This window comes from Nocardiopsis quinghaiensis (assembly GCF_008638365.1).
In the GTDB taxonomy this organism is placed as follows: Bacteria; Actinomycetota; Actinomycetes; order Streptosporangiales; family Streptosporangiaceae; genus Nocardiopsis; species Nocardiopsis quinghaiensis.
In genome coordinates, this window is the sequence record NZ_ML703338.1 from 57672 (window position 1) to 171301 (window position 113630).

Here is a 113630-nt window from a genome sequence, read left to right on the forward strand (position 1 = left end):
GGCGTCCGACACGCCGAACGCGCGGCTCCCCTTCGGGAACCGCGCGTTCGGTGAGTATGGGGAGTGCGCACCGCCCTACTCGGCGGCGGTCTCCTCGGCCTCGCCCTCGGCGGCCTCCTCGCTGGTCTCCGGCTCGTCCGACACGCGCGGCGCGGAGACGGTCAGCAGGATGGTCTCGGGGTCGCTGACCAGAACGGTGCCGGCGGGCAGCTTGAGGTCGGCGGCGGTCTTCGTGGTGCCGACCTCCAGACCCTCGACGTCGAAGTCCACACCCTCGGGGATGTGGGTGGCCTCGGCCTCGACGGCCACGGTGACGAGCTCCTGGGTGAGCACACCCGGGGCCTGGACCTCACCGGTCAGGTGGACCGGGATCTCGACCTCAACCTTTTCGCCCTTGGAGACGACCAGCAGGTCGACGTGCTCCAGGAAGCCCTTGATGGCGTCGCGCTGAACGCTCTTGGGCAGGGCCAGGTTGTCCTTGTCCACCCCGTCGAGACGGATCAGGACGTTGGGGGTCTTCAGGGCGAGCATGAGCTCGTGGCCCGGCAGGTTCAGGTGGCGGGGCTCGGTGCCGTGGCCGTAGAGGACGGCCGGCACCTTACCCGCGCGGCGGACGCGACGGGAAGCGCCCTTGCCGAATTCCGTGCGGGGCTCGGCAGCGATACGTACCTCGGACACGACAAAACTCCTCGGGTTCAACCCCGCAGCACGGGGAACACGACTCCAGTAGTACGAACGATTCCCGCCCTCGGCGGGGAATGCGGCGGGGTCACCCCGCGGTTCAGGGGACGCAACCGTCCTGGTTCCAGGCGTGCCCGGCGAGCCGCCACCGGACCCGCCCGGCCCGGGAACGCTCGTCGCGCACCCCTGCCCGTACTTTCACACACAGCCTCACAGGACTCCGTCTGGGCACGGGGGCACTCGGCCAAGTCTAATGGCTCCGCTGACGACTCCGAACACCTCCCGTGCGCTCTCCCCCTCCGAGGGGAGGCGGCGGGCGGGGCCGGAGCCCGCCCTCCCACCCGCGGGGGCCCGGGAGTGGACGGCGGGCGGGACGCACCGGGCGGAGGGGAACCCGTGCTCACGGGGCGCGCCGACGGAACGAGGACCCGTGGGCGGGGCGAGCGTCACACCCCGCCCGCCGGGCCTACTCGAACAGGCTCGTCACCGAGCCGTCCGTGAAGACCTCGCTGATGGCGCGGGCCACGAGCGGAGCGATCGAGAGCTGGGTGAGCTTCTCGAAGGAGCGCTCCTCGGGGACGGGCAGCGAGTTGGTGATGATCACCTCGGAGATCCGCGAGTTCTGCAGGCGCTCGGCCGCCGGCCCCGACAGCACGCCGTGCGTGGCGGCCACCAGGACCTTGGAGGCGCCCTGCTCGAACAGCGCTTCGGAGGCCTTCACGATGGTGCCGCCGGTGTCGATCATGTCGTCGACCAGCACACAGGTGCGGCCCTCGACCTCGCCGACGACCTCGTGGACCTTCACCTGGTTGGCGACGTCCGGGTCGCGGCGCTTGTGGATGATCGCCAGCGGCGATCCGAGCCGGTCGGCCCAGCGGTCGGCGGTGCGCACGCGGCCCGCGTCCGGGGAGACCACGGTGATCCCGGACGGGTCGACGCGGCCCGCGATGTGGTCGGCCAGGATCGGCAGCGCGAACAGGTGGTCCACCGGTCCGTCGAAGAAGCCCTGGATCTGGTCGGTGTGCAGGTCGACGGCCATCATCCGGTCCGCGCCCGCGGTCCGGAACAGGTCGGTCACCAGACGGGCCGAGATCGGCTCGCGGCCGCGGTGCTTCTTGTCCTGGCGGGCGTACCCGAGGAACGGCGTGACCACGGTGATCCGCTTGGCGGACGCGCGCTTGAGCGCGTCCACCATGATCAGGTGCTCCATGATGGACTCGTTGACCGGATCGAAGTGAGGCTGGATGACGAAAGCGTCACAGCCGCGCACCGACTCCAGGTAGCGCACGAAGATCTCGCTGTTGGCGAAGGTGTCGAACCGGGTGGGGACCACGTCGATCCCCAGTTCCTTCGCGACCTCCTCGGCCAGGCTCGGGTGCGTGCGCCCCGAGAACAGCATCAGGTTCTTCTGGCCGGTGGCCTTCATCCCGGTCACGTGTTTCTCCCCCACAGTCACTGCTCGTCGTCGGCTCTGTGCCGATCGGCCTTGTCCGCCGCCTCGGCGGAGGCCGTCCCCGGGCGTTTGCGCCGGGTCCAGCCCTCGACGTTGCGCTGGCGGTGCCCCTCGGATACCGCCAGCGCGCCGGGCGGCACATCATCGCGGACCACGGTCCCCGCCCCGGAGTAGGCTCCGTCGCCCACGTGGACCGGGGCGACGATGGTGTTGTCGCTGCCGATCCTGACGTGGTCGCCGATGACGCTCCGGGACTTGCTGACCCCGTCGTAGTTGACGAACACCGAGGAGCAGCCGATGTTGCTGCCCTCTCCGATGTCCGCGTCCCCGACGTAGGTCAGGTGCGGGATCTTGGACCCGGTGCCGACGTTCGAGTTCTTGACCTCGACGAAGGCGCCGGCCTTGGTCCGCTCGGCCAGGCGGGTGCCCGGCCGCAGGTAGGTGTAGGGGCCGACCGTGGTCCCGGGACCGATCTCGGCCCGGTCCGCGGTGGTCTCGCTCACCGTGGCGCCCGCGCCGACGACCGTGTCCCTCAGGTCCGCGCGGGGGCCGACCACCGCGTCCTCGCCGACGGTGGTGGCGCCCATCAGGCGGGTGCCGGGTTCGAGCACGGTGTCGGGGCCGATGGTGACCTGGGCGTCCACCCAGGTGGTGGCGGGGTCGACGACGGTGACCCCGGCGAGCATGTGCTCTGTGAGCAGTCGGTCGTTGAGGACGCGGCGGGCCTCGGAGAGCTGGACGCGGTTGTTGACGCCCTGGACCTCGTGCCAGTCGTCGGCGGCCCAGGCCCCGACCCGGTGTCCGTCGCCGCGCAGCAGGGCGACGGCGTCGGTGACGTACTCCTCGCCCTTGGCGTTGTCGGTGGACAGGCGCTGGACGACCTCGGAGAGCAGCGCGCCGTCGAAGGCGTACATGCCCGAGTTGATCTCGTCGATCGCGTGCTGTTCGGGGGTGGCGTCGGCGTGCTCGACGATCCCGGTGAAGTCGCCGCCGGCGTCGCGGACGATGCGGCCGTAGCCCTGGGGGTCGGGCACACGGGCGGAGAGCACGGTGACGGCGTTGCCCTCCTTGTCGTGGGCGGCCACGAGCTCGGAGAGTGTGGAGCCGCGCAGGAGCGGGGTGTCGCCGCAGGTCAGGACCACGGTCCCGCTGAGTTCGGTACCCATGGCGGCCATGTCCTCGATCGCCATGCGCACGGCGTGGCCGGTGCCGTTCTGTTCCTCCTGGACAGCGGTGGTGGCCTCGGGTGCGACCTCCTCCAGGTGGGCCCTGACCTGGTCCCGGGCGTGGCCGACGACCACGACCGAGTTCTGGGGGTCGAGCTCCCTCGCCGCCGCGAGCACGTGGCCGAGCATGCTGCGGCCGTTGAGCTCGTGAAGGACCTTGGGAAGCTTTGACTTCATTCGGGTGCCCTCGCCCGCCGCGAGGACGATGACGGCAGCCGGACGGTTCACGCTCACAGAAGGAGACCCCTCGTGATATCTGGTGACTGAACTGTCGGCTCGCCCTTCGGCGGCGCGACCCGGCATGCCGCACGGGCGGCCGTCGGATGACCAGCGGCCGACATGGGAAGGATACATGCGCGTCACCCGCGCTCAGCGGGCGCATGGCACCGGGGTGAACGCGCACCGTCCGCCCCGTCCGCAGACGGCTCCGGCTCTCCGGGGCGCCGCGTGAGAAGTGTGTGAGATGCGACGCGCCGCCCGCGTGCGCGTCCGGATCCGCTCCCCGCGGATCCCCGACACGGCACGGGTGCTCCCGTGTGGACACGCCGAGCCGGAACAGCTCCCGGACCAGGGCTCGAACCTGGACGATGGGGACCAAAACCCCACATGCTGCCGATTACATCATCCGGGAACGCGTTGGGTAGGAACTGCCGCACCCGTACGCCAGCAACCAAGATAGCGCCTCTGGTGTGGAGCTTGCCAAACCTACGGAGTCGTAGGTTACGGTTGCGTAGGAATAGGTTGGGTCGTCGCGACGGGTGCACACGCACCCTCTCGGACGCCGTCCTGACCGCGATTACGCTGCCTGACGGCCCGATGACGAGGAAGAATCCATGACCGCTGCTCCCGAGTCACCGACCCGGAACACCGAGAGAAAACGCGAGCCGATCCCCGAGTACGAGCCCGAACCGCGGGGCAGGGCCGAGCGCTACACGGTGTTCGCGTTCGTGTTCGTGCCGCTGGTCGCGCTGGCGGCCTCGGTGCCCTTCTTCTGGGGCTGGGGCCTGAGCCTCACCGACATCGCCATCGCCTCGGTCTTCTACCTGATCAGCGGACTGGGCATCACGGTCGGTTTCCACCGCCACTTCACCCACGGCTCGTTCAAGGCCAAGCGCCCGCTGCGCATCGCGCTCGCCGTCGCCGGCTCCCTGGCCATCGAGGGCAGTGTCATCAAGTGGGTCGCGGACCACCGCCGCCACCACAAGTACGCCGACGCCGAGGGCGACCCGCACTCGCCGTGGCGCTTCGGCGACGACTGGAAGTCGGTGGCCAAGGGCCTGTACTACGCGCACATGGCGTGGATGTACCTGGACGAGAAGAAGACCTCGCCGCGCCGCTTCACGCCCGACCTGCTCAAGGACAAGGACGTCGTCCTCGTCGACAAGCTGTTCCTGCCGATCGTGCTCTTCTCCCTGGGCGCTCCGGCCCTCATCGGCGGCCTGGTCACCATGTCCTGGTGGGGCGCGCTGACCGCGTTCTTCTGGGCGAGCCTGGTCCGCGTCGCCCTGCTGCACCACGTCACCTGGTCGATCAACTCCATCTGCCACACCATCGGCGAGGAGAACTTCGAGGTGCGCGACCGCTCCCGCAACGTGTGGTGGCTGGCCGTCCCGTCCTTCGGCGAGTCCTGGCACAACCTGCACCACGCCGACCCCACCTGCGCGCGCCACGGCGTGCTCAAGGGCCAGATCGACATCTCCGCCCGCGTCATCTGGTTCTTCGAGAAGTTCGGTTGGGCCAGCAAGGTCCGCTGGCCCAACACCGAACGGCTCGCCGCCAAACGGGTCAGCCCCTAGGATCGGTAGCCATCATGGGAGTAGCCGACAGCGATCGGAAGGTCCGAGTGCGCCGCAAGCGCATGACGGGCAAAGAGCGTCGGCAACAGCTTGTGGAGATCGGTCGGGAGCTGTTCGCCGAACGCGGGTTCGACGCGACCTCCGTTGAGGAGGTCGCCGCACGGGCCGGCGTGTCCAAACCCGTCGTGTACGAGCACTTCGGCGGCAAGGAGGGCATCTACGCGGTCGTGGTCGACCGGGAGATGCGCGTTCTCCTGGGGATGATGGGCGAGGCCCTCACCGCCGACAGCGCGCGGAACAAGATCGAGAACGCGGCTCTGGCCCTGCTGCGGTACGTGGAGGAGAACACGGTGGGGTTCCGGGTGCTGACCCGCGACTCGCACGTGGCCTCCGGCACCGGAAGTTTCGCCAGCCTGATCAACGACATCGCCAGCCAGGTCGAGTACATCATGGTCGACGAGTTCGCCGAGCGCGGCTACGACCCGGCGCTCGCGCCCATGTACGCCCAGGCCCTGGTGGGCATGTGGGCGCTGACCGGCCAGTGGTGGCTGGAGGTGCGCAAGCCCAAGCGCGAGGTGGTCGCGGCGCACCTGGTCAACCTGGCCTGGAACGGGCTGTCGAGCCTGGAGCCCAAGCCGAAGCTGCAGACCAGGCGGCGCAGGTCGGGCTGATCCTCCGGCGTCTGTTGACCTGTGGGGCGGGTATGTGCGCATACCCGCCCCACTATCTTGATGTCAAGAGATAAGCTGTCCCCATGCGCGATGAAGTGGATGGGCTGATCGAGGCGTGGCGCTCCGAACGCCCGGACGTGGATGTGACACCCCTGGAGGTGTTCAGCCGGGTGTCCCGGCTCGCGCGCCACCTGGACCGCGCACGGCGCACGGTCTTCACCGAGCACTCCCTGGAACCCTGGGAGTTCGACGTGCTGGCCGAGCTGCGCCGCTCCGGCCCCCCGTACGAGCTGAGTCCCGGGCGGCTGCTGCGCGCCACGCTGGTGACGTCGGGGACCATGACCAACCGGGTGGACCGGCTGGCCGCGGCCGGGCTGGTACGGCGGCGCCCCGACCCCGCGGACAAGCGCGGAGTGCTCGTCCGGCTGACCGGGCAGGGCACCGAGCGCATCGACGCGGCCCTGGCGTCGCTGGTGAGCTACGAGGAGAGCCTTCTGGCCCCGATGCCCGACGAGGACCGGGATCGGCTGGCATCGTTACTGAGAAGCCTCCTGGCCCCCCTCGACAGGGGTCCGGACGGTCCGCAAGGGTAGTGGCCGAGCGGTACCCGTCCCTCACCGGGCCCGCCGTCCGGGCGCGAACCACATTCCGGGCTTTGGAGATCACTGATGCGAAGGTGGATGGCCGCGGTGGCCGCGGCCGTGCTGGCCACGGGATGCGGCGGTGGCGACGACGGGGAGGCGGCGACCGCCCCGAGCTACTACCTGTCCCTGGGCGACTCGCTGGCCGTGGGCGTACAGCCCGACGAGAACGGTCAGCCCGAGGAGACCCCGGACGGGTACACCGACATCCTCCACCGCACCCTGTACGACTCCGACTCCACGCTGCGGCACGAGCGGGCGGGGTGCGGCGGCGAGGACACGACCACCTTCGTCGAGGGCGGGCTCCCCGACTGCGAGGAGCGCTACGAGAGCGGTTCGCAGCTGGAGGAGGCCGAGGCGTTCCTGGCCGAGCACGGGGGACGGGTGGACCTGGTGACCCTCACCATCGGCGCGAACAACTTCACCGACTGCGTGGATGGCGTACGCGGTACCGGCAGCGGGGCCGCGGGCCCCGGGGGCATCGGGATCGACGAGGAGTGCGTGGCCGACGGGCTGGAGCGCGTCGAGACGGAGGTCCCCGTGATCGCAGAACGGCTGCGCACGGCGGCCGGACCCGACACGCAGATCATCGGCATGACCTACTACAACCCGTTCCTGGCGCTCATGCTGCTGGACGGGGACCCCGCCGGGGAGGCGGGCGAGGCGGCTGGGGAGGAGCCCGGCGGCGACGAGCTCGCGGAGCGGGCGGTCGGCGTCCTCACGCAGCTGAACGAGTCGCTCACCGCGTCCTACTCCGCGGCCGGGATCGACGTCGCGGACGTGGGTACGGCGTTCGAGTCCACCGACGACGAGGTGCCCGCCGACAGCGGCACCGGAATGCCGGTGAACCTCCAGAACGTCTGCGACCACACGTGGATGTGCGACATCAGCCGGGGGCCGGACATCCACACCAACGAGGCGGGCGCGCGGAAGATCGCGGAGGTCTTCGCCGGACAGGTCGACTGACCGGCACCGGCCACCATCCGTTCCCGGCCCCGTCCCCACGCTCGCGGGAGGCGGGGCCGCCGCCGTGTGCCGCACGCCGCACGGGCCGTCCCGCGTGGGGACCGCGCCCCTGGGTAGTCACAGCCCCGGTGGGCCCAGTCGATCTGTGGGGGACACGTGCGAATCGGGTGGACGGCCGCGGCGGCCGCGGTCGTACTGGCCGCGGGGTGCGCGGGCGGCGATGACGGCGGCGGTGACGGCGGCTCCTCCTCCGGGGAGGGCTACTACCTCTCCCTGGGCGACTCGCTGGCCGTGGGCGTGCAGCCCGGCGAGGACGGCCGCCCCCGGGAGACCTCGGAGGGGTACACCGACATCCTGTACCGCACCCTGCGCGAGGAGGACCCCGGACTGAGGCACGAGCGGATGGGGTGCGGCGGCGAGGACACGACCACCTTCGTCGAGGGCGGGCTCCCCGACTGCGAGGAGCGCTACGAGAGCGGTTCGCAGCTGGAGGAGGCCGAGGCGTTCCTGGCCGAGCACGAGGGAGGGGTGGACCTGGTGACCCTCACCATCGGCGCGAACAACTTCACCGACTGCGTGCGGGGGGTGAACTCCCCCGACGGCAGGGCTCCGAGCTCCGAGGACGTGGACATCGGCTCCGCGTGCGTGGACGAGGGCCTGGACCGGCTGGAGGAGGAGGTCCCCGTGATCGCCGAACGGCTGCGCACGGCGGCCGGACCCGACACGCAGATCATCGGCATGACCTACTACAACCCGTTCCTGGCGTTCCTCCTGCTGGACGGGGACCCCGCGCACCAGGCGGCGGCCTCCGCCGAGGAGGCCGAGGAGGTCTTCCCCGAGAGGGAGGCCCGGAGCGGGCTCGCCGAGGAGGCGGTGGAGGTCCTCACCGAGGTCAACGGGATCCTCACCGACGCCTACAAGGCCGAGGGGATCGACGTCGCGGACGTGGACGCCGCCTTCGAGTCGACCAACGGAGAGGTGCCCGAGGGCAGTGACACCGGGATGCCGGCGAACCTCCAGAACATCTGCGACCACACGTGGATGTGCGACGGCGACCGCGGCCCGGACATCCACCCCAACGAGGAGGGCGCGCGGAAGATCGCGGGCGTCTTCGCCGAGCAGGTGAACTGACCGACGGCGCCAGGCCCTGGCCACCCGTACCGGGTCGGGCCGCCGGGGCCCACCCGGACGACCGGCTACTCCGCCCCTTCGGGGAGCGAGTCCTCGATGAGCGCGACGATCCGGGGGTCGTCCGGCACCGTGTTCGGGGAGAAGCGGTGAACGGCGCCGTCGGGGAGGACGAGGAACTTCTCGAAGTTCCACCGCACCCTTCCGGATCTGCCCTCGTTGTCGGAGACCGAGGCGAGCTCGGCGTAGAGGGGGTGGCGGTTTCTTCCGTTGACCCTCACCTTGCGCATCATGGGGAACGTGACGCCCCACGTGGCCGCGCAGTATCCCGCGATCTTCCTTTCGCTGCCGAACTCCTGGAGGAACTGGTTGCTGGGAAAACCGAGCACGGTGAAGCCCCTGCCGCCGTACTGGTGCTGCAAGGCCTCCAACCGCGCGTACTGCGGGGTGAGACCGCAACGCGAGGCGACGTTGACCACCAGCCTCACCTTGCCGGACCACTCGCCGAACGTCGTCTGGCGTCCGTCGATCAGCGTCACCGGGATCTCGTCCAGGTCCAGGGAGGTCATGGCGTTCACTTCCTGCCTTCTCGGGGGTGTTCACTCGACGCGCGGTGCTTCCCCGGGGGTGTGGGGAAGCGCGCGCGGCCGTGATGGAAATCCTCCCCGGAAAACGGACTCGATCACTCGTTCCACGGCTCCGGCATGCGAGGACGCGTGCCGGAGCCCGTCACGGGCCGGGACGTGTCAGCCGAAGGGTCCTCGGGGCGCGCGAAAGGGGGCCGGCCGTTTTCGCCGACCCCGACCGAACGATCCCCCATGTCGGGGCTGACGGGTCTTGTTCGCGCGCGGAGGGCCGCCTACTCGTCGACGGCCTCGGCCTGCTCCAGCCAGACCTCCTCCAGAGTGCCGCGTTCGGCGGCCAGGGTCTTGGCCTCGGTGTCGAGTTCGGCGAGCCTGGCGTAGTCGTCGGCCGCTGCGGCCATCAGCTCGTGCAGCTCCGCCTCGCGCTTGGTGATGCGGTCCATGCGCCGCTCGACGCGCTGCATCTCCTTCTGCGCGGTGCGCCGCTCGGCCGCCGACACGGCGGGCCGCTCCGGCGCGGCCCCCGCCGCGGCCGTCTCGGACGCGCCCTGCGGCAGGGTGCCCTCCCCCGCGGTCCGCGCGCGGCGCTCCAGGTACTCGTCCACGCCGCCGGGCAGGAACGCCAGGCTGCCGTCGCCCATGAGGGCCATCACCCGGTCGGTGATGCGCTCCAGGAAGTAGCGGTCGTGGCTGACCAGCACCAGGGATCCCGGCCAGCCGTCGAGCAGGTCCTCCAGCTCGGTGAGGGTCTCGATGTCCAGGTCGTTGGTGGGCTCGTCCAGCAGCAGCACGTTGGGCTCGTCCATGAGCAGCCTCAGCAGCTGGAGGCGGCGGCGCTCGCCACCGGACAGGTCGCCGATCGGGGTCCACTGGCGCTCGCCCCGGAACCCGAACCGCTCCAGCATCTGGCTGGCGGTGTAGTCGCGCTTGCCGATGGTGATGTGCTCGCGGATCTCCATGACCGCCTGGAGCGGGCGGAGCGCGGGATCCAGCTCGACGATGTTCTGGGACAGGTGGGCGAGCTTGACGGTCCGGCCGGTGCGGACGCTGCCGGTGTCGGGATCGCGCTCCTGGGCGAGGATCCTGAGCAGGGTGGACTTGCCCGCACCGTTCACACCGACCAGGCCGACCCGGTCGCCGGGGCCCAGCTGCCAGGTGAGGTGGTCGAGCAGGACCCGGTCGGGGACGGACACCGACACGTTCTTGAGGTCGATGACGGTCTTGCCCAGCCGGGCGCTGGCGAAGCGGACGAGTTCGACGGTGTCGCGGACCGGCGGCTCGTCGGCGATGAGCTGGTTGGCCGCCTCGATGCGGAACTTGGGCTTGGAGGTGCGGGCCGGGGCGCCGCGGCGCAGCCAGGCCAGCTCCTTGCGCATGAGGTTCTGGCGGCGCTCCTCGGCGGCGGCCGACTGGCGCTCGCGCTCGGCCTTGGCCAGGACGTAAGCGGCGTAGCCGCCCTCGTAGCGTTCGACGGCGCCGCGGCCGATCTCCCAGGTTCGGGTGGTGACGGCGTCCAGGAACCAGCGGTCGTGGGTGACGACCACGAGCGACTCGGGTCGGCCGCGCAGGTGCTCGGCGAGCCAGGCGATGCCCTCGATGTCGAGGTGGTTGGTGGGCTCGTCCAGGGCGATGAGGTCGTGGTCGTCGACCAGGAGCCTGGCCAGGCCGGAGCGGCGGCGCTCCCCGCCGGAGAGGCCGCTCATGGGGGTGTCCAGTCCCCAGCCGCCGAGGAGGCCGCGCAGGATGTCGCGGATGCGGGCGTCACCCGCCCACTCGTGTTCGGCGCGGTCGCCCAGGACGAACTCCCCGACCGTGGTGTCGGGGAAGGTGTCGCGCTGGTGCAGGAACCCGACGCGCAGGCCGCGGTTGTGCACCACCCGCCCGGAGTCGGGCACGGTGATGCCGGAGAGCACGGAGATCAGCGTGGACTTGCCGCCGCCGTTGCGGCCGACCACGCCGATGCGTTCACCCTCCTCCACACCGAGCGACACCTTGTCGAGGAGCACGAGCGGCCCGTAGGCCAGGGACACGTCCTGAAGATTGACCAGATTCATCAGTATCCATTGTGGCGGCAGTACCGCGGTGCGCGAACCGTCTCCCGCCGCAACCGCTCAGCGGTCCGTACCCGGCGGCACGGCCACCGCCGCCCCTACACCAGGAAGAAGTCCCGGGCGGCCTTGGCGATCCCCTCCGGGTCCAGCCCGTGGACCCGGTCGTGCCGCGCCGGGGTCCCGTAGGCGCGCACCTCGTGGTCCCGGGCGACTCCCAGCCCCAGCTGACGGTGGCGCCGGTCGGCCAGCGCCTCGGCCACCTCGTGCGCGGAGGTCCCCCGCAGGTACGGCTCCACCACGAGCACGTCGGCGCTGCCCGCCGCTCCGGTCAGCGCGCTCAGCCCCTCCCGGTCGAACGGGCGCACGGTGGCCGTGTAGGCGACGGTCACGTCCAGGTCCGCGGTCGCCTCCAGCACCCGGTCCAGCATCGGCCCGACGGCCACCACCACCCCGGCCGATCGCGGCGAGCCCGTCCGCAGCACGCTGAGGCGTCCGCCGACGGGCAGCGGTGCCCGGTTGGCGGCCTCGGACAGCCGCACGTACACGCGGTGCTCCCCCGGGAGCGCGGCGGCCAGGGCGCCGCGCACCTCGTCCGGGTGGCCGGGCGCGTACACCGTCCACCCCGGCAGGCTGTCCAGCAGGGCCACGTCACCGGGGGCCTGGTGTGTGCGCCCCGCGTCGGAGGCGTCATAGGAGGCGCCGATGCTCACCAGGACGGCGCCGGCGTCCTGGTGGCCGAGGTCCAGCTTGACCTGCTCGAAGGGCCGTTCCACCAGGAACGGCGCGTAGCTGTGCACGACCGGCCGCATCCCTGTCAGGGCCAGTCCTCCGGCCACGCCGATCATGGCCTGTTCCCGGATGCCCACGTCGATCACCCGGCCCGGGTGCCGGGCGGCGGAGGCACGGAACATCCCCGCGGAGATGGCGGCCAGCACGACGGCGACCCTCGGGTCCTCGTCCATGGCCCGGCTGACGGTGGCGGCGAAGGTCTCACGCATGTTCATCGGACGCTCTCCTAGGGACGGACGCGGGCGACGACGGCCAGCGGCCGTCCGGTGTGGGGGCGGGTGAGGGCCTCGTACAGGGCGTCCTGGTCGCGCCCGGACACGTCGCGGGCCTCCCAGCCCTCGGCCGCGAAGCGCGTGCCGATCCCGCCGGGCCACCCGTGGCCGGAGGAGGCGTTGTCCACGACGACGACGGTGAGGTGGTCCACGCCGAGGCGGCCGGCGACCGCGACGGCCTCGTGGTTGCTGCCCTCGTCGAGTTCGCCGTCGCCCACGAGCACCACCACACGGGGCTCGGCGCCGTCGGGCCGGCGGATCCGCTGGGCGCGCAGGCCGAGCGCGGTGCCCAGGCCCAGCGGCAGCCCGTGTCCGAGGGACCCGCTGCCGATCTCCGCGCCGGGCACGAGGACCCGGTCGGGGTGGTGGCCGAGCGGCGAGTCGAAGGCGGCCCAGCCGCGCAGGACGGACACGTCCAGGAAGCCCTTGGCCGCGAGCACTGCGTAGAAGGCCGCGGGCCCGTGCCCCTTGGAGAGCAGGAACCGGTCGCGGGCCGGGTCCTCGGCGGTGTCGGGGGTGACGGCCAGCACACGGTCGTAGAGCACCCAGACCACGTCGAGTGTGGAGTGGGCGGCTCCCCTGTGCTTCTCGTCACCCTCCATGAGTCCGATGAGGGCGGGGAGGTCGGCGTAGCGCGAGAGGGCGGCTGCTGTCGTCATGCCCCTCAGTGTTCAACCTCAACAAAAGTTGAGGTCAATGGGCGGAAACACCCGCGCGGCAGGAAAACCTGAGGTGATTTACCTCACAGGACAGTGGCCCCGGGGACGTCCCCGTACGCCGACACGACCTGTTCGCACAGCCCGCTTCCCTCCAGCTCGGCCACCACGGCGGCCTCGCGCTCGGCGGCCTCGTCCCCGTCCCCGCCGCCGACCAGGAAAGCGCAGGTCGGCCCCGACCCCGACACCAGCGCGCCCAGGGCGCCCGCGCCGCTGCCCGTCCTCAGGGTCCGCTCCAGCTCCGGCAGCAGCGACAGCGCCGCCTCCTGGAGGTCGTTGGTCAGCGCGGCCCCCAGGGCCGCGGGATCACCGCTGGTGAGCGCGTCGGCCAGCGCCGGGTCCAGACGGGGCTCGGGAGCGTCCGGACGGATGCGGTCGTACTCGCCGAACACGCTGGCCGTGGACAACCCGTGCGGAGACAGCGCGAAGACCCAGCGCAGCCGCCCCGGAGCGGCCAGCGGACGCAGGACCTCCCCGCGCCCCGTGCCCACCGCGGTGGCTCCCAGCAGCGCGAAGGGCACGTCGCTGCCCAGGTCGGCCGCGTACCCGGCCAGGGTCTCCAGGGACAGTCCGCAGCCCCACAGGTGGTCGCAGGCGAGCAGGGCCGCCGCGGCGTCCGCGCTCCCCCCGGCCATGCCTCCCGCCACCGGGATGTGCTTGTCCAGGTGGACCGTGACCGGATGGCCCCGGCCGGTCCGCTCCGCCAGCAGGGCCACGGCGCGCGCGGCCAGGTTGGAGTCGTCCAGGGGCACGCGGGCCAGGTGGGAGCCCAGGCCGCCGCCCGCGGTCAGTCCGGCGAAGGCTGGCTCCTCGGCGGGGCCTCCCGGACCCGCGCCAGCGGCCCTCCCCGCCCCCGCGGGCGCGGATTCCCCGGCGCCGGAGGGGTTCGGCCGACGCGGCGGGGCCTCCTTGACGGTAACCTCGTCGAACAACGAGACGGCGTGGAACACGTTGACGAGGTCGTGGAACCCGTCCTCACGTCCGGGCCCCACCGCCAACTGGAGGTTCACCTTCGCGGGGACCCGCACGGTTACGGTGGTATCAACGGTCACGAGTCCCCAATCGTAAAGGAACCCCCGCCTTGCGTGAACACGTACCCCGCCGGGGGCACCGGTGTGTTCACCACTCCTTACCAGCGCGGACACCGTCGCCGGAGGGAATCGGGAACCACGACCACGATCCGGGGATCGTTACCACTGTCATGTCAGTCACCGCCCGCCCTCAGAACAGCCCAATCGGGCCTGTGAGTGGGAAACCGGGCACAAACACCGCTACCTTGGGGCAAGGCGGAGTTTGGACACCGTCGGGGAGGGTCGCTTGCCGTCGGATGGGCTCCCGAAGAACCTGGAACCGCTGGCCGCCGGGGATCCGGCCACCATCGGTCCCTACGTGCTGTCCGGGAAGCTGGGGAGCGGCGGCATGGGCACCGTCTACCTCGGCAGTGCACCGGAGAAGAACAACCAGGTAGCCATCAAGGTCATCCGCCCGGAGCTCGCCTTCGACGAGGCGACACGGGCGCGTTTCCGCGACGAGATGGAGAACGCCCGCAAGGTCGCCTCCTTCTGCACGGCCAAGGTGCTCGACCACGGGACGTTCGAGAACCGCCCCTACATGGTCACCGAGTACATCGCGGGCACCGCGCTGGCCGAGCACATCGCCGAGCACGGACCGCTGGACTCCTCGACCCTGCACGGCTTCGCGCTGGGCGTGGCGGCCGCCCTGGCCGCCATCCACCGCACCGGGCTGGTCCACCGCGACCTCAAGCCCGCCAACGTGCTGCTGTCGCTCTCCGGTCCCCGGGTGATCGACTTCGGCATCGCCCGCGCGATGAACACCGCCACGAACCACACCCAGACCGGCATCGTCATGGGAAGCCCCGGTTGGATGGCGCCCGAACAGCTGCTGGAGGAGCAGGTCACCACCTCGGCGGACATCTTCGCCTGGGGGTGCCTGGTGGCCTTCGCCGGGAACGGCACGCATCCCTTCGGCAACGGCGACGCCATGACGCTGGGCAAGCGGGTGCTGTTCGCCGAACCGCAGATCGGCAACCTGGACAGCCCGCTGGACCGCGTGGTGCTGCGCGCGCTGGCCAAGGAGCCGGGCCGCCGCCCCACCGCGCAGGACCTGCTGCTGGAGCTGGCGGGCGGTGAGGAGAACACCAACCCCAACGACATGGTGTCGAACGCGCTGCACCAGTCGTGGCGGCCGAACCTGCCCCCCATGCCCCCCGGGATGCCGCATCCCCAGCAGGGCCCGCCCGCGCACCAGGTCAGGAGCGGCATGCGCCGCCCGGGCCCCGGCCAGTACCAGGCCGCGCCGCCCGCGCCCCTACCTCCGCCCAACCACCAGACGGGCAACTTCCAGCGTCCGCAGGGACCGCCCCCGGGCCACCAGGCCGCCCGCCCCGGCGGTCCGCCGCCGAATGGCCAGATGCAGGGCGGCCAGGTACAGGGTGGTCAGATGCAGAGCGGCCAGATGCAGGGCGGCCCGCCTCCGGGCGGCCAGCACCAGCGTCCCCGGCCCGCCTCCGTGCCTCCCCCGGGGCAGCACCCGGCCTCGACCGGGCCGATCCCGATGGTCCCCCCGCCCGACCAGCAGGCGGGCCGCCCCGGTCCGCAGCCGTACGTGCCGCCGGTTCCGCCGCCTCCGCACCGGCCCGCCGCGCCCAACCGGCGCAGGGGTGTGATCGTCGCCATGGTGCTGGGCGGAGTGGTCTTGCTGGTGGCGCTGATGATTCTGATGAGCGTGCTGGTGAGATGGGACGGCCCACCCTTCTCCGGGGACGGCGGGGCCTCCTCGGACGACGCCTCGGAGCAGACGCAGCCGGACGCCCAGGAATCCGCGCCCGACGGCGACGCCGGGTCCGGGGGCCCCGGCGACACGGATCCCACCGGGGTGCCCGACGACGTGTCGGGGGCCTCGTCCGACCGCATGGTCCAGTACTACGTCAACGAGGTCACCTGCGGCCTGCGCAAGCACAACATCCGCTCCACGCTCCAGACGAACGCGGAGTACTGCGTGGTGAACCTGGAGATGTCGAACGCCGGCGACGAACTGCTGGTGTTCGACCACCGCGAGCAGCGCCTGTCGACCAACTTCAGCGAGACCCGCGAAGCCGAGGAGCCCTCCCCGCGCGAGGCCGAGCAGCCGCTGTGGGACCGGGCCGGCATCGGTCCCGGTGCCACGGCGAGCGGGGAACTGGTGTTCATCCTGCGCGACGGCGAGACCCCGCACACGCTCGTCCTGAACCACCGGCTCGACGCGGACCCCACGGAGATCAACATCCAGGACATGGTGAGCTGAGCCCCCGGTGGGGACGGGCCCGCGGACGCCCCCACGGCCGGACGCGGACGGGCCCGGCGCACCCGCCGAAGCGTGGTGTGCCGGGCCCGTCCGGTGCCGTGGGGAGGGCTACTCCCACTCGATGGTGCCCGGGGGCTTGCTGGTCACGTCCAGCGCCACCCGGTTGATCTCGCGCACCTCGTTGGTGATCCGGTTGGAGATCCCGGCCAGCACGTCGTAGGGCACGCGCGACCAGTCGGCGGTCATCGCGTCCTCGCTGCTGACCGGGCGCAGCACCACGGGGTGGCCGTAGGTACGGCCGTCGCCCTGCACGCCCACCGAGCGCACGTCGGCGAGCAGCACCACCGGGCACTGCCAGATGGAGCGGTCCAGCCCGGCGCGGGTCAGCTCCTCGCGGGCGATCGCGTCGGCCTCGCGCAGGATCTCCAGGCGCTCGCGGGTCACCTCACCGATGATGCGGATGCCCAGTCCCGGACCGGGGAACGGCTGGCGCCACACCATCTCGGCGGGCAGGCCCAGCTCCTCGCCGACCTTGCGCACCTCGTCCTTGAACAGTTCGCGCAACGGCTCCACCAGCGTGAACTGCAGGTCCTCGGGCAGGCCGCCCACGTTGTGGTGCGACTTGATGTTCGCGGTGCCGGTGCCGCCGCCGGACTCCACCACGTCCGGGTACAGGGTGCCCTGCACCAGGAACTCGACCTCGGCCCCGGCCTCGCCGCTCTCGGTGACGACCTCGCGGGCCGCCTGCTCGAAGACGCGGATGAACTCGCGGCCGATGACCTTGCGCTTCTCCTCGGGGTCGGTGACGCCCGACAGCGCGGACAGGAAGCGCTCCTCGGCGTCCACGACCTTGAGCTTGGCCCCGGTGATCGCGACGAAGTCCTTCTCCACCTGCTCGGCCTCGCCCTTGCGCAGCAGGCCGTGGTCCACGAACACACAGGTCAGCTGCTCGCCGACGGCACGCTGCACCAGGGCACCGGCCACGGCGGAGTCCACGCCGCCGCTCAGTCCGCAGATGACGCGCTTGTCGCCGATCTGCTCGCGGATGTGCTCCAGCTGCTCCTCGACGATGTTGACCATCGTCCAGGTGGGACGGCACCCCGCGCCCTCGTACAGGAAGCGGCGCAGCACCTCCTGGCCGTGCTCGGTGTGCATGACCTCGGGGTGGAACTGGACGCCGAAGAGGCGGCGGTCGGTGTCCTCGAAGGCGGCGACCGGCGCGCCCGCCGTGCTGGCGGTCGTGGTGAACCCCTCGGGGGCGCCGACCACCGAGTCGCCGTGCGACATCCACACCAGCTGTTCGGCGGGCGTACCGGCGAACAGCAGGGAGTCGGGGACCGCCGACAGCTCGGTGCGGCCGAACTCGCTGAGGTCGGTCCTCTCCACGGTCCCGCCCAGGGCCCGGGTCATCGCCTGGAAGCCGTAGCAGATGCCGAAGGTGGGGACCCCGGTCTCGAACAGCTCGGGGCCCAGGTTCGGGGCGCCCTCGGCGTAGACCGACGACGGTCCCCCGGAGAGGATGACGGCCTTGGGTTTCTTGGCGAGCATCTCCTCGACGGGCATGGTCGAGGGCACGATCTCACTGTGCACGTGGCATTCCCGGACGCGCCGTGCGATCAGCTGCGCGTACTGCGCACCGAAGTCGACGACGAGAACGGTGTCGAACGTGCTCTCAGCACCAACGGACACGACGGAGGACCTTCCGCAGGAGTAAAGGGATGTCCGCCCAGTCTAGGCCGTCGCGCGTGTCCGGCGGGTCCCGCGGGATGTGCGGTCCCGCTCAGCCCGCGAAGCCGCCGGGGTTGGCGGACTGCCAGCGCCAGGCGTCGCGGCAGGCGTCGTCCACGGTGCGCACGGCCTTCCAGCCCAGGTCGCGGGCGGCGGCGGAGGGGTCGGCGAAGCACACGGCGATGTCGCCGGGGCGGCGCTCGGCCACCGTGTACGGGATGGTCGATCCGGTGGCGCGCTCGAAGGCGCGCAGGCCCTCCAGGACCGAGGTGCCCTGTCCGGTGCCCAGGTTGTACACGCGGTACCCGGTGGCGTCGGCGAGGTGGTCCACGGCGGCCAGGTGGCCCTGGGCCAGGTCCACCACGTGCAGGTAGTCGCGCACGCCGGTGCCGTCGGGGGTGCCGTAGTCGTCGCCGAACACGTTCAGCCGCTCGCGGCGCCCGGCGGCGACCTGCGCGACGTAGGGGAACAGGTTGTTGGGTACGCCCTGGGGGTCCTCGCCGATCAGCCCGCTGGGGTGGGCGCCGATGGGGTTGAAGTAGCGCAGGGAGACGATCCGCCAGCGCGGGTCGGCCGCGGCCACGTCCCGCAGGATCTGTTCGGCGAACAGCTTGGTGGCGCCGTAGGGGTTGGTGGCGGACAGGTCGCCGTCCTCGGTGACGGGCGCACGCTCGGGGTCGCCGTAGACCGTGGCCGAGGAGCTGAACACCAGGTCGCGCACACCGTGTTCGTCCATCACCTCGACGAGGGAGAGCAGGGCGTCCAGGTTGTTGCGGTAGTAGCGCAGCGGCTGTTCCACCGACTCCCCCACGGCCTTGAGCCCGGCCAGGTGGATGACGGCGTCGATCCGGTGCTCGGCGAGGACGCGGCGCAACGCGGCGGGGTCGGTGCAGTCCTCCTCTTGGAAGGAGACGGTGCGCCCGGTGATGCGCTCGACGCGGCGCAGCGCCTCGGTGTGGCTGTTGACGAGGGAGTCCACGACCACGACCTCGTGCCCGGCTTCGAGCAGTTCGACCGCGGTGTGGGAGCCGATGTACCCGGCACCACCGGTGAGCAGGACGTTCATCATTCGCTTCCCTGGGGTGGAGTGCGCCCGCCGCCTCGCGGACCCTTCCCAGAATAGGGGGGACACCGGGCACGTGGCCGGTGACGGACGCCACCGTGTCCCGGAACCGCCGCCCGCCCCGGGAACACGGCGACGGCCGGCCGGAGGAACCGGCCGGCCGTCGCCGCGGGAGCGTGCGGGGGTCCGGCCCCGGCGGCGCGCGCCGGGGCCGGACGGGGTCAGGGGCGTCCCGGCGGGGTGCTGCGGCGGACGTCCAGCCACAGCACCTGCGGGTCGTGGTCGCTGACCTGGTCGTGGAACTCGGAGTTGAGCCGCGCGATCCCGTAGTCGACCCGGCCCGCGAGCGCCTGGTTGACCAGGATGTGGTCCAGGGCCTGGGAGTTGCCGTCGTACACGTAGTTGTAGCGCTCCCCCTCGGGCAGGTCCGTCATCGGGTTGTCCAGGGGCCCGTCGACGGTGAGGATCTCCAGGGTCCGGGAGAACTGGAAGTCGTTCAGGTCGCCCATGACCACCAGGTTGGCCTCGGGGTCCACGGCCAGCAGTTCCTCGGCGAACCCGCGCACGAGCTCGGCCTGGGCGTGGCGCTGGGTCTCGCTGGTGCGGTTCGGCGGCTGGTGGACGCCGTGCAGGGACTGGTCGCCGCCCTTGGAGTTGAAGTGGTTGGTGACCACGTAAACGTCCCGGTTCAGGGCGCGGAAGTGGCCGACCAGCGGCTTGCGGCTGGACTCCCAGGCCTCGTCCTCCGGGGCGATCCGGCCCGGGGACACCGACAGCTCGGCGCCGCGCCCACCCTCCACGACCTCCACGGCGGTGGTGGCGTCGCCGCCCTCGCGGTCCACGAACCGCACGCGCGCGGGGTCGAACAGGAACGCGTTGCGGATGTTGCCGCCCGGCTGTCCGCCGTCCTGCTTGTTCCGCGGGCTGATCTGCCGCCACTCGTAGGAGGGGCCGCCCCGTGCCTCGACCGCGGCCACCAGCCGGTCCAGGGTGACGTCGGCGTCCACGACGCCGTCGTCGGTCGGACCGGTGTTGTCCTGGATCTCCTCCAGGCCGATGATGTCGGGCGAGTTCAGGTACTCGACCATCCCTGCGGCCAGCTCGTCGTACTTGGCCTGGTCGTCCTGCCCGCCGAGGTTCTCGACGTTGTAGGTGGCGACACTGACCTCGTAGCGCTCGGCGTCGCGGACGCCGGTGCGCTCCAGGTCACCGGGCACGTGCTCGCCCAGGGTGGTGGCGCGGACCAGGTAGCCGCCGTACTGGCTGTAGTAGACGGGGCCCTCGGTGGTCCCGGCGAGGGTGTCGCCCACGTTGGCGTCGGGGAACGGGTGCCGTGCCCGGTCCAGCAGCGACTCGATCTTGACCCGGCCCGAGTTGGGCTGGTCGTAGGACCCGTAGCGGGTGCCGCCGTTGACGGTGGGGTTCTGCCCGGGCTTGGTGGTCACCCACAGGGCGTGGTAGCCGTCGGTGGCGCCGACCACGGGGGCGTCCTCCACACGGACGAGCATGTGCTCGTGCGCGGCCCAGAAGTCCAGGGCGTAGGCCTCCGGCTCCAGGTCGAGGGAGGAGACGTCCCCGCCGGGCTCTGGCGCGTACGCCTCGGGGAGGGCTTCCTCGTCCAGCAGGACGGAGCCGGGTACCGCGTTGCCCGAGGACAGGACGGTCCAGAGGGCCTGGCTCAGCTGGGTGACGGTCTGCGCTCCGGAGGAGGGCCGGTACTCGCTGACCCGTCCGGCGACCAGGACCTCGTCGCCCACGGCCACGTCGGGGGTGGTGGAGCCGGTGAAGGCGAACAGCGCCTCGCTGGTGCGCGGGTCGCCGTCGCCCTCGGTGTCCTGGAACCAGAAGCCCTGGGCGCCGCCGAAGGCGTTGACCGCGGTGACCACGCCGGGCAGGCCCGTGACCTGCTGTCCCACGTGGGGAGAGGTGCGGGTGGTGCCCTGGACGTCGTGGACGCGCAGGTCGCCGGGCTCGACGGGGTCCTCGGGGTCCTCACCGCCGCCGTCGCCGGGGGTCTCACCCGCCGTGTTCGCGGGGGTGGGGGCTCCGGCGGTGAGGTCGGCCGCGTTGTCTCCGGTGTCGGAGAGGTCGGCGTCGCGCGAGGCGGAGGTGGTGTTGCCCAGCCTGGGCGCGGGCGCGTTCTCGTGGATGACGGCGTCGCCGTAGCCGACGAGGTCGACGACGTCCCCGTCCTCGGCGCACGTGGCGGCGGTGCGGCAGGTGACGGGGGCGGTGCCGCGCACGAGCAGGACGGTGCCGGAGGACGCGGACATGTTGGCGCCGCCGGCGGCGTCGGGGGCGGGGAGTTCGGCGCCGCCCCCGGAGCCGGCCGCCTGGCGCACGAGGTAGTACTCGCCCGCGCCGATCTCGCCGCCCAGTTCCGTGACCTGGACCCGGCTGGTCGGCTTGGGGTCGGCGGGCAGGTACTGCACGCTCCACCCGTCGAGGGAGAACGCCCCGTCGGCGGGGTTGCCCAGTTCGACGAAGTCGTTGCGCAGGTCGGCGCCGCTGTTGCCGCCTCCGCCGTACACCTCGCTGATCACCGGGGTTGTGGTGTCGGCGAGGGCGGTCGGTACCGCTCCGAGGCTGACGCCCAGGAGCACCGCCGCCGCTGCTGACGTGGACGCGATCAGGCGTCCGGGTCGGGTGGGGGACACGTCTTCTCCGGAAGTGACTGGGGGTTGGGGCCTGCACATGATGGCCCCTGTGGATGTCCGACCGAAAGAGACGACGTGAAAAGGAGGCGAAGCGGTACACGGTTGGTACTGTCGGACTACTCTTCGGTAACCCTTACCTCGTGTGATCATCCACATCCCGACAGCCAGTGGGCTGGCCGGAAACGTTGATGGTGTGACGGGCGGGGTCTCCCCGCCGCTGATCCTGCTCCCAGTGGCGCTGTGGGGCACCGACAGTGCCGCTGGGAGCGGGATCGTCCGAGGCGCGCGTCACAGCCGGGGGTCGACCGGCTCCGACTCCAGGGCCAGCACCGCGAACACCGGCTCGTGCACGCGCCAGAGGGGTTCGCGCCGGGCGTGCCGGGCCAGGGCCTCCAGGCCCAGCTTGTGCTCGCGCATGGCCAGACCGCTCTTGCGGCCCACGTTGCGGTCCTTGAGGACCGTCATCCGGTCCGGGTCGGTGTAGTCGGGACCGTAGACGATCCGCAGGTACCCGGGGCCGCGCACCTTCAGCCCGGGCTGGGCCAGGCCCTTGCGGCCCCTGGCGCGGGCGCCCAGGACCGGTTTGACCACCATGCCCTCACCGCCGCTGGAGACCAGTTCGGTCCACCAGTCGGCGGCCGAGGCGCACGCCACCGGGTCGGTCGTGTCCACGACCCGGTAGCGGGTGGAGCGGACCAGACCGCTCACCTCGGCGAGCCGCTCGGCGATCGCCATGTGCCACAGGTGGTCGGCGTCCCCGTACTCCCGGCCCTCGGAGGCCAGCACCGTGAACGGCGCGTACCGGAGACCGGCGACGCCGTCGGTGTCCCAGGAGTAGCGACGGTAGACCCGGCTGAACTCCTCCACCTGCTCCGTGCGGCGCGCCACCCTGTCCGCCAGGCCGCCCACGGGCACGCCGCGGCCGGCCGCGGCGGCGAGCGCGGCTCCGGCGGCGGGCAGGGCCGCGCGGGCGGCGGCGCCCACCGACGCGTACTGCTCGCGGATCAGCGAACGGGCCTTGGCCGACCACGGCAGCATCTCCCCGTCCAGGGCGACCCAGTCGGTACCCAGCCGGTCCCACAGCCCGGCGTCGGTGACCGCCTTCCGCAGCCGGTCCACCACCTCCGCCTGGAGCGCGGGATCGTTGAAGAACGGCCGGCCGGTCCGGGTGTACACGGTGCCCGGCTCGCCGGGGACGAACCGGCGCTCGGCGGCGGCCCCGTCCCGGCACAGCACGGCCACGGCCCGCGACCCCATGTGCTTCTCCTCGCACACGACCTCCCCGATCCCCGAGCCCCGGAAGGAGGCGAAGGCCTCGTTCGGGTGCTCCAGCAGGCCGGGTTCGGCCGAGGTCGGCGCCGGGGCCATGGCCGGCGGCAGGTACAGCAGCCAGCGAGGGTCCACGGAGAACCGGCTCATGACCTCCAGCGCGGCCAGGGTGCTGCCGCCGCCGGTGCGCACCAGACCGTGCTCGGTCTCCACGAACATGCCCGAGTGGGCGTCGTCGGCGCCGACGTCGGTGATGTCCACGACGGTGTCCGGGCGGGTGTCCGCGGCCTTCGCGGGCCCGCCGCCGAGCGGGCGCACGGGCTCGTACCAGGTGCGGTGGGCGGCCACGCCGACCAGCTCCCGCTCGGGGTAGCGCAGCGCGGTGAGCCTGCCGCCGAACACGCAGCCGGTGTCCAGGCAGAGGGTGTTGTTGAGCCACTCGGCCTTGACCATGGGCGTGTGCCCGTGGACCACGGCGGCCCTGCCCCGGTACTCGCGCGCCCACGGCAGCCGCACCGGAAGCCCGTACTCGTCGGTCTCGCCGGTGGTCTCGCCGTACAGGGCGAAGGAGCGCACGCGGCCGGAGGCCCGCCCGTGGTAGGCCTCCTTGAGTCCGGCGTGCGCGACGACCAGCCTGCCCCCGTCCAGGATGAGGTGGCTGACCAGTCCGTCGCAGAAGTCCAGCACGCTCCCGCGGAACTCCTCGCTCTCCCGGCCCAGCTGCTCCACGGTCTCGGCGAGGCCGTGTGTGAGCCGGGCCTTCCCTCCCCTGAGCACCCTGACGAGCTTGTTCTCGTGGTTGCCGGGCACGCAGAGGGCGTCGCCGTCGGCGACCATGCCCATGACCAGGCGCAGCACGCCGGGGCTGTCGGGCCCCCGGTCCACGAGGTCGCCGACGAACACCGCCGTGCGGCCCCCGGGGTGGCGGGCGCCGACCGGGCGTCCCAGCTCGTCCCGGAAGAGCTCGTACCCCAGCTCCCCGAGCAGCTCCTCCAACTCATCGCGGCAGCCGTGCACGTCGCCGACGATGTCGAACGGTCCGGTGAGCTCCTTCCTGTCCGGCCAGGCGCGCTCCAGCTCGATGGTCGCGGCGTCGATCTCCTCCGGGCCGCTGAGCACGTACACCTTGCGGAAGCCCTCGCGGCGGAGCCGCTTGACGCTCTGCCTGAGGTCGCGCCGCTGGCGCCGGATGACGTGGTCGCCGAAGTCGCGGTCGGGCCGGTTCCGGTTGCGCTCCCGGGCCAGGGCCTCGGGCACGTCCAACACGATGGCGTTGGACAGCACGTCGTTGGCCTTGGCCACGCGCAGCAGTTCCTGGCGCGCCCTGGCCTGCACGTTGGTGGCGTCGGCCACCGCGAGCAGGCCCCGCCGCAGCCGGATGTCCACGACGGTGTGCAGGAGCGAGAACGCGTCGGCGCTCGCGGACTGGTCGTTCTCGTCGTCGCTGACCAGGCCGCGGCAGTAGTCGGAGCTGATCACCTGCGTGGATCCGAAGTGCTTGGCGGCGAAGGTGGACTTACCCGAGCCGGACACCCCGACGAGCACGACGAGCCCCATCTCGGGCACGCTGAGCACGCGCGGCGCGGCGTTCTCGGCCTTCTCGGTCGTGCTCATCCGGTGAAGACTCCCATCTGGGTCGGAGCGCCGGTCCCGGGGTGTCCTGGTCCGACCGGCAGGTGGCGGACGCGGTAGCCGTACTTCTCGGCGACCCGGCCCGCCCACAGGGCGAACTCGGCGCGCGTCCACTCGAAACGGTGGTCCCCGTGCCGGAGGGAGCCGTCGGACAGCCCCTCGTAGTGGGTGTTGTACTCGACGTTGGGCGTGGTCACCACGACGACGCGGGGCCGGGCGGCGCCGAACACGCTCTCCTCCATCGCGGGCAGCCTGGAGGGGTCGAGGTGCTCGACCACCTCCATCAGGACGGCGGCGTCGTAGCCCTCGAACCTCCTGTCGCGGTAGACCACCGAACCCACGAGCAGTTCCGGCCTCGCGGGGCCGTCTCCCCCGCGGCCGCGGCCTTCGCGGGCGTAGGCGGACAGGGGCCGGTGGCGTTCGCGCCCGTCCGGTGCGCAGCCCCGGCACACCCGGCGGTGGGCGCGCTCCAGGCTGACGACGCTGACGTCCACGCCGGTGACCCGGTCCAGGGAGGGCTCGGTGACCAACCGCTCCAGCAGCTGCCCCGATCCGCAGCCCAGGTCGAGGACGCTGGTGGCGTTCTCGGCGCGCAGCACCGCCATGACCGCACCGGCCCGCTGTTCGGCCAGGGCGGGCTCGCGCTCCTCGCGCGGCGGCGCCGCGGAGGCCTCCTCGACCCCCGGGTCGTCCCCGTCCTCGCCCTCGGCCAGGTCGTCGGCCTCGGCCAGACGCGCCAGCGCGGTCCGCACGTAGCCGTCGCGGCGGCTGAGGTAGCGGCGGGTGATCCAGGCGCGCTCGGGGTGCCCGACGAGCCAGCCGGTCCCGGCGTCGGACCCGCCGCCGTCCTCCCCCTCGTCCTGGTCGGCCCCGGCGGCCTCGGCGGTGCCGTCGGACCCGTCGCCCCCGGCCGTGCCCACGGTGAGCCCACCGGCACGCAGCAGCTTGTCGACCTCGCTCCGGTCCACCCAGTAGTGCTTGTCGCCGTCCATGGCGGGCAGCAGCACGTACAGGTGGCTGAGCGCCTCGGACAGGCGCAGGGTGCCGGTGAGGGTGAGCGACAGGTAGTGCGAGTCGCCCCACCCCGGCAGTCCGGGGTCGAGCGGGACCGGCTCGGCATCCACCGTCCAGCCCAGGGGCTCGAAGAGGGCGCGGACGCGGTCGGCCCCGGCCCGGCATGGCACCGCGGGCATGCGCAGCTCCAGCGGTATCGGCGTGCGCGCCAGTTCGGGGCGCTGCCCGCAGACACCCCTGAGCGCGGACCGCAGCACCCTGCCCAGCGCCACCGCGAACAGCGACGACGTCGCGTAGGGGCGGTCGTTGACGTACTGGGAGAGCGCGAAGTCGGGGGTGCTCACCGACGTGCGCGTACGCAGCAGCGCCTGCGCGTCGACGTCCAGCAGCAGCGCCGCCGTGCAGCGCTCCTCGGTGGCCTCGGGATAGAAGACGTGCGCGGTCCCGAAGGACTGCCCGAAGCTCTGCGCCCGGTCGGGATGCTTGTGCAGCAGGAAACCGAGGTCCGTCGCGGGGTTCGCCGTGGTCGTGATCGTCAGTAGCACTCGTGCATTGTGTCCGAGCGCCGTCCGCGTGGCGAGGGTTTTTCGGTCGCCCCGCGGGTCAGCGGTCCCGGAGCGCTCGGGCGTGGTGGCGGGTGGTGATCACGGCCGTGGCGGCCAGCGCCACCGTGAGGGCCACCGCGTTGGCCACGGCCAGCGACCCCGCGAACACCAGGGGGGAGTCCAGGGGCGAGTCGGCCGGAAAACGGTCCGTGACCGATACGCACAGCTGCCACGCCCCCGTGGCCAGAAGCAGGTACGGGAGTGCGCCGGCCAGTGCCGTGAGCGCCGGACAGGGCAGCCGGACCGCCCGGAGCAGCGGCCAGGCCAGGACCGGGGCGAGGGGAACGGGCAGCAGGAAGAGGGCCATCCCCGCGCCGATGTTGGCGTCGGGGGTGGTGTGGACCGCCTCCAGGTACTGGCTGACCGCCCATCCCACGAGGTGGGACAGGGCCGCCGCGGCGAAGGCGGCGACCGCGGCGAGCAGGATCGCACGCGGTGCGGGGACGGGAGTGCGGGGGCGGTAGGTCATGCTCACAGAGTGCCCGAGGCGCGTACCCTCCGCCTGAGTAGGGGTACTCAGGCCCCGGGATCCCCGGCGGGGTCCACCCCCAGCTCGGCCATGGCCCGGCCCGCCTCGGTGGAGGCGCGGCCGAAGAGCGACCACGGCAGGTCGCAGCGCAGGCCGCCCACGGCGTTCAGGTGCCAGCGTGCCGCCTCGGCCGTCCCAGCCTTGTGGAACGCCCATCCGAACAGGTGGTGGGCCTGCGCGTCCCGCGGGTGGGGGACCGCCCGGGCGACCCAGTCGCGGGCGAAGGAGAACAGCTCCTGGACGGCCTCGCCGTACAGGCGGCCCATGGCGCCGTTCACGACGAAGTCCATGTTGCCCGCCTCGCTCAGCCGGTCGCGCTCACGGCGCAGGTGTTCGGCGTGCGCCAGCGCGAGCACGGCGGGCAGCGGGCTGCCTTCGGGCGCGGTGTCGGCGACGGATCCCGCGAAGGCGAACATCTCCTCGGCGGCGCCGGTCGCGGCGGACTCGCCCGGAGGCGGGCAGAGGGCACGGACACGGGTCATGTGGGCGGGGAACAGGTGGGGCGCCCGGGCGATGGTCTCGCGCCAGATCCGGTCCTTGTCCTCCCGGTCGGCGGACAGGCCCGCCGCGGCGTTCTGGAGCCCCTCCCAGGGTGCCGCGTCGCCGGGCCGCAGCTCCGCGGCGACCTCCAGGACGTCCCTGGCCTCGTGCAGGGTGGCGGAGACGGCCTTCCGCTCGGCCGTGGAGGTCCTTCCGGCGGGCCGGCCCGGGATCCGTGCCAGCAGCGCGTAACCCAGCCACAGCACGGCGTCGGCCCGGTCGGCGCCGCCCTCGACGAGCGCGGCGACGTCCCCGGGACGGTCCACCGCGGCCCGGCCCAGCTCCACGGCCCGCAGCACACGGGTCTCGGGGTCCTCACGGCTCTCCGCCAGCAGCGGCAGACCGGCCTCGGCGTCGCCCCCGCGCACCGCCTCGCACGCGGTCCGCAGCCCGGGGTCGACGCCGAAGGCCTCCGGCACCAGGAGCGCTCCGATGTCGGCGCCGCGCGACGCCCTGCCTGGTCTGCCTCCGAATCGCCACATGTCAGCAGAGCGTAGCGGGCCCGCCGTCTACTTTCCCGCGGCCGCCTCGTCCCTCCGCTCGGCTCCGGGAGCGGGGTCCGTCGGCTCCGCCGTGCTCCCCGCCCGCCGGGAGAGCCGGTGGCCGACCACCTGGAGGGCGATGAGCGCGGCGCCCAGCACCGAACCGGCCAGGGTGAACCAGCCCGGGTCGACGGAGGCCGAGAGCGCCCACCGGAACAGGTTGCTCCACTCGGGGGCGACCATGACCAGCGCGGCCGCCAGGGCGAGTGCGAGCCTCTCCCCCGGCATGGCGCGGCGCAGGAAGTGGCCCTCGATCGCGATCGCCGCCGCCGCGAGCGCGACACAGCCGCTGACCACCGCCGTGGCCAGGTCCGTCACCGGACCGGCGACGGTCAGCAGCGCCGTGTAGGCCATCAGCATGGGGATGAGGTACAGGCCCTTGGCGAACTTCCACGCGGACAGGCCCGCGCGCATCGGCTTGGCGTTGGCGATACCGGCGGCGGCGAAGGCGGCGAAGGCCACCGGCGGCGTCACGTTGGAGTCCTGGCTGTACCAGTACACGATCATGTGCGCGACGATCACGGCCAGCCCCAGCTCCTGCAGGGCCGGAACCGCCAGCACCGCGAGGACGACGTAGGCGGCGGTGACCGGCAGGCCGATGCCCATGATGAGCGACGTGAACGCGACCATGAGCAGGGTCAGCAGCAGACTGCCCGCGAACGCGGTGACCAGGACGTCGGACAGCACCAGGCCCAGCCCGGTCAGGCCGACCATGCCGACGATGACGCCCGCCACGGCGCAGGCCACCGACACCGGCATGGTGTTGCGCGCGGCCAGCACGAACACCTCCAGGAAGTCCCGGGGCGACAGGCGGCTCCCGGCGCGCAGCATCGCCACGAGCAGCAGGGCGCCGCACGCGTACAGGCCCGCCTGGGTGGGCGGCACGTAGTTGATCAGCAGGGTGATGAGCAGCACCAGCGGGGCGAGGAAGTGCCAGCCCGCGCCCATGACCGCGCGCAGGGTGGGCAGCTCGGAGTCCTTCGTGAGTCCGACGGCGTGCTTGCGCGCCAGGATGTCCACGAACAGGAACATCACGCCGAAGTACATCAGCGCCGGGATGATGGCGACCTTGACGATGTCGGCGTAGGGGATGCCGGTGCGCTCGGCCATGATGAAGGCGCCCGCGCCCATGATGGGCGGCAGGATCTGACCGCCGGTGGAGGCCGCCGCCTCCACGCCCGCCGCGTCGTGCCTCCTGTAGCCGACCCTGCGCATCAGCGGGATGGTGAACGGTCCGGTACTGACCACGTTGGCGATGGCGCTGCCGGACACCGAGCCCATCAGTGCGCTGCCCAGCACCGCGCCCTTGGCGGGGCCGCCGACCATGCGCCCGGTGAGCACGTAGGCCAGGCCGACGAAGAAGCTGCCTCCCCCGGTCTTGGACAACAGCGCGCCGAACAGGATGAACACGAACACGAAGGTGACGACCACACCGAGGGTGAGGCCGTAGACGCCGTCGCCCAGGTAGCTGTGCGTGGCGATGCGCTGGATGGTGGCGCCGGAGTGCCCGAACCGGCCGGGGATGAGGGGACCGATCCACGCGTAGAGGACGAACGCGGCCACCATCACGACCATGACCGTGCCGACCGCCCGGCGGGTCGCCTCCAGCAGGAGGACGATCGCGGTCAGGCCCATGACCCAGTCGGTGTCGGTGTAGGCGCCCGCCCGTGAGGCCAGTTCGGCCTGGAGGACCATCGGGTAGAGGCTGACCGCCACGGTGGCGGCGATCAGCACCAGGTCGAGCACCAGCGCCGGGACCGAGCGCCCGGCCCCGCCGGGCAGGACGGGCTTGGCCAGGAACACCAGCACCATGACGAACATCAGGTGGATGAGCCGCTGCTGCTGGGCGTCGAACCCGGCGCGGAGCGCGATGTAGAGCTGGAAGAGGGTCAGGGCCGCGGCGAGGACCAGGATCGCGACGCCGACGACGGAGGCCGTGCGGCCCTCGCCCCAGCGTTCGACGGCGATCCGCCTCCACGCGGGGTCCGCCGGCCCGTCCTCCTCCGCGCCGGGGAGCGCGCCGACGGGCCCGTCGCCCTTCTCGTCCGGGTCCGGTGTCTCGTCCCGCGTCCGGGACGGGTTCTCAGCCATGCTTCTTCCTCGGTTGGTCTCGGCGGGGACCGAACGGCGGGCCCCGGGGTCAGCACTCCGGTTCTGGGGCGCCGCCCAGCAGCAGGTGGAGGACGGGCGCCCGGGCCGGTTCGACGGTCACCGGGCGGGCGGCCAGGCACGGGGACAGCCGCACCTCGTCGTCGGGCGTCCGGATCCGGTGGTCGACGGCGGGTGCGCCGACCCTGATGACCAGTTCCGTGCCGATGTCGCGGCCGATCCCCTCGATGACCCACCACGCGCCGTCGGCGTGACCGGTCCCCTCGCCGGGGATGTGGCCCATACCGGCGCCGAACTGGCGGAGCCGGGTGGCCTCGACGACCAGGTGCCCGTCGCGGACCTCTATGTCCTCCTCGATCGGCAGCCCGTCGATGGAGTGGACGTAGGCGACGGTGAACCGCTCGCCCTCGGCCAGGGGCAGGTACCCGATCGTGTCCCCCTCGTCGCTCAGCCTGAGGGCGGGCCGGACCGGTAGCAGCAGGGCGGTGAGGACCGCGGCCAGGACCGCGCCGCACAGGACCGGCGCCGCGGTCCGCGGACGCCGGGCGCGGTTCCCCGCGCCCGCCGACCGCTGTTCGTCCGCCGCGGGGGGTGTGTCCATCGGGGCCCTACTCGGGACGCAGGTCCTCGGGGATCTCGACGCCCTGCTCCTCGTAGAAGCGGACGGCGCCGGGATGCACCGGGACGGGACTGTTGGCGATGGTCTCGGGGACCAGGTACTCCTCGCCCGGGGCGTACACGTCGAGGATCTGGTCGATGTGCTCGAACATGGCCGAGGTGATGTCGTAGGCCTGGTCCTCGTTGAACTCGCCGGTCACGACCAGGGCGTTCCACACCGCGATGGTGGGCACGTCCTCGTCCACCCCCGGGTAGGTCCCCGCCTCGATGACGTGCTCGGTGTAACCGCCGTAGCCGTCGACGACGGCGGAGCGCTCGTCGTCGCACATCGGGATGAGGTGGACGTCGTCGGTGGTGCCGAGCTCGGTGATGCCGGCGTGGCCCTCGCCGACCACCCAGGAGCCGGCGTCCAGCTGGTTGTTCTGCAACGCGCTGGCGGTCTCGGCGTAACCGAGCTGGTCCATCTCGATGTCGTTCTCGGTGATCTGCAGGGACTGGAAGACCTGCCTGGTCGTGGCCTCGTTGCCGCTGCCGACGTCACCGATGGAGTAGCGGTCGCCGACCACGTCGGAGAAGCACTCGAAGCCCTTGTCCTGGGCGATGGAGTCCAGGGTCACCGCGTGGAAGACGTTGGGGTAGAGCACGGCCAGCGAGTAGGTCTGGACCGGGGCGCCCTCGAAGTCGGCCATGCCGGTGGCCGCCTGGTCGGCGGCGTCGCCCTGGACGATGGCCAGGTGGCCGCTGCCGGAGTCGAGCAGGCGGAGGTTCTCCACGGAGGCGCCCGTGGACTCGACCGAGGCGGTCTGGCCTTCGAGGCCGTCGCCGATGATGCCGCCCAGCGCACCGCCGATCGGGTAGTACACGCCAGCGGTGCCGCCGGTGACGATGCTGAGCCGGTCCTGGACGGGGCCGCCGCCGATCCCGGCCTCCTCGCCGCCGCCGGACTCCGCCGGCTGGGCGCAGCCGACGAGCAGCAGCGTGCTGAGGGGGATGGCGGCCAGGGACGGCGTCGTGTGTCGCATGGTCGGGTGTCCTCTCGGGCTTCGGGGGTGTGGCCGGAGCGGGGAGCGAAGAACACCCCGACCAGCGGCGTGTGGCGTACACCACTCCGCTGCCAGAAACGTAGTGGCCACCGCCGCGAAACCCGTAGCCCTGCGCCTCGGATTTGAGCCTCCCCTGAGGTTTCGTCCTCCTTGCTATTGTTCGGCCATGGTGCGGTCCCCCACCCGATGGCCGGGGACGGTCTCCGGAGCCCTCCTCACGGTCCTGGCCACCGCCTCCCTGCTCACCTGGTCACAGCCACGGCCCCCCGAGCCCCTTCGCCTGTCCGTCGGGACCGGCGGTACCGGCGGGGTCTACCACGTCTACGGCACGGGCCTGGCCCAGGCCGCCACCGCCTACCCGGACACCGAGATCGTCGCGCTCACCACGGCCGCGAGCGTGGAGAACAACCGCATGGTCGCGGCCGGTGCCGTGGACGCCGCCTTCACCCTCGCCGACGTCGCCGCGCTCGCGGTCGCGGGCGATCCCCCCTTCGGGGAGCCGCTGCCGGTCTCGGCGATCGCGCGCCTGTACGACAACCACACCCACCTGGTGGTGCGCGCGGACTCCCCCTACGAGACCGTCTCCGACCTGGCCGGGAACACCGTGTCCGTGGGAGCGCGCGGGTCGGGCACCGAGATGATGGCCGAGCGGCTCCTGGACCTGGTGGGGCTGGGGGAGGCCGCGCCCGGCGCCCGGACCGGCGAGCGGGACGTGACGCGGTTGCAGCTGTCCATCGGCGCCTCGGCCCGCGCCCTGGAGGAGGGGCGGATCGACGCGTTCTTCTGGTCGGGGGGCCTGCCCACCCAGGCCGTCGCCGACCTGGCCGGGCGCACCCCCGTCCGGCTGGTGGACCTGGCCGACCACGTCCCGGGACTGATCGACAGGCACGGCGAGTACTTCTCCGAACTGCCCGTGCCCGCGGGCACCTACCCCGGCGTGCCCGCCGTGCGCACCATCGGCGTGCCGAGCCTGCTGGTGGTCAGCGCCTCCATGCCCGACGACGTGGCCCGGGACCTGACCCGGCTGCTGTTCGACTCGCGCGCCGAGCTCGTCCGGTTCCACCCGGTGGCGCTGCACCTGCATCCCCGTTCGGCGATCGCCACCCTGCCCGTGCCGCTGCATCCGGGGGCGGCCGACTACTACCGCGAGGTCAAGTACGCGAACGACGACCGGGACGGCTGACGCCGCGGACCGACGCGTGCCCACGGGAAGCGGTCCTCACGCCGGGAGGCGGATCCGCGCGTCGATCCCGTGCGGTGTCGCCGGCCGCAGCGACAGCCGTGCCCCCTGGAGTTCCAGCAGGGTGACGACGATGGACAGCCCGAGCCCGGAGCCGCCCACCCCGTCGTGCCCGTCCCGCCAGAACGGCCGGGTGGCCTGGTCCAGCTGGCTCCCGGGGAGCCCGGGTCCGTCGTCCACCACGTGCACGTCCACGTGGCCGGACCCGTCCGGGCCCTCCTCCACCCGGTGGACGCGCACCGCGATCCGCACGCCCGGCCCGCCGAACTTCAGGGCGTTGTCGATGAGCGCGTCCAGCGCCTGGTCCAGGGTGCCCTCCACACAGCGGACCCGCGCGCCCGCGTCGCCCTCGCACACCAGGGCGGCTCCGGCGCGTTCGGCGATCGGCGCCCAGGACACCACACGGTCCTCGGCGACCTCCGCGACGTCCTCCCAGACCATGGAGTGCTCGGCGTCCTCGGTACGGGCCAGGGTGAGCAGGCTGTCGCAGATCCGGGTGAGGCGGTCCACCTCGTCCAGGGCCAGCCGGTGCCCCGGCGCGCCCCCGGGTGTCAGGTGGCGGGACAGGGCGTCCACGCGCAGCCGCAGTGCGGCGAGCGGGTTGCGCACCTGGTGGCCCGCGTAGGCGACGAAGGTGCGCTGGCTCTCCAGCATCGAGGTGATGGTGTCGGCCATCTGGTTGAAGGACTCCCCCAGGCGGCGCAGCTCGGCCGGACCGGCCGCGGTGCGCACCCGGATGTCCAGGCTGCCGCCGCTGACCGCGCGGGTGGCCTCGTCGAGGTCGTCGATGGGGCGCAGTATCCAGCGGGTGAGCGGCCCGGCCGCGGCGGTGCCCGCGACCATCAGCGCGGCGACGGCGGCCCAGGCCACGCACCACTGGGCGAGGGTGGCGCGGCGCAGCGACCCCGTGGGCGACGCGGTGACGGCGGCGCCCACGACCTCACCGGAGCGGCCGATGGGCTCGGCGACGATCAGCGGGCCGTCCTGCCAGGGGTAGACGACCGTGTCGGCGCCCATCCGGTTGCCCGCGAGCGCCGTCCGGACCGCCTCGGGGAGTTCGCCGCCGGGGCGGCGGGGGTCCAGGCCGGCGAGGGTGACGCCCTCGCGGGAGGCGGCCACGACCTCTCCGTCCCGGTCGACGATGACGGCGGGGATGCCGTACAGCCGGTCGTAGGCGGTCAGCTCGCCGGACAGGGTGCCCTCCACTCCGGTGAGCACGCTGGGCTCGGCGAGTCCGGCGAAGCGCGCGGTGTCGTTGATCCGGTCCAGGAGCATGTCCGAGGTGCCCCGGGCGGCGATGCTCCCGCAGAGGGGCAGGGCCAGCCCGAGGCAGGCCGTGACCAGGAGGGTCACGTACACGGTCAGCACGCGTTGGCGCATCGCGGTGTTCCGGGGGAGGGAGGGGTCAGGGCCGCCGGGCCGCGGTGGCGGCCCCGGTCGGGGCGGCGGACGTGGTCGGGGCGGCCGGTGCGGCGGATACCGCGGACGCGGCTCCGGGTGAGGCGGAGGCGGAGTGGCCGGTCGGCTCCTCGTCCGGGGGCGGAGGCGTGCCCCCGTCCGCCGCCAGCCGGTAGCCGACGCCGCGCACCGTCTCGATGAGGCCGGGCACGTCGAGCTTGGAACGCAGGGTGCCGATGTGCACCTCCAGGGTGCGCAGGGTCCCGGGCCAGGTGGTCTGCCACACCCGTAGCAGCAGGTGTTCGCGGGAGACCACCGTCCCCGGCTCCCGGACCAGGGCGACGAGCAGGTCGAACTCCTTGCGGGTCAGCTCGACCGGCCGTCCCCCGCGGGTGACGGCGCGGGTGGCGGGGTCGACCCGCACGGGCCCCACGGACAGGGGAGTGTCGGTGCGCCTGCGGGTACGGCGCAGGACGGCCTCCATCCGCGCGCACAGCTCCTCGATGGCCAGGGGTTTGACGACGTAGTCGTCGGCGCCCGAGCGCAGCCCGCGGACGCGCTCGCGCTGCCGCCCCCGTGCGGTCACCATGATGATGGCCGTGTCGCCGACGTCATGGCGCTCGCGCAGGCGGGCGCACAGCTCGATGCCGTCCATGTCGGGCAGTCCGAGGTCGAGCAGGACGATGTCGGCGGGCTCCGCCGCGAGCGCGCCCTCGGCCGTGCGCACCTGGTCGACCGCGTACCCGCCGGCCTCCAGCGCACCGGCGAGGGCGTCGGCGAGCCGGACGTCGTCCTCGACGAGCAGCACCTTGATCATGGGTTCGCGTCCTTTGAGGTGTGCGTGCGGGGGGGTGGTAACGCACCCTAGTGTGCCCCGGGCCACACCCGCGTGCCCGTCGCCCGTCGCCCTACACCGGGCGACGGGCGCCACCGGGCCGGACCGTGACGCCGGGGCGCTCAGGGACGCGTGATGTGCGCCTCCGGGACGATCTCCGGGGCGCCGTGCTGGACGGCGTCCGCCTCCTGGTCGGTGTCCTGTTCCTGCGCGGCGCGTTCGGCCTCGATGCCCTTGCGGTAGTACTCGACCTCGCGCCGGGCCTGTTCCTCGTCCCAGCCGAGGCGGTCCGAGAGCAGATCGGCGGCCTCCGCCGCGGCGGCGATGCCCCGGTCCCAGGTCTCGAAGGAGATCCGGGTGCGCCGGGACAGCACGTCCTCCAGGTGCCGGGCGCCCTCGGCCTCGGCCGCGTAGACGACCTCGGCGCGCAGGTAGTCGTCGGCGCCCGTGAGCGGGCGGCCGAGGTCGGGACGCTCCCGGACCAGGTCGAGCAGGTCGCGGGCCGAGGAGCCGTAGCGGCGCAGCAGGTGGGTGACGCGGGAGACGTGCAGCCCCGAGTCGCGGGCCAGCCGGTGCCGCTGGTTGTACAGGGCCCAGTAGCCGTCGGCGCCCACCAGGGGCAGCCGGTCGGTGACCGAGGCCGGGAGGCTCCCGCCCAGGCCGTGCGCGACCGCGTCCACCGCGTCCTTGGCCATCACGCGGTAGGTAGTGTACTTGCCCCCGGCGATGAGGACCAGGCCGGGCACGGGGTGGGCGACCGTGTGCTCTCGGGAGAGCTTGGAGGTCTCCTCCGACTCCCCCGACAGCAGCGGGCGCAGGCCCGCGTACACGCCCTCCACGTCGTCCCTGCCCAGGGGCGTGCGCAGCACCTGGTTGACGTGGTCGAGGACGTAGTCGATGTCGGCGCGGCTGGCGGCCGGGTTCTCCTTGTCCAGGTCCCAGGCGGTGTCGGTGGTGCCGATGATCCAGTGACGGCCCCAGGGGATGACGAACAGGACGCTCTTCTCGGTGCGCAGGATCATCCCGGAGGACGCCTGGATGCGGTCGCGCGGCACCACGAGGTGGACGCCCTTGGAGGAGCTGACGTGGATCTGGCCCCGTCCGCCGACCATCTCCTGGATGTCGTCGGTCCACACCCCGGCCGCGTTGACCACCTGGCGTGCGCGGATGTCCAGCTCCTCCCCGCTCTCCAGGTCGGTGGCGGTGGCGCCGACGACGTGCTCGCCCTCGCGCAGGAACCCGACCGCCTGGACGCGGGAGGCGATGCTGGCGCCCAGCCCGGCCGCGGTGCGCAGCACGGTGGTGACGAAGCGGGCGTCGTCGACCTGGCAGTCCCAGTACTGGATGGCCCCGGCCAGCGCGCTGCGTTTGAGCGCGGGGAAGACGCGCAGCGCGCCGGACCTGGTCAGGTGGCGGTGCGAGGGCAGGCCGCGGTTGTTGCGCGAGGTCATGGCCAGGGCGTCGTAGAGGGTGACGCCCGCGCCGATGTAGGCGCGCTCCCAGTGGTGGGCGAACGGGAAGAGGAAGGGCACCGGGCGGACCAGGTGCGGGGCGATGGTGGTCAGAAGCAGCCCGCGTTCGTGGAGTGCCTCGCGGACCAGCTCGAAGTCGAACTGCTCCAGGTAGCGCAGTCCGCCGTGGACGAGCTTGCTGGAGCGGCTGGAGGTACCGGAGGCGAAGTCGCGTGCCTCGACCAGTCCGGTGGACAGGCCGCGCGAGACCGCGTCCAGGGCGATTCCCGCTCCGACGATGCCTCCCCCGACCACGAGGACGTCGAGTTCCTTGTCGGCCATCGACGCGAGCGCCTCGGTGCGCCCCTCGGGTCCCAGCCAGGTGGTAGCCATGCGTCTCCTCCGTCTCGATGGGGGTCTCTCCCAGGCGCATACCGCCAGGGACCCATACCCATCGGAGAGGGCCCAGGCTAACGGTGCGGCGGCGGGCGTACCGGGCGCCCACCGCCACTCCGGCGTGTCACGGGGCCGGCGGGGACAGCCGGAGCGCCGGGGCGAGGAGTGCGGCGGCCATGGTGACCGCCCCCGACCAGCGGTGCCGCCCCCGGTCCGCCGGAGGCCGCTCCGTCGGATTGCGCCCGGCCCGCGTGGGTAGCGGAAGTAGATCCGGAACGGATTCGACGTCTGGAGACACCGTGTACCAGCGCCTGGAACGAAGTCACGGCAACGTCCTCGGCTACGAGATCACCAGCAAGATCACCGAGGACGAGTACAAGCAGCTCACCGACGAGCTGCGCGCGAGGATCACCGAGCACGGAAGCGTGCGCCTGCTGGTGCGGACCCAGGGCTTCCCCACCGCCGAGCTCTCGGCTCTGGACGACGACCTCCGGTTCGCCAAGGAGCATCTCAGCGACATCGATCGCTGCGCCTTCGTCGGTGACGAGAAGTCGGTCGAACTCCTGGTCAAGGCGAGCGACAAGGTCGTCAGCACCCGGGCACGGCACTTCGCCCCGGAGGACGAGGAGGACGCCTGGGCCTGGCTGGAGGAGTGACGCCGGCCGGGGACGGCGGCACGGAACCGCCGCCCCCGTCAGGTCAGGCGGCGTCGGCGTAGGCGTGCGCGTAGGCCAGGACGTCCGCGACGTAGACACCGGAGCTGTTGTAGTCCAGGACCGCGGACTCCCAGTCGGCGGCGGCGGTCAGGTCGCGGCCGTCCGCGCACAGGTACCGCCCCGCCGCGAGCGCGGCGTCGTCGATGTCGTGCGGGTCGGGGTCCCCGTCGGACAGCGAGTCGCCCCACTGCTCCCACGTCTCGGGGATGAACTGCATCGGGCCGATCGCCCGGTCCCATTCCGCGTCACCGTCGTACAGGCCGCCGTCGGTGTCCGAGATGGCCCGGGTCTGGTTCGTGCCGTCCAGCGGGATGCCGATGATGTCGACGGTCGTGGCCCCGTCCGGGCCGATCTCTCCCCCGGCGTAGGTGCCGTGGTGCGTCTCCACGTACCCGATCCCGGCCAGGGTCGGCCAGGACAGCTGGCAGGCGGGCAGCTCCCGGGCCAGCACCAGCTGGGCGCTGGCGTAGCCCTCCAGGGCGCGGCGCGGGATGCCGGTCGACTCCGACACCTGGTCGAGCCACTCGGCGTTGGGAAGCGAGGCCGCGGGGACGGGGTGCTCGTCGGCGCCCGTCTGTCCGGTCCCCGCCGTCTCCTCGTCGACCGGGGACACGTCCGAGCGCCCCGGCGGGCCGGTGAGCTCGCCGTGGGGCGGCGTCTGGATCGTGCCCACGGGCGGTTCCACATCGGAGGCACCGGGCGGAGACCACTCGTTGAACGCGCTGGACACCCGGTTGACCAGGAAGACCACGCCCCCGGTCAGCAGCAGGCACACCGCCAGCGTCACACAGACGGCGGCCACCGGGCCACGACTCCGGCGCCTCTCGGCACCGGGTGCACGCCGCTTACCCATAGGCTCCCCACATCGTCAAGAAAAGGTCGGTTCCCGACCACGCCGCAACCAAAGTACGCGACGGTAACGGTACGTACCAGTGTCCCCGGGCACGAGGACCCCGGACGTGCGCGAGCCCCGGGCGTGCGCGAGGGGCCGCACCGGTCCTCGCCGGTACGACCCCCTGGTCACGAGCGTGTCCTGGTGGTGCGGGCCCTCTAGTGGTGCGGGTTGACCACGACCTCGACCCGCTGGAACTCCTTGAGGTCGGTGTAGCCGGAGGTCGCCATCGTGCGGCGCAGGGCCCCCATGAGGTTCATGGAGCCGTCGCTGCTGGAGGCGGGGCCGTGCAGGATCGACTTCAGGTCGCCGATCGTGCCCACCTGGACCCGCTCGCCGCGCGGCAGCTCGCTGTGGTGGGCCTCGCTGCCCCAGTGGTAGCCGCCACCGGGCGCCTCCACGGCGCGCGCCAGCGGGGAGCCCACCATGACGGCGTCGGCGCCGCAGGCCAGCGCCTTGGCGATGTCGCCGCTGCTGGTCATGCCGCCGTCGGCGATGACGTGCACGTAGCGGCCGCCGGACTCGTCCAGGTAGTCGCGGCGGGCCGCGGACACGTCGCCGACGGCGCTGGCCATCGGCACGGCCACGCCCAGCACGGAGCGGGTGGTGTGCCCCGAGCCGCCGCCGAAACCGACCAGCACACCGGCGGCGCCGGTGCGCATCAGGTGCAGGGCGGCGGTGTAGGTGGCGCAGCCGCCGACCACGACCGGCACGTCCAGCTCGTAGATGAACTGCTTGAGGTTGAGCGGCTCGGCGCGGCCGGACACGTGCTCGGCCGAGACCGTGGTGCCGCGGATCACGAAGATGTCCACGCCCGCGTCGACGACCGCCTTGTGGTACTGGGCGGTGCGCTGCGGCGACAGCCGCGCGGCGGTGACCAGGCCCGCGTCGCGGATCTCCTCGATCCGGCGGCCGATCAGCTCCTCCTGGATGGGCGCCGCGTAGATCTCCTGGAGCCGCTTCGTGGCGGCGACGTCGTCGAGTTCGCGGATCTCCTGGAGCAGCGGCTCCGGGTCCTCGTAACGGGTCCAGAGCCCTTCGAGGTCGAGCACGCCGAGGCCGCCCTGCTCGCCCACGGCCACGACGGTCTTGGGGGAGGCCACGCTGTCCATGGGGCTGACCACCAGCGGCGTCTCGAACCGGTAGGCGTCGATCTGCCAGGCGATGGACACCTCCTCCGGGTCCCGCGTCCGCCGGGCAGGCACGATCCCGATCTCGTCGAGCTCATAGGCGCGGCGCCCGTTCTTGCCCAACCCGATCTCCACCTGAGCCAACGTTTCGATCCCCTCTGACGTGCCTCACCGGATGGTCTACCGGCGCGTTCCCTGCCACCGAGAGTCTATCGACCCAGGGCGTGGACATCGCCGGGCCGCCCGGGGGACCCCCGAGCGGCCCGGCCCGGACCTCCGGCGTCAGCGCACGTTGTAGTTGGGCGCCTCGACGGTCATCTTGATGTCGTGCGGGTGGCTCTCGCGCAGCCCCGCGCTGGTGATGCGCATCAGCTGGCCGCGCTCGCGCAGGTCGGCCACGGTGCGGGTACCGGCGTACCACATGGACTGGTGGAGGCCGCCGACCAGCTGGTGGGCGACCGCCTGGAGCGGGCCGCGGAAGGGAACCTGGCCCTCGATGCCCTCGGGGACCAGCTTGTCCTCGGAGGACACCTCGGCCTGTGCGTAGCGGTCCTTGGAGAAGGAGCGGCCGCGCATGGCGCCGAGCGAGCCCATGCCGCGGTAGGCCTTGAACTGCTTGCCGTTGATGAAGATCAGCTCGCCGGGGCTCTCCTCCACACCGGCCAGGAGGCTGCCGAGCATCACCGTGCTGGCACCGGCGGCGATGGCCTTGGCGATCTCTCCGGAGTACTGGAGCCCGCCGTCGGCGATGAGCGGCACGCCGGCCGGGCCGCAGGCCTTGGAGGCCTCCAGGATGGCGGTGAGCTGCGGGGCGCCCACACCGGCCACGATGCGGGTGGTGCAGATGGAGCCCGGACCCACACCGACCTTGACGGCGTCGGCCCCGGCGTCGATGAGCAGCTGCGCACCGGCGCGGGTGGCGACGTTGCCCGCGACGATGTCGGCGCGGGAGTTGGCCCTGAGCTTGGCGATCATGTCGGCGAGCCCGGCGGAGTGTCCGTGGGCGGTGTCCACGACGATGAAGTCGACACCGGCCTCCACGAGCCGCTTGGCGCGCTTCTCGGCCTCGGTGCCCACCCCCACGGCGCCGCCGACGACGAGGCGGCCGTCGGCGTCCTTGGTGGCGTTGGGGAACTGCTCGCTCTTGATGAAGTCCTTGACGGTGATCAGGCCGCGCAGGCGGTTCCGGCCGTCGACCAGGGGCAGCTTCTCGACCTTGTGGCTGCGCAGGAGTTCGAAGGCCTGGTCGCGGCTGACGCCGACGGGGGCGGTGACCAGGTGCTCGGTGGTCATGACGTCGCGGACCAGGCGGTCGCGGTCGTTCTCGAAGCGCATGTCCCGGTTGGTGACGATGCCGACCAGGACGCCGGTCCCGTCGGTGACGGGGACGCCGGAGATCCGGTAGTGGGCGCACAGGCGCTCGACGTCGGCGAGGGTGTCCTCGGGCTGACAGGTGACCGGATCGGTGACCATGCCCGCCTCGGAGCGCTTGACCAGGTCGATCTGGCTGGCCTGGTCCTCGACGGAGAGGTTGCGGTGCAGTACGCCCGCGCCGCCCTGGCGGGCCATGGCCACGGCCATGCGCGCCTCGGTGACGGTGTCCATCGCGGCGGACAGCAGCGGGATGCTCAGGGTGATGTTGCGGGACAGCTGGGTGGTGGTGTCCACCTCACCGGGTTGGAGGTCGGAGTAGGCCGGTACGAGGAGCACGTCGTCGTAGGTCAACCCCGGCGGCAGTACTTTGTCCCCGTAGTCGCTGTACTCCTGGCCCATGACACAACCTCCGCTTAGCCGGCACACACCTGCGCGGTCTCGCCCCCGCGTGTCGTCTCATCCTAGGTCGTGGCCCCGTGTATCCCCGGTGGAATGGGCTGTTCGACCCGTCACCCCGGCCCGAAAGTGATCAGTATCACGGTTTGGCCCGTGCCCTGGGATGGTCTCCGCGAAGGGCCTCTCCCCCTTCAACAGGCACAGGGCACCCGGTTCTTCCCGTCCCCGCGCCGCGGTCCCGCTAGTGCTGGGAGGAGTGGTGCACCGTCGGGCCCAGCGCGCGGCAGTGTCCGCGCACGCGCGGGCGGCGGGGACACGGGCGGCGACCGGCCCGGAGGTGCCCGCCGTGCTCAGGGGAGGAGGCGGTCCGCCACGGCCACCTGCCGAAGCCGAGCAATAGCTCGGTGCTGGGCGACCCGTACCGCTCCTGCCGACATTCCAAGTACATGTCCCGTCTCATCCGCTGTAAGTCCTGCGATCACCCTCATGATCAGCAGCCTTCGCTGCTGCTCGGGCAACTCGTCGAGAAGCTCCCTGGCGCGCTGGGCCTCGATGACCCGCACCGCCGACTCCTCCGGCCCCGGACCCTCGTCCGGCCGCTCGGGCACGGAGTCGGTGGACACCACTTCCACCCTGCCGGCCACGCGCAGGGTGTCGGCCACCTTGTGTGCCGCGATCCCGAACACGAAGGCCGCGAACGGGCGGCCCCGGTCCTGGTAGCGCGGTATCGCCGAGAGCAGGGCGATACACACCTCCTGGGCCACGTCGTCGGAGTAGTGGGCCAGTCCCGAGACCCGGCCGAGGCGGGCACGGCAGTACCTGACCACCATGGGGCGGACCTCGCGCAGCAGCGAGTCCATGGCCCCGTCGTCCCCCCGGACCGCGAGGGACCCCAGGTGGTTCAACCCCGTGTCGCGCGCAGCGGGGTCCGCCTCCCCGTGCGCTCCTGGCCGCTGCGCGGTAACGCCCCCCCGGGCGCCTGCATCCGTCACGTTACGAATGATGCCCCCACCACGGGACCCAACCACTCGGATCAGCAACTACAGAATGGTCACGTTTTGGGAAAATCACCCGAAAACGCCATGTGGGTCCGAGGAAAACGTGGGACCCGCGTGGTAGTGCGCGGGGGCGGGACACGACCGTGTCCCGCCCCCGAACCGGACCCCGCCGGGCCCGGACACCGCAGCCGTTAGTGGCTGTGGCCCTCGTCCTCTTCCTCCTCGGGCTTGTCCACGACCAGCGCCTCGGTGGTCAGCAGCATGCCCGCGATGGAAGCGGCGTTCTGGACGGCGGAGCGGGAGACCTTGACCGGGTCGATGATGCCCTCGGCGGCCAGGTCGCCGTAGGTGCCGGTCGCGGCGTTGTAGCCGTGGCCGACCTCCATCTCCGACACGCGGTGGGTGACCACGTAGCCCTCGGCGCCCGCGTTCTCGGCGATCCAGCGGGCGGGCTCGACCAGGGCACGGCGGACGATCGCCACACCGGTGGCCTCGTCGCCGGTCAGGCCGAGGTCGTCCAGGGCGGTCGAGGCGTGCACCAGGGCGGAGCCGCCGCCGGCGACGATGCCCTCCTCGATGGCCGCGCGGGTCGCCGAGATGGCGTCCTCCAGGCGGTGCTTCTTCTCCTTGAGCTCCACCTCGGTGGCCGCGCCCACGCGCAGGACGGACACGCCGCCCGCGAGCTTGGCCAGGCGCTCCTGGAGCTTCTCGCGGTCCCAGTCGGAGTCGCTCGCCTCGATCTCCTTGCGGATCTGGCGGACGCGGTCCTCGACCTCGGACTGCTCGCCGCCACCGTCCACGATGGTGGTGGTGTCCTTGGTGACGGTGATGCGGCGGGCCCTGCCGAGCGTGTCGACGTCGGCGTTGTCCAGGGTCAGGCCGACCTCCTCGGCGATGACCTGGCCGCCGGTGAGGACGGCGATGTCCTGGAGCATGGCCTTGCGGCGCTCGCCGAAGCCGGGCGCCTTGACCGCGGCGACGTCGAGCGTGCCGCGGATCTTGTTCAGCACCAGGGCGCCCAGGGCGTCGCCCTCGATGTCCTCGGCGATGATGAGCAGCGGCTTCTTGTTGTTCTGGAGAACCTTCTCCAGCAGGGGCAGCAGGTCGTTGAGGTTGCTGATCTTGCCCTGGTGGATCAGGACCAGCGCGTCCTCCAGCACCGCCTCCTGGCGGTCGCCGTCGGTGACGAAGTAGGGCGAGATGTAGCCCTTGTCGAACTGCATGCCCTCGGTGAAGTCAAGGTCCAGACCGAAGGTCGGGGCCTCCTCCACCGTGATGACGCCGTCCTTGCCGACCTTGTCGAACGCCTCGGCGATCATGTCGCCGATCTGGGCGTCCTGGGCGGAGTTGGTGGCGACGTAAGCGATGTCCTCGCGCTCCTCGACGGGGCGAGCGCGCTCCAGCAGGATCTCCGACACCCTGTTGGCGGCGGCGTCGATGCCCTTCTTCATGGACATCGGGGAGGCGCCGGCGGCCACGCTGCGGATCCCCTCGCGCACGAGGGCCTGGGCGAGGACGGTCGCGGTGGTGGTGCCGTCACCAGCGGTGTCGTTGGTCTTGGTGGCGACCTCCTTGACCAGCTGGGCGCCCAGGTTCTCGTAGGGGTCGTCCAGCTCGATCTCACGGGCGACGGTCACACCGTCGTTCGTGATGGTGGGGGCACCGAACTTCTTGTCGATGACGACGTTGCGGCCGCGCGGGCCGAGCGTCACCTTGACGGCGTTGGCGAGGCGGTTGACGCCCCGTTCGAGAGCGCGGCGGGCGTCGTCCTCGAACTCCAGGATCTTCGGCATAGGAATGCTTCCTCTTCGGCTGGTCAAAAAACGGGCATCCCGCCCGCCCGGCGATGTGCCGACCGGTGCGGGATGCGGATGACTCCGAGCCCGGAGTGCCGGGCCCCGTCGGGACCTACTTCTCGACGACCGCGAGGATGTCGCGGGCGGAGAGAACCAGGTACTCCTCGCCGTCGTACTTGACCTCGGTGCCGCCGTACTTGCTGTAGAGGACGACGTCGCCGATGTTCACGTCAAGGGCGATGCGCTTGCCGTTGTCGTCGAGACGGCCGGGGCCCACGGCCAGGACGGTGCCCTCCTGGGGCTTCTCCTTGGCGGTGTCCGGGATGACCAGACCGGAAGCGGTGGTCTGCTCGGCCTCCAGCGTCTGGACCACGACGCGGTCCTCCAACGGCTTCAGCACGGTCTTGGTGGCGGTCGACACGGTGTGACCTCCCCCTTCAAGGTTTGGTGTCCAGTCTTCGGCCCGAGCTGGCGCACGGACCGGTTGCGAAAAAGGGGCGACCACGGCGGCCTGTCGTCGCGGGTGCCAGACCGGCCTCGTCGCGATTAGCACTCTACCCCCGAGAGTGCCAGAATGGAAATGTGACCGTGACCCCCCGTCGGAGGCTCCCGCCCCGCCCGGGGCACCCGGCGGCCGGGCGCCCGCGCCCGGCGGAGTTCCGGTCAGACCGTCCGCGACGGCCGGCACAACCGGAACAGACGGGCCGGCCCGGGGGCACTCTTTCGCCGACCGCTCTTCGACGTCTGGGAGAAACCCATGCGCGTGCCCGCCTTCGAGGCGCTGCTCACCGACGCGGGCCGGGATGTGCTGGCGGGGATCGACCCGAAGGCCGCCACCCGTGACCGCCTGGCCGCGGCCTCCCGGCTGCGCGGCGACCCGCGCGTGGCCGCTCTCGACCCCGGTCTACCCGTCTCGGAACTGGTAAACGCGGTCCTGACCCAGGTGCTGCTGCGCGAGCGCGGCCGGGCCAAGTTCGGCGACCGCGCGGAGCGGATGTTCTTCACCCCCGACGGCCTGGAGCAGTCCACCCGGCGGGTGGTGGCCGACCACCGCGCGGAGCGGATGGCCCGGGCCGCCCCCTCCGTCCTGGACGGAGCCGCCGCGGGCGACCTGTGCTGCGGGGTCGGCGCGGACCTGCTGGCGCTGGCCGAGCGCGGCGTTCCGGTGGAGGGCGTGGACGCCGACCCGCTGACGGCGGCCGTGGCCCGCGCCAACATCGAGGCCCTCGGGCTGTCCGACCTGGCCCGGGTCCGCGAGGGCGACGCCACCGGGACCTCCCCCGGCCGGTACCCGCTGCTGTTCTGCGATCCCGCGCGGCGGGGCGGACGCGGCCGGGTGTTCGACCCGGCGGCCTACTCCCCTCCGTGGGACGTGGCGGCCGGGCTGGCCGCCGCCGCGGGCGCGGCCTGCCTCAAGGCCGCTCCGGGCATCCCGCACGAGGCGCTGCCCGAGGGGGCGGCGGCCGAGTGGATCTCGGTGGACGGGGAGCTGAAGGAGACGGCGCTGTGGTTCGGCGCGCTGGCCGGAGGACCGCGGCGCAGGGCGACGGTGCTGCACGAGCGGGAGGGGCTGCTGGCCCGCGAGGGCGCGGTGGCGCGTCTGGACGCCGATCCCGACCTGGGCCCGGCCCCGGTGGCCGCGGCCCGGCGCTACCTGTACGACCCGGATCCGGCCGTGGTGCGCTCGCACCTGGTGGCCGAGGCGGCGGCCAGGGTGGACGGCGCCCTGCTGGACGAGCGGATCGCCTACTTCACGGCGGACACGATGGTCGTCTCGCCGCTGTGGCGGGTGCTGGAGGTCGTGGAGGTGCTGCCGTTCTCCCTGAAACGGCTGCGCTCAGAGGTACGCAAGTTGAATGCCGGAACGGTGACGGTCAAGAAGCGGGGATCGGCGGTGGACACCGAGAGACTGCGCCGGGACCTGCGGGCGTCCGGCCCGGAGTCGGTGACGGTCGTGCTCACCCGGATCGGCGAACGGCCCTTCTGCCTGCTGTGCCGCGAGGTCAGGGGCCCGGTCGCGGGCTGAGGGAGCGGGCGCGGAGGCGAGGGTGTCCGTGCGCGGGACGACGCGTGCGGCGCGGGGGCGAGCGCGGCCGGGAGCCGTTTCCCGAAGCAACGGGTCACGGAGAAGGACCAGCGGGTCACGAAGGGGGCCCAGATCGTTACCTTCCGGACCCAGATCTTTGGCCGCTCCCCGGGGAGGGAGCGGCCGGTGTCGTTAAACTGGCGACCGCTGAATTCTTTCCCTTCTCATGGATTCACCCGGAAGGCCATGGTTGTTTGATCCGCCCCGCGGTTCGACCAGAACATGGACCCCGCCTCTTGTGTATACACACAGTTACACTCTAATTACGACGAGGCAGTATTGGTGCGGGAGCGCCGCCCGCCCGGGGACCATCGAGAACCCGTCCCGTCCGGAACCACCGTCCTTTCCCCTCGGACAGGCACGGGAGCGCCAGAAAAATAAGGAGCACCTCGGTGGAACAGACCAATCACAACTTCCTCAACGGGGGAGGCCAGGCCGGGATCTCCGACCGGATGCGCGACCTGCTCTCCCAGGCGGCTCAGGAGCACGTCTCCGACCAGAAGTCGCAGGGCGCCGTCAGTGAGGAGATGCGCCAGCGCCTCGAAGGCATGGAATGGCTGCTCCGCGAACTGCGCGAGCGCGAACTCGCCTCCCTCTCCGAGTCGGTCGCCACGGTCAACAGCCGCGTCGACGACTTCCTGGCCCGTCCGCCGGAATGGGCCGAGACCCTGGCCGAGCACATAGAGGTCGTCGGCCAGCAGGTCAAGCCCCTGTCGGACCTGCCTTCCCTGCGTGCGGACACCAACCGCGTCGCGGGGCACCTGGACACCGCGCTCACCCGCCTTCAGCGGATGGCCGAGACCGGCAACCGCACCGCCGAGCAGGTCACCGAGCTCGGGGAGCGCCTCAACGGGCTGAGCGACACCTTCGGGGAGCGCCTGGACGCCCTCGACACCGCGCTCGCCTCCCTCACCGCCAAGACCGAGGCCGTCGAGACGTCGCTGTCGGCGCTGTCGAAGGCCTCCGACAGCCGCCACGAGGCCCTCACCACCGGGCTGGCCGAGAGCCGCACCGAGCTGACCGAGGCCCTCGCGAGCGGGAGGGCGGAGATCGCCGAGGCCCTGTCCGAGGGCCGCACCGAGCTGGCCGAGGCCGTCGCCGCCAGCCGCGAGAGCCTCACCTCCGCCGTCAACGAGAGCCGCGAGGCCCTCACCGCGGCCGACACCCGGCTGAGCGAGTCCGTCACCGCCAGGCTGGAGGAGACCTCCGTCGAGCTGAGCACGCTCGTCGAGGAGCGCACCGACCGGCTGCGCACCTCCTTCGAGGAGCGCACCGCCGAGCAGCACAAGACCCTGCTGTCCCGCCTGCAGGAGAACACCGGCGAGCTGGGCGAGCGCACCACCGCCCTGGCCGAGGAGCTGGGCGCTCTGGCCACCGCCTCCGGCGAGCGCCACGAGGCCCTCGCCACCAAGCTCACCGAGAGCGTCGGCCACCTCAGCACCCAGGCCGAGGAGAACAACGCCGAGACCACCGCGGCCGTCGCCGACGTCACAGGCTCGCTCGCCAAGCTGCGGGAGAAGCACGAGTCGTCGCTCACCGAGCTGCGCACCCACCTGCGCCAGCGCCTGACCGAGCTCAACGAGCAGATGGAGCTGGGCCGCACCGAGACCCGGGAGCACGCCGAGGCCACCTCCGAGCGGCTGCGCGAGGCGATGGCCGAGCGCACCGACGCCCTGGGCACGCGGATCACCGAGGACGCCGAGCGCGTCACCGCCGACTTCGCCGAACTGCGGGAGTCCGTCCGTGAGAACGGCGACAGGCTCTCCACCGAGTCCGAGGAGCGCTCGCAGGCGCTGACCGAGACGCTCACCGAGCAGGTGGAGGCTCACCGGACGGCCCTGGACGAGCGGCTGGAGCGCCAGCGCGAGTCGATCACCGGCAAGGTCGACAACCACCTGTCGCAGATCACCGGCAAGGTGGACCACGAGCTGGGCCGCCTCACCGACCGCTTCGACACCTTCGAGGGCCACTTCGAGGGGAGCTTCGAGAGCGTCGAGGGCAAGATCGACCGCATCGACGGCCGTATCGACGGCGTCAACGGACGCCTGGACGGCCTGGACGGCCGGGTCAACGGGGTCGAGGGCCAGTTCGAGGGCGTCAGCGGGCACTTCGAGGGCGTGGACGGCCGCATGGAGGCCCTCGACGACCGGTTGGAGGCGCTCAACCAGCGGCTCAACCAGCTGCCGCAGACCATGGAGGTCAGCGAGCTGCACCGCCGCCTGACCGAGCTGGTGGACCGGCCGCAGCTGGACCACAGCGGCAGGCTGGACGAGATCGACGAGCACGTCACCTCGTCCGTGACGCCGGTGCTGCGCGAGCTCAAGCAGCGTCCGGACCGGCACGAGATGGAGGAGACCGTCACCGAGGCGGTCGAGAACTCCCACGACGACATCACCAAGCGGTTCACCTCCCTGGAGGAGACCGTGCTGGCCCTGGCCGAGGCGCTGCTGCGCCCGGGGCGGGACGGCAAGAAGAAGCGCCGCCACGACGATGACGAGGACGACGAGTAGGCCGCCGTCCGCCCGGTGACCACCGGGCGGGCACGGACCGGTGAGGGGCCGGGGCGCCGCGGGGCGCCCCGGCCCCTTCGCCTGTCCGGAGGCGTCAGACCGTGAAGACGATCTTGCCGAACTGCTCCCCGTCGGCCATGGCCTGGAAGCCCTCCTTCGCCCTCGCCAGGGGCAGCACCCGGTCGATCTCGGGGCGCACGCCCGTGCGGGCGCACATCCGGGCCAGGGAGTCCAGCTCCTGCTTGGTGCCCATGGTGGAGCCGATGACCCTCAACTGGAGGAAGAACACCCGGTTGAGCTCGGCCGGGGGCGCGTCCCCGCTGGTGGCGCCGCAGGTGATCACGGCGCCGCCCGGCTTCAGGGAGCGCAGGGAGTGCGCCCAGGTGGCCTGGCCGACCGAGTCGAAGACCGCGTCCACCCTCTCCGGCAGGCGCTCACCCGTGGGCAGTGCCGCGTGGGCGCCCAGGGAGAGGGCCCTGGTCCGCTTCTCCTCGCTGCGGCTGGTGGCGTAGACGCGGTGCCCGACCTGCGCCGCCAGGCGGATGAGCGCCCCGGCCACCCCTCCCCCGGCGCCCTGCACCAGCACCGTAGAACCGGGCCGCAGGTCAGCCTTGCCGAAGAGCATGCTGTAGGCGGTGAGCCACGCGGTGGGCAGGCAGGCGGCCTCCTCGAAGGTCAGCTCCGCCGGTTTGGGCACCAGGTTGCCGCGGGGCACCAGGACCCTCTCGGCGAAGGTGCCGTCGTGGACCTCCGAGAGCAGGGAGCGATGGGGATCGCGGGTCTCGTCGCCGCCCCCGGTGGACGGGTCCCCGATCACCCCGTGCACGATGACCTCGTCGCCGTCCTCGTCCACCCCGGCGGCGTCGCAGCCCAGGACCATGGGCAGGCTCTTCTCGCTGAGCCCGACCCCGCGCAGGCTCCACAGGTCGTGGTGGTTGAGGGAGGCGGCCCTGACGTCGACCGTCGTCCACCCCTCGCGGGGCCCGGGGTCGGGGCGCTCGCCCGCCTCCAGGCCGGAGACGGGGTCCTCGGGTGCGATGCGTGCTGCGGTGATAGCGAACATAACCCGAAGCCAACCACGGCGACCGAACCCGGTTCCACCCCGGGAGGGGCCAGCCCCCCTACGGATCCGTCGGCTTCCGCCCCGCCTCGAAGTGCCGCCTGTACCGGTCCAGCGCCTCCCCCATCACGTCCTCGGAGAGGTAGGCGATCGGCCGGACGTCGTCCAGGAGCGGTTCGTGGTCCGGGCCGTGGGCGACGGTGCGCCCCTGGAGCACCCACCCGCACCGCTCCGGGTCCTCCTCCACCAGAGAGGCGTACTTGCGGACCTGGCGGGCGAGCCAGTCCTCCAGCGGACGGGTCCACCAGGGCTCCGGCGTCAGGACGGTGACCGAGAGCCCGGGGAGTTCGAGCCCGCTCTCGTAGTCCTTGCTCACCGAACGGCGGTCCTGGTCGGGACCGTCGGAGTAGCGCAGGTAGAGGCGGTCGCGCCCGGAGACGAGCTCCGCCAGTCCGGCCAGGCCGGTGACGGTCGGCAGGGGTGTCCGCGCGCCGTCGCGCTGAGAGGTCGCGTCCATACGGCCCGACTACCCCGGTCGGCGCGGACCGACACGAGCCTGTCCGGCGACGTCGCCGGAGCGCAGGAGCGGCGGGTACAGCTCCCGGGCGCCGCCGAACCGGTACAGGGCGGCGGGACGCCCCGCCTCGGCGGCGCGGCGCTCGCCCGTGGGCTCCACGAACCCCGCCGTCCTGGTGACCTTGCGGCGGAAGTTGCTGGGGTCCAGGGCGATCCCCCAGATCACCTCGTAGACCCGGCGCAGGTCGCTGATGGTGAAGGGCTCCCGGCAGAAGCTCACGGCCACGGTGGTGTACTCCAGCTGGGAGCGCGCGCTCTCGACCGCGTCGGCCAGGATCCGGCCGTGGTCGAAGGAGAGGCCGAAGCCCGGGTCGAGTGCCCTGTCGGCCGGCACCCACACGGCGTCGGCCGCGTCGGTCCCCGCGACGGGAACGGGCAGGTCCGGCCCCAGCGCCAGGTAGGCCACGGTGATCACCCGGCCCCTCGGATCGCGGCCCGGGTCGCCGTAAGCCCCCAGCTGTGCCAGGTGCAGCGTGCGCCCGTCCAGTCCGGTCTCCTCGCGCAGCTCGCGAAGGGCCGCCCCGTCCAGGCCCTCGTCCGGCCGCACGTACCCGCCCGGTAGCGCGCTGCGGCCGAGGAAGGGGGCCTTGCCGCGTTCGACCAGGAGCACCTGGAGGGCGTCGCCACGGACGGTGAAGATGACGAGGTCGACCGTCACGGAGACCGGAAACCGGGGCATCTCGGGCGCTACTGCGGTGTTCATCCCCTCAACCTACTAAAAGTCTACTTGACCAAAACCATGGACTTCATTATGGTCAGTTTGACTAGAAAAGTCTTCGAGATGCCACGGACCCACCGGAACGCACGCGGGGAGCACGTCTTGACGGAGTTCATACTCGGGATCACCAGTTCGCTGGTGGCGACGGGCGCGGCCCTCGGGCTCGGGTGGCTGCTGTCCCGGCGGGCCCGGTGGTGGCTCCTGGCGGTGGTCTCCGGGCTCAGCGGCCTCGGAGCCCTGCGGGTCCACCGGCACCAGGACGACGCGAAGCCGGCGCTCTCCGAGGAGATCGGACGGGCGCGCTGGCTGCGCGTCATGGTCGGGCGGGGGAACGAGCTCACCCGGGACGGCTTCGCGCCGCTGTGGACCGGCGGAGGACGGCCGCCGGACTCCGTCCGGGTGCTCCTGCCCGACCCCTCCCGCCCCGCGTACGGCGGTTCCCCGGGCGCCTCCGACGCGGAGGAGAACTGGCTGGCGCGGAGGGAGCGCGAACTCATGGAGGTCGATCCCGGCTTCGGCCCCGGCCTGCTCTCCGAGCAGGTGCTCGCCAACTTCCGCTACCTGGCCGAGGCGACGCGGGGAGCGGAGAACACAGAGATCCGCTTCTACGACCTCCCGAACCTGTACCGGATCATCGCCACCGACAACACCGCCTTCATCACGCTCTACGAGAGCGCCGTACACGGACGTCACTCGCCGTGTATCGTCGCGCACCGATCGGGCAGCCTGTACGACTTCGCGCTGCGGATCTTCGACACCGCCTGGGACTCCGCGCGGGCCCCCGGCAGCGCCCCCTCCCCGGGCTCCTGAGGTCACCTGGGCCCACTGCCGGAAAGACCACTCAGGAGTGGACCAGTGCCCCGCTTCCACACCCTCCAGCCATCCGCCACCGGACACCGGCGCCTCCGTGTGGCCGGAGCCCGAAGGAGCTTGCCGTGATCCCACGAGAAACCGAGCAGAACGGACAGGGCACCGTCCCACCCGTCACCGCGCACAGTATCGAGGCGGTGGCCGGAGCCCCCGACACGCGCGACGCCACCTCACTGCTGAGCTACGCGGCCTGGACGGACGCCGCCTTCCGTGCCGACGTGATCAGGGAACGGGTGGAGAACCCCCATCGAACCCCGGCCCGAGAACCCGGTCTGGACGCCGAAGCGGTCGTCGAGGAGTGCAGGAGGGCCCGCAACGTCCGGGCGATCGCGGGAGCCGGCTTCATCGGGGCCGCCCTCGTCCTTGTGCCGTTCAACCTCCCCGCCGCCCTCACCGCCCTTCTGACCGCCCTCCTGGCCGTCCTCCTGGGTCCGGCCGCGCCGTACCGTGCCGTACTCGTCGGCGGGCGGCCCCCCGGGAACGTCCTCGGCTGGCTGGTCCTCACGGTCATCGCCTGCGTCGTCGGCCTCTACTTCGTCTGGCCCTACTTCTCCGGGCTCCTGAGCGCACCGTCCCCGGGTTCCGGGGTCGAGGCCCTGCCCGAAGGGTACGACCGGCTGCCCGATCCCGACGCGGACACGTACGGCAGCGCGGTGGGCGGCCTGATCCCCTTCTGGCTGGCCCTCCTGCTCCTGCTCGCCGTCACCGTGGGCATCGGCTACTGGATGCGGTCGAGGACCAACATCACGCTCAACTCCATCCGGGAACACGCGGAGACGCCCTGGAGGAGCAGCGGTGTCGGCACCGTACCGGTGGCCTTCTACAACGGCTTCATGCCCTTCGTGGGAACCGGTGTGCATCACGGCTCCTGGCCGGTGACACTCGAACTGGCCCCCCTCGAAAAGGACCGACCCCATGCGCCGGAGGAGCCGGCCGGCACCGCGGACCCCGCCGCGGTCCTCTCCACCGCCCCGGACGGGCACTCCGGGGACGACCCCGCCCGGAAGGCCCCGTCCGTGACCGACGCGGCCCTGGTCGAGGGCCTCTACGCCAGGCTGCGCACGGAGCTGCCCAAGCTCTCCGGTACCGAGGAGGTGCGGAGCGGAACCCGGCGCGAGGTCGAGGTGGCCGACTGCGTCTTCCTCCCCGGCCTGCGGCAGGACGACGTCACGGACCTGGTCCCGGTGCTGGTCGACCCCGACCGGCGGAAGCTCCGCGAGGAGTGGGTCAGCGGGCTCGCCGGCGCCTCCCACGAGCGGGTCAGGCATTTCCTTGAGGTCGGGGTCAGCATGTGGGAGGGCCAGATCGTGGTGACGGCCTTCGTCCGGCTGTCCGTCCGGGGCGGTCTGCTGCACATCGAGGGCGAGACCATGATCCTGCCCCCGGTCTCGCGCGAATACCGGATTCCCTCCGACCCGCTTCCCACGGATCTGGAGCCGGGGGACATGCCGCAGCTGCTCTGGGAGTCCTTCCTCGGCGTCGTGAACGACCTCTGGAACAACTCCGCCGAAACCGCGGCCTGGCTCCGGTCCAGGTACGCCGCAGACAGGAACCGCGGAAAGCACGACCGGGCCCGGGAGCACGGGGAGTTCTTCGACTACTCCCCCCGGATGGGCCTCCGGGAGCGCTCGGCCACAGGAAAGTTCCAGCAGCTGTTCCAGTCGCACGACGTCCGCCGTGTCACCAGGGGCATCCAGGGCAAGGTGCTGTCCTGCGTGCTGGACGTGCTCAAGGAGGCGGGCTACGACACCGGAGAGGTCTCCCAGGTCATCCAGAACATCCACACCAACTACAACAGCCAGGTGTTCGGCGGACAGCAGAACATCACCGGCCCGAACGCCAACGTCGCCGAGACCACCTTCAACTCCCCGGGGCACGGGACGGCTGGTCCCAAGGACACGGGCGTGAGGACGACGAAGTGAACGGCGACACGGGCGACGGCCACGGCGGCCAGGTGTTCGGCGGACAGCAGAACATCACCGGCCCGAACGCCAACGTCATCGGAACCACCTTCAACTGGAAGCCCTCCGCTCCCGCACCGCCCCCGGCCGCCCGGCCCGGTTTCCGGGAGCGCCTCCAGGACGGGAGCGGCGCCGTGGCGGACGCGGTGGTGATCACGGCGCTCGCCGCCGAGTACGCGGCGGTGGACAGGCACCTGTCCGAGCCGTTCGGTGAGGTGAACGCACGCGGGACGCTGTTCCGCACCGGCACCCTGCTCGGCTCCCACAGGACCCGCCGGGTCGCCCTGGCCGAGGTCGGCCCGGGCAACGTCGACACGGGCGTCCAGGTGGAGAGGGCTCTCACGGCCTTCGACCCCGGAGTGCTCCTGTTCGTCGGAGTCGCCGGCGGGCTCAAGAAGGACGTGCGGCTCGGCGACGTCGTGGTCGCCGACGCGGTCTACGACTACGAGACGGGCAAGGACGGCGAGGAGGACTTTCGCCCCCGGGCCAAGACCGCGGCCCCCTCCCACGACGCCGTGCAGCGGGCCAGGGAGGTGGCCGCACGCGGTGAGTGGCGGCGGCGGGCGCTGTCCGGTCCGCTACCGGACGCGCCCCGCGCCTTCGTCAAGCCGATCGCGGCGGGCAGCACGGTCGTGGGCCACGAGCGCTCGCGCACCGCCGAGCGCCTGCGGCGCTACTGCGGGGACGCGCTTGCTGTGGAGATGGAGGGCTACGGGTTCCTGCGCGGCGCCCACCTGGCCTTCGGCACCCACGCCCTCGTGGTCCGGGGGATCTCGGACATGCTCAGCGACAAGACCGAGGGCTCCGACCGCCTGTGGCAGCCCATCGCCGCCGCGCACGCGGCCGCCTTCGCCTGTGAGTTCCTGGACCTGTTCTCCCCCGGGAAGTAACTCAGGGGAAGGCGGTGGTGGAACCGGCCGGTCCATCCGGTTCGTCCGAACGGACCGGCCGGGGTCATCGCCGCCCCCGCGGTCCTCGACCGTCTCGGTGCCCGCGCCCCGTTCGACCGAACGGTGCGCGGGCCCTGGCCACGGCCGGGCTCCCGGCGGCGGGGTCGGTCCGGGGTGCCGGTCGGGGCGGCACCCGGACCGGGGAAGCCGGTTGCCGGGGTCGGTTACGGCGTTACCTGGCTGCCACCCAAGGTGACGACGAGGCGGCCGTCCTGTGTGAAGGACCAGCCCAGGGCACCGGTGTACGAGGAGCACCGGGACCCGTTCGAGCCGGACCAGAACTGGTTCGAGCCGTCGGCGTCTCCGGAGAACCTGTCGGTCGACCCGCTGTCGCACGAGGTGTTGTCCCGGAACACCGAGGAGCCGCCGTCGAAGTTGAAGTTGCGCTCCTCGTTGCCGATGCTGATGTTGTCGGACACCGTCATCGTGCCGGGGTTCCTGTTGTAGGTGAACCCGTGCTTGCCGTTGTCGTAGGCGATGCTGCGCCTGATGACGTGGTCGACCGCGATGTCCTCGCCGCCGAGCTTGTAGCCGTTGCGGTCGCCGTTCCCGGCCTGGGAGCCGTCGCTGAGGGTGCCGTTCTCGTAGGCGAGGGAGTCCTCGATGGTCACGGCGCCGATGGGGCCGGTCTCGGTCTTGGTGTAGAGGTCCCAGCCGTCGTCGATGTTGTTGTGGGCCACGGTGTGGCGGAAGACGTTACCGGGGCCGGAGGTGAGCTTCGCGGCGAAGCCGTCGGCGTCCTCACCGTCGGAGTCGACGTTGTCGTGCGACTCCGCGCTCAGGATGAGGTTGTCGGAGGGCCACTCGCTCTCGGGGGTGCTGGAGGAGCGCCGCGAGATCTGCAGCCCCGTGTCGCGGTTGAAGCGCGTCACCGTGCGCTCGATGACGTTGCCGCTGCCGCCGACGAAGATGCCGTTGTCACCGGCGTTCTGGACGATGACACCGTAGACGTGCCAGTACGACCCGTTCACCGCGAGTCCGCGGTTGGACGAGTCCTCGCTCTGGGCCGAGAAGTCCAGCACCGGGGTCTCGCCCGGGTAGGCGGACAGTTCCGTGCGGTCGCCCGAGGTGCCGTCGTCGCCCTGCGGGATGGTGACCGTGTCCGAGAGGCCGTAGGTCCCACCGCGCAGGTAGATGGTCCCGCCGGGGGTGACGCGGTCGATCGCCGAGGTGAGCGTCGTCGGGTCCGACTCCGTTCCGTCCGCGCTCGCGCTGCCGCCCGGCGCCGCGTACAGCGCGGAGCCCGGCGGCGGCGGTGTCGTGTCGCCGTCCACCTCGACGTCGAGGTGGTCGAGGTTGGGCAGGCCGTTGCCGCTGGTGGGGTCGAGCCGGACGGTGTTGCCGCCCGGGTTCAGCGGCACCGTGAGCGTCTTCGTCGTCCACGTGTCCCACGCGCCGGTGCCCTCGAACGACGCCGACGTGGCCGTCGAGCCGTTCACCACGACGTCCGCGGGCCGTGCGGTGGTGGTTCCGTTCGCGAAGCGGACCGTCAGCGTCGCCGTGCCCGGGTCGGGGGCGTTCACCGTGAACTGGGCGTAGGCGCCGTCCTCGTTGGTGCCGTTGCAGAATCCGCCGCCGGAGTAGCCGGACCAGTCGGAGTCGATGGTGCCGGTACAGATCGCCGGGGAGTCCTCGGCCTCGTAGCGGGTGGTCTCGGCCTGAGCCGCGCTGCCGGACAACGCGACGAGCGTGCCGGCCAGCAGGCCGACGCACGCGATGACGGGTCTCAGGTGCATTGTTCGTCTCCAGTTGGTTGCGGGGGGTCGATGAAGGAGCGGCCGGAGAGTCGCGCGGGGAGTACCCCGGCAGGAACGGACCGGATCGCCGGACATCGCTCCAAGGCTGGAAAGCGCTTTCTTTGGAGGACGTTAAATGCTTGCGACGAACGCGTCAACAGTCTTGTACTCGGCTCTCCTCCGTGTTATGGGAAAAGAGCGAATACGTGGTCAGGGAGCGAGGGCCGGGCATGGAATCCCCGCCACGGAAAATTGTTTTCCAGCCCGGGAGTCCCGCACCGACGAGGTCAGGGGCCGTCAGATTCGGGGAAGGGGCCGGCTTCCCCAGAGGGATTGGGAGAACGCCGACCGCGTCCGCGCTGCCTCTTGTGCGAGGAAAGGCGGGATGGTCCTATGAACCTATCTGGGCCAGGGCTTCCAACAGCAGGTTTCGGAAATCTTCATCTGGACCTGTTACTACCACAAGCAATAATAAACCCGGAAACTAAGTAGATTCAACGATAATATCGTGCAATGCGGAGATCTTGGCATTGGCTCCGCCAGCCCACCCATCTGGTGTCATGGGAAGCCTACCTCCCTCCTTGTCATCGCCTCCAACAAGGAGAACCTCTTCATCAAGTTCCTGCCTAGCTATTTCTCCCTCTTCATAGAGTCTATGAGCTGTCTGGAGAATGAGTCGAGCATTCAACTCTTGCTCACTGTCAAAGATAACGACATTCTCAGGAGTGACACCATTCGTATCATTTGGCGCCTGAATATAACCCTCCAATGAATCTCCCGCTGTCCAGAATATCGCACTGCCACTTCGCCCAGTTCTCCCAGAAATAAGAGAATACTGCCCATCGAATTCATTTCCAACAATTGCCCTGATGGGATCGTCTTCCCCTCCTGCTACAGTCATCGCAGAGAATGAGAACGTCCTGGGCAGCTCAGTCCCGTCCCATCCGTAACCCCAGAGGACATTCCCTGAAGCAGAGTCAATCCCTGAGACGCTGACTCTGCCCTCGCCAAGGCATGTGGAAAATATAGAAACCGTATCATTGATCGATTCGATTTGGACTTCTTCCGCTTTCCCACCAGTACAGTCACCGGCAGGGTCGAAGGACCATAGGGATTCATCCCCCAGGAGGCTGCGTGCCTCCACAATCCCTTCCCCTGAAAGAACCAGGCGTGCTCTGTTCGACAATCCGAATTCACGATTCCCAGTTTCCTGAGCATCATAGGAGCTCTCCACGTTCCCGCTCAGAGTATCAATGACCACAACCCTCAATGCATCCTCATGGGCTTCCTCAGCACCGAAGAAGAGGACGGCTTTCTCTCCATTCGGGGTCATCAATGTCTCGGCAAGTAGATCTTCGCCACGATAGAACCATCGTTCTTTGAAAGGATCAATACCAACTGAAACCACACCGTGCTCAAGAACCAATACAGCTCCTCCCTTTGCGGGCTCTACCGAAATCACCTCCTCCCCACTGTCTTCTTCGAAGAGTCTCCTAACCTCTTGTACATCTAGCACCGAACGCACCACTCCTCCGCCTTCTTCAGAGGCATCCAAAATCGCATGGTTAAACTCGAACCGATCAGACATAATGAAAGCAAGGGCAGCTACCAGGACAAGAGCAGATCCAGCCGAAAGAGCGACATAGAAATTCTTCAATGGAACAGACATATATTATCTACTCTTCTTCCAGGTTGCTCTTATAAAGGTTGGGGGCATAGGAGCCCTCATAAGAGGCAATATATTCCATGACGTCGCCTTTCAGAGGTTCTCCATCAACAGAGGCAGCATGAAGGATGTCCGCAAGGGAACCGATCTTTGCGGCAGCTCCATCCCACTCTTGGGTGGTCACCGGCAAGCGCTCGTTACCTTGAGCATCCATGATGAGGAGGCGCTCCTCTCTCAGGGTTTCAGTATCAATGATCCCCATTTCCAAGAAAACGTTCGCCATTTGTAGGGTAGTGTGGTCCGTCTCAGACTGCGGATCATGCAAAATGAAGTCTCCAGCAGCAGTTGCTTCTCCGTTCTTATCCTCCAGGAGGTAGGAACTAGGAATACTCTCCTGAATCCTCGCCTCAGCAAACTCCGTATACTTTGTGTTCAGCACTTCGACAAGGGCTTCTGTGGCAACCGACGTCACAGGACCGCCACTAATCCTGTCAGTGATCAAGCTAGAAAAGATCCCGTATGCAGTCTCCCATTTTTCTTGTGCAGACTCCCTAGCCTTTGTAATCTCCTCCTCTCTATCAAGATGCTCTTGGATGATTGCATTTGTCATCATCTCCCTGAGGTCACCAGCGGTCGTACCACTCGCCTGAGCTCCTACTCCAGGGTTTTTAAAAGTCTCTTCAATAATCCTCCACTCTTGGGCTTCCGTTGCCACAAGAACTCGGGGAGAGACTTCCTCATTCGCGACGAGCAACTGCATAAACTTTTCTCTAACATCAGCAGGAATAAGGAGAACATCATCCCCCGGGGCATGGAAGGGCAAGGAGCCAGGTTTGTGATTGAAGATCTCCTGATAACCGTCCTGGTTATGATCAAGAGTAAAGTCATCAATAAAAGATATATAGATATCAGCGAATCCGTCTGCGAGGCTGGAATTCAGCTCTGCTACAGACACGTTCTCATTTCCTTCCACCTTCTCCCCTGTTCCGAAGAATAGATTATCCTCCCCCTCAGTACCAGCAAGCATTGAGATGAATCTGTGCGCGGCCTTTCCAGCCATCTCGACTTCTTCCGGAGATCCGTACTCGCGGACAGTAGCAATCCAATCAGTGAACCTACTTATCGATTCCCCCTCATCTCCCCACTCATGCGAGTACATTTTTTCAAAGAAAACTTCAGGGGCAATGGACTGGTTGGCTTCGTGCATCTCATAAGGAGCACCGTCAGGGTAAACTCCAGTAATGAGGATGTAGTTTGCATCATTGTTCTTAGAGGCAACATCGATCATATTCTCGAAATGGTACTCTTCGAGCTTTCCGCCCACATGTTCGAGCATACGTGCGCTAGAACTGGCAAGCTCAACCGAGAATTCTGTTCCTCCGATGATGCTCGGCCCAGAACTCCCCAGGAACTCGCTTAGAAGGATATAGTTATCCTTCCAATCAAGTGCTTCAGGGTAAAAGGACGCCCCTGGCATCGGACCAACGACCGTATCTATCACATCCTGTGGAAGGTACTCCATCCCTCCCCCGATGCTTTCGTCAGAGAGGAACAGCATCGAGTTTGCCATGTTACGATTGATATCGTTCTTCGTTTGATCATCAATGTGTTCGCTCTCGTTTAGGAGTCCAAGGAAGTCCAGAAAACCCTGAGAAGATGTTCCTCCGTTCTCCCCTTCAACATATCCGCCTTTTTCCTCCATCTCGGAAAAAAGTTCTTCAAGGAAATCTATTTCATTCTGGTCTAGCTTCTCCCCGTTCTTCTGAGCATCAAGAGCCTTGAGAACCAACGCATTCAGAAGAGCCAATTGGCCATCCAGAGAGTTAAGCGCACCGCCGTTCCCCGAAGCAGCTGAGTCAAACAAGTCCGCCATCGTGGCGGCATCGGATTCATCGAAGTAAAAGTAGTCGACGTCACCGGTTGTGTAATAGGCGATATCACCGCCGAGGTGCCCTGCTTCGATCAATTCCTTGATGTTTTCAGGAGTGGGGCCTTCTCTGAGCCGTTCTTCGGTGGTCTCGCACTTACCTTCCAGCTTTTCCCAGGCTTCAGTGGCTCGTTCGTTGTGTCTCACCACGACGGCACTGCGAATGCTTGCGTCATCCACCTCGTTTCCGGTGGAAGGCGAAGATCCCAAGGCTGTTGCCAGGTCGGCCTTGATGGTCTCGATCTCGTTCTCGTACCACTCAACGTCCGAGATGACTTTTTGGATAATGCCATAGGCATGGATGCACGCCATCATCGCGCTACTCCATGCCTCCTGGTTCTCCGTGGCCACACTCTTGAGGCTCTCCCCGACCAGGCCCTCGAAATGCGTCGCTACCGGTTCGGCGATGGTGCTGAACTCTCCGGACCGGCCACTGATCTTGGTATGGAGTTCCTGAAAGGTTTCGGCGTGAGAGCTAAGGGCTCCGGTGTCGATTTCACACTCGGTGTAGCTGAGGGTGTACATACGCCTTTTTCGAGGATAGGAAGGACAAAGTCAGATGTTGGGAGGGAACTGCTCAGCCGACTCCAGGTCCGTTCGGGCGCCTTCCTCGGCACCGCCCTGAATGTTTCCGGCGATGGCACCTGCGTGGCGCTTCACGTCCTCCATATGATCCACGTGGTTGTCGCCGAATGCGCTCCATCCCTTCACGCTGGGGTCCGGGTTCATCGCGGTCTGAGCGGCCAGAACGGCCTCGTCGAACTCCACTGGAAGATCCTTCAGCAGAGCCGCTGCCTGTTCGGCGGCCACTCCACCGGAGTGGGCTTCTTCGGGGTTCACACCCGCCGTGCCGGAAGACATAGCTTTCCACCTGTTTCACTGCGCTGACCTGGGGTTACATCACCAGAAGGGGGATAATGGGTGGTAATCGATTCATTACGCCATAACAACGATAGCTAGGCACAACGACGGTCTGCGCGCGGGAACACCTATGAGCTGGGGTGATGTTCCGGGCGTGGCCGGAAGCGGCCATGACACGAGACCCGTGGGGCGGACCACGGCTCACGCGGCCCGCCCCACGAAAACGGGGCTCACCCGGCGGCGCGTTGGGCCGGGACCTCCAACCGGGCGGTGCCCGCCGGCTCACCGGCGGGTACCGGGGACACACCCCCGCGCGGGTCCACCACGGCCCACACTGTGATCGGGTGTCCCGGCACGCCGAACCACCCCCAGCCGGTGGCCAGGCGGTCGACCAGGCGCAGGCCGAAGCCCGTTCCCGGCTCGGGAACGGTGGGCGCCGCCCCGGGGAGGACGCCGTCGTCGGTCACAGCGAGCCAGAACATACCCCGGCGGCCCTCCATCTCCATGCGGACGCGACCGCAGGGACCGCCGGAGGCGGTGTGGCGCAGGGCGTTCGTGTGCAACTCGGACAGAACCGAGATGAGGGGATAGGCCCGGTCATAACTGAGTTTGGTGCCGTGCCAACACCACAGACGGGCGGAGGCCACCTGCTGCGGCAGCGATCCCCAACTCACCATTCGGACGCCCGGAACCCGGGACGGAATCCTCTTCGGGAGTTCCGCACTCCACCTCTCCCCACCCACGCCGCCACCGTCCCGCATCGTTTCAACTCCCCTTGAGCTGGGCCTCTCCGTCGCCGACCAGCTTGGCCACAAGCCGCTCCCTTGGCCTCCTCCAATGGAGTTTCCGCGAAATCCCATTCACGCCGATGGAGTTCCTGCGAAAATCCATCACGTGAAAGAAAAGAACGGTAGTACCTTTTTGTCCATTTCTGGCATGCGAATATCAGGCATGACGAAGGTGAGCACCGACATCAAGGAACGCTGGGGCCGCGTCCTCCAGCAGCGGCGTGAGGCCAGCGGGATGACCCAGGAGACGCTGGGCCGCGCCCTCGGGGTGAAGGGCACCGCGGTGTCCAACCTGGAGCGCGGCCGGACCACTCCGGCGCGGGATGTGCTGACGTCCCTGGACAAGGCCCTGGGGACCGGCGACGAGCTGACCCAACTGTGGGAGGACCTCGTCAAGGAGGGCAAGATCCCGTGGCTGGGCCAGATGGAGGAGCTGGAGAAGAAGGCGGCCTCCATCCTGGAGTTCCACCCGTTCCTGGTCCCCTCACTGCTCCAGACGGCGGACTACGCCACCGCGGTCATGCGCGCCGTCACTCCGTGGGAGCCGCGGGCGAGGACCGAGGCGAGCGTGCGCGAGCGGATCTCTCGAGGAGAGCGCTTTCAGAGTGCGGACACCCCGGTGATGATGGTGGTGATCGGCCGCGCGGTCCTGACCGAGCCGATCGACCACGGACCCATCATGCGCGAGCAGTTGGAGCACGTCCAGGCTCTCGCGAAACGTGAGCGGATAACCTTGCAGATCACGGAGGAACCTCTGCATCCCGGACTGGTCGGACCGTTCACGGTGCTTGATCCCCCTCCGGGGCGGGAGCTCGTGTACGCGGAGTCGGCCCACAAGGGCCAGTTCATCCACGATCCCGACGCCGTGGGAGAGTTCAAGCTGAGGTTCCACCGCCTCCAGGCAGCGGCGATGCCACCGGGCCAGTCGCTGCGGCTGGTCGAAGAGACGATTGAGGGATTTGCGCCATGAGTGACGTCCAGTGGCACAAGAGCAGCTACAGCGGGGGCTCGCACCAGAACTGTGTAGAGGTCGCCGAGGGCCCCGAGCACACCCTGGTCCGCGACACCCGGCACCGCGACCACGGCCACCTCGCCTTCGGGGGCCTCGCCTGGTCCGGCTTCCTCTCCTCCGTCAGGAGCGACCGCTAACCGCGTCGGTCCGGCCCCTGTTCCCCGGTGCGGGAACGGGGGCATTTCTGTGTCCTATGCCCGAATAAAGGCTTTTGTGTTTTTGGCGGGAAAGATTCCCTCAAGCCTTCTCACCTGGGAAAACGAACCGATCCAGAATATTTTCCGCATTACTTCGCGGTAGCAGCGCCACCCACACTCGAAATGCCTTACGCTTTTCTCCAAAACCACGAATGACCCCGCGACGGTCGATACCGCCCGGGGTCGTGGCCAGCAACTCACCACTTGAAGAACAGGATTGCCAGCATGCGCCAGTTTAGCGCTGCCCTCCTCAGCCGTGCCCTCGGCCCGCTGATCGCCTTCCTCTCCTCTCCCTGCGGACGCCACTCCACGGTGGCCGGCCGTCGCCGCCGCTCCACGCGCGTGCGCCGCTACGCTCCCCCGCCGCTTCCCGCGCCCACACCCGCACCGCGCCTGGCGACCACCCGAGAGGTCGTTCCGGCCGAGGACGTCGCCCTGGTGAGGCCCTACTTCGCCGCCCACGAGCGCCTCCGCACGGCCCAGACCCGCATCCCCGAGCCCCGTCGTCCCGAACCCGAAACCGACGAGGTGGCGCGCAGGTTCGCCCAGGTCCAGGAACGCGCCGCCGCCATCCTCCAGCAGTGGTCGGCCGCCCCGGACGGTGACCTGCTCTCCGGTCCCGCGCCCCGGTTCGGGGTGGTCGGGCCCCCCGTGCCCTCACGATCCGCCACAGCCGGTGAGTTCGCCGAGCTGGCCGACCTGACCCGCACCTGGCTCGACCAGCGGCGGCAGCGCGAGGAGGTCCCGGCATGAGCGGCCCCGTGCGCTGGGAGCACCGCGTCTACTCCGGGAACCTCGGCGAACTCGCACAGGTCAGGAGCGATCTGGCCGCCGACCTCGCCGGGTTCGACCCCGCCCTGGTCGCCGACCTCCAACTGTGCCTGTCGGAGCTGTTCGCCAACGCCGTCAAGTACACCGACTCCGGCACGGAGCACGGAGAGGTCGTCCGCACCCTGTCCCTGTCCGGCCCCACCACCCTGCGCCTCTCCATCAGCGACTCCGGCGGCGGTGGCGGCCTCCCGCGCCTCCCGGTCGAGCGCGACGGCGACGAGTGGGACTGGGCGGAGGGGCAGCGCGGCCTGCTCCTGGTCCAGAACCTGTCCCGTGCCTGGGACCACCACCCGCTCGTCCCCTGGGGCGACCTGGGCGCCAACGTGTGGGGCGAGTTCGCCGTTGACCCGACAACCGTCCCGCAGGGTCTGCGCCCCTACGTCTTCACCCACTGATCCACCGGTCCGCACTCCTTACATGGCTGAGGTCCCTGCTCAACAGAAACAGAGCAGGGACCTCACCACAAGTCATCACTTCCCGTAGTGATAGCGGCAAGCGGCGATGCGGATCTCGTCCCCGCTGATCTTGTACACCAACCGGTGTTCGTCGGTGATGCGACGGGACCAGTAACCCTGGAAACCATGCCGCAGGGGTTCGGGCTTACCCATGCCGTCGTTTCCGTTGCGGTCGATGTCCTTGATCAGAACGTTGATGCGCTTAAGGATCTTGCGATCCTGACCCTGCCACCAGACGTAGTCTTCCCAGGCGCCCTGCGCCCAGACCAATTTCATTCGGCCAGGCCCCGTTCGATCCCCTGGTCGGACTCCAACTCCTCGATCGCGGTCACCAGGCGCCGTGCGTTCTCAGGGCTACGAAGGAGGTAGGCGGTCTCCCTGAGAGTCTCGTACTCCGACAGCGCCATCATGACCACCGGTTCGTGCCCGGCTCTGGTAATCACTACTTCCTCTCGGTCGTTGACGACGGAGTCGAGCGTGGCCGCGTAGTTGGCACGGGACTCCGAGTAGCTCATCGTCTTCACTCTGGCCTCCCAGCGCTGTAACCTGCAAGGAAACTAATTGTACAGGATTACGTACGCATCCAGCAGGAAGCTGCGAGTTCCAGACCGCCCGGAAATACCTGGAGGACCTGATGTCCGTGGGAACCTACGACTGGCAGAGCGACTTCGCACGCGAGTACGTCGGCATCGGCCGTGAGGAAGGCCGCGAGGAGGGCCGCGAGGAGGGCCGCGAGGAGGGCCTCGCCCAGAGCGTGGTCCTCTTCCTCGACGCCCGGGGCTTCGAGGTCTCCGACGAGGTCCGCCGACGCATCGAATCCTGCGACGATCTCGACACCCTCGAAACCTGGGTTCGCAGGGCGGCCAAGGTCGACGGCCCCGAGGAACTCTTCGACTGACGCCGGGCACCGGCACACGTGCGGGGGTGGGAAGCGGCCGCTTCCCACCCCCGCACGTGTGTACGCCGGTCCGCTATATCGCCAGCGGGGACTCCACCGGCAGGGACGTGTCCGTGGCCAGGTCCAGGGCCGACGGCGGCAGGCCCGCGGCCACCACCTCCGCGCCCAGGGCGGCGATCATCGCGCCGTTGTCCGTGCACAGGCGCGGGCGCGGGACGCGCAGCTCGACACCCGCCTCCTGGCAGCGCTGCTCGGCGAGCGTGCGCAGCGCCGAGTTCGCCGCCACGCCGCCGCTGATGACCAGCGTGCTCACCCCGTGCTCCACGCAGGCGTCCACGGCCTTGCGTGTCAGCACGTCCACCACCGACTCCTGGAAGGCGGCGGCGATGTCGGCGACCACCAGGGGTTCCCCCCTGCGGTCGGCGTCCTCCACGTGGCGGGCCACGGCGGTCTTGAGCCCGGAGAACGAGAAGTCGTAGGTGCCGTCGCCCCACTTGCCGCGCGGGAACCGGATGGCCCGGGGATCGCCCCGCTGGGCCGCCTTGTCGATGGGCGGCCCGCCCGGGTAGGGCAGCTCCAGCAGGCGCGCCACCTTGTCGTAGGCCTCACCGGCGGCGTCGTCCACGGTGTCGCCGAGGGAGACCACCTCGGTGGCCAGGTCGTTGACCAGCAGCAGCGAGGTGTGGCCGCCCGAGACCAGCAGGGCGATCGCGGGCTTGGGCAGCGGCCCGTGCTCCAGTTGGTCCACGGCCACGTGTCCCACCAGGTGGTTCACGCCGTAGAGCGGCTTGCCCAGGGCCATGGAGTAGGCCTTCGCGGCGGAGACGCCCACGAGCAGGGCGCCCGCCAGGCCCGGCCCGGCGGTCACCGCGATCGCGTCCACGTCCGACAGCTTCGCCCCGGCCTGTTCCAGGGCGCGCCGGACGGTCGGGGTCATCGCCTCCAGGTGCGCGCGGCTGGCCACCTCGGGCACCACGCCTCCGAAGCGGACGTGCTGGTCGACACTGGAGGCGACGGAGTCCCCGAGCAGCTCGCAGCCGCGCACCAGGGCCACGCCGGTCTCGTCGCAGGACGTCTCGATCCCCATGACCAGGGGCAGGTCCCGGTCACTCATGGCTTCCCTCTCCGGCGACACGCCGCATAACGAAGGCGTCCGCCCCCTTGTAGTAGCCGCGCCGCACACCGACCTGCACGAAACCGAACCGTTCGTAGAGCCTCTGTGCGCGCGGGTTGTCCGAGCGCACCTCCAGGAACATGTGGGTGACGCCGCGGCGTTCGGCCTGGAGGAGCAGTTCGGTGAGCAGCGCTCCGCCCACTCCCCTGCCCCAGACCTGTTCGGCGACGGCTATGGTCTGCACGTCGCCCTCGGGCGGGCCGGACCACAGCCCGGCGTAGCCCACGAGCGCGTCCCCGGACTCGGCCACCAGGTAGTAGCGGGCGGGTTCGGCCAGCTCGGCGCGGAGCATGTCCTCGCTCCAGGCGTCGAGCGGGAACAGGGTGCGTTCGAGGGTCATGACGGCCGGGACGTCGTCGCCGGTCATCTCGCGCAGGCGCACACCGGCCACTTCGGTCATTTCACCCACTGGCGTACCTTCTTCGGGGCACCGGGCTCCACCGCGTCCGGACGTCGCAGGTAGAGCGGATTGGGCTCGGGGAGTTCCCCGCCCCGGCGCAGGCGCAGCAGGGCGAGCTCGGCCATGGCTGCGGCGTCCGGGTGGAGCGGGTCCACGGGGTCCGAACCGGTGCCGAGCACGTCGGCGTACATGCGGGCGCCGTCGCCGACCAACGGCAGGCCGCCGGTGTCCAGCTCGGCGGGCCGGTCGACGCGCACCTCGCCCACACGGGTGAGGTGGTCGTCGTAGCGCGCCCAGAACACCTCCTTGCGGCGGGCGTCGGTCATGGCGACGAAGGGCTCGGTGCGTCCGGTGGCGAAGGCCAGGGCGTCCAGGGTGGCGATCCCGTGGCAGGGGACGCCGAGGGCCTCGGCCAGGGCGTGCGCGGTGGCCAGACCGACCCGAAGGCCGGTGTAGGGACCGGGGCCGATGCCGACGGCGACGTGGTCGAGATCGGCCAGGGCGGTCCCGGCCTCCTCGGCGAGCCGCGCGACCGTGGGGCTGAGCAGCTCGCCGTGTCGGCGCGCGTCCACGGAAGCGGCGCTGGCGCGCAGGGTGAAGGCCCCGTCGGGGCCGCTCTCACCGATGGCGGCGGTGACCGCCGGGGTGGCGGTGTCGAAGGCCAGGAGCAGCACGGGCAGCCGCCTATCCGCGCCCGGCGGTGGTGCCGGGCAGGTCGGTGCCGGTCCAGCGGTCGCCGACGGCGCGCAGATGGACCGAGCGGGTGTCGTCGGAGTGTCGTTCGATGCGGATCTCCAGCCGCTCGTCGGACAGTCCCTCGGCCACGCCCTCGCCCCACTCGACCACGGTGACGGAGTCGGGAAGGGTCATGTCCAGGTCGATGTCGTCGATCTCGGCGGCGTCGCCGAGCCGGTAGGCGTCCACGTGCACCAGGGAGGGACCGCCGGTCAGGGAGGGATGGATCCGGGAGATGACGAAGGTCGGGGAGGTGACCCGTCCGCGCACGCCCAGGCCCTCACCCAGGCCCTGGGTGAAGGTGGTCTTCCCCGCGCCGAGCGGACCGGACAGGATCAGCAGGTCGCCGGGTCGGGTGAGCGCGGCGAGGTCGCGTCCGAGGGCGCGCATGGCCTCATCGGTGACGGCGGTGACCTCACCGACGGTGGCCGCGCCTGGAGTGGTTGCTGTCGCGTCTGTCATGGGCTCGCTGCTCGTGTCGGATGTGGTGGACGGTTCGTGGCTTTCGGAGCGCGCCGGGTCGGGGCGCGTTCCTGACGGGCGCGCCGGGGCGCGTTCCCCATCCAGATTAGGCGGGGCGGAGGAGAACCGTGACCGGATCGCGGCGATCGGCCGGACGGCCGTGCCGAAGCCCCGCCGGGGTCGTGCCCGGCCCTGCCGGGTCCTCGTACGGACCCGCGTACCGCCTCCGCTCAGGCCGGGGCGCCGACGTACTCGCGCGGGACCCGGACACCCACCCTGGTGACGATCTCGTACGGGATGGTGTCCAGGATCCGGGCCCAGTCCTCCGCGGTCGGGGTGTCCGGGTTCTCTCCGGGATCGCCGAACAGCACCGCGTACTCCCCGTCCTCCACCGCGTCGTCGCCGACATCCACAACGAACTGGTCCATGCAGACTGTTCCCGAGATGACGCGGGCCCGGCCGCCGAGCAGGACGGGTCCCTTGTTGGTGGCGGCACGGGGGACGCCGTCGGCGTAGCCGAGCGGCACCAGGGCCAGGGTGGTCTCCCGGTCGGTGACGTAGCGGTGGCCGTAGGAGACACCGCTGCCCGCCGGGACGCGCTTGGTGAGGGCGATCCGCGAGCGCAGCGTCATCGCGGGGCGCAGTCCGGTCGCGTCGAAGTCCGGGATGGGGCACAGGCCGTAACCGGCGATCCCGCCGCGGACGAGGTCGAAGCGCGCCTCGGGGAGGGTGAGCAGCGCGGCCGAGTTGGCGATGTGGCGGACCTCGGGGGCCAGGCCCGCCTTGTCCGCGGTCTCCAGCGCCTCGTGGAAGCGGGAGAGCTGGAGCGCGATGGAGGGGTGGCCGGGCTCGTCGGCGCAGGCGAAGTGCGACCACACCCCGGAGACGCGCAGGTGCCCCTCGTCCTCGGCGCGGGCGGCGGCCTCCACCAGGTTCTGCCAGTCGGCCGGGTCGACCCCGCCGCGGTTGAGGCCGGTGTCGGCCTTGAGCTGCACGCGTGCGGTGCGGCCCAGGCGCCCGGCCTCGGCGATCACCGTGTCCAGGACCGCGCGGTCGCTCACCCCGAGGTCGACGTCGGCCCCGACGGCCTCCGCCACCGGTTCGCCGGGCGGAATGATCCAGGCCAGGACGGGCAGAGTGAACCCGGCGCGGCGCAGTTCGAGGGCCTCGCCGATGAAGGCGGTGCCCAGCCAGGTCGCGCCGCCCGCGATCAGGGCGCGGGCCGCGGGGAGCATGCCGTGCCCGTAACCGTCGGCCTTGACCACTCCCATGAGCGGAGTACCGCCGGCGAACCCGCGGAGCAGCCGCGCGTTGTGGGAGATCGCGTCGAGGTCGACGCGGGCGTGCGCGAAGTGAGACATGGTTCCAGTGTTCCACGTGCCGAGCACCGGGAGCGGATGTGCGGAAGGAGCGGCCGGACGGGGTGGCGAATCGGCGGGCGGGGCCGTGACCGTTTTCGGCGGCGTCCCAGGGCATGCGGGATGAACAGGCACGATGCGGCTTTTCCCGGTGACTCGTAGTACACGGGCACATGTGGGGTAGTAACGGCTTCGAAGCACAGTATCTGGGGGTACTGGCATGACTGAGATAGGAAGCGAACGACCCGTCAACAGCACACGCCTGTGGTCGGGAGGACTGGCCACGGCCGTCGTCGCGGGGCTGGTGATCTTCGCGGGCACCCTGGTCTTCCGAGGAGTGTTCGGGGTCCCGGTGCTCGCGCCGGAGGAGGCCGGGAACCTGGGTGACGCGAGCACCGCCGCGTACGCCCTCATGGCCGCCGTCGCCGCCCTGCTGGCCACGGCCCTGATCCACCTGCTGCTGCTCAGCGCACCGAGGGCGCTGAAGTTCTTCGGCTGGATCCTGGGGCTGGCGACCGCGATCGCCGCCGTCGCCCCGTTCAGCGAGGCGGCCGGGATGCCGAGCCAGGTCGCCACGGCCGTGATCAACCTGGTCACGGGTATCGCGATCATCACCCTCCTGCGGAGCGTGGCGCGCTCGGCCACCCTGAGCAGCCGGTCGGTGGGTACCGGCTCCGCGCGCACGGCGCGGGCGTCGGAGGCGAACGTCAGGCCCGTCGGGGAGACGGAACCGAGGGACGAGACGCGGCCCGTGGATCCGAAGGAGCCCGCGCAGGGCGAGGATCCCGTTCTGCGGCAGGAGGGCGTCCTGCCCGACGTCAAGCAGGACGAGTACCGCAGGAACCAGGTCCGCGCCCAGGAGTTGGACGCGGAGGCGGAGCAGGCCAGGGAGCAGGCCAGGCAGAGCCGACAGGCTCCCGGTGACAGGCACGCGGGGTAGCCCGAGACCCCGGTGACCCGTGGCGCACCCTGACCCGTGCCGCCCGAGGGGGGCGGAGCCGAGCGGCTCCGCCCCCCTTTCGCATGTCCGAACCCCTGGTGGCCGCGAGGGCCCGGCGTACGCGCCCCGCTGGGCGGGTGTGTCCGTCCCCGTGGGGCTGGCCGTGGGCCCGGAGGGGGTGCTGGAGACGGGCCGGGGGAGGGCGCTGGCCGCACCGGTGCGGGGCACCGTCTTCGGCTCGCCCGTGGCCCCGCTGGTCTGGTACCGGATCGGGGACGGAGTGGAACCGGACGGCTGGCACCGGTTCCGGGAGCTGATGGAGCACTTCAGGCCCCGTTGATCAGGGCGTCCGCGTGCTCGGGGCTCAGACAGTGCTCGATCACCATGACGGCGGCGCCGACCACGCCGGCGCTCTCCCCCGCCACGGACGAGACGATGTTCAGGTGCTCGGTGGCCAGTGGCAGCGACCGCTGGTAGATGACCTCCCGGACCCCGGCGAGCAGGTGGTCCCCGGCCAGGGCGAGCGCTCCGCCGATGACGATGACCGCCGGGTTGAACATGTTCACCGACGCGGCCAGGACCTCGCCGATGTCGCGGCCCGCCTGGCGCAGCGCGCGCAGCGCGGGCACCGACCCGTTGCGGGACAGCTCCACCACGTCGCGGGCCCCGCCGGCGGACACGCCCCCGGCGGTGAGCCCGGCGGCCAGGGCGGCGCCGCTGGCCACGGCCTCCAGGCAGCCGGTGTTGCCGCAGCGGCAGGGCCGTTCGTCGCCGCTGGGGACGTGGATGTGCCCCATGTCCCCGGCGGCCCCCTGCGCCCCCCGGTAGACGCTGCCCTCGCTGATGATCCCGCAGCCGATGCCGGTGGCGACCTTGACGAACATCAGGTGGCTGGCCGCGGGCCAGGCGGTGTGGTGCTCCCCGAGCGCCATGATGTTGACGTCGTTGTCCACCAGGACCGGCACGTCGAGCCGGTCGTGGACGTAGCAGGGGACGTCGAAGTCGTCCCACCCGGGCATGATCGGCGGATTGACCGCGCGCCCGGTGGAGTGCTGCACCGGGCCCGGGAGGCCGATGCCCAGACCGAGCAGCTCGTCCACCCGCCGCCGCGCGCCCTCCAGCAGGCCGCGGCCCCTCTCCACGACCCAGTCCAGGACGGGCTCTGGGCCCAGCGCGATGTCCAGGTCGGCGCGCTCCTCGGCGAGCACCGTCCCGGACATGTCGGTGAGGGCGAGCCGGGCGTGGGTGGCGCCCAGGTCGGCGGCCAGGACCACGCGGGCGTCGGGCCGGAAGGAGAAGGTCGTGGGGGGCCTGCCCCCGGTGGAGACGGCCTCGCCCGCGGGCCCGATGAGTCCGCTGGAGAGCAGGGCGTCCACGCGCTGGGTGACGGTCGAGCGGGCCAGGCCGGTGACCGAGGCCAGTTCGGAGCGGGTGCGCGGCTTTCCGTCCCGCAGGAGCTGGAGCAGGGTTCCCGCACCCGGTGCGGCGGTCGGAGCGACGGTCAAGCCTTGTCCCCCCGGGCGAGTCAGCGCGTCTTCCGTCATACGAACAGTGAAGCACAGGATCTATTGACCGATCGTTATCAGGCTACTGCGTATCTATCCTGCAACTTATGCTTGACCATCGACATAAGTCAGGCGTACTGTTCTGGGCATGTCAGTGAGAAAGGTCACAAGCCTGGGCGAAGCGCCGGATTCCGGGCTGACCGCCCCGAACGCCTACCGCGCCGCGGTGATCGGCACCGGCTTCATGGGCCGGGTCCACTCCCACGCCGTCCGCGCCGCCGGTGGCGAGGTCGTCGGGGTCACGGGTTCCTCCCCCGACAAGGCCGAGCGGTTCCGCATCGACAACAACGTCGCCCGGGTCCACGCCGACGCCCTCGAACTCATCCACAGCGACGACGTGGACGTGGTCCACGTGTGCACCCCCAACCACCTCCACGCCCCGCTGAGCCTGGCCGCCCTGGCCGCCGGCAAGCACGTGGTGTGCGAGAAGCCCCTGGCCACCGACGCCGACACCGCGCGCCACCTCGTCCGCACCGCGAAGGAGGCCGAGCGGGTCGCCGTCGTCCCCTTCGCCTACCGGTTCCACCCCATGGCCCGCGAGGCGCGCGCCCGGGTCGCCACCGGTTCCATCGGCCGCGTGAGCCTCGCCCACGGCGGCTACCTCCAGGACTGGCTCCTGTACCCGGAGGAGGACAACTGGCGGGTCGACCCCGACCTCGGCGGACCGACCCGCGCCTTCGGCGACATCGGCTCCCACTGGTGCGACATGTTGGAGTTCGTCACCGGCGACCGCATCACCTCGGTCAGCGCCCAGACCTCCCGCGTCAACGACACCCGCGACGGCCGCCCCGTGACCACCGAGGACCTGGTGGCCCTCCAGTTCGCCACGGCGGGCGGCGTGATCGGCGGCGCCGTCATCAGCCAGGTCTCCCCCGGACGCAAGAACCGCCTGGTCCTGGAGGTCTCCGGTACCGAGGGCTCCCTGCTCTTCGACCAGGAGCGGCCCGAGACCCTCTGGGCGGGCAGCCGGGGCCGCACCGGCGTCATCACCCGCGACGACCCCGAACTGAGCCCGGACGCGGCGCGCCTGGCCACCACCCCCGTGGGGCACCCGCAGGGCTACCAGGACTGCTTCAACGCGCTGGTGTCCGACACCGGCGCCGCCATCGCGGGGAGGATCCCCGAGGGCCTGCCCGTGTTCGCCGACGGCCTGCGCGCCGCCGTCCTGGCCGAGGCCGTGCTGACCTCGGCCGACGAGCGCCGCTGGGTCGACGTCCCGGAGGTGGACGGGGGATGACCACCGAGCTCCTGCTCCGGATGAGCGGCGTCAGCAAGTCCTTCCTGGGCGTGCGCGTGCTGCACGGCGTGGACCTGGAGCTGCACCCCGGCGAGCTGCACGCGCTGGTCGGTGAGAACGGCGCGGGCAAGTCCACCCTGATGAAGGTGCTGGCCGGCGTGCACCGCGCGGACGGGGGAACCATCGAGCTGGAGGGGAGGCCGGTCTCCTTCGAGCACCCCGTCCAAGCGCAGCGCGCGGGCGTGACCACGGTCTTCCAGGAGTTCAACCTCCTGCCCGAGCGCACCGTCGCCGAGAACGTCTTCCTGGGCCGGGAGATCCGCCGCCGCGGCCTGGTGGACGGCCGGGCCATGGAGCGGGCCACCGCCGAACTGCTCGCCGAACTGGGCCTGGAGGGCATCGCCCCACGGTCCAGGGTCCGGTCGCTGTCGGTGGCCGAGCAGCAGATCGTGGAGATCGTCAAGGCGCTCTCGCACGACGCGCGCATCATCTCCATGGACGAGCCGACCGCCGCGCTGGCCGACCACGAGGTGGAGGTGCTCTACCGGATCATCGGCCGCCTGCGCGAACGCGGTGTGGCGGTGCTGTACGTGTCGCACCGTATGAAGGAGATCTTCGACCTGGCCGACACGATCACCGTCCTCAAGGACGGGTACCGGGTGGACACCGTCCCCGCCGACGGGGTCAGCCCCTCCGAGCTGGTCCGCAAGATGGTGGGGCGCCCGGTCTCGGCGGTCTTCCCCGAGCGGCTGGAGCCGCACGGCGCGCACGTGGGGAGGGTACGGCTGTCGGTGGCCGGCGGCGGCAACACCCAGCTGGACGGGATCGGCTTCGAGGTGCGCGGCGGCGAGATCCTGGGCCTGGGCGGGCTCCAGGGCAGCGGGCGCACGGAGGTCGCCCACGCCCTCTTCGGCGTCGAGCGCTTCACCCGCGGCGAGGTCTCCGTGGACGGCCGCAGGGTCGACCCGCGCTCGCCGCGCCAGGCCGTGCGCTCCGGGCTGGTGCTGGTCACCGAGGACCGGAAGACGCAGGGACTGGCGCTGAACCAGTCGGTCGCGGCCAACGGACGCCTGGTCCTGGACGCGGTCTGGCCCCTCGGGTCGGCCCGGCGGGCCAGGCGGCTCCCGGGCATCCTCTCCTCGGTGGAGCTGGTCGCGCGCGGCGGCCACGGCCAGGAGGTCCGCTACCTGTCCGGCGGCAACCAGCAGAAGGTGGTGCTGGCCAAGTGGCTGGCCACCGAACCCGGCGTGATGGTGCTCGACGAGCCCACGCGCGGTATCGACGTGGGCGCCAAGCAGGCCGTCTACCGGCTGATGCGCGAACTGGCGGCGGCGGGTGTGGCGATCGTGCTCATCTCCTCCGAGCTGCCCGAGCTGATCGGCATGTCCGACCGGCTGGTCGTCCTGCGGGACGGCCGGGTGGCGGGCGAGCTTCCCGGCGGGTCCGGTGAGGAGGCCGTCATGGCGGCGGCCACCGGATCACCGCACGGGGACGGCTCCGCCGCCCACGACCCCCGAGCGTCGGCCTCCGCCGGCGACGCCTCCCCCGACGGCCCGTCGTCCTCCGAGGAGAACGGCGGCGGTTCCCCGGCACGGCACGAGGAGGCCGCCCCGTGACACGCCCACCGATCCCCCTCACCCGGAATCCGCGACCGCGCCTGGACACCACCGGGCTGGTCTACCTCGCCCTGGTGCTGCTGCTCGCGCTGAGCGCGGCCCTCGTGGCCGCGCGGGGCGGCAACCTGTTCACCACCGCCAACACCGTCGACCTGTTCACCCGCAGCAGCCTGCTGGGGTTCCTGGCCATCGGGCAGACGCTCGTCATCCTGTGCCGCTCCCTGGACCTGTCGGTGGGCTACGTCGCCGCGCTGTCCACCGTGGTCGCGGCCACCACCATGGCGGGCGACCCCTCCCGCGTCCTGCTCGGCGTGGGCGCGACACTCGGCGTGGCCGGGCTGATCGGCCTGGCCAACGGGCTGGTGGTGACCAGGCTGCGGGTCAACCCCTTCATCGCCACCCTGGGCATGGGGCTGGTGATCAAGGGCTACCTGGACACGAACTTCCAGGGTCCGGCCGGATCGATCCCCGCCGCCTTCCAGGCCTTCGGCTACACCCGGATCGGCGTGCTGCCCGTCTCCACCCTGGTGATGCTGGGCGTGGCGCTGGCGGCGGTGCTGTTCCTGCGGCGAACCCGGACGGGCTACCACATGTACGCGGTCGGCGGCGACGCCGAGGTCGCCCGGCTCTCGGGGATCCGTTCCGGGGTGCCCACGGTCACCGCGCACGTGCTGTGCTCGGTCACGGCCGGTGTGGCCGGCCTGCTGCTGGCCGCCCGGTTCGGCACCGGAAGCGCCACGGTCTACTCCGGCGGCTACGAGCTGGAGGCCATCGCGGCCGTGGTGCTGGGCGGCACCTACCTGCTCGGCGGGCGCGGCGGCGTGGCCGGAACGGTCGCGGGGGTGCTCATCCTCGCCACGCTCGACACGGTGTTCAACGTGCTGGCGGTCGACCCGTTCGTCAAGGACGTGCTGCGCGGCGTCATCGTCATCGCCGCCGTGGCCGTCTACGCCCGCCGCGGGCACCCCGCCAGGCGGGTGCGCTTCCCCTCGGGCGGCACCGCGCCACCCGGTCCAGGCCCGGGTTCGCGGCCAGGCCCCGATCCCTCCCCCGAGTCCGACCCCGACCCGGAGACCGGTCCCGCACCGCAGCCCCTCGGAGGCCTCCGATGACCCCGAACCCCACCCAGGACGTGCGCGGCACCGGCGACTCCGGCGGCTCACGCCGTTCGGGCGCGCCGACCGCGCTCGCCGCGCTGGGCCGGGGCGGCACGGCGACCGTCGCCCTGCTGCTGGCGCTGATCTTCGTGGTCATCGCCACCCAGAACCCGTCGTTCTTCGAGGGTCCGCCGCTGATGTCCTTCGCCAAGAAGGCCGCGCCGCTGGTGATCCTGGCGATCGGCCAGTACCTGGTGATCGTCTCCGGGGAGTTCGACCTGTCGGTCGGGTCCCTGGTGGGCGCCCAGGTGGTGATCGCGGCCCGGCTCATCGACGGCCAGGAGGCCATGACCCTGCCGGTAATCGGCCTCATGATGGTCTTCGGCCTGGTCGTGGGCCTGGTCAACGGCCTGGTGACCACACTGCTCAGGGTGCCGTCGATCATCACCACGCTCGGCACGATGCTGATCCTGTTCGGCGCCGTCCGCTACTGGACCGGCGGCGCGCCCACCGGCGCGCTCTCGGAGTCCTTCCGGGTCCCCGGACGCCACGGGATCGAGGGCGTACCGTTCCTCGGCGAGCTCCCGTGGGCGCTGGTCATCGCCCTGGTGCTGGCGGTGGGCGCCGTGTTCCTCATGCGCTCGCCCTTCGGCCGCTCCCTCGTCGCGACGGGCGACAACGACGTCGCCGCCGCGTTCTCCGGGGTGCGGGTGTGGCGGGTGCGCACCATGGCCTTCGTCGGCTCCTCGCTGATGGCCACCGTCGCCGCCATCCTCATCGGCGGATACGCCGGTGTCACCGCGCAGGTCGGGGACGGGCTGGAGTTCACCGCCATCACCGCCGTCGTACTCGGCGGGGTGGTGCTGGGCGGCGGGCGCGGCACCGTGGTCGCCGCCGTCCTGGGCGCCCTGACGGTGGAGGCCCTGTTCACCCTGTTCAACCAGCTCTACCTGCCCTCGACGATCCAGCCGTCGGTGCAGGGGCTCATCATCATCGCCGCGGTGGCCTACGCCGCCCGCCGGGGCGACCTTCGACTGCCGGAGCGCCTGCGACGGCGACCGGCCCATCCGACCGAGCGGTCGCTCGGCACTTCCAGGAGGTAACCATGCGCGTACCCCGCGTGCTGCTCGCCGGCGCCGCCGGCCTGACCCTGATGCTCACGGCGTGTACGACGGACGCCCCCGCCGACTCCCCCGAGGGCGGGAGCGGCGCCGAGCTCACCCCCGACGAGGAGTGGTTCGACGAGGCCGAGTTCGAGGCCCAGCTGGCCCAGCGCGAGATCCCCCCGGAGGGTCCCGAGGACCAGCCCTGGATGCAGGCGATCGAACCCGAGTGGATCGACACCTCCGAGTTCGTCCACGACGCGCCCGAGGACGCGACGCTGTGCTTCTCCAACGCCTCGGTGTCCAACCCCTGGCGCGTCACCGGCTTCATCACCATGGAGCAGCAGGTGGAGGCCCTCCAGGAGGAGGGGCGCATCGGTGAGTTCCGGGTGTCCGACGCCGCCGACGACGACAACCAGCAGATCTCCGACATCCAGGCGTTCGTGGACTCCGGGGACTGCGACGCCATCATCATCTCGCCCTCCACCACCGCGACCCTGACCCCGGCCGTGGAGACCGCCTGTGAGAGCGGCGTTCCGGTCGTGGTCTTCGACCGCGGCGTGAACACCGACTGCATGGTCACCTTCATCCACCCGATCGGCGGCTACGCCTACGGCGCGGACGCGGCCGACTTCCTGGTCGAGAACCTGGAGCCCGGCTCCACCGTGCTGGCGCTGCGCATCCTGCCCGGCGTGGACGTGCTCGAACACCGCTGGGCGGCGGCTCAGGAGATCTTCGCCGACAGCGAGCTGGAGGTGCTCGGCCACGAGTTCACCGAGGGCGACGGCGCCAAGATCAAGGACCTGGTCTCCCAGCACCTCCAGCGCGGCGAGGTCGACGGCATCTGGATGGACGCCGGGGACGGCGCCGTCGCGGGCCTGGAGGCCTTCGAGGACGCCGGACAGCCCTACCCGGTCATCGCCGGTGAGGACGAGCTGAGCTTCATGCGCAAGTGGAAGGAGGAGGAGCTCACCGCGATCGCGCCCGTCTACTCCAACTTCCAGTGGCGGACCCCGATCCTGGCCGCCGACATGATCCTCGCCGGTGAGGACGTCCCCTCCGAGTGGGTCCTGCCGCAGGAGCCGATCCGCGAAGACGAACTGGACGAGTACCTGGAGCGCAACGCGGACATGCCGTCCCTGCACTACGCGAAGTTCGGCGGCGAGGACCTGCCGGGCTTCCCCGAGGCGTGGACGGAGCGGTAGATGAGGGCGCTGGGGGTCAACACGTGGGTGTGGACGTCACCGCTGACCGACGCCGCGCTGGAGCGGATCGCGCCCCGCGTGGCGGGATGGGGGTTCGACACGATCGAGCTCCCCGTGGAGAACGCGGGTGACTGGGACCCCCGGCGCGCCCGGGCGCTGTTGGACGGGCTGGGCCTGGCCGCCAGCGTCGTACTGGTCATGGGTCCGGGCCGGGAGCTGGTCGCCACCGACCCGGCCACCCGGTCGGCCACACAGGACTATCTCAGAAGGGTCGTGGACACGGCGGCGGCGGTCGGCTCCTCCGTCATCGCCGGACCGGCCTACGCCTCGGTCGGCCGCACCTGGCGGATGTCCCCGCGAGAGCGGGCGGGGATCGCCGCCGAGCTGACCGAGGCGCTGGCCCCCGTGGTCGGGCACGCCTCGGCCGCGGGGGTCTCCCTCGCGGTGGAACCGCTCAACCGGTACGAGACCAGTGTGGCCAACACGGTGGACCAGGGGCTGGAACTGCTCGCCGACCTGCCCGCCGAGCACTGCGGGCTGGCCCTGGACGTGTACCACATGAACATCGAGGAGCGGGACGTGGCGGCGGCGATCAGGCGGGCCGCCGGAAGGATCGAGCACGTGCAGGTGTGCGCCAACGACAGGGGCGCCCCCGGCGCGGACCACCTGGACTGGCCCGGGATCCTCGACGCGCTGGACGCGTCGGGGTATGAAGGCCCTCTGGTCATCGAGTCGTTCACGGCGGACAATGCCAGCATCGCCACGGCGGCCTCCGTCTGGCGACCGCTGGCGGCGAGCCAGGACGCGCTCGCCGTCGACGGCCTGGCCTTCCTTCGTTCCCTGACCCGACGGGAGGAGTCCCCGTGCTAGGCAGCGCCTTCTCCGCAGCTCCGCCGCGCGCGGCCCTCCCGCCCACCGCGGTGTCCGCACCACCGTCGGCGACGGGCAAGGATGGCAACGTCCACACCCCCGCTCGGTGCCGCGCTCATCGGAAAGCGCTTACTGAAGTAGGGCGGCTCCCTCCCCCACAGGAGACGTCACCATGTCCGCACGACAGCACTCCCCCTCCGCTCCCGCGCCGAAGACACCCGAGGGCCGGGATCCGGTGGCGGCCGCCCCGTCCGCCTGGTGGCTGACCGGGACCTCGCTCACGATGGCCGGCGCCGCCGTCGTCCTCCTCAGCGGTATGGCCACGGCGGGGGGCGGCCCCGAACCCGCCACCGCCGCGACCACCGCCTACCAGCCCGACGCCGACCGTGTCGGCGAACTCGTCGGACACACCCGTACCGCCCACGAGGGAATGGTCCCCGTGGTGGAGGCCATGGAGGAGTTCCTGCCCACCGACGGCTCGCATCCGCCCCTGGACCTGACCGACGCCTCGGTGGTCCACTCCTGGCGCACCGACGTGCGGGAGGCCGCGGACCACTTCGGCGGGCCGTCCGGGGACGACACCGTCCACGAGGCCGTCCAGGCGGGCCTGACCTCCTCCGTCCGGCTGCTGTCCATGTCGGTCGAGGCCTACGCCGGGGCCGCGCTGGTCGAGGACGAGGACCTGCGCATGGACACCCTCCACATCGCCATGGACCTGCGGGACCAGGCGGTCCGCTCGTGGTCGGTGGCCGCCACCCACCTCGACATGGCCAGCGTGGACACCGGCCACGGCCACGTCCACCTGTACCTGCCCGCCGCACCCGACAGCGGGGCCCTCCGACCCGACGGCGCCGAGGCCGGGAGCGGGAGGGACCCGGGCTCCGGGGGCGGCCACGACCACTGAGCCCAGAGCATCCGCATCCGAACCCGAGCACGGAAGGCACCGACATGCCACGACCAGTCACCCTCTTCACCGGACAGTGGGCCGACCTGCCCTTCGAGGAGGTGTGCTCACTGGCCTCCGCCTGGGGCTACGACGGCCTGGAGATCGCCTGCTGGGGCGACCACCTCGACGTCACCCGGGCCGCCGTCGACGACGGGTACGTGCGCGACCGGCTGGGCGTGCTCGAACGCCACGGGCTGGGTGTGTGGGCGATCTCCAACCACCTGCTCGGCCAGGCCGTCTGCGACGACCCCATCGACCAGCGCCACCGGGACATCCTGCCCGCGCGGGTGTGGGGGGACGGGGAGCCCGAGGGCGTACGCCGGCGGGCCGCCGAGGAGATGGCCACCACCGCGCGCGCCGCCGCGAGGCTCGGCGTGTCCACGGTGGTGGGCTTCACGGGTTCGGCGATCTGGAAGTACGTGGCGATGTTCCCGCCGGTGGGCGGGGACGTCATCGAGGCGGGGTACCGGGACTTCGCCGACCGGTGGAACCCGATCCTGGACGTGTTCGACGAGGTGGGGGTGCGCTTCGCCCACGAGGTGCACCCCTCCGAGATCGCCTACGACTACTGGTCGACCGAGAAGGCGCTGGAGGCGGTGGGCCACCGCCCCGCGTTCGGCCTGAACTGGGATCCCAGCCACATGGTGTGGCAGGACATCGACCCGGCCGGGTTCCTGTGGGACTTCCGCGACCGGATCTACCACGTGGACTGCAAGGACACCCGCAAGCGGACGGGCAACGGCCGCAACGGGCGGTTGGGTTCCCACCTGCCCTGGGGCGACCCCCGCCGCGGCTGGGACTTCGTGTCGACGGGGCACGGCGACGTGCCCTGGGAGGACTGCTTCCGCACGCTGAACGCGATCGGCTACCAGGGGCCGATCTCGGTGGAGTGGGAGGACGCGGGCATGGACCGGCTGGTCGGGGCCGCCGAGGCGGTGGACTTCGTCCGGTCGAAGGCCTACGACCCGCCGGAGGCCTCCTTCGACTCCGCCTTCGGCTCGGACTGATCCGGTCGGCCGGGCCGTCCCGACGCGACGGTCCGGCCGACCGGGCCCCGGGCCGGCGCGCGAGGGCTCACATCATGGGGGCGATGACCACCCGGTAGTGGCCGCCGTCCGCGGTGGAGACGTCGTGGCGGAAGTCGTTGACCCGGTTGACGGAACTCTGCACGGCGTCGCTGCCGAAGGCCGTGGTGTCCACGGTGGGCAGGTGTTCCTCGACGGCGCTCACCGCCTCGTCGACGGACATGGCGGTGCTCCTGCGTTCGGGGGTGATGCGCAGTCCGTCATCGGTGAGGCGGCTGATCACGATCCGGAACATACCGGGTCTCCCTGCGGCGTCGGGGGGCTGACACCGGCATTCTCCCCCATCGCGTCCGGACTCGGAAGCGAATCAGGGGACCGGGGCCCCTTCCCTCCCGGTCCCCGTGAAGCGCCTGGTCAGACCTCCAGGGTCTCCTCGATGGCCTTGAGGCGGTGCCGGGCCAGGGCGAGGTTGCCCCGGGAGCGGTCGAGGGCCAGGTAGAGGAAGAGCCCCTGGCCCTTCTTGCTGGTGAGGGGCCGGATGACGTGGTACTGGCCGGACAGGGTGATGAGGATGTCCTCGATCGCGTCGTTGAGCCCGAGCTGGTCCATGGTGCGCATCTTGGCGCGGACCACCTCGGTGTTCCCGGCCGCGGCGACGGTGAGGTCGAGCGAGTTGGTCGCACTGAGGGTGCCCAGCGCCATCCCGCTGCTGTAGTCGACGACGGCGGCACCGACCGCCCCGTCGATCTCCATCATTTCCTTGAGTCCGGTCTCGATGTTGGGCATGTCCTTCTCTCTCCTTTGGGTTCGTCGGCGCAACGCCTTGTCGGCCATCCAGTGGCGTAGGCCCACGACGCCGCGTCGGGACGGGCCAGGGGTCACGCGGTCACCGACCGGGAACGGTCGACGGACAGTGAGCGGAGCGCGGTGACGACGCGCTCCAGGACCCTCCGGTCCACGGGCGTGGCGGTCCGGGCGGTGGGGCGTGGCCGGTCCCGGCCACGGCGGGGCGGGTGGTCGGAGTCGTTCCTGGGCGGTGGGGGCGGCGGAGGCGGTGGAGGCAGCGGGGGCACCCGTGCCGTGCGCGCCAGTCGGCGCAGCTGCCGCAGGGTGAAACCGAGGCTTCCCTCCGTACGGCTCATGCGTACCTGCACGCACAGGCTGGAGTCCTCCAGGACGGCGAACAGCAGGTGGTGGTCGGCGTCGGTGACGACCACGTCCTCCAGTGTCTGGGCAGCGCACAGCGGACCGCCGCGGATGGCCCGGAGCATCTCCGCCGTCTCCGTGGCAGGGTCGTCGGCACCGGCGTGGGTGAGGACGCGTCCGCCTCGCCAGTCCACGAGGCAGACACTGTGCACGCCGGACGTATCGAGCATCTCCCGTAGCTGTTGGTCGAAGCGCACGTCGGTCCTTTGCGAAGCGGGGCCGGGTCTCCCAACGGCCCGTGACGAATCAGGCGAACTGCCCTTTGCGGACATCACGAGAATAAGGACCGGGCGGCCGCACCGCAGCCTTTTCGACAATTTTTCACGTTGTGCCTGCTTACGGGGACGCGAAGTTCCTTTTACCGGAAAGGCATCATGAGCGGAATGCACGGTTCGCCCCGAAGACAAAAGTGATCGTCCTGAGCGTTCCGGACGATCACTTCTCTCATTGTGTGGGGTTTTCGGGCCTTGTGGCCCGGCCAGGACGGGGCGGAAGGCCCGTGTGAGGGGCCGGGGAGGCCCGTGTGAGGGGCCGGGGAGGCCCGTGTGGAGGCCCGGGACCGGCGCGGCCGGGGCAGAGCCAGGCAACCTCGGAGGTCGCCAGGTCGTAGCGGGCCGGGACGGCGTCCGGACCCCCGGACCCACCGGCTCTCGCAGGTCGCCGACGTGGCCGCGGAGGACCGCCCCGGTGCGGTGCGCCTCCACCGCGGCGGTGACCGCGCCGCGCGAAGCGTGCCCCAGGGCCGCGGCGAGGGGGGCCTGTCCGTGCACCAGCTCCTCCCTCCGGGGCGCGGCCCTCGCCGGGGTGGCGGGAGGCGTACCGGCGCCAGCGCCTGCTCCCCTGTTCGAGGAGGCGCCGCGACGAGTGACAGCCCTGGAGGCCCTCATTCCCGACAGGGGGAGTCAGGACTTATGCCGCCGAACGAGGGCCAAGCTACTCTTGCTCCGCGAAAACCATCAAGTGCTTTCAGCGCTCTCCTGGCGCGCTTCTCCCGAAAGCCGGGAAGGCGGCGCCAGGGGCATGGTGGTGACCACGGGAAACATTTCGATCGGCCACTCCCCCGTGTTCTGGTAAACCTTTTTCGCGCCCCCGGCCCCGCCCCCGGGGCCCGCCTTCGGGGCCCGGCCCCGGCGTCCGGCCGGCCCCGGCGTCCGGCCGGCCCCGGCGTCCGGCCGGCCCCGGCGTCCGGCCGGGCCTGGCGGCCGCCAGAGGCCGCGGACGTCGGCGAACCCCGCTAGAATGCCTTACTAACCGACCGTTCGTTAAGTTAGCAAATCCTCGTGGAGGTCCCGGCGCACACAGGCGGCGCCTTCGGCCGCTCCGCACACCGGGCCGCCTCCACCAGGTAGATTCGACAACCGTGTCCAGATCTTCCCCTGTCGAACCAGTGCCCTCCCGTCGCGGAGCCGCGGGACGGAGGCGCTCAGGCCGCCCCGGCCATGACGCCGACTCCGTCCTGCGCGTGGCCGCGCGCGTGTTCAACGAACGCGGATACGACGGCACGAGCATGGAGGACCTGGCCCGCGCCCTGGGCGTGACCAAGTCGGCCATCTACCACCACGTCACCGGCAAGACCGAACTGCTGCGCCGCTCGCTGGACCTGGCCATGGACGCCCTGTTCGCGGTCACCCGCGAGGAGGCCTCGACCACCGGCCCGGCCGTCGACCGCCTGGAGCACGTACTACGCGGCAGTGTGCGGGTGCTGGTGGAGGAGTTGCCCCACGTGACCCTGCTGCTACGGGTACGCGGCAACACCGAGGTGGAGAAACGCGCCCTGGAGCGGCGCCGCGAGTTCGACCGCCTGATCGCCGACCTGGTGCGCCAGGGCGCCGCCGAGGGCGGCATCCGCCCGGACGTGGACCCGGCGGTCGCGGCCCGCCTGCTGTTCGGCATGGTCAACTCGATCGCGGAGTGGTACAAGCCCGACCGCGGACTGGACTCCTCGGAGATCGCCGACACCCTGGCCAGGATCGCCTTCGCGGGTCTGAGCGTCTCCCGGACCCACCCTCTAGCGGAGTGACCTTCCGCGTGTGCGGTGTCCGCCGCGCGCCGCACCGCGCGGGACGACGACCGCACACCACCGCGACCACCCCCGACGTCCGGACGTGACCGCGGTGTGACCGGCTGAGAACACCCGCTCCCTAGGATTGCTGCTGCAGAGAGTCCCCCCATCTCCGACAAGCCGGGAGCGGCGGCCATGATCGACCACTTCACCCAGGGGCCGCTGACACCCGCGGTCGCCTACACCGTGTCCGTGATCGGCTCGTTCGTGGGACTGGTGTTCGCGTCCCGGGCCCGCATGAGCGTCGGCACCGTCCGCTGGGCGTGGCTGGTGCTCAGCGCGACGTGTATCGGCGGAACCGCCGTGTGGTCGATGCACTTCATCGCCATGATGGGCTTCCAGGTCGCCGGTACGGCCATCCGCTACGACATCGCGCTCACCGTGGCCAGCGGGCTGCTCGCCATCGTGGTCATGGGCGTGGCCCTGTACCTGACCATCACCCGCCGCACGCCCGGATCCCTGATGGTCGGCGGTGCCATCGCCGGATCCGGGGTCGTCGCCATGCACTACATGGGCATGGCCTCCATCAACATGCACGGCCACATGGGGCACGACCCGCTGTTCGTGGTGATGGCCGCCGCCATCGCCCTGGTCGCGGCGACGGTCGCCCTCTGGTTCGCGCTGCGTCTGCAGGGCCCGCTCCCGACCCTCGCCGCGTCCCTGGTCATGGGCGTCGCGGTCACCTGCATGCACTACACCGGCATGTTCGGCGTACACGTCACGGTGGAGGAGTCCCCGAGCGTGCCCCAGCTCCCCGGTTCGACCGCCCCCGAGCTGCTGCTGCCGCTGGTCATCGGACTGTTCGTCTTCCTGATGGTGTGCAGTCTGCTGCTGATGCTGGACGTGAGCGACTCCGGATTCCGCGGCGGCTCCTCCGCGCGGGACGGGGACGAGGACCCCGTGTCCTCCGAGGAGGACGACGAGTCCTACACCGCCCGGCACCGCTCCGCCGACGTGTGGAACCCCCGGAGGTAGGACCTCCGTGCGGTGGTCCCCGGACGGCTGCCCGGGGGTCGCCCCGCCCGTGTCCCGGGCGGGGCGGGTCCGCTCCCTGTTCCGGATCCGACTCCCATTTCGATTCCGGTCCTGTTTCCGGTTCCGCCCCTGATTCCGGTTCTGGTCCTGTTTCCGGCCTTGGTTCCGTTCCTGATTCCGCACGACCGTGCCCGAGCGTCACGCACCTGATTCCCTGCGTTGTCGCTGGCCACATCGGGCCAACGCGTTGGCACACACCCCTGGCGCCACGGTGGCATTTCTCCCTACTATCCATACACGGCCAAATTGTGACCAAGGTCATGGAAGGTAGTGAGTTGTGCTCGATCACCTCCCCCAGGACTGGCTCATCCCCGCCATCGCCTTCGTGGTCTCGGCGATCGGCTCCTTCCTCGGGCTCTCCTTCGCCGCACGCGCGCGCCGCGTGACGGGCCCCGTGCGCTGGCAGTGGCTGGCCCTGGCCTCCGTCTCCCTCGGCGGGATGGCCATGTGGTCGATGCACTTCATCGCCATGATGGGCTTCTCCCCGCCCGGGATCGCCATCCGCTACGACGCCGCGCTCACCATGGCCAGCGGTGTCATCGCCATCGTGGTGATCGCCGTCGCGCTCACCATGACCGTCGCCGGGAGGACGGCCTCCTGGCTCCTGTTCGGCGGGCTCGTCGCCGGGACCGGCATCATCGCCATGCACTACACCGGCATGTACTCGATGAACGTCCACGGGGACATCCACCACGAACCCCTGTACATCGCCCTGGCCTGCGCCGTCGCGCTGGTGGCCGCCACCCTCTCCCTGTGGTTCGCCTCCCGGCTGCGCGGACACGCGGCCATCGGGGCCGCGTCCGTCGTGATGGCGGTCGCGGTGACCACCATGCACTACACCGGCATGATGGGCGTCCACATCACGCAGCCGCAGTTCTCCCGCTTCGGGGCCCCGGACGGGGCCACCGCGTCCGACCTGCTGCTGCCCCTGATCGTGGGCCTGTTCATCTTCCTGCTGATCTGCAGCCTCTTCCTCCTCCTGGGTGTCGAGGACGAACGCCCCTCCTATGCCACGCGCCCGGTTCACGCCGACCCGTCCCGGCCCGAGGACGCACCGGACACGCTCCCCGACGGGTACACGCCCCGGCACTCCACCGGACCCCAGTCCGTGCCGGGGGGCCGGTCCGTGCCGGGCGGCGCCCACGACGTGTGGACCAGGCGGCGCTGAACCGGCCCCGCCGCCGGGAAAACCGGTGGCACGGTCCGGGGCCCCGGCCTAGACTCGCCGGGCCGGAGCGCCGCACCACGGCGGCCCACGACGACGGAGAGGAACAGAGCCATGACCGTCACCACGAGTGGTTCCACACCGACCTTCCCGATCGTTCGCGAGCCCTGAGCCGGAGACCCTCCGGGCGGCTCGCCCCGTAGAGAGTCCGCCGTGAGTACGTACAGCAGCACAGCCGCCCCCACCACCCATCCGCTGACCCCGCTGGGGTGGAACCGCCGTGTCGAGCGGGCCTTCGACACCGTCGCCTCCGCCAGTGCCCATCCCCTGCTCCCCGCGCGCGTGGCCTCCTCGCGCCGCGGCGGGGCGGTGGTCCGCCTTCCCCAGGAGACGACCGCCGGCTACTCCCCCGCCGTCACCAGGGCGGCGCGGGCCGACCCGTCCACCGCCCCGTGCGCCGGCGACTGGGTCGCGGTGCGCCGCTCCGGCGACGTCTGGCTCGTGGAGGCCGTCCTCGAACGCGTCGGCAGCCTCGTCCGCCAGGGTGTGGCCAGGGATTCGCACGACCAGGTGCTGGCCGCCAACATCGACGCGGTCCTCATCTGCGAGGCCGCCGACCAGGGGCCCAACATGGGCCGCCTGGAGCGTTTCCTGAGCCTGGCCTGGGCGAGCGGCGCGACCCCGGTCGTGGCGGTCACCAAGGCCGAACTGGCCGGGGAGCGCCTCCCCGAGGTGCTCGAACTCGTCGAGTCGGTGACCACCGGCGCCGACGTGTACACCGTCAGCGCGCACACCGGCCTCGGGCTGGAGGAGCTCTCCGCCCGGCTCCGGCCCGGCACCACCTGGGTGCTGCTGGGCACCTCCGGTGCGGGCAAGTCCAGCCTGGTCAACGCGGTGGCCGGACACACGCTGACGGACACCGGCGAGCTCCGCCAGGACCGGCGGGGACGGCACACCACCACCCACCGCCAGCTCCTGCGGCTGCCCGGCGGCGCACTGGTCCTGGACATCCCCGGCGTGCGGCGCATCGACGTGCCCGGCGCCGAGGCCGGCGTGGACCGGGCCTTCGCCGACGTGGCCGGCCTCGCCGAGCGGTGCCGCTTCCGCGACTGCGCGCACGGCGCGGAGCCCGGCTGCGCGGTCAACGCCGCCGTGGACGAGGGCGAGCTGGACGTACGGCGCCTGGAGCGCTGGAACAAACTCCGGCGCGAGGCCGAGTGGAACCGGTCCCGAGGCGACGCCCGCCTGCGCACCGAGCGCAGGAGGCAGTGGAAGTCCGCCGAGCGGCAGGCCAGGGAGAACGCCTGGCGCAAGCGCGGCCGTTAGTGCCCGCGCGGCCCCCGTGCCCCGGAGCGGGCGGGGGGCGCGCCTTCACGCGTGTCGCGGGAGGAGGGCTCTCAGAATCCGAAGGCCCGCCGCGCGTTGTCCGCGATGATCCCGGCCAGCTCGTCCTCGTCCATGCCCTTGGTCTCCGCCAGCGCCCGCAGCGTGTGCGGAACGAGGTACGGGGCGTTGGGACGGCCCCGGTAGGGCTTGGGAGTGAGGAAGGGCGCGTCGGTCTCCACCAGCATCAGCTCCGGCGGCGCCACGGCGGCCGCCTCCCTCAGTGACTCGGCGCTGGCGAAGGTGACGTTGCCCGCGAAGCTCATGAAGTAGCCGCGCTCGGCGCACACCTTGGCCATCGCCGCGTCACCGGAGAAGCAGTGGAAGACCACCGTGTCCGGGGCGCCCTCGTCGGCCAGGATCCGCAGCACGTCCTCGTGCGCGTCCCGGTCGTGAATCATCACGGCCTTGCCGTGGCGCCTGGCGATGCCGATGTGGCGGCGGAAGGACTCCTCCTGCGCGCGCTTCCCCTCGGGGCCGGTGCGGAAGGCGTCCATACCGGTCTCGCCGACCGCGACGACCTGGGGCAGGGCGGCCAGTTCGTCGATCCCGGCCAGTTGCGCCTCCAGCTCCGCCGTCCCCCCGGGCTCGCGGAGCTTGCCCGCCCAGTCGGTGTCGTCCACCTCCACGCCCTGAGCGCCGTCGCCGTGCACGACGCGCGGCGCCTCGTTGGGGTGCAGGGCCACGGCCGCCCAGACCCGGCCGGGGTGCGCAGCGGCGACCTCGGCCGCCCAGCGCGAGGACGGCAGGTCCACGCCCACCTGGACGAGCGGGGTCACCCCGACGCCCTCGGCGGTGGCGATGACCTCCTCGACCTCCGGGGTCTGCATGTCCATGTGGGTGTGGCTGTCGGCCACCGGGACACGCAGGGGCTCGGGTATCGGCGGGGGCGTCTGGTTGTTGCGCTCCCTGACCGCTTTCCCGCTGCGCTTGCCCATGTGGTCTCCCTGCTCTCATCAGCACTGTCGTGGTGATTCTAGGTAGCTGGAGAAGGCCCGTGACCAATGGGAGGAGGCCCTTAAGGTGGGACGCACAGCACACCACCACCCAGCCAAGGCGGAGTCCCCTTGTACATCGAGCGAGTCAGGGTCAACGGCATCCGTGGCTTCCACGGTGAACGCGCCGCGGACCTCACCTTCCCCACACCTGTGGATCCGCTGGAGGGAAAGGGTAGCTGGACGGTCTTGGCGGGTCGCAACGGGTCAGGCAAGACGACGCTACTCCGCGCGATAGCGCTGGGCCTTGTCGGCCCTTCCTACGCACGTCATCTCGTTCCCGACTTCGACCACTGGGTCTCACACGACTCCGCTTCGGGAGAGATCAGAGCCACCATCCGCCCCGACGACTACTGGGACCGATTCACCCAAGGTCGCCGTCCGCAGGAGAGCTTCGCCGGTTCCTTGCAGTGGAAGCGATTGGATATCGACCGGCATCTACGTGAATCAGTGGTCGGACCGTCAAACACGTCACAGGGCAAAGGAAGCAAGTCTCCTGAACGCGGCCCCTGGTCCGAGGAAACCCCCGGATGGTACGTCGCTGGATACGGACCGTTCCGGCGGTTGGAGGGGGGGTCAACTGCAGCTCAAAGACTCACCCTCAACAACGGCCCGGTCGCCCGCCTGGCCAGTCTGTTCGACGAGGATGTCTCCCTCTCCGAAAGCGTCCAGTGGCTCAAGGACCTGCTCCTGCGACAAAGAGGCGGAGGTTCCCCACCCGAGGAGCCTTTGAACTTCGTCTTCAGGATCCTGAATGACGGGCTGCTTCCCGACGGTTTCCAGGTGTCCCATGTGGACGCCGACGGCCTGTGGGTGGAACACGCCGGGAAGAGAAGCGCTCTTCGGGAGGTGAGTGACGGCTACCGCACGGTGGCGGCTCTGGTACTCGACCTGGTGCGGCAACTCCACTGGGCGGGAGGCGAAGAAGCACTGTCCGAGGATGACCGAGGTCACCCTCGTGTCATCATGCCCGGCGTCGTCCTCATCGACGAGGTCGACGTTCATCTCCATGTGAGCTGGCAGAAAGCCATCGGCAACTGGTTGAAAGAGCACTTTCCCAACATCCAGTTCATCGTCTCCTCGCACAGCCCCTACATCTGTCAGAGTGCGGATCCCGGCGGCCTCATCCGCCTTCCCGGGGTCAACGAGGAGAAATCGCCCAGGGTCGTGTCCGAGGACCTGTACCAGCGCATCGTGTACGGGAGCGGTGACGACGCCCTCCTCACGGACCTCTTCGGTATCGACACGCCCTACTCGGAGGAGGCCGAGCGAAAGCGTCGCCGCCTGGCCGAACTCGAACGCGCGGTGATGAGAGGAGTGGCCACCTCCGCGGAGAGGGACGAGTACGTGCGGATCAACCAGCTACTCACCAGCTCACCGTCCGCCCGGGTGGCTGAGGTCGCCGCCAGCCTGAACCGCCCGGGATGATCCGCGTCGAGAGGACGGCTCTGCCTTCGGCGCTGGCCGAGGATCTGGGCCGCCGCACCCAGAGGATCGTTCGGGAAAAGCTGGACGGCAAGAAGGCCAAGGCGCTATGGAAGGGCGCCAGGACCTGCCGGAGGGATCTGCAGTCGGCCCTCCAGGTCATGGCGGCCGGCCTCAACAGGTGTATGTATTGCAGTGATAGCGAGGGGACGGCCGTCGACCACCACGAGCCCGTCACACACGCGCCTGAACGGACCTTCGACTGGCCCAATCACCTGCTCGCCTGTTCACACTGCAACAGCCATGCCAAGGGGGACCGGTTTCCCGTGGACGCCGACGGGTCACCCCTTCTGATCGACCCCAGCGGTGAGGACCCTCTGGACCACCTGGACCTGACCTTCTCCAACGGCGAGTACACGGCTCTGACCCCGAAAGGGGAGGTGAGCATCTACGTGTTCGACCTGAACCGGTTCGTACTGCGACAGGGACGCGCGGACGCTTTCATCGAGGCCCGGGGCATGCTGTGCCTCTACCTGGACGAGATCGAAAGGGAGAGGCGAAACGAGGCCGGTGCCGTCCACGCCGCCCTGGCCCGACGGCCCTACGCGGACGTTCGCGAGGCAATGACGCGCAAGCGTGCCCTGCCCGGCGCGGAACTGGTCCTGGGAGGGAGCAGGGTCATCCGTGCGCTGGAGGTGCTGATGAGCGCCCCATCGCACGAGACGAGTCGCGGCAGCAGGTCCTGACCCCGGACTTCCCGGAATCAGGACCCGACGGTCCCCGTCACCCGGCCTCGCCCTCCAGTCGGGCCAGCTCCTCGTCCACCACCGACTGGTCGAGCTTGGCGAACAGCGGCTCCGGACGGCTGAGCGGGGTGCCCGCCGCGATGGGCCTGGACTCCCAGCGCGCCTCGTCGTCGGCGTAGTCCCCGGTGATGACCGGGTACTCCACCTCCTCCGCCGAGCCGCCGATGGTGTCGTGGCCGCTGTCGATGCGGGGCATGCCCGTCCAGGTGCCGGTCCCGCCGAGCATCGCGTACACCCTGTTCGCCGACTCGGGCAGGTACGGGGTGAGCAGCGTGTTGGCGTCCTGGACCAGCTGGAGGGCCACGTGGAGCACGGTGGCCATCCGCTCGGGGTCGGTCTTCCTCAGCGCCCACGGGGCCTGGTCGGAGATGTACTTGTTGGCCTCGGCCACGGTGCGCATGGCCTCCTGCAGCCCCGCCTTGAACTGGGACCGTTCCAGACGCTCGCCGACCCTGGCGAAGGCGGCCCCGGACTCCTCCAGCACCCGGCGGTCCTCGTCGGTGAGCTCGCCGGCGGCCGGAATCTCGCCCAGGTTCTTGGCCGCCATCGAGACGGAGCGGTTGACCAGGTTGCCCCAGGCCGCCACCAGCTCGTCGTTGTTGCGGCGCACGAACTCGGCCCAGGTGAAGTCGGTGTCCTGGGTCTCGGGTCCGGCGGCCATGATGTAGTAGCGCAGCGCGTCGGCCGAGTAGCGCTCCAGGAAGTCCCGCACGTAGATCACCACGCGGCGCGAGGAGGAGAACTTGCGCCCCTCCATGGTGAGGAACTCGCTGGAGACCACCTCGGTGGGCACGTCGAGCCTGCCCAGCGGCCCGGGCTCGCCGTCCCGGTCGCCCTCGCCGTTGGATCCCAGCAGGATCGCGGGCCAGACCACCGAGTGGAAGACGATGTTGTCCTTGCCCATGAAGTAGTAGGACCGGGCGTCCTCGCTCTGCCACCAGCGGCGCCATGCCTCGGGCTCGCCGATGCGCCTGGCCCACTCCACCGACGCGGACAGGTAGCCGATGACCGCGTCGAACCACACGTACAGGCGCTTGTTGGCGTTGTCGCTCCAGCCCTCCAGCGGTACGGGCACGCCCCAGTTGAGGTCGCGGGTGACCGCGCGCGGCTGGAGGTCCTCCACCAGGTTCAGGGAGAACTTGAGGACGTTGGGCCGCCACTCGCCCTCCTTGTCCTTGAGCCAGGTCGTGAGGGCGTCGGCGAAGGCGGGCAGGTCGAGCATGAAGTGCTCGGTGTCCACGAACTCGGGTGTCTCGCCGTTGATCCGCGAGCGGGGCGAGATGAGGTCGATGGGGTCGAGCTGGTTGCCGCAGTTGTCGCACTGGTCGCCGCGCGCGCCGTCGTAGCCGCAGATCGGGCAGACGCCCTCGATGTAGCGGTCGGGTAGCGTGCGGCCGTTGGACGGGGAGACCGCGCCCTTGGTGGTGTGGGCGAAGACGTACCCGTTCTCGTGCAGCGCGGTGAACAGCTGCTGGGCGACGGCGTGGTGGTTGCCGGTGGTGGTGCGGGTGAACAGGTCGTAGGACAGGCCGAGGCCGACCAGGTCCTCGGCGATGATCCGGTTGTAGCGGTCGGCCAGCTCCCGGGGGCTCACGCCCTCCTGGTCGGCCAGCACCTGGACCGGGGTGCCGTGCTCGTCGGTGCCGCTGACCATCAGCACGTGGTTGCCCGACATTCGCTGGAAGCGGGAGAAGACGTCGGAGGGCACTCCGAAGCCGGACACGTGGCCGATGTGGCGCGGTCCGTTGGCGTAGGGCCAGGCGACCGCGGTCAGGATGTGGCGATTCGACGACATGACCCAAGCCTAAAGGGGCCGACGGCCTGCCGCGCACGCCTTTCCGCATGGCGGCACGCGAGGGGCCCGGTGCCGTGCCGCGCCGGGGCCGACGTGGTCCCGTCCCCGGAGCGGTACCCGGAGTAAAAGGACATTCCCCGGGGCTTGCCGCTGCCCTTATGCTCTGCTGGACGGGCCGTGTGCCACCGGGGCGCGCGGCGACGGACAGCGCCCTCCCCCCGGTTCCTACCTGAGGCGGTGGTCACCATGGTTACCGGTGCCCTATCCCGCCCTGCCCGGCACACCACCGCGCTGTTCACCAGCGTGGTACTGCTCGTCATACTGTCCTTCCCCGTCGCCTCCGGTGTCGGGCAGCCGGCCTCACCGCCCCTGCCGCCGCACGGTCTGCTCAGTGCCCCCGAGCACGCGCCGGACCAGGCGGCCGGGCAGGACAGGGCGACCCCGCGCGAGCGCGCGGACCTGGCCGAGAAACCGATGGTGACCGTCGGGCCGCCCGCCTCCACCTGCGACCAACGTTCGGTGCTGCGCGACCTCCCGGACGCGGTGCCCGACTGCGCGCTGCGTCTGGCGGTGTGGGACCAGCCCTGGTGGCCGCTGTCGCCCCCGGTCCTCGACCCCGTTCCCGAACAGGCCGCCCACGGGGAGCTGCCACCGACGAGGGCTCCCCCTCTCACCGCGGACACCACCGTCTGACCACCCCGGACGCGCGCCCCGATCTGGCACGCGTCCGGACTTCCGTATTCGCAGTGAGAGGTACCGACCCCTTGTCCAGTCAAACGGGAGCCGCAGGGCGCTGGATACGCGCGCTCATCTCCCTTCTCGTCATCCTCGTCGCCTTCGGCGCGGCGTGGTTCATCCCGCCGCGCCTGGGGCTCGACCTCAGCGGCGGCACACAGATCGTCCTGGAGACCCAGGACGGCCCCGACGGCACACCGGCCAGCTCCGAGAACACCGACAAGGTCGTCGAGGTGCTGCGCCAGCGCATCGACAGCCTCGGTGTGGCCGAGGCGACCATGTCGCGCTCGGGCGAGAACCGGATCATCGTCGAACTGCCCGGCGTGCAGGACCCGGCGGAGGCCGCGAAGATCGTCGGCCAGACCGCCCAGCTGTCCTTCCACTCGGTGCTGGGCGTCGGCCAGGAGGGCGGCCAGGGCGTGCAGGCCCCGCCGACCGGGGACTCCGCCAACGCCCCGGAGGCCACCGCCGACGAGGCCCGGCCCCCGGCCGACACCGAGGGCGGTGGCGAGGCCGCGCCCGAGGGCGGTGAGGGCGGCGGCCAGGAGATGTCGCCCGAGCAGATGGAAGAGCTCATGAGCGGCATGGACGGCCAGCAGCAGGCTCCCGCCGGCCCCTCCGCCGAGAACCCCGAAGACGTCGTGATGACCCTTCCGGACTCGGAGGGAACCAACCTCCAGCTCGGTGAGTCCGTCATCCAGGGCGACCAGGTGTCCAGCGCCGACGCGACGCTGGACAACGTCAACCGGGCGCAGTGGACGGTCAACGTCAACTTCCGGGGCGAGGGCACCGAGCAGTGGACCCAGCTGACCGCCGACGCCGCCTGCTACCCGCAGGGCGACCCGCGCCGCCGGGTGGCGATCGTGCTGGACGAGCAGATCATCTCCGCCCCGGAGGTGAACCCGGAGTTCGCCTGTGACGTGGGCATGCCGGGCGGCTCCACCACCATCACCAGCCCCAGCTTCACCAGCGAGTCCGCGAGCGAGCTGGCCGTGCTGATCGAGGGCGGTTCGCTGCCGCTGCCGGTCACCGAGGTCCAGCGCCAGACGGTCGGCCCGACCCTCGGTGCCGCCGCGATCCAGGCCAGCGCCATCGCCGCCGTCCTGGGTCTGGCGTTCACCGCGCTGTACATCACCCTGGTCTACCGCCTGGTCGGCTTCCTGGCCTCGATGGCGCTGGCGTTCTACACGCTGATCGCCTACGGAGCCCTGGTCGCCATCAGCGCCACGCTGACCCTGCCGGGTCTGGCGGGTTTCGTGCTGGCGATCGGTATGGCCATCGACGCCAACGTGCTGATCTTCGAACGCGCACGCGAGGAGTACCAGCGCCAGACGAAGACCTACGAGGCGAACAAGTCCGCGGGTATGCGGGACGCCACCGAGGACGAGGCCGCCAAGACCGGGTCCAGGGCACTCGCCCGGCGCCGTCGCCGGGCCATCCCGCCGAGCCTGGAGAAGGCGTTCGTCGAGGGCTCCCGCAAGGCGTGGAGCGCGGTCATCGACACCAACATCACCACGCTCATCGCCGCGGCCCTGCTGTTCATCTTCGCCTCGGGCACGGTCCAGGGCTTCGGTGTGACCCTGAGCATCGGTACCCTCGTCTCGATGTTCTCCGCGCTGGTCATCGCGCGCGTGTTCGTCGAGTGGGCGGTGCGCCGGGCGGTCGTCCGCAACCACCCGGGGATCAGCGGTCTGAACAGGATCGGCCGGGTCCGCAGCTGGCTGGTCGAGAAGAACCCCGACCTGATGAAGCACCGCAGCAAGGGCCTGGCCGTGGCGGGACTGATCGTGGCGGCCGCGATCGCCGCACCGCTGATCCGCGACACCAACCTGGGCGTGGAGTTCACCGGCGGTCGCGTGATGGAGTACGAGATCACCGGCGACGAGGACATCTCGGTGAACGAGGCCCGCGAGATCATCTCGGGACTCGACTTCCCGGGTTCGGACACCGCCGTGGTGCAGGAGTCCAGTGACAGCGACATCGCTGTGCGCACCGGCGACATCTCCGACACCGACGCCGCCGAGATCGCCGACGCCCTGACCGAGGAGACCGGCGGCGTGGAACGGATCAGCGACGAGCTGATCGGTCCGAGCATGGGCGACGAACTGCGCAACCGCGCACTGATCGCCCTGGGCGCTGCACTCGCGTTGCAGCTGGTCTACCTGGCCTGGCGCTTCCGCTGGTCGTTCGGCGTCTCCACCATGCTGTCGCTGGCGTTCAACCTGGCCCTGGTGATCGGTCTGTTCATCTGGTGGGGCAAGCCGATCGACGGCGTGTTCCTCGCAGCGCTGCTGAGTGTCATCGGCTTCACGGTCAACGACACGGTGGTGGTGTTCGACCGGGTGCGCGACGAGTGGGCCAGGGACGAGAAGTCGACGTTCCCGGCGATCGCCAACCGCGCGGTGCTCAACACCCTGCCGCGTACCGTCAACACCTCGGTCGGCGCGCTGATCATCCTGGGCTTCCTCACCTTCCTCGGTGGGTCCTCGCTCCAGGACTTCTCCATCGCCATGCTGGTCGGTCTGAGCACGGGTGTGCTCTCCACGGTGTTCGTCGCCGTACCGCTGGCCATCTGGCTGCAGAGGTGGGACAAGACCGATCCGCCGCACGTGGTCAAGGAGCGCAAGGCCAAGCAGAAGGTGGCCGCCAAGGCCGCCCGCGAGGCCGACGACGGCGCGGTCGTGTAGCGATCGCACCCGCTCCGGCACGGGGCCCCGGGACGTACGCGCCCGGGGCCCCGCCCGCGTCCGGGGCCGGACCGGCTCACACGCGTGGACCGGTCCGGCGCCGGGATCGGGCGGGTCAGCCCGCCTGGGCGGGCGCCGGGGCGCCCTCGGATGCCTGCACCAGGACGAAGCCCTGCCCCTCGAAGGCGAGCTGGAACGCCTCGCCGCTGCCCCTGCCGATGAGCGCTCCGGCCTTCAACGTGCGACGCACACCCGCGCGCAGCGAGGTGGACCAGGCGACCGCGGCGTCGGTGTCCACGAAGGTCGGCTGGTCGACGTCGAGCAGCACGGGGGAACCGTGGCAGGCGATGGCCACCCTGCCGCGCCCGCCGAAGACCGTGTTGAAGAGGCCGCCGGTCACCATGCCCGCGCCCTCGACCCTGCGGATGTCCCAGTCCAGCCCGGACTCGAAGGCGAGCACGTTGGTGCCGTTGACCGTGAGCTGCTCGTCCTCCAGGTCGACCAGGTGGACGTCCCAGGCGTCGCGGGCCAGGAACACGTCACCTTGCCCGGACACCCTCATCAGGGGCAGCCCCTCGCCGGTGAAGGCCTTCTTGAAGAACTTGCCGACGCTGCCGGACCCCTCGTAGGAGAAGTCGATCCGCCCCTGGTAGGCGACCATGGAGCCCTGACGGGCGAGGAACTCGCCGTTGAGGCCCACCCGGAGCATCTTGTGGTTCTGCAGGTGCATCCCCGGCCGGCCGGTCTCCTGGGCCTGCTGGAAGAGCTGACTTCTCATGGAGCGATCCTCATCGATGGGCGACCCGTTCACCTGGTCAGACGCACCGCGCCGGGAAAGGTTCCGGTTCCGGACCCACCGGTTCCGGACCCTCCGGCTCTCCCGCGCGGTGGTCCACGCCCCTCCCGGCGCACCGGCCTGGGCCCTCAGCCGGCCCGGTCGGCGGACACGATGCCGTGCACCAGGTCGTAGATCCGGCGTTTGGGAACGCCGGTCCCCTTGGCCACACGGACGATCGCCTCCTTGCGGCGCACGCCCTCCTCCTCCAGTTCGGAGACCGCGGCCAGCAGGTCGGCGTCACCGGTCTCCTCCGGGCGCTGGCGGGCGCCCTCCACGACGACGGAGATCTCGCCCCGCACGCCCTCCGCGGCCCATTCCGCCAGCTCTCCGAGGCCGCCCCGGCGTACCTCCTCATAGGTCTTGGTCAGCTCTCGGCACACGGCGGCGCGCCGATCGGCGCCGAAGGCCACGGCCATCGCCCGCAGGGTGGCCGCGACGCGGTGCGGGCTCTCGAAGAACACCATCGTGCGGCGCTCGGCCGCCAGGTCGGCCAGGTAGCCGGACAGGCCCTTGCGCGGCGGGAAGCCCTCGAAGCAGAAACGGTCGGTCGGCAGCCCCGAGACCACGAGTGCGGTGGTCACGGCGGACGGGCCGGGGATCGCGGTCACCGGGATGCCCTCCTCGCCGCACGCGGCGGCCAGCCGGTATCCCGGATCGGACACCCCCGGCATCCCGGCGTCGGTGACGACCAGGACGTCGCGTCCGCCGCGCAGGTCGGTGAGCAGCTCGTCGGTGCGGCGGCTCTCGTTGGCGTCGTAGTAGGACACCACACGGGCGCCCTCGGCCCCGCCCAGGCGCACGTTCGCGCGGGAGGCGAACTGGCGTAGCCTGCGGGTGTCCTCGGCGGCGATGACGCGTGCGCCCTCCAACGCGCGCAGCAGTCTGGGCGGCGCGTCCTCCAGGTTCCCGATGGGCACACCGGCGAGCGTCAGGGTCCCTGTCTCCCTCGCCCCAGCTCCACCCTCAACCACTGTGATCCCCGTCCTGTCGCGCGCTACGGTTGGCTCTGTCACGCCGCCCGAAACCTGGTTTCGTGGTCCGTCCGCAAAGGACGGCCATCTCCGACCCCAACCTACGAGCCGAGGTAACGGGTTCCCCTCCAAGGGAGGGGCTTACAGCCCTCGCGGTTGGAAGCCCGCCGTTACCAGCACCAGCCAACACCAGGGAGGTGACCCGTTGGCTACGTTCCACACAGGTGAGAAGACCCACCGGGCCGTGCTTCCTCAGCGGTCCGCCCCGGAGCCCGCGTCAGCGGGCCACCCGGGGGACAGGGACGGAACGGGACGCGGAGGCCGCCTGAGCGTGGCACCCGGTGTGGAACACGTGCGAGGGGAGATGCCCGAAGCCACCACCGCGGCCGTCTCCACGGTCCTGGTCGCCGGATGCGGCGGCGGCAGCCACACCCCGCAGGCTCCGCACGGCCCCGCCAAGACCTCGTGGAAGAACCTGCGCCTGCTCCGACGGGCGAACGGTTACGCCTACACCACACAGAAGGAGGCACGGGTTTCCTCCCCCGTCTGAAGGCGGGAGTATCCACCCCATACACCAGATGACCACCACCGCACACTCCTCCGAGGCCGAGCCCTCGCCCCCGCCGCGGTCGGCGCCGATCCGCGCCCGCCTCCTGCCCGTCGACCCGGCCCCGCGCTGGCTGGGCTGGCTGGGCGCCGTCCTCGTCGCGTTGTTCGCCGGAGCCCTGAGGTTCGTCAACCTCGGCCAGCCCGCCCGCATCTACTTCGACGAGACCTACTACGCCAAGGACGCCTACGGGCTCCAGGAGTTCGGCTACGAGCACGAGACCGTGGAGGAGCCGGTCGGGGCCGACGACCTGCTCGCCCAGGGCCACCAGGACATCTTCACCGGCGCGGGCGACTTCGTCGTGCACCCGCCGGTCGGCAAGTGGATGATCGCTTTGGGCGACTGGCTGTGGTCGCTCCTGCCGTTCGGCACGTCCATGACCCCGGAGGCCTGGCGGTTCGCCTCGGTCCTGGCCGGGGTGGTCTCGGTCCTCATCCTGGTGCGGCTGGCCACCCGGATGACCCGCTCGGTGCTGCTGGGATGCACGGCCGGGCTGATCCTGGCGCTGGACGGCCTGCACTTCACGCTGAGCCGTATCGCCATGGTGGACATCTTCCTCACCCTCTGGATCCTGGCCGGCTTCACGTGCCTGGTGATCGACCGGGACGGAACCAGGGAGCGACTGGCCCGCCTGGCGGAGGCGGGGACGGACCTGGTCTCGGTGGGCTGGTTGGGGATGCGCTGGTGGCGTCTGGCGGCCGGGCTGTGCTTCGGCCTCGCGGTCGGCACCAAGTGGTCGGCCCTGTTCTTCGTCGCGGCCTTCGGCCTGCTCACGGTGGCGTGGGACTACGGAGCCCGCAGCAGTGTGGGCCAGCAGCGCCCGTTCTGGCGGTGGTTGGGGATCGACGCCGTTCCGGCGTTCGTGCAGACCGTGGTGGTCGCGGGGGCCGTCTACCTGGTCTCGTGGTCGGGATGGCTGTTCACCCGCGGCGGCTACAACCGCGACCAGGCGGACGGCATGGCGCCCGACTGGCTGCCCGGACTCCTGGGTGCGCCCCTGGAGGCGCTGTGGAGCCTGGTGGACTACCACCGCCGGATGATGGCCTTCCACACCGACCTGACCAGCGACCACGCCTACATCTCCGCTCCGTGGGAGTGGCTGGTCATGCGCACCCCGGTGATGTTCCACTACAACGGCCAGGCCGTCGGGTGCGACACCGGCGACTGCGTCACCTCGGTGGTCTCCATCGGCACGCCGGTCATCTGGTGGGGCGGCCTGCTCGCCCTGACGGTGGTGTTCGGCTGGTGGGTGACCTTCCGCGACTGGCGCGCGGGCGCCGTACTGCTGGCCGTGGCGGCGGGGTGGCTGCCGTGGTTCGCCTACCCGGACCGCCCCATGTTCCTGTTCTACGCGCTCCCGGTGCTGCCGTTCCTGATCCTGGCGATCGTGCTGGCGCTGGGCCTGGTGCTGGGGGCCGGTGAGGGGAGTCCGCGTTTCGCCCCCTACCTGAGGGCGGTGGGCGGCATCGTCTACGGCGTGGTCCTGCTACTGATCGTGGCCTGCTTCGCGTACTTCTACCCGGTGCTGTCGGCGTACCCGATCGACGAGGCGGTGTGGCGCGAGCGTCTGTGGTTCGACGTGTGGATCTACGGCAGCGGCGGTTCCTGAGCACTTCACCGGTAACCCGCATTCCACCGAACTCCATTAGTGGTCCGGCGGGCGGAAATCAACAGTTCTGAGTAGCCGAAACAGGACACGGGAAGAGGACGATTCCCGTGTGGGGACTCTCGGCACGGCGCCACCCTCCCTGGTACTGTCAGCAACTGGTTGCTGTTGTAGTTTCCATGGATGCCCAAGGCGCCTCGCGGAACTTCACGTGGGCGCTCGTCGATACGGGGATTACCCGCCGGTCCGGCGCCCGGCGACCCGGGGCCAGCAGGGTGCGGCCCCGCAGTAGTCCCTAAGGGAGAGCACATGGCTCAGGGCACCGTGAAGTGGTTCAACTCTGAAAAGGGTTTCGGGTTCATCGCCGTCGAGGGCGGTCAGCCCGACGTGTTCGTTCACTACTCGGCGATCGCGGGCACCGGCTTCCGGAACCTGGAAGAGGATCAGAAGGTCGAGTTCGACATCATCCAGGGCCCCAAGGGCCCGCAGGCGGCGGATGTCAGAGCGGTCTGAGCGGTCTGAACGCGTTTCTTCCGCGGCTCGCGGGTGCCGGACGTCGTCCGGCATCACCACCCGCGACCACGATCCTTTCCTTGTCAGTACGCCCGAGCAGCCGGAATCGGGTTCGATAAACCACGACCGGGGCCCGGACCCGGGGCACCGCCCGGCGGCCCCGTGATCCGGACACCGGCCAGGCGTCCGGGCCAGGACGCCGTTCTCCCGGCCCTTCGCTCTCCGAGCGGAGGGCCGGTCCTCGTCCGGCACCCGGACCAACAGGGGCAGGGTTACCCAACCTCTCCGATACCGGCTAACCTGAAACCGGTCGGTACACCGAGGGACGAGGGCGCGCATGTTCAACATCAGCGGAGGAGAGTTCGTCCTCCTCCTCCTGTTCGCGCTGCTGATCTTCGGCCCCGACCAGCTGCCCAAGGCCGCCCAGCAGGTCGGCCGGGTGCTGCGCCAGCTGCGGACCATGGCCAACTCCGCCTCCAACGACCTCAAGGAGGGGCTGGGCCCGGAGTTCAAGGACTTCGACGTGCAGGACCTCCATCCCAAGCGCTTCGTGCAGAAGCACTTCTGGGAGGACGAGGAGACGGAGAAGAAGCCCGTGGCCAGGCTCAACGGCAAGCGTCCGCCCTTCGACAGCGAGGCCACCTGACCCTCCCCCGAGGCTTCCGCGCGCGCCGCCCGGGCCGCGCGCTCCTCCGGGGAGAACACCCTCCGGCCGTGCCGCTCAGCCCAGGAGCATGAGCACCAGAAGACCGAAGCCCAGCAGGATCACCGAGCCCAGGATGATCGTCGGGGAGCCGACCGCCAGGATCAGCCCCTCCACGGCCAGCGCGCCGCCGAAGGCCCCGACCAGCCAGGGCCAGCGCGGTCCCGGTTCCCAGCCGTGGCGGCGCTCCCGTCCGAGGGTGACCAGGAAAGCGGCCCCGGTGGCCAGCCAGAACGCCAGGTGGGCGAGCGCGCGGGTCTCCGGCTCGACGTAGTCGGCCATCCCGCCGACCACCATCACGTAGGTCAGCGTCCCCGTGACCAGCCTCCAGTGCCCGCGGCCCCGGTGGGCGGGGATGACCTTGCGCCGGGCCGGTGTGGTGCGGCGGAAGCGCTCGGCCGCGACCGGCGGCTCGTTCTCCTCCACCGGTTCGACCGTGGTCTCCGACAGCTGCCGGGGAGGGGGCTCGGGTGGCGGTGGTTCGTATCCTCCGGCCGGCGCGGGCTCCGCCGGGGACGGGTGGGCGGGCTCCTCGGAGGGCTGGTACCCACCGGGGTGCCGGGGGGAGTCGGACACGGCTGATCCGCCCCTTCACGGTCGCGCGGTCCGGCCCTGGCCGGACCGGGGGTCATCGTCCGGATCCCTACCCGGTGGCGTCCACGGTCAAATCCCCGTTCGCCGGTTCCCCGGCCCCGGGGAGGGGACGCGGAGAAGGGAGAGGGCCCGACCAGGTCGGCGTGAACTGGTCAGGCCCGGTGCCGAGGGCTCGTCGGAGCCCTTCGGCAGGCTGGTCAGTACCAGGACCACCCGTTGTCACGGGCAGTAATCATATGCGTGGTCATGGCATCTACCTTTCGTGTGGTTTCCAGCCCATCCCACGACAACGATGGCGTAGAACGCTCTCCGTCCGCAAGACCTGAAGTCGAATGTTCATCGTTTTATGGCATGGGCATCGCCAAACCCCTGACGGCACCGCGCAAATAACCGTCCCCTGGGCTGTTTCCGCAGTTCAGGCGGGTCTCCATTATTGCCCACAGAACACGCCCTCTCCTTTGGCATACCAAAAGAAGGTCCACTGACGGCAAAATCACCAGCGCCGTCATAACCGAGAGCGATGGATTACCTATTGTCCCCGAAGTGGAAAACAGGGTAGGCGCCGGGACCCCGGAGTAAGGCCTCCCGGAGCACCGTGGTCGGGCACCAGGCAGGATCCGCCGGGAGAGATGTCGGAAACCTGAGGTATGCCCACCTTTGTAATGTTACACCCTACCCGAAAACCAATGACTCTCCGTCGTCGCGGCACGGTGCCGCGCCCTCGGGAAAGCAGGGACGGAGCCCCCACACACCCTGTTTCGGTCAGTCATAAAGACGGATATATACCTTTCCTCTATCCTGCCGTCTTCCTCCGCGAGCGCCCCTCTGACAGGATTCCCGTGACAGCGTTCGCACCGTTTTCCACCGAGATGGCCGGGGTAGCGGGCGGTAAGTTCGTTCGTTACCGCCGCAGTCGGCAGGAAGCCCGCCTAAAGTGGAAAGAGCCACCCCAAGGCGGCACGCGCGGGCGACACCGCCGTCTGTCCCGGAAGCGAGGACGTGGAGCCTCCGTCTCCCCCTGGCTGTCATACGCATGGAAGGCACCGTCGTGAGTCCGCACCCCCCGAGCCCCCTGGCCCTCACACCGAACGTGGAGGACCATCCGCACGGAGACGACTCCCGCATCCGCCCCATCCGCGTCATGGTCGTGGACGACCACGCCTTCTTCCGGCGCGGCCTGGTGTCCGTCCTGGACGAGGAGAGGGACATCAGCGTGGTCAGCGAGGCGGGCGACGGCGAGGAGGCGGTCCGGCTCGCCGCCGAGATGCGGCCCGACGTGGTGCTCATGGACGTGTGGATGCCGCACTCCAACGGCATCGACGCCTGTCCGCGCATCCGCGAGGCGGTCCCCCACACCAAGTTCGTCATGCTGACCATGAGCGACGAGGAGTCCGACCTCTTCGACGCGCTCAAGGCGGGCGCCACGGGTTACCTGCTCAAGGAGATCTCGGTGACCGAGCTTCCCCGCGCGGTGCGCGCCATCGCCGACGGCCGGTCCTTCATCAACCCGGCGATGGCGACCAAGCTCATCGGGGAGTTCGCCGAGCTGGCCAAGCAGGAGAGCGCGCCGCCCAGCCGTCCGACCATCCCCGAGCTGACCCGGCGCGAGACCGAGGTGCTCAAGCTGCTGGCCCGGTCACTGAACAACCGCGAGATCGGCGAACGGCTCTTCATCACCGAGAACACCGTCAAGAACCACGTGCGCAAGATCCTGGAGAAGCTCCAGGTGCACTCGCGCACCGAGGCCGCCATCTACGCCGTCCGGGCCGAGTACGTCTCCGGCCACTGACCTCCCAGGCGGCCGGGAGAGCGCGGCTGGAGGGGCGCCCGGAGCCGCCGCCGCGTCCTCCCCGCGGCCGACGACGGGACCACGCCGGACACGGCGCCTGGGACGGAGGGCGTCAGTCCTCGCGGCGGGAACCGGGTGTCCTCGGGCCGAACAGCAGTCCGGCGCTGCGGCGGGTGATGGTGAGCAGGTCGGTGTCCTGGAACAGGCTCCGCAGGCCGGACCCGTCCAGGTTCCCGGTGAGGGCGAGCGTGGCGACGCCGTGCACGATCGACCACCCGGCGACCAGGGCGGCGGCCGCGTCCTCGGCCCCCCGGCCCTGCTCGGTCAGGGAGTCCACCCCGGTGCGGAGCTCGTCGAAGGCGGCCGTCCTCGCGGCGTTCAGCTCCCCGTCGTCCGTGCCCAGCAGGCTGGGGGTGAACATCACGTCGAAGTGCGCCGGGCGGTCGGTGGCGAAGCGCACGTACTCCACGCCCGCGTCCAGGAAGTCGCCGCCCGCCTCGCGGTTGGCCCGCAGCCGGTCGGCCAGCTCGTGGAACCCCTCGGTGGCCAGGGCGTTGAGCACGCCCTCCCGGCTGCCGAAGTGGTGCCGGGGAGCGGTGTGGCTGACCCCGAGCTCGACCGCCAGCGAGCGCAGGCTGAAGGCGTGGGGGCCCTCCCTGCCGATGGCCTCCGCCGCCTTCTCCAGAACGGCGCTCCTGAGGTTTCCATGGTGGTATCCGTCTGCCATGCCCTGGACTATACGGCGGCAAGTTACCGCCGCGAAGACCTCGTGGGGCGGCGCCGCCCCGGGAGCGGAGGAGTCGCGGAGAGTACGCTGGAGGAGTACCGGCCACCCCGCGACAGGGGATAGCCGCTTCGCCGGTGACACTCGGGGCTCCGGTCCGGAAACGACCGCCCGCCGCAGGGAACAGCAGCATCCCCGGATCGGAGCTCCTCCGGCCGTCCTGGTGCCGTCGCGAGGGGAAACACGAAGGGAGACGATCGGAGAACCTCCCGATCGCCTCCCATGTCCAGGGTCCCGCCCTGTGTCGACGGCCCCGGAGGACCGTCTGACCTTCGGTGGAGCTATGGGGATTTGAACCCCAGACCCCCTCGATGCGAACGAGGTGCGCTACCGGACTGCGCCATAGCCCCTGAAGACGTGAACCAGACTAGCAGGAAACCCGGGGTGGTCCGAACACGGTTCCCACCCCGGGCCGCGGTCAGTCCCCGGCCGCTCTGAGCCGTGCGTCCGCGTACTGGTCGTACACCTGGCTGTGCCGCTCCTTGAGGGCGATCACCTTGGCCTCCCGCTCGGCGTCGCGCCTCCGCTCCTCCTCGGCCCGGCGGGAGCGCAGGATGTCGCGGCGGCGGGCCCGCAGGACCGCCTGCCTGCGCTCGGCGTCGATCTTGGCCGCCTCCCGGAGCAGGACCAGGTGACCGGCGAGCAGCAGCACCGGCGGGACGGTCACCCACCAGGGCCCCAGGCCGAAGGCGACGGCCACGGCCGTGGCGACGTTCAGCAGGACCAGCGCGCTGGTGCGGCGCCGGCGGCGGGCGATGACGCGGGCGCGCGTCTCGGGCGCGCCCCGGTACCGCCCCGGGCGCGGTGCGTGCTCACGGGGCTCGGGCGCGCCCACGGGACCGGTGCCGTGCTCGCCGCGGCGGAGGACCCGGGTCTCGGTGGCGTCCGGGTCGTCCTCGCGCTCCTCGGGGCCGTCATCGAACTCCTCGCGGCCGGACGCCTCGGCTTCCTCGTCCTCACGGCGCTGGTCCTCCTGGACGACGTCCACGGAGTCCTTGCGCAGCAGCATCGGTACGAGGACTATGAGCCACACCACCACGATGGCCAGGTACAGAGGAGAGCTGCTCATCACCCCTCCTCACGATGACGGCCACTGGACGTTGATCGACACTTCGTCGATACCGCGCCGCGTGGGACTCCCGGGGAGGACGATGTTCCCCTCCGGGACATCGTTCCTGATCCTCCCCGGAACCGGGACGATTCCCGGTTGCCATATCCACGCGTTGCCCGCATCGTCAATGCGTCTATGTTCCGCACGGTACGACCCCGTGTCCATAAATGCGCCACATTCCGACCGGAGTGTCGCAAGATTGTGGACCCTCAGTTTCGGTCGTCCCGCACCGGGATGTGAAAACGCAGGTCAAACCTCGACTGCGGAGCGCAGCACCAATTCAACGCAAAGTAATGAATCAATGTCGCTAAAGTAGGGTTTAGGTTCCGGATGTATCCGTGATGCTGTCACGTTCAGTTCGGCCCCGGGTACGGGCTCGCCGGATCACGTGGGTCCCGACCGCCCTTCGGGCCTTGTGGCCCCAAAGCGGAACCAGGGCCGGAACCGGACTCAGCGGACGGTCCGGAAGGTGTTCCGTGGCGCCACCGGTACATCAGCCCCTGGGGGACCTCCTCAGCGGTGACCGCGTAGCAGATGTGGTCGCGCCAGGCCCCGTCGATGTGCAACTGGCGTCTGCGCACCCCCTCGTCGCGAAAGCCCAGCTTGGTGACCACCCGCCTGCTCGCCCGGTTCTCGGGCCGGATGTTGGCCTCGATCCGGTGGAGTCCGACACGGAGGAAGGAGTGGTCGACGGCCAGCGCGACCGCCGTCGGGGTGATGCCGTGCCCGGCGTAGGCGCTGTCGATCCAGTACCCCACCTGCGCGGATCTCGCCGATCCCCACACGATGGCGCCCACCGTGAGCTGTCCGACGAACCGGCCGTCATAGGTGACCGCCCAGGGCATGGACAGGCCCTGCCTGGCCTCCCTGCGGACGGCCTGGAGCATCGAGACGTAGGGGGTGAGCCCGGTGGTGCGCAGCGGCATCTCCGGATAGGTCGGCTCCCACGGACGCAGCCACTCCTCGTTGCGCGCGCGGGTGTCCCGCAGCGCGGCGGCGTCGCGCAGCCGCAGGGGCCGGAGCGCGACCAGCCCCTCCTGCAAGGTGACGGGCCACCCTTGTCTGCGATTCACGACCGTCCCTTCGATGCCCCCGGCACCGTAACCCACTGGTGCGACACCGGACACGGAGGTGTCGGTTCCCCGTCTCCGGTGACGGACTCCAGTATTCCACTCCCCGCGGGTGGCGTGTTGGTCATCACTCTGGCGGGGCAGGAATCGGATGATTCCTAACTCCAATACTTACGTACCGAAAACCCACGGCAAACCAAGGAATTATCAACGGACGGAATGCCCGAGATGTGATTCCGGTCATTGTTCGGTGTCATTCGGAACGGGCGTGGTCGCCGCCACGCAGTTGGTCCATGGCGTGTCCGAGCACCGGGGCCAGCACGTCCATGCCGTCGCCGGCGCCGCCCCGCGAGCCGGGCAGGTTCACCACGAGCATCCGGTGACCGCCGCGCTCGGCGACCCCGGCCAGGCCCCGCGACAGGACCGCCGTGGGCACGCCCTTGTCCCGCCCCGCCGCCCGCAGCGCCTCGGCGATCCCGGGGATCTCGTAGGACAGCAGCGGACGCGTCGCCTCGGGCGTGTGGTCGTGCGGGGTCAGACCGGTCCCGCCGGTGGTGACGACGGCGTCGAGGCGCTCGTCCAGGGCACGGACCAGCGCCTCCGCCACCGGCGCGCCGTCGGGCACCACCCAGGGGCCCACGACCGCGCAGCCGAGCTCACGCAGGCGCTCGGCGACCACCGGTCCGGAACGGTCCCGGTAGACGCCCGCCGCCGCGCGGTTGGACGCCGTCACGACCGCGACACGGGGCACACGGCCCCCGGGCTCACTCACCGCGCCTCCAGTCGCCCTTCCTGCCACCGGTCTTCTCCTCGACCCGCACCCGTGTGACCTCGGCCCCGGGGTCGATCGCCTTGACCATGTCGACCAGCCCGAGGGCGGCGGTCATGACGCAGGTGAGCGCCTCCATCTCCACCCCGGTGCGGTCGGCGGTGCGTACCGTGGCACTGATCTCCACGCCCTCGTCCACGACGGTGAGGTCCACGTCGACGCCGTGCACGGCGATGGGGTGGCACAACGGCACGAGATCGGGGGTGCGCTTGGCTCCCTGGATCCCCGCGATCCGGGCGACGGCCAGGGCGTCACCCTTGGGCACCTCTCCCCCGCGCAGCGCGGCGACGGTCTCCGGGCCGAGCAGCACCCGGCCGGTGGCGGTGGCGGTGCGTGCGCTCACCCGCTTCTCCGAGACGTCGACCATGCGCGCGGCCCCGGATCGGTCCAGGTGGGTGAACCCGGAGGGGTGGTCGGCCCCCTCCGGCTGTGGGGTGTCGGTCATCGGCCCGCCAACTCTCCGTTCGAACACAGGACGCGGCCGGGTCAGCCGCGTCATCACGACCGTACGACACGCCGGGGACGTTCCGCCCGGCGGTGAGGGCGTGGAGGCAGGGTGGCTGGTGGGAGGGGCTGCGGCCGAAGGCCGTCGGTCAGCTGACTGACCGGAAGTGTTGCCGGTGTGACGCGTGAGGTCCAAGCATGGATGATCTTGTACTCATGGCGGGGTTCGGCGTTCGAGACCCGCCATAAGTACAGGATCACGCGCAGGGGATGGGACTGTGACCTCTCCGGTCACAGCGCTAGGCGGGTTCGGGCAGGCGCAGCACCTGCACGGAGGCGCCCGCGGCCAGCTCGGTGACCTCCTCGGGCACCACCACGAACGCGTTGGCCCCGGCCAGCGCGGACAGCTGGTGCGAGCCCTGGTGGAGCGCCGGGGCCACCGTGGCGTCGGCGCTCGGGCCGTGCGGGGACTCCTCCAGCACCCCGCGCAGGAAGGAACGGCGCCCCGCGGGGGAGGTGACCGGCGCGGTGAGGACGGCCCGTGTGCTCGGCAGCGTGTCGGGGGCGAGCCCGCGCAGCCTGCGCAGTGCGGGGCGCACGAAGATCTGGAAGGACACGAAGGCGCTCACCGGGTTGCCGGGCAGCGTGACGATCGGCGTCCGGTCCGGTCCGACCGTCCCGAAGCCCTGGGGCTTGCCGGGCTGCATCGCCACCTGGGTGAACTCCACTGTGCCCTGGCGGGTGAGCACCTCCTTGACCACGTCGTAGGCCCCCATGCTCACCCCGCCGGTGGTCACGACGATGTCGGCGCGCACCAGAAGGCCCTCCAGGGTGTCGAGCACCGTCTCGGGGTCGTCACCGACGAAGCCGTGGCGGTGGACCTCGCATCCGACGTCGCGGGCGGCCGCCGCGATCATGAAGCTGTTGGACTCCCAGATCTGGCCGGGACCGAGCGGGCGCCCGGGCTCGACCAGCTCCTCACCTGTGGAGAGCACCATCACGCGGGGGCGCGGGTACACGGGCACGGAGCGGCGCCCGACGGCCGCCAGGACGCCCATCTCCCCCGGGCCGATCCGCACACCGGGCCGCAGCACGGTGGTCCCCTCGGTGACGTCGTCACCGGCGCGGCGCACGGCGTTGCCCACCTTGACCGGCCGGTCGACGGCCATCCTGGCCGTGCCGCCGTCGGTCCACTCGACCGGAACCACCGCGTCCGCGCCGGAGGGCATGGGCGCGCCGGTCATGATGCGGGCGCACATACCCGGCAGGACCGCGGTCGGGGAGGGGTCCCCCGCCGGGATGTCGGCGACCACCGGCAGCCGTACCGGGGTGTCCGGGGCGGCCGACGCCAGGTCGGAGGCGTGCACGGCGTACCCGTCCATGGACGAGTTGTCGAAGCCCGGCAGGGACACGGGCGAGGTCACGTCCTCGGCCAGCACGGTGCCGTGCGCCTGGAGCAGGTCCAGTTCGGTCGGCTCGGGGGCGGCGATCAGGTTCAGGACATCGGCGACGTGCTGCTCGACGCTCTTCACGGGGTTCCTTCCGGTTCGCGGTTCCTGTGGTGATGCGCCTTCCGCGCCTCGGGAGACGTGTCACGGCCCATTCTCACCACGTCCGGCCCTCCGTGCGACGGATCCGGCCCGCCGTGCCCCGTTGTTCCCTGATCGGGACTCGGTCGGGGACGCCGGGGCCCGTCAGGGGCGTCCGGCCTCCCGGCGGTCGACGAAGTCGCGCAGCCAGGGCAGCAGCTCCTCGGCGAGGTCGGGACGGCGGCAGGCGAAGTCCACCACCGTGCGGATGTAGTCGGCCTTGTTGCCGGTGTCGTAGCGGCGGCCGCGGAACAGGACGCCGTGCACCGTACCCCCGTCCTCGGGTTTGCGCCGGGTCAGCTCGCGCAGGGCGTCGGTGAGCTGGATCTCTCCGCCGCGGCCGGGCGGGGTCTCGTGCAGGATCGGGAAGACCGCCGGGTCGCAGACGTAGCGGCCGATGATGGCCCAGCGGCTCGGCGCCTGCTCGGGTGAGGGCTTCTCGACCAGGTCGGTGACGGTGACGACGTCGTCCTCCTCGGTGGGCTCGATGTCCGCGCACCCGTACAGGGACACCTGCTCGGGCTCCACCTCCATGAGCGCGACGACGTTGCCGCCGTGCTTCTCGCGGACCTCGATCATGCGGCGCAGCAGGTCGGCGGACTCGATGAGGTCGTCCCCCAGAAGCACGGCGAACGGGTTGTCGCCCACGTGCGCCTCCGCGCACAGCACCGCGTGGCCCAGGCCGCGCGGTTCGCCCTGACGGACGTAGTGCATCTGGGCGAGGTCGTTGGACTCGCGCACCGACCGCAGGCGCTCGTCGTCGCCCTTGGCCTCCAGGGCCTCCTCCAGCTCGTAGGCCCGGTCGAAGTGGTCCTCGATGGAGCGCTTGCTGCGACCCGTGATCATCAGTACGTCCTGGAGGTCGGCGGCGACCGCCTCCTCCACGACGTACTGGATCGCGGGCTTGTCCACGATCGGCAGCATCTCCTTGGGCGTGGCCTTGGTCGCGGGCAGGAACCGCGTGCCGAGGCCGGCCGCGGGCACGACCGCCTTCGTGACGTGTCCCTGGCCGGAGGATCGCTTCTGGTCGGTGGAGTCGCTCATGTCGGCACTTTAGGACAGTCCCCCGCCGTCTCGGCGTCCCCACACACTGCCGGCCCCCAAGAAGTTCCGACGGTTTCGGGAGGAGGGGGGCGAACCGCCACCCGGCGTTCACCGTGTGGGGCGACCGTCCGGGCAGGCCGTCCGGTCCGAGGCGGTGCCACACTTGGGCCATGGACGAGAACGAGCGGCGCGCGGCCAAGGGCCGCCTGCGCAAGGGGTTCCTGGAGCGGAGGCGGAGCCGCGGTCCCGAGGAGCGCTCCCGGGCCGGCTCGGCGGTCCGCGACACCCTCATGGACCTGCCGTGGCTGGCCATGGGCGGAACCGTCGCCTGCTACTACTCCGTGGGCGGCGAACCCGACACCCACAAGCTGGTGACGGCCCTGTGGAAGCGCGGTACGTACGTGCTGCTGCCCGTGTTCCTGCCCGGCGGCGACCTGGACTGGGCGGCCTTCGACGGGCCGGACACCCTGGCCCCCGCCGGGCACGGCCTGCTGGAGCCCGTCGGCCACCGGTACGGGCCCGAGGTGCTGGCGCGGACGGACGCGGTGGTCTGTCCGGCGCTGGCCGTGGACCGGTGGGGGACGCGTCTGGGGCGCGGCGCCGGGTGCTACGACCGGGCCCTCGTCCACAAGGGCCCGCACACCCCGGCGATCGCCCTGGTCCACGACGAGGAGTTCGTGGAGTCGCTGCCCGCGGAACCGCACGACCGTCCGGTGGACGCCGTGGTCACCCCCGGAGGCGGCCTGCGAGTGTTCGACGCCGGCGTGTGGCCGGGCGAACGGACCTGAACGGGACTGAATCGGGATGAAACCCACCCACGGAAGCGTTGTCGCTGGCGGTCGCGCGGCGACGATCCGGCATCGCGCCCCGACGTCCGTGTTCGGTGCCAGGCCCTGTCACGCCTCTGGTCGGCGAGCGCGTACTATTTAGCAGTCAACGGGCGAGAGTGCCAGCAAGGAGGACCCGAACAGTGCCTACGTATCAGTACGCGTGCACCGAGTGCGGCGCCCAGATGGAGGTCGTGCAGAGCTTCAGCGACGACGCGCTGACCGTCTGCCCCGAGTGCGAGGGACGCCTGCGCAAGGTGTACTCCGCCGTGGGCATCGTGTTCAAGGGCTCCGGCTTCTACCGCACCGACAGCGGAAAGAGCTCCAACAGCTCCGTGCTCACCGGCTCCGGCGAGAGCAAGGACGGCGGCGACTCCGCGGCCTCCGAGTCCTCCGGCTCCTCCGAATCGTCCTCGGACACCAAGAGCTCCTCCGGTTCCGAGACCGGTACCGCGAGCACGGCCAGTAGCACCAGCACCAGCGGCAGCAGCACCGCGGCCAGCTGAGTCGCCGGGCCGTTGACCGCCACCGCGCCGCCGAGTCCTCGGCGGCGCGCGGCATGTCCGGCCCCACGAGGCGGGACACGCCTCCGCGGGCACCCGGGAAGAAGCCCGGCCGGAGAGCCTGTGGACAACGCCCGGACGGCCTCTTCGCGGCCTAGCGTTGAACCATGGCCGAAGTCCCACCCCCCTACCGGCACCGTCGGATGGCCGTCCGCCTCCTGGACCGGTACCGGCGCGTCCTCGCCTCCCTCCTGACCGCCGTGGCGCTCGTCAGCGCCGTCCTGGCCGTGCGGCCCCTCCCCGCGCCCACCGTCCAGGTACTCGTCGCCTCCCGTGACCTCGACGCCTCGGGGCCCCTCACCGAGCACGACCTCACCGAGCTGTCCCTGCCCGCCGGCACCGCGCCGAGCGGTGCGCTGGCGGTCGGCGCCCGGACGTCCGGACTCCTCCTCAACGCCCCGGTGCGCCACGGCGAGGTGATCACCGACGCCCGCCTGTCCGACCCTCCCGCACGGCCGTACGGCCCCGACCTGGTCGCCGTACCGGTGCGGGTCGCCGATCCCGGTGCCGTGGCCCTGCTCTCCCCCGGCAGCCGGGTGGACGTCCTCGCCGCCAGCGGACACGACGACCTCGCGCCCACCCGTGCGGGTCCCGCCGTGGAGGTGGTCAGCGACCGTCCCGTCCTGGCCCTGCCGGAGGGGACCGGCCCGGGCGGGGAGAGGGGTGCGCTGGTCCTCATCGCCGCCACACCCGCCGAGGCCAGGAACCTGGCGGGCCACGCCACCGCCTCACGACTGTCCATCACCATCCGCGGTTGACCGCCGCCCCCGGCGGGCGAAGCCGGCCCGGCGTCGTCGGTCCTCCGCCGAAAGGGCCGCGTCCCGGTGCCGGTACGGGCACCATGGACGCACGGCGTCCCTTCCGGCGCCCGTCCGTTCGTGCCCACCCCCGCACGGACACGGTGACAATGACAACACCCAAGGTAACCGCCCCTCCCCTGTTTCCGGGCGGGGCCGACAAGTTCGATAGGGCTGTTCCCCATGCAAGGCTTCAAGACGTTCCTGCTCCAGGGAAACCTGGTGCAACTGGCGGTCGCGGTCGTGATCGGCGCGGTCTTCGCCGACCTCGTCACCGCGTTCACCGAGGGGTTCATCACCCCGCTGCTCGGGATCTTCGGCGGCGTCCCGTCCTTCGGCGAGCTCTACTTCGAGATCAACGGGAGCCGCTTCCCGTACGGCGCGTTCGTCGACGCGCTGATCTCGTTCCTGATCACCGCCGCGATCCTGTACTTCTTCGTGGTGCTGCCCGCCGCCAACGCCCTGGAGCGGTTCGCCAGGGCCGAGGAGAGCCTCACCCGGGAGTGCCCCCACTGCTTCAGCCAGATCAGCAGGAAGGCCACCCGGTGCGCCGACTGCACCAGTGAGGTCGCCC

The 113630-nt window shown here is 70.8% G+C and carries 102 protein-coding genes, 1 tRNA gene and 1 pseudogene (1 of these 104 only partly in view); 45 read left to right on the plus strand and 59 right to left on the minus strand.

Translation table 11 applies throughout. The features are described 5' to 3' along the window. Window positions 1–75: 75 nt before the first annotated feature. The 3 genes from FYX01_RS01450 to glmU all read right to left on the minus strand — a co-directional run bounded on the left by FYX01_RS01450 (window position 76) and on the right by glmU (window position 3594). On the minus strand, window positions 76–678 hold the full coding sequence (locus FYX01_RS01450; protein WP_150236711.1) for a 50S ribosomal protein L25/general stress protein Ctc: 603 nt from the start codon (window positions 676–678) through the stop codon (window positions 76–78). Window positions 679–1147: 469 nt separating this feature from the next. Beyond that, window positions 1148–2116, minus strand: a complete 969-nt coding sequence (locus FYX01_RS01455; RefSeq protein ID WP_150236713.1) for a ribose-phosphate diphosphokinase — start codon at window positions 2114–2116, stop codon at window positions 1148–1150. A gap of 17 nt (window positions 2117–2133) precedes the next feature. Then, entirely contained in the window at window positions 2134–3594 is a 1461-nt protein-coding gene (gene glmU / locus FYX01_RS01460) for a bifunctional UDP-N-acetylglucosamine diphosphorylase/glucosamine-1-phosphate N-acetyltransferase GlmU (protein ID WP_150236715.1), read from the minus strand. Window positions 3595–4193: 599 nt separating this feature from the next. Here glmU and FYX01_RS01465 point away from each other — a divergent pair. From FYX01_RS01465 to FYX01_RS01485, 5 genes are all read left to right on the plus strand, one after another. Beyond that, on the plus strand, window positions 4194–5156 hold the full coding sequence (locus tag FYX01_RS01465) for an acyl-CoA desaturase (RefSeq protein WP_150236717.1): 963 nt from the start codon (window positions 4194–4196) through the stop codon (window positions 5154–5156). Window positions 5157–5170: 14 nt separating this feature from the next. Continuing rightward, complete coding sequence (locus FYX01_RS01470; protein ID WP_223830258.1) at window positions 5171–5827, plus strand: TetR/AcrR family transcriptional regulator; 657 nt, start codon at window positions 5171–5173, stop codon at window positions 5825–5827. Between the two features lie 83 nt (window positions 5828–5910). Further along, window positions 5911–6420, plus strand: a complete 510-nt coding sequence (locus tag FYX01_RS01475; protein WP_150236719.1) for a MarR family winged helix-turn-helix transcriptional regulator — start codon at window positions 5911–5913, stop codon at window positions 6418–6420. An 87-nt stretch (window positions 6421–6507) separates the two neighbouring features. Further along, a complete protein-coding gene (locus FYX01_RS01480) occupies window positions 6508–7434 on the plus strand; it encodes a GDSL-type esterase/lipase family protein (RefSeq protein WP_150237000.1) in 927 nt (308 codons plus the stop codon). Window positions 7435–7590: 156 nt separating this feature from the next. Beyond that, on the plus strand, window positions 7591–8565 hold the full coding sequence (locus FYX01_RS01485) for a GDSL-type esterase/lipase family protein (RefSeq protein WP_150236721.1): 975 nt from the start codon (window positions 7591–7593) through the stop codon (window positions 8563–8565). A gap of 65 nt (window positions 8566–8630) precedes the next feature. On the opposite strand, the gene FYX01_RS01490 is transcribed toward FYX01_RS01485, so the two are convergent. The 5 genes from FYX01_RS01490 to FYX01_RS01510 form a co-directional block, all read right to left on the minus strand. Then, on the minus strand, window positions 8631–9131 hold the full coding sequence (locus FYX01_RS01490) for a glutathione peroxidase (protein ID WP_150236723.1): 501 nt from the start codon (window positions 9129–9131) through the stop codon (window positions 8631–8633). Between the two features lie 290 nt (window positions 9132–9421). Beyond that, window positions 9422–11200, minus strand: a complete 1779-nt coding sequence (locus FYX01_RS01495; protein ID WP_150236726.1) for an ABC-F family ATP-binding cassette domain-containing protein — start codon at window positions 11198–11200, stop codon at window positions 9422–9424. A gap of 95 nt (window positions 11201–11295) precedes the next feature. Next, window positions 11296–12195: a transketolase family protein gene (locus FYX01_RS01500; protein ID WP_150237002.1), complete on the minus strand. Its 900-nt coding sequence runs from the start codon at window positions 12193–12195 to the stop codon at window positions 11296–11298. A gap of 17 nt (window positions 12196–12212) precedes the next feature. Next, entirely contained in the window at window positions 12213–12917 is a 705-nt protein-coding gene (locus FYX01_RS01505) for a thiamine pyrophosphate-dependent enzyme (protein WP_150236728.1), read from the minus strand. Window positions 12918–13000: 83 nt separating this feature from the next. After that, window positions 13001–14026: a 4-(cytidine 5'-diphospho)-2-C-methyl-D-erythritol kinase gene (locus FYX01_RS01510; protein WP_150236730.1), complete on the minus strand. Its 1026-nt coding sequence runs from the start codon at window positions 14024–14026 to the stop codon at window positions 13001–13003. A 265-nt stretch (window positions 14027–14291) separates the two neighbouring features. Here FYX01_RS01510 and FYX01_RS01515 point away from each other — a divergent pair, with 265 nt between their 5' ends. After that, window positions 14292–16277, plus strand: a complete 1986-nt coding sequence (locus tag FYX01_RS01515) for a serine/threonine protein kinase (RefSeq protein WP_150236732.1) — start codon at window positions 14292–14294, stop codon at window positions 16275–16277. A 108-nt stretch (window positions 16278–16385) separates the two neighbouring features. Here the strand turns inward: FYX01_RS01515 and guaA are convergent, their stop codons facing one another. The 10 genes from guaA to FYX01_RS01565 all read right to left on the minus strand — a co-directional run bounded on the left by guaA (window position 16386) and on the right by FYX01_RS01565 (window position 31605). Next, entirely contained in the window at window positions 16386–17966 is a 1581-nt protein-coding gene (gene guaA, locus FYX01_RS01520; RefSeq protein ID WP_150236734.1) for a glutamine-hydrolyzing GMP synthase, read from the minus strand. A 91-nt stretch (window positions 17967–18057) separates the two neighbouring features. Continuing rightward, window positions 18058–19071, minus strand: a complete 1014-nt coding sequence (gene galE, locus FYX01_RS01525; protein ID WP_150237004.1) for a UDP-glucose 4-epimerase GalE — start codon at window positions 19069–19071, stop codon at window positions 18058–18060. A gap of 218 nt (window positions 19072–19289) precedes the next feature. Beyond that, on the minus strand, window positions 19290–21725 hold the full coding sequence (locus FYX01_RS01530; protein ID WP_150236737.1) for an endonuclease/exonuclease/phosphatase family protein: 2436 nt from the start codon (window positions 21723–21725) through the stop codon (window positions 19290–19292). A gap of 288 nt (window positions 21726–22013) precedes the next feature. Further along, a complete protein-coding gene (locus tag FYX01_RS01535) occupies window positions 22014–24608 on the minus strand; it encodes a polynucleotide kinase-phosphatase (RefSeq protein ID WP_150236738.1) in 2595 nt (864 codons plus the stop codon). After that, on the minus strand, window positions 24605–26185 hold the full coding sequence (locus FYX01_RS01540) for a 3' terminal RNA ribose 2'-O-methyltransferase Hen1 (RefSeq protein WP_150236739.1): 1581 nt from the start codon (window positions 26183–26185) through the stop codon (window positions 24605–24607). The genes FYX01_RS01535 and FYX01_RS01540 overlap by 4 nt, the downstream gene beginning before the upstream one ends. A 58-nt stretch (window positions 26186–26243) precedes the next feature. After that, complete coding sequence (locus FYX01_RS01545) at window positions 26244–26714, minus strand: transporter (RefSeq protein ID WP_150236740.1); 471 nt, start codon at window positions 26712–26714, stop codon at window positions 26244–26246. A 47-nt stretch (window positions 26715–26761) separates the two neighbouring features. Beyond that, on the minus strand, window positions 26762–27796 hold the full coding sequence (locus FYX01_RS01550; protein WP_150236741.1) for a hypothetical protein: 1035 nt from the start codon (window positions 27794–27796) through the stop codon (window positions 26762–26764). Between the two features lie 27 nt (window positions 27797–27823). Continuing rightward, complete coding sequence (locus FYX01_RS01555) at window positions 27824–29947, minus strand: TRAP transporter permease (protein WP_150236743.1); 2124 nt, start codon at window positions 29945–29947, stop codon at window positions 27824–27826. Between the two features lie 49 nt (window positions 29948–29996). Next, on the minus strand, window positions 29997–30566 hold the full coding sequence (locus FYX01_RS01560; RefSeq protein WP_150236745.1) for a DUF1850 domain-containing protein: 570 nt from the start codon (window positions 30564–30566) through the stop codon (window positions 29997–29999). A 7-nt stretch (window positions 30567–30573) separates the two neighbouring features. Beyond that, a complete protein-coding gene (locus FYX01_RS01565) occupies window positions 30574–31605 on the minus strand; it encodes a TAXI family TRAP transporter solute-binding subunit (protein ID WP_150236747.1) in 1032 nt (343 codons plus the stop codon). Window positions 31606–31792: 187 nt separating this feature from the next. Between FYX01_RS01565 and FYX01_RS01570 the strand changes: the two genes are divergently transcribed. Beyond that, a complete protein-coding gene (locus tag FYX01_RS01570) occupies window positions 31793–32809 on the plus strand; it encodes a TAXI family TRAP transporter solute-binding subunit (RefSeq protein ID WP_150236749.1) in 1017 nt (338 codons plus the stop codon). Between the two features lie 36 nt (window positions 32810–32845). Here the strand turns inward: FYX01_RS01570 and FYX01_RS01575 are convergent, their stop codons facing one another. The 3 genes and pseudogenes from FYX01_RS01575 to FYX01_RS01585 all read right to left on the minus strand — a co-directional run bounded on the left by FYX01_RS01575 (window position 32846) and on the right by FYX01_RS01585 (window position 36943). Further along, window positions 32846–34246 carry a sensor histidine kinase gene (locus FYX01_RS01575; RefSeq protein ID WP_150236750.1) on the minus strand — a complete coding sequence of 467 codons (1401 nt, stop codon included), beginning with the start codon at window positions 34244–34246 and terminating at the stop codon, window positions 32846–32848. Window positions 34247–34403: 157 nt separating this feature from the next. Then, window positions 34404–35081, minus strand: a pseudogene (locus FYX01_RS01580) (response regulator transcription factor); the annotation flags it as partial. A 140-nt stretch (window positions 35082–35221) separates the two neighbouring features. Beyond that, entirely contained in the window at window positions 35222–36943 is a 1722-nt protein-coding gene (locus FYX01_RS01585; protein ID WP_150236754.1) for a glycerol-3-phosphate dehydrogenase/oxidase, read from the minus strand. A gap of 302 nt (window positions 36944–37245) precedes the next feature. Here FYX01_RS01585 and FYX01_RS25970 point away from each other — a divergent pair, with 302 nt between their 5' ends. Further along, window positions 37246–37602, plus strand: coding sequence for a SpoIIAA family protein (locus FYX01_RS25970; RefSeq protein ID WP_190394141.1), 357 nt, complete (start codon window positions 37246–37248; stop codon window positions 37600–37602). Between the two features lie 43 nt (window positions 37603–37645). On the opposite strand, the gene FYX01_RS01595 is transcribed toward FYX01_RS25970, so the two are convergent. From FYX01_RS01595 to groES, 6 genes are all read right to left on the minus strand, one after another. Beyond that, window positions 37646–38515 (minus strand): lytic transglycosylase domain-containing protein, encoded by an 870-nt coding sequence (locus FYX01_RS01595; RefSeq protein ID WP_150236758.1) that lies wholly within the window; start codon window positions 38513–38515, stop codon window positions 37646–37648. 197 nt (window positions 38516–38712) lie between these two features. Further along, the gene (locus tag FYX01_RS01600; protein ID WP_150237006.1) at window positions 38713–39819 is read right to left on the minus strand and encodes a GuaB3 family IMP dehydrogenase-related protein; all 1107 of its coding nucleotides are present in this window, start codon (window positions 39817–39819) and stop codon (window positions 38713–38715) included. 147 nt (window positions 39820–39966) lie between these two features. Then, window positions 39967–41457, minus strand: a complete 1491-nt coding sequence (gene guaB, locus FYX01_RS01605; RefSeq protein WP_150236761.1) for an IMP dehydrogenase — start codon at window positions 41455–41457, stop codon at window positions 39967–39969. 347 nt (window positions 41458–41804) lie between these two features. Continuing rightward, the gene (locus tag FYX01_RS01610; RefSeq protein ID WP_263363604.1) at window positions 41805–42446 is read right to left on the minus strand and encodes a sigma-70 family RNA polymerase sigma factor; all 642 of its coding nucleotides are present in this window, start codon (window positions 42444–42446) and stop codon (window positions 41805–41807) included. A 197-nt stretch (window positions 42447–42643) separates the two neighbouring features. Next, a complete protein-coding gene (gene groL / locus FYX01_RS01615) occupies window positions 42644–44245 on the minus strand; it encodes a chaperonin GroEL (protein WP_150236763.1) in 1602 nt (533 codons plus the stop codon). A 115-nt stretch (window positions 44246–44360) separates the two neighbouring features. Further along, the gene (groES, locus tag FYX01_RS01620; RefSeq protein WP_150236765.1) at window positions 44361–44669 is read right to left on the minus strand and encodes a co-chaperone GroES; all 309 of its coding nucleotides are present in this window, start codon (window positions 44667–44669) and stop codon (window positions 44361–44363) included. A gap of 336 nt (window positions 44670–45005) precedes the next feature. On the opposite strand from groES, the gene FYX01_RS01625 reads away from it, so the two are divergent. Both FYX01_RS01625 and FYX01_RS01630 read left to right on the plus strand, forming a co-directional pair. Beyond that, window positions 45006–46274, plus strand: coding sequence for a THUMP-like domain-containing protein (locus FYX01_RS01625; RefSeq protein WP_150236767.1), 1269 nt, complete (start codon window positions 45006–45008; stop codon window positions 46272–46274). A gap of 452 nt (window positions 46275–46726) precedes the next feature. Then, window positions 46727–48844 carry a hypothetical protein gene (locus FYX01_RS01630; protein WP_150236769.1) on the plus strand — a complete coding sequence of 706 codons (2118 nt, stop codon included), beginning with the start codon at window positions 46727–46729 and terminating at the stop codon, window positions 48842–48844. A gap of 94 nt (window positions 48845–48938) precedes the next feature. Here FYX01_RS01630 and FYX01_RS01635 read toward each other — a convergent pair whose 3' ends face one another. From FYX01_RS01635 to FYX01_RS01645, 3 genes are read right to left on the minus strand one after another with little or no spacing between them, the layout of a single operon-like run. Then, window positions 48939–49907 carry a zinc-binding dehydrogenase gene (locus FYX01_RS01635; protein ID WP_150236771.1) on the minus strand — a complete coding sequence of 323 codons (969 nt, stop codon included), beginning with the start codon at window positions 49905–49907 and terminating at the stop codon, window positions 48939–48941. Window positions 49908–49965: 58 nt separating this feature from the next. Then, on the minus strand, window positions 49966–50421 hold the full coding sequence (locus FYX01_RS01640; protein WP_150236773.1) for a DUF6098 family protein: 456 nt from the start codon (window positions 50419–50421) through the stop codon (window positions 49966–49968). 9 nt (window positions 50422–50430) lie between these two features. Continuing rightward, window positions 50431–51183, minus strand: coding sequence for an NUDIX hydrolase (locus FYX01_RS01645; RefSeq protein ID WP_223830259.1), 753 nt, complete (start codon window positions 51181–51183; stop codon window positions 50431–50433). Between the two features lie 117 nt (window positions 51184–51300). On the opposite strand from FYX01_RS01645, the gene FYX01_RS01650 reads away from it, so the two are divergent. The 3 genes from FYX01_RS01650 (at window position 51301) to FYX01_RS01660 (ending at window position 54919) form a co-directional block, all read left to right on the plus strand. Further along, window positions 51301–52008, plus strand: coding sequence for a hypothetical protein (locus FYX01_RS01650; RefSeq protein WP_150236775.1), 708 nt, complete (start codon window positions 51301–51303; stop codon window positions 52006–52008). 125 nt (window positions 52009–52133) lie between these two features. Beyond that, window positions 52134–53990, plus strand: coding sequence for a hypothetical protein (locus tag FYX01_RS01655; protein ID WP_150236777.1), 1857 nt, complete (start codon window positions 52134–52136; stop codon window positions 53988–53990). Then, a complete protein-coding gene (locus tag FYX01_RS01660; protein WP_223830260.1) occupies window positions 53987–54919 on the plus strand; it encodes a 5'-methylthioadenosine/S-adenosylhomocysteine nucleosidase family protein in 933 nt (310 codons plus the stop codon). Before FYX01_RS01655 ends, FYX01_RS01660 begins: the two co-directional genes overlap by 4 nt. A 224-nt stretch (window positions 54920–55143) precedes the next feature. On the opposite strand, the gene FYX01_RS01665 is transcribed toward FYX01_RS01660, so the two are convergent. The 5 genes from FYX01_RS01665 to FYX01_RS01685 all read right to left on the minus strand — a co-directional run bounded on the left by FYX01_RS01665 (window position 55144) and on the right by FYX01_RS01685 (window position 61846). Continuing rightward, the gene (locus FYX01_RS01665) at window positions 55144–56715 is read right to left on the minus strand and encodes a carbohydrate-binding protein (RefSeq protein WP_150236779.1); all 1572 of its coding nucleotides are present in this window, start codon (window positions 56713–56715) and stop codon (window positions 55144–55146) included. 484 nt (window positions 56716–57199) lie between these two features. Next, window positions 57200–58384 (minus strand): hypothetical protein, encoded by a 1185-nt coding sequence (locus FYX01_RS01670; RefSeq protein ID WP_150236781.1) that lies wholly within the window; start codon window positions 58382–58384, stop codon window positions 57200–57202. Window positions 58385–58391: 7 nt separating this feature from the next. Beyond that, entirely contained in the window at window positions 58392–60833 is a 2442-nt protein-coding gene (locus FYX01_RS01675; RefSeq protein WP_150236783.1) for a TPR repeat domain-containing protein, read from the minus strand. 30 nt (window positions 60834–60863) lie between these two features. After that, the gene (locus tag FYX01_RS01680; protein WP_223830261.1) at window positions 60864–61169 is read right to left on the minus strand and encodes a hypothetical protein; all 306 of its coding nucleotides are present in this window, start codon (window positions 61167–61169) and stop codon (window positions 60864–60866) included. A gap of 230 nt (window positions 61170–61399) precedes the next feature. After that, window positions 61400–61846: an ATP-binding protein gene (locus FYX01_RS01685; protein ID WP_150236785.1), complete on the minus strand. Its 447-nt coding sequence runs from the start codon at window positions 61844–61846 to the stop codon at window positions 61400–61402. Window positions 61847–62120: 274 nt separating this feature from the next. Here FYX01_RS01685 and FYX01_RS01690 point away from each other — a divergent pair, with 274 nt between their 5' ends. From FYX01_RS01690 to FYX01_RS01705, 4 genes are all read left to right on the plus strand, one after another. Next, window positions 62121–62927 carry a helix-turn-helix domain-containing protein gene (locus FYX01_RS01690; protein WP_150236787.1) on the plus strand — a complete coding sequence of 269 codons (807 nt, stop codon included), beginning with the start codon at window positions 62121–62123 and terminating at the stop codon, window positions 62925–62927. Then, window positions 62924–63106 (plus strand): DUF397 domain-containing protein, encoded by a 183-nt coding sequence (locus FYX01_RS01695; RefSeq protein ID WP_150236789.1) that lies wholly within the window; start codon window positions 62924–62926, stop codon window positions 63104–63106. Before FYX01_RS01690 ends, FYX01_RS01695 begins: the two co-directional genes overlap by 4 nt. Window positions 63107–63391: 285 nt before the next feature. After that, window positions 63392–63919, plus strand: coding sequence for a hypothetical protein (locus FYX01_RS01700; protein ID WP_150236791.1), 528 nt, complete (start codon window positions 63392–63394; stop codon window positions 63917–63919). Continuing rightward, window positions 63916–64392: an ATP-binding protein gene (locus tag FYX01_RS01705; RefSeq protein WP_150236793.1), complete on the plus strand. Its 477-nt coding sequence runs from the start codon at window positions 63916–63918 to the stop codon at window positions 64390–64392. Before FYX01_RS01700 ends, FYX01_RS01705 begins: the two co-directional genes overlap by 4 nt. Before the next feature lie 75 nt (window positions 64393–64467). On the opposite strand, the gene FYX01_RS01710 is transcribed toward FYX01_RS01705, so the two are convergent. Both FYX01_RS01710 and FYX01_RS01715 read right to left on the minus strand, forming a co-directional pair. Next, window positions 64468–64728: a Txe/YoeB family addiction module toxin gene (locus tag FYX01_RS01710; protein ID WP_150236795.1), complete on the minus strand. Its 261-nt coding sequence runs from the start codon at window positions 64726–64728 to the stop codon at window positions 64468–64470. Continuing rightward, window positions 64725–64976: a type II toxin-antitoxin system Phd/YefM family antitoxin gene (locus FYX01_RS01715; protein ID WP_017563364.1), complete on the minus strand. Its 252-nt coding sequence runs from the start codon at window positions 64974–64976 to the stop codon at window positions 64725–64727. The genes FYX01_RS01710 and FYX01_RS01715 overlap by 4 nt, the downstream gene beginning before the upstream one ends. Window positions 64977–65086: 110 nt before the next feature. Between FYX01_RS01715 and FYX01_RS01720 the strand changes: the two genes are divergently transcribed. Then, window positions 65087–65350 carry a hypothetical protein gene (locus tag FYX01_RS01720; RefSeq protein WP_150236797.1) on the plus strand — a complete coding sequence of 88 codons (264 nt, stop codon included), beginning with the start codon at window positions 65087–65089 and terminating at the stop codon, window positions 65348–65350. Window positions 65351–65423: 73 nt separating this feature from the next. On the opposite strand, the gene tsaD is transcribed toward FYX01_RS01720, so the two are convergent. From tsaD to alr, 5 genes are all read right to left on the minus strand, one after another. Further along, complete coding sequence (gene tsaD, locus FYX01_RS01725) at window positions 65424–66464, minus strand: tRNA (adenosine(37)-N6)-threonylcarbamoyltransferase complex transferase subunit TsaD (RefSeq protein ID WP_150236799.1); 1041 nt, start codon at window positions 66462–66464, stop codon at window positions 65424–65426. Next, the gene (gene rimI / locus FYX01_RS01730) at window positions 66457–66924 is read right to left on the minus strand and encodes a ribosomal protein S18-alanine N-acetyltransferase (protein ID WP_150236801.1); all 468 of its coding nucleotides are present in this window, start codon (window positions 66922–66924) and stop codon (window positions 66457–66459) included. Before rimI ends, tsaD begins: the two co-directional genes overlap by 8 nt. Next, window positions 66921–67598, minus strand: a complete 678-nt coding sequence (gene tsaB, locus FYX01_RS01735) for a tRNA (adenosine(37)-N6)-threonylcarbamoyltransferase complex dimerization subunit type 1 TsaB (RefSeq protein ID WP_150236803.1) — start codon at window positions 67596–67598, stop codon at window positions 66921–66923. Before tsaB ends, rimI begins: the two co-directional genes overlap by 4 nt. Window positions 67599–67608: 10 nt before the next feature. Further along, the gene (gene tsaE / locus FYX01_RS01740; RefSeq protein ID WP_150236805.1) at window positions 67609–68121 is read right to left on the minus strand and encodes a tRNA (adenosine(37)-N6)-threonylcarbamoyltransferase complex ATPase subunit type 1 TsaE; all 513 of its coding nucleotides are present in this window, start codon (window positions 68119–68121) and stop codon (window positions 67609–67611) included. A 230-nt stretch (window positions 68122–68351) separates the two neighbouring features. Then, entirely contained in the window at window positions 68352–69482 is a 1131-nt protein-coding gene (gene alr, locus FYX01_RS01745) for an alanine racemase (RefSeq protein ID WP_150236807.1), read from the minus strand. 217 nt (window positions 69483–69699) lie between these two features. Between alr and FYX01_RS01750 the strand changes: the two genes are divergently transcribed. Continuing rightward, on the plus strand, window positions 69700–70419 hold the full coding sequence (locus FYX01_RS01750) for a DUF6069 family protein (RefSeq protein ID WP_150236809.1): 720 nt from the start codon (window positions 69700–69702) through the stop codon (window positions 70417–70419). Window positions 70420–70558: 139 nt separating this feature from the next. After that, window positions 70559–70759 (plus strand): DUF6177 family protein, encoded by a 201-nt coding sequence (locus tag FYX01_RS27005; protein WP_190394142.1) that lies wholly within the window; start codon window positions 70559–70561, stop codon window positions 70757–70759. Here the strand turns inward: FYX01_RS27005 and FYX01_RS01760 are convergent. Continuing rightward, a complete protein-coding gene (locus tag FYX01_RS01760) occupies window positions 70746–71963 on the minus strand; it encodes an ROK family transcriptional regulator (protein WP_150236811.1) in 1218 nt (405 codons plus the stop codon). The genes FYX01_RS27005 and FYX01_RS01760 overlap by 14 nt on opposite strands. A 115-nt stretch (window positions 71964–72078) precedes the next feature. Here FYX01_RS01760 and FYX01_RS01765 point away from each other — a divergent pair, with 115 nt between their 5' ends. The 8 genes from FYX01_RS01765 (at window position 72079) to FYX01_RS01800 (ending at window position 81065) form a co-directional block, all read left to right on the plus strand. After that, window positions 72079–73221, plus strand: coding sequence for a Gfo/Idh/MocA family protein (locus tag FYX01_RS01765; RefSeq protein ID WP_150237015.1), 1143 nt, complete (start codon window positions 72079–72081; stop codon window positions 73219–73221). Further along, window positions 73218–74837: a sugar ABC transporter ATP-binding protein gene (locus FYX01_RS01770; RefSeq protein WP_150236813.1), complete on the plus strand. Its 1620-nt coding sequence runs from the start codon at window positions 73218–73220 to the stop codon at window positions 74835–74837. Before FYX01_RS01765 ends, FYX01_RS01770 begins: the two co-directional genes overlap by 4 nt. Beyond that, a complete protein-coding gene (locus FYX01_RS01775) occupies window positions 74834–75949 on the plus strand; it encodes an ABC transporter permease (protein ID WP_150236815.1) in 1116 nt (371 codons plus the stop codon). The genes FYX01_RS01770 and FYX01_RS01775 overlap by 4 nt, the downstream gene beginning before the upstream one ends. After that, a complete protein-coding gene (locus FYX01_RS01780) occupies window positions 75946–77037 on the plus strand; it encodes an ABC transporter permease (protein WP_150236816.1) in 1092 nt (363 codons plus the stop codon). The genes FYX01_RS01775 and FYX01_RS01780 overlap by 4 nt, the downstream gene beginning before the upstream one ends. Window positions 77038–77039: 2 nt before the next feature. After that, the gene (locus FYX01_RS01785) at window positions 77040–78242 is read left to right on the plus strand and encodes a substrate-binding domain-containing protein (protein ID WP_150236818.1); all 1203 of its coding nucleotides are present in this window, start codon (window positions 77040–77042) and stop codon (window positions 78240–78242) included. Then, window positions 78243–79112: a sugar phosphate isomerase/epimerase family protein gene (locus tag FYX01_RS01790; RefSeq protein WP_150236820.1), complete on the plus strand. Its 870-nt coding sequence runs from the start codon at window positions 78243–78245 to the stop codon at window positions 79110–79112. It begins immediately after the preceding gene. Window positions 79113–79284: 172 nt separating this feature from the next. Then, window positions 79285–80016, plus strand: coding sequence for a hypothetical protein (locus FYX01_RS01795; RefSeq protein ID WP_150236822.1), 732 nt, complete (start codon window positions 79285–79287; stop codon window positions 80014–80016). A gap of 44 nt (window positions 80017–80060) precedes the next feature. After that, window positions 80061–81065, plus strand: a complete 1005-nt coding sequence (locus FYX01_RS01800; protein ID WP_150236823.1) for a sugar phosphate isomerase/epimerase family protein — start codon at window positions 80061–80063, stop codon at window positions 81063–81065. A gap of 67 nt (window positions 81066–81132) precedes the next feature. Here the strand turns inward: FYX01_RS01800 and FYX01_RS01805 are convergent, their stop codons facing one another. The 3 genes from FYX01_RS01805 to FYX01_RS01815 all read right to left on the minus strand — a co-directional run bounded on the left by FYX01_RS01805 (window position 81133) and on the right by FYX01_RS01815 (window position 82486). Then, window positions 81133–81378 (minus strand): hypothetical protein, encoded by a 246-nt coding sequence (locus tag FYX01_RS01805; RefSeq protein ID WP_150236825.1) that lies wholly within the window; start codon window positions 81376–81378, stop codon window positions 81133–81135. 119 nt (window positions 81379–81497) lie between these two features. Next, entirely contained in the window at window positions 81498–81869 is a 372-nt protein-coding gene (locus tag FYX01_RS01810) for a hypothetical protein (protein WP_150236827.1), read from the minus strand. 92 nt (window positions 81870–81961) lie between these two features. Next, window positions 81962–82486 carry a hypothetical protein gene (locus FYX01_RS01815; RefSeq protein WP_150236829.1) on the minus strand — a complete coding sequence of 175 codons (525 nt, stop codon included), beginning with the start codon at window positions 82484–82486 and terminating at the stop codon, window positions 81962–81964. Between the two features lie 1265 nt (window positions 82487–83751). Here FYX01_RS01815 and FYX01_RS01825 point away from each other — a divergent pair. The 4 genes from FYX01_RS01825 to rsgA all read left to right on the plus strand — a co-directional run bounded on the left by FYX01_RS01825 (window position 83752) and on the right by rsgA (window position 87877). Then, entirely contained in the window at window positions 83752–84309 is a 558-nt protein-coding gene (locus FYX01_RS01825; RefSeq protein WP_150236831.1) for a TetR/AcrR family transcriptional regulator, read from the plus strand. A gap of 177 nt (window positions 84310–84486) precedes the next feature. Then, on the plus strand, window positions 84487–85326 hold the full coding sequence (locus FYX01_RS01830) for an MHYT domain-containing protein (RefSeq protein WP_150236833.1): 840 nt from the start codon (window positions 84487–84489) through the stop codon (window positions 85324–85326). A gap of 337 nt (window positions 85327–85663) precedes the next feature. After that, entirely contained in the window at window positions 85664–86554 is an 891-nt protein-coding gene (locus tag FYX01_RS01835) for an MHYT domain-containing protein (RefSeq protein ID WP_150236835.1), read from the plus strand. A gap of 210 nt (window positions 86555–86764) precedes the next feature. Then, complete coding sequence (gene rsgA, locus FYX01_RS01840) at window positions 86765–87877, plus strand: ribosome small subunit-dependent GTPase A (RefSeq protein WP_150236836.1); 1113 nt, start codon at window positions 86765–86767, stop codon at window positions 87875–87877. Between the two features lie 71 nt (window positions 87878–87948). Here rsgA and FYX01_RS01845 read toward each other — a convergent pair whose 3' ends face one another. Beyond that, window positions 87949–88872 (minus strand): TatD family hydrolase, encoded by a 924-nt coding sequence (locus FYX01_RS01845; protein WP_150236838.1) that lies wholly within the window; start codon window positions 88870–88872, stop codon window positions 87949–87951. 129 nt (window positions 88873–89001) lie between these two features. Between FYX01_RS01845 and FYX01_RS01850 the strand changes: the two genes are divergently transcribed. Together FYX01_RS01850 and FYX01_RS01855 are read left to right on the plus strand one after the other, a co-directional pair. After that, window positions 89002–90357 (plus strand): AAA family ATPase, encoded by a 1356-nt coding sequence (locus FYX01_RS01850; RefSeq protein ID WP_150236841.1) that lies wholly within the window; start codon window positions 89002–89004, stop codon window positions 90355–90357. Next, window positions 90354–91100, plus strand: coding sequence for an HNH endonuclease family protein (locus tag FYX01_RS01855; protein WP_223830263.1), 747 nt, complete (start codon window positions 90354–90356; stop codon window positions 91098–91100). The genes FYX01_RS01850 and FYX01_RS01855 overlap by 4 nt, the downstream gene beginning before the upstream one ends. Window positions 91101–91137: 37 nt before the next feature. On the opposite strand, the gene metG is transcribed toward FYX01_RS01855, so the two are convergent. Then, window positions 91138–92955 carry a methionine--tRNA ligase gene (gene metG / locus FYX01_RS01860; protein WP_150236843.1) on the minus strand — a complete coding sequence of 606 codons (1818 nt, stop codon included), beginning with the start codon at window positions 92953–92955 and terminating at the stop codon, window positions 91138–91140. A gap of 237 nt (window positions 92956–93192) precedes the next feature. Here metG and FYX01_RS01865 point away from each other — a divergent pair, with 237 nt between their 5' ends. Together FYX01_RS01865 and secD are read left to right on the plus strand one after the other, a co-directional pair. Beyond that, a complete protein-coding gene (locus tag FYX01_RS01865; protein WP_150236845.1) occupies window positions 93193–93648 on the plus strand; it encodes a hypothetical protein in 456 nt (151 codons plus the stop codon). Window positions 93649–93719: 71 nt separating this feature from the next. Then, on the plus strand, window positions 93720–96377 hold the full coding sequence (secD, locus tag FYX01_RS01870; protein WP_150236847.1) for a protein translocase subunit SecD: 2658 nt from the start codon (window positions 93720–93722) through the stop codon (window positions 96375–96377). Window positions 96378–96492: 115 nt separating this feature from the next. Here the strand turns inward: secD and FYX01_RS01875 are convergent, their stop codons facing one another. Beyond that, window positions 96493–97155, minus strand: coding sequence for an AIM24 family protein (locus tag FYX01_RS01875; protein WP_150236849.1), 663 nt, complete (start codon window positions 97153–97155; stop codon window positions 96493–96495). A gap of 146 nt (window positions 97156–97301) precedes the next feature. After that, window positions 97302–98186: a 16S rRNA (cytidine(1402)-2'-O)-methyltransferase gene (rsmI, locus tag FYX01_RS01880; RefSeq protein ID WP_150236851.1), complete on the minus strand. Its 885-nt coding sequence runs from the start codon at window positions 98184–98186 to the stop codon at window positions 97302–97304. Window positions 98187–98550: 364 nt separating this feature from the next. Between rsmI and FYX01_RS01885 the strand changes: the two genes are divergently transcribed. From FYX01_RS01885 to FYX01_RS01900, 4 genes are all read left to right on the plus strand, one after another. Further along, window positions 98551–98736 carry a hypothetical protein gene (locus FYX01_RS01885; RefSeq protein WP_150236854.1) on the plus strand — a complete coding sequence of 62 codons (186 nt, stop codon included), beginning with the start codon at window positions 98551–98553 and terminating at the stop codon, window positions 98734–98736. A 28-nt stretch (window positions 98737–98764) separates the two neighbouring features. Then, window positions 98765–100402, plus strand: a complete 1638-nt coding sequence (locus FYX01_RS01890) for a dolichyl-phosphate-mannose--protein mannosyltransferase (RefSeq protein ID WP_150236855.1) — start codon at window positions 98765–98767, stop codon at window positions 100400–100402. A gap of 306 nt (window positions 100403–100708) precedes the next feature. After that, the gene (locus FYX01_RS01895; protein ID WP_017543917.1) at window positions 100709–100912 is read left to right on the plus strand and encodes a cold-shock protein; all 204 of its coding nucleotides are present in this window, start codon (window positions 100709–100711) and stop codon (window positions 100910–100912) included. A 337-nt stretch (window positions 100913–101249) separates the two neighbouring features. After that, window positions 101250–101558, plus strand: coding sequence for a sec-independent translocase (locus tag FYX01_RS01900; RefSeq protein ID WP_150236857.1), 309 nt, complete (start codon window positions 101250–101252; stop codon window positions 101556–101558). 75 nt (window positions 101559–101633) lie between these two features. Here FYX01_RS01900 and FYX01_RS01905 read toward each other — a convergent pair whose 3' ends face one another. Next, window positions 101634–102191, minus strand: coding sequence for a hypothetical protein (locus tag FYX01_RS01905; RefSeq protein WP_150236859.1), 558 nt, complete (start codon window positions 102189–102191; stop codon window positions 101634–101636). 1066 nt (window positions 102192–103257) lie between these two features. Between FYX01_RS01905 and FYX01_RS01910 the strand changes: the two genes are divergently transcribed. Next, the gene (locus FYX01_RS01910; RefSeq protein WP_394350422.1) at window positions 103258–103998 is read left to right on the plus strand and encodes a response regulator; all 741 of its coding nucleotides are present in this window, start codon (window positions 103258–103260) and stop codon (window positions 103996–103998) included. A gap of 112 nt (window positions 103999–104110) precedes the next feature. On the opposite strand, the gene FYX01_RS01915 is transcribed toward FYX01_RS01910, so the two are convergent. From FYX01_RS01915 to galU, 8 genes are all read right to left on the minus strand, one after another. Further along, on the minus strand, window positions 104111–104725 hold the full coding sequence (locus FYX01_RS01915) for a TetR/AcrR family transcriptional regulator (protein WP_150236863.1): 615 nt from the start codon (window positions 104723–104725) through the stop codon (window positions 104111–104113). A gap of 333 nt (window positions 104726–105058) precedes the next feature. Continuing rightward, window positions 105059–105132 (minus strand) — tRNA-Ala (locus FYX01_RS01920). A 68-nt stretch (window positions 105133–105200) separates the two neighbouring features. Beyond that, window positions 105201–105851: a divisome protein SepX/GlpR gene (gene sepX, locus FYX01_RS01925; RefSeq protein ID WP_150236865.1), complete on the minus strand. Its 651-nt coding sequence runs from the start codon at window positions 105849–105851 to the stop codon at window positions 105201–105203. 395 nt (window positions 105852–106246) lie between these two features. After that, window positions 106247–106966, minus strand: a complete 720-nt coding sequence (locus FYX01_RS01930) for a GNAT family N-acetyltransferase (RefSeq protein ID WP_150236867.1) — start codon at window positions 106964–106966, stop codon at window positions 106247–106249. A gap of 250 nt (window positions 106967–107216) precedes the next feature. Further along, complete coding sequence (locus FYX01_RS01935; protein ID WP_150236869.1) at window positions 107217–107735, minus strand: MogA/MoaB family molybdenum cofactor biosynthesis protein; 519 nt, start codon at window positions 107733–107735, stop codon at window positions 107217–107219. Beyond that, window positions 107728–108237 carry a cyclic pyranopterin monophosphate synthase MoaC gene (gene moaC / locus FYX01_RS01940; protein ID WP_150236871.1) on the minus strand — a complete coding sequence of 170 codons (510 nt, stop codon included), beginning with the start codon at window positions 108235–108237 and terminating at the stop codon, window positions 107728–107730. Before moaC ends, FYX01_RS01935 begins: the two co-directional genes overlap by 8 nt. A 298-nt stretch (window positions 108238–108535) precedes the next feature. Then, the gene (gene glp, locus FYX01_RS01945) at window positions 108536–109768 is read right to left on the minus strand and encodes a molybdotransferase-like divisome protein Glp (RefSeq protein WP_150236873.1); all 1233 of its coding nucleotides are present in this window, start codon (window positions 109766–109768) and stop codon (window positions 108536–108538) included. Window positions 109769–109930: 162 nt separating this feature from the next. Next, window positions 109931–110869, minus strand: a complete 939-nt coding sequence (galU, locus tag FYX01_RS01950; protein ID WP_150236875.1) for a UTP--glucose-1-phosphate uridylyltransferase GalU — start codon at window positions 110867–110869, stop codon at window positions 109931–109933. A 170-nt stretch (window positions 110870–111039) separates the two neighbouring features. On the opposite strand from galU, the gene FYX01_RS01955 reads away from it, so the two are divergent. From FYX01_RS01955 to mscL, 4 genes are all read left to right on the plus strand, one after another. Next, window positions 111040–111657, plus strand: a complete 618-nt coding sequence (locus tag FYX01_RS01955; protein ID WP_150236878.1) for a 5-formyltetrahydrofolate cyclo-ligase — start codon at window positions 111040–111042, stop codon at window positions 111655–111657. A gap of 182 nt (window positions 111658–111839) precedes the next feature. Continuing rightward, on the plus strand, window positions 111840–112202 hold the full coding sequence (locus FYX01_RS01960; protein WP_150236880.1) for an FmdB family zinc ribbon protein: 363 nt from the start codon (window positions 111840–111842) through the stop codon (window positions 112200–112202). A 164-nt stretch (window positions 112203–112366) separates the two neighbouring features. Further along, the gene (locus FYX01_RS01970; RefSeq protein ID WP_150236884.1) at window positions 112367–113017 is read left to right on the plus strand and encodes an SAF domain-containing protein; all 651 of its coding nucleotides are present in this window, start codon (window positions 112367–112369) and stop codon (window positions 113015–113017) included. Between the two features lie 222 nt (window positions 113018–113239). Then, a protein-coding gene (gene mscL / locus FYX01_RS01975; RefSeq protein ID WP_150236886.1) for a large conductance mechanosensitive channel protein MscL crosses the window boundary here: on the plus strand, window positions 113240–113630 show its 5' portion. 14 nt of this gene lie beyond the right edge of the window; the window shows 391 of its 405 coding nt (coding positions 1–391); it begins with the start codon at window positions 113240–113242; its stop codon lies off the right edge, out of view.

Bases quoted from the DNA above. Each gene is read 5' to 3' on its own strand.
- FYX01_RS01465 (WP_150236717.1), top strand. From the start codon at position 4,194: ATGACCGCTGCTCCCGAGTCACCGACCCGGAACACCGAGAGAAAACGC.
- FYX01_RS01470 (WP_223830258.1), top strand. From the start codon at position 5,171: ATGGGAGTAGCCGACAGCGATCGGAAGGTCCGAGTGCGCCGCAAGCGC.
- FYX01_RS01475 (WP_150236719.1), top strand. From the start codon at position 5,911: ATGCGCGATGAAGTGGATGGGCTGATCGAGGCGTGGCGCTCCGAACGC.
- FYX01_RS01480 (WP_150237000.1), top strand. From the start codon at position 6,508: ATGGCCGCGGTGGCCGCGGCCGTGCTGGCCACGGGATGCGGCGGTGGC.
- FYX01_RS01490 (WP_150236723.1), bottom strand. From the start codon at position 9,131: ATGACCTCCCTGGACCTGGACGAGATCCCGGTGACGCTGATCGACGGA.
- FYX01_RS01495 (WP_150236726.1), bottom strand. From the start codon at position 11,200: ATGAATCTGGTCAATCTTCAGGACGTGTCCCTGGCCTACGGGCCGCTC.
- FYX01_RS01500 (WP_150237002.1), bottom strand. From the start codon at position 12,195: ATGCGTGAGACCTTCGCCGCCACCGTCAGCCGGGCCATGGACGAGGAC.
- FYX01_RS01505 (WP_150236728.1), bottom strand. From the start codon at position 12,917: ATGACGACAGCAGCCGCCCTCTCGCGCTACGCCGACCTCCCCGCCCTC.
- galE (WP_150237004.1), bottom strand. From the start codon at position 19,071: ATGAACGTCCTGCTCACCGGTGGTGCCGGGTACATCGGCTCCCACACC.
- FYX01_RS01535 (WP_150236738.1), bottom strand. From the start codon at position 24,608: ATGAGCACGACCGAGAAGGCCGAGAACGCCGCGCCGCGCGTGCTCAGC.
- FYX01_RS01545 (WP_150236740.1), bottom strand. From the start codon at position 26,714: ATGACCTACCGCCCCCGCACTCCCGTCCCCGCACCGCGTGCGATCCTG.
- FYX01_RS01550 (WP_150236741.1), bottom strand. From the start codon at position 27,796: ATGTGGCGATTCGGAGGCAGACCAGGCAGGGCGTCGCGCGGCGCCGAC.
- FYX01_RS01555 (WP_150236743.1), bottom strand. From the start codon at position 29,947: ATGGCTGAGAACCCGTCCCGGACGCGGGACGAGACACCGGACCCGGAC.
- FYX01_RS01560 (WP_150236745.1), bottom strand. From the start codon at position 30,566: ATGGACACACCCCCCGCGGCGGACGAACAGCGGTCGGCGGGCGCGGGG.
- FYX01_RS01565 (WP_150236747.1), bottom strand. From the start codon at position 31,605: ATGCGACACACGACGCCGTCCCTGGCCGCCATCCCCCTCAGCACGCTG.
- FYX01_RS01570 (WP_150236749.1), top strand. From the start codon at position 31,793: ATGGTGCGGTCCCCCACCCGATGGCCGGGGACGGTCTCCGGAGCCCTC.
- FYX01_RS01575 (WP_150236750.1), bottom strand. From the start codon at position 34,246: ATGCGCCAACGCGTGCTGACCGTGTACGTGACCCTCCTGGTCACGGCC.
- FYX01_RS01585 (WP_150236754.1), bottom strand. From the start codon at position 36,943: ATGGCTACCACCTGGCTGGGACCCGAGGGGCGCACCGAGGCGCTCGCG.
- FYX01_RS01595 (WP_150236758.1), bottom strand. From the start codon at position 38,515: ATGGGTAAGCGGCGTGCACCCGGTGCCGAGAGGCGCCGGAGTCGTGGC.
- guaB (WP_150236761.1), bottom strand. From the start codon at position 41,457: ATGGGCCAGGAGTACAGCGACTACGGGGACAAAGTACTGCCGCCGGGG.
- groL (WP_150236763.1), bottom strand. From the start codon at position 44,245: ATGCCGAAGATCCTGGAGTTCGAGGACGACGCCCGCCGCGCTCTCGAA.
- FYX01_RS01625 (WP_150236767.1), top strand. From the start codon at position 45,006: ATGCGCGTGCCCGCCTTCGAGGCGCTGCTCACCGACGCGGGCCGGGAT.
- FYX01_RS01635 (WP_150236771.1), bottom strand. From the start codon at position 49,907: ATGTTCGCTATCACCGCAGCACGCATCGCACCCGAGGACCCCGTCTCC.
- FYX01_RS01640 (WP_150236773.1), bottom strand. From the start codon at position 50,421: ATGGACGCGACCTCTCAGCGCGACGGCGCGCGGACACCCCTGCCGACC.
- FYX01_RS01645 (WP_223830259.1), bottom strand. From the start codon at position 51,183: ATGAACACCGCAGTAGCGCCCGAGATGCCCCGGTTTCCGGTCTCCGTG.
- FYX01_RS01665 (WP_150236779.1), bottom strand. From the start codon at position 56,715: ATGCACCTGAGACCCGTCATCGCGTGCGTCGGCCTGCTGGCCGGCACG.
- FYX01_RS01670 (WP_150236781.1), bottom strand. From the start codon at position 58,384: ATGTCTGTTCCATTGAAGAATTTCTATGTCGCTCTTTCGGCTGGATCT.
- FYX01_RS01675 (WP_150236783.1), bottom strand. From the start codon at position 60,833: ATGTACACCCTCAGCTACACCGAGTGTGAAATCGACACCGGAGCCCTT.
- FYX01_RS01680 (WP_223830261.1), bottom strand. From the start codon at position 61,169: ATGTCTTCCGGCACGGCGGGTGTGAACCCCGAAGAAGCCCACTCCGGT.
- FYX01_RS01685 (WP_150236785.1), bottom strand. From the start codon at position 61,846: ATGGTGAGTTGGGGATCGCTGCCGCAGCAGGTGGCCTCCGCCCGTCTG.
- FYX01_RS01690 (WP_150236787.1), top strand. From the start codon at position 62,121: ATGACGAAGGTGAGCACCGACATCAAGGAACGCTGGGGCCGCGTCCTC.
- FYX01_RS01695 (WP_150236789.1), top strand. From the start codon at position 62,924: ATGAGTGACGTCCAGTGGCACAAGAGCAGCTACAGCGGGGGCTCGCAC.
- FYX01_RS01700 (WP_150236791.1), top strand. From the start codon at position 63,392: ATGCGCCAGTTTAGCGCTGCCCTCCTCAGCCGTGCCCTCGGCCCGCTG.
- FYX01_RS01705 (WP_150236793.1), top strand. From the start codon at position 63,916: ATGAGCGGCCCCGTGCGCTGGGAGCACCGCGTCTACTCCGGGAACCTC.
- FYX01_RS01710 (WP_150236795.1), bottom strand. From the start codon at position 64,728: ATGAAATTGGTCTGGGCGCAGGGCGCCTGGGAAGACTACGTCTGGTGG.
- FYX01_RS01720 (WP_150236797.1), top strand. From the start codon at position 65,087: ATGTCCGTGGGAACCTACGACTGGCAGAGCGACTTCGCACGCGAGTAC.
- tsaD (WP_150236799.1), bottom strand. From the start codon at position 66,464: ATGAGTGACCGGGACCTGCCCCTGGTCATGGGGATCGAGACGTCCTGC.
- rimI (WP_150236801.1), bottom strand. From the start codon at position 66,924: ATGACCGAAGTGGCCGGTGTGCGCCTGCGCGAGATGACCGGCGACGAC.
- tsaE (WP_150236805.1), bottom strand. From the start codon at position 68,121: ATGACAGACGCGACAGCAACCACTCCAGGCGCGGCCACCGTCGGTGAG.
- alr (WP_150236807.1), bottom strand. From the start codon at position 69,482: ATGTCTCACTTCGCGCACGCCCGCGTCGACCTCGACGCGATCTCCCAC.
- FYX01_RS01750 (WP_150236809.1), top strand. From the start codon at position 69,700: ATGACTGAGATAGGAAGCGAACGACCCGTCAACAGCACACGCCTGTGG.
- FYX01_RS01760 (WP_150236811.1), bottom strand. From the start codon at position 71,963: ATGACGGAAGACGCGCTGACTCGCCCGGGGGGACAAGGCTTGACCGTC.
- FYX01_RS01770 (WP_150236813.1), top strand. From the start codon at position 73,218: ATGACCACCGAGCTCCTGCTCCGGATGAGCGGCGTCAGCAAGTCCTTC.
- FYX01_RS01780 (WP_150236816.1), top strand. From the start codon at position 75,946: ATGACCCCGAACCCCACCCAGGACGTGCGCGGCACCGGCGACTCCGGC.
- FYX01_RS01785 (WP_150236818.1), top strand. From the start codon at position 77,040: ATGCGCGTACCCCGCGTGCTGCTCGCCGGCGCCGCCGGCCTGACCCTG.
- FYX01_RS01790 (WP_150236820.1), top strand. From the start codon at position 78,243: ATGAGGGCGCTGGGGGTCAACACGTGGGTGTGGACGTCACCGCTGACC.
- FYX01_RS01795 (WP_150236822.1), top strand. From the start codon at position 79,285: ATGTCCGCACGACAGCACTCCCCCTCCGCTCCCGCGCCGAAGACACCC.
- FYX01_RS01800 (WP_150236823.1), top strand. From the start codon at position 80,061: ATGCCACGACCAGTCACCCTCTTCACCGGACAGTGGGCCGACCTGCCC.
- FYX01_RS01805 (WP_150236825.1), bottom strand. From the start codon at position 81,378: ATGTTCCGGATCGTGATCAGCCGCCTCACCGATGACGGACTGCGCATC.
- FYX01_RS01810 (WP_150236827.1), bottom strand. From the start codon at position 81,869: ATGCCCAACATCGAGACCGGACTCAAGGAAATGATGGAGATCGACGGG.
- FYX01_RS01830 (WP_150236833.1), top strand. From the start codon at position 84,487: ATGATCGACCACTTCACCCAGGGGCCGCTGACACCCGCGGTCGCCTAC.
- FYX01_RS01845 (WP_150236838.1), bottom strand. From the start codon at position 88,872: ATGGGCAAGCGCAGCGGGAAAGCGGTCAGGGAGCGCAACAACCAGACG.
- FYX01_RS01855 (WP_223830263.1), top strand. From the start codon at position 90,354: ATGATCCGCGTCGAGAGGACGGCTCTGCCTTCGGCGCTGGCCGAGGAT.
- metG (WP_150236843.1), bottom strand. From the start codon at position 92,955: ATGTCGTCGAATCGCCACATCCTGACCGCGGTCGCCTGGCCCTACGCC.
- FYX01_RS01875 (WP_150236849.1), bottom strand. From the start codon at position 97,155: ATGAGAAGTCAGCTCTTCCAGCAGGCCCAGGAGACCGGCCGGCCGGGG.
- FYX01_RS01885 (WP_150236854.1), top strand. From the start codon at position 98,551: ATGCCCGAAGCCACCACCGCGGCCGTCTCCACGGTCCTGGTCGCCGGA.
- FYX01_RS01890 (WP_150236855.1), top strand. From the start codon at position 98,765: ATGACCACCACCGCACACTCCTCCGAGGCCGAGCCCTCGCCCCCGCCG.
- FYX01_RS01895 (WP_017543917.1), top strand. From the start codon at position 100,709: ATGGCTCAGGGCACCGTGAAGTGGTTCAACTCTGAAAAGGGTTTCGGG.
- FYX01_RS01900 (WP_150236857.1), top strand. From the start codon at position 101,250: ATGTTCAACATCAGCGGAGGAGAGTTCGTCCTCCTCCTCCTGTTCGCG.
- FYX01_RS01915 (WP_150236863.1), bottom strand. From the start codon at position 104,725: ATGGCAGACGGATACCACCATGGAAACCTCAGGAGCGCCGTTCTGGAG.
- sepX (WP_150236865.1), bottom strand. From the start codon at position 105,851: ATGAGCAGCTCTCCTCTGTACCTGGCCATCGTGGTGGTGTGGCTCATA.
- moaC (WP_150236871.1), bottom strand. From the start codon at position 108,237: ATGACCGACACCCCACAGCCGGAGGGGGCCGACCACCCCTCCGGGTTC.
- galU (WP_150236875.1), bottom strand. From the start codon at position 110,869: ATGAGCGACTCCACCGACCAGAAGCGATCCTCCGGCCAGGGACACGTC.
- FYX01_RS01955 (WP_150236878.1), top strand. From the start codon at position 111,040: ATGGACGAGAACGAGCGGCGCGCGGCCAAGGGCCGCCTGCGCAAGGGG.
- FYX01_RS01970 (WP_150236884.1), top strand. From the start codon at position 112,367: ATGGCCGAAGTCCCACCCCCCTACCGGCACCGTCGGATGGCCGTCCGC.